The 115,343-nt window shown below is 60.4% G+C and carries 87 protein-coding genes (2 of these 87 only partly in view); 18 read left to right on the top strand and 69 right to left on the bottom strand.

The genetic code is table 11. The features are described 5' to 3' along the window. The 8 genes from flgG to cysD all read right to left on the bottom strand — a co-directional run. Window positions 1-455 carry the 5' portion of a flagellar basal-body rod protein FlgG gene (gene flgG, locus O9X62_RS06470; RefSeq protein WP_269531980.1) on the bottom strand. 328 nt of this gene lie to the left of the window's left edge, so only the first 455 of its 783 coding nucleotides appear in the window; its start codon is at window positions 453-455; the stop codon falls past the left edge of the window. A 58-nt stretch (window positions 456-513) separates the two neighbouring features. After that, complete coding sequence (flgF, locus tag O9X62_RS06475) at window positions 514-1,251, bottom strand: flagellar basal-body rod protein FlgF (RefSeq protein WP_269531981.1); 738 nt, start codon at window positions 1,249-1,251, stop codon at window positions 514-516. Window positions 1,252-1,423: 172 nt separating this feature from the next. After that, a complete protein-coding gene (locus tag O9X62_RS06480) occupies window positions 1,424-3,514 on the bottom strand; it encodes a flagellar hook-basal body complex protein (RefSeq protein WP_269531982.1) in 2,091 nt (696 codons plus the stop codon). A gap of 68 nt (window positions 3,515-3,582) precedes the next feature. Further along, on the bottom strand, window positions 3,583-4,251 hold the full coding sequence (locus O9X62_RS06485) for a flagellar hook assembly protein FlgD (protein ID WP_269531983.1): 669 nt from the start codon (window positions 4,249-4,251) through the stop codon (window positions 3,583-3,585). A 15-nt stretch (window positions 4,252-4,266) separates the two neighbouring features. After that, on the bottom strand, window positions 4,267-4,680 hold the full coding sequence (flgC, locus tag O9X62_RS06490) for a flagellar basal body rod protein FlgC (RefSeq protein ID WP_269531984.1): 414 nt from the start codon (window positions 4,678-4,680) through the stop codon (window positions 4,267-4,269). Window positions 4,681-4,719: 39 nt separating this feature from the next. Next, window positions 4,720-5,133, bottom strand: coding sequence for a flagellar basal body rod protein FlgB (flgB, locus tag O9X62_RS06495; protein WP_269531985.1), 414 nt, complete (start codon window positions 5,131-5,133; stop codon window positions 4,720-4,722). 242 nt (window positions 5,134-5,375) lie between these two features. Continuing rightward, on the bottom strand, window positions 5,376-6,815 hold the full coding sequence (cysN, locus tag O9X62_RS06500) for a sulfate adenylyltransferase subunit CysN (RefSeq protein ID WP_269531986.1): 1,440 nt from the start codon (window positions 6,813-6,815) through the stop codon (window positions 5,376-5,378). Beyond that, window positions 6,815-7,741 carry a sulfate adenylyltransferase subunit CysD gene (cysD, locus tag O9X62_RS06505; RefSeq protein WP_269531987.1) on the bottom strand — a complete coding sequence of 309 codons (927 nt, stop codon included), beginning with the start codon at window positions 7,739-7,741 and terminating at the stop codon, window positions 6,815-6,817. Before cysD ends, cysN begins: the two co-directional genes overlap by 1 nt. A gap of 183 nt (window positions 7,742-7,924) precedes the next feature. On the opposite strand from cysD, the gene O9X62_RS06510 reads away from it, so the two are divergent. Further along, window positions 7,925-8,770, top strand: coding sequence for a 23S rRNA (adenine(2030)-N(6))-methyltransferase RlmJ (locus tag O9X62_RS06510; RefSeq protein WP_269531988.1), 846 nt, complete (start codon window positions 7,925-7,927; stop codon window positions 8,768-8,770). Between the two features lie 91 nt (window positions 8,771-8,861). Here O9X62_RS06510 and O9X62_RS06515 read toward each other — a convergent pair whose 3' ends face one another. From O9X62_RS06515 to smc, 30 genes are all read right to left on the bottom strand, one after another. Further along, window positions 8,862-10,550 (bottom strand): flagellin, encoded by a 1,689-nt coding sequence (locus O9X62_RS06515; RefSeq protein WP_308446437.1) that lies wholly within the window; start codon window positions 10,548-10,550, stop codon window positions 8,862-8,864. Window positions 10,551-11,098: 548 nt separating this feature from the next. Then, window positions 11,099-11,461: an EscU/YscU/HrcU family type III secretion system export apparatus switch protein gene (locus O9X62_RS06520; protein WP_269531989.1), complete on the bottom strand. Its 363-nt coding sequence runs from the start codon at window positions 11,459-11,461 to the stop codon at window positions 11,099-11,101. Between the two features lie 2 nt (window positions 11,462-11,463). Further along, on the bottom strand, window positions 11,464-12,660 hold the full coding sequence (locus O9X62_RS06525; protein ID WP_269531990.1) for a flagellar hook-length control protein FliK: 1,197 nt from the start codon (window positions 12,658-12,660) through the stop codon (window positions 11,464-11,466). A gap of 10 nt (window positions 12,661-12,670) precedes the next feature. Beyond that, entirely contained in the window at window positions 12,671-13,036 is a 366-nt protein-coding gene (locus O9X62_RS06530) for a DUF2802 domain-containing protein (protein WP_269531991.1), read from the bottom strand. Window positions 13,037-13,075: 39 nt separating this feature from the next. Continuing rightward, on the bottom strand, window positions 13,076-13,414 hold the full coding sequence (locus O9X62_RS06535) for a hypothetical protein (protein ID WP_269531992.1): 339 nt from the start codon (window positions 13,412-13,414) through the stop codon (window positions 13,076-13,078). After that, a complete protein-coding gene (gene fliS / locus O9X62_RS06540) occupies window positions 13,407-13,871 on the bottom strand; it encodes a flagellar export chaperone FliS (RefSeq protein WP_269531993.1) in 465 nt (154 codons plus the stop codon). Before fliS ends, O9X62_RS06535 begins: the two co-directional genes overlap by 8 nt. Window positions 13,872-13,892: 21 nt before the next feature. After that, window positions 13,893-15,980 carry a flagellar filament capping protein FliD gene (gene fliD / locus O9X62_RS06545; RefSeq protein ID WP_269531994.1) on the bottom strand — a complete coding sequence of 696 codons (2,088 nt, stop codon included), beginning with the start codon at window positions 15,978-15,980 and terminating at the stop codon, window positions 13,893-13,895. A 51-nt stretch (window positions 15,981-16,031) separates the two neighbouring features. Beyond that, window positions 16,032-16,415 (bottom strand): flagellar protein FlaG, encoded by a 384-nt coding sequence (locus tag O9X62_RS06550; RefSeq protein ID WP_269531995.1) that lies wholly within the window; start codon window positions 16,413-16,415, stop codon window positions 16,032-16,034. 82 nt (window positions 16,416-16,497) lie between these two features. Continuing rightward, window positions 16,498-18,189 (bottom strand): flagellin, encoded by a 1,692-nt coding sequence (locus tag O9X62_RS06555; protein ID WP_269531996.1) that lies wholly within the window; start codon window positions 18,187-18,189, stop codon window positions 16,498-16,500. Window positions 18,190-18,335: 146 nt separating this feature from the next. Continuing rightward, window positions 18,336-23,093: a glycosyltransferase gene (locus O9X62_RS06560; RefSeq protein ID WP_269531997.1), complete on the bottom strand. Its 4,758-nt coding sequence runs from the start codon at window positions 23,091-23,093 to the stop codon at window positions 18,336-18,338. Then, window positions 23,090-24,340, bottom strand: coding sequence for a class I SAM-dependent methyltransferase (locus O9X62_RS06565; RefSeq protein ID WP_269531998.1), 1,251 nt, complete (start codon window positions 24,338-24,340; stop codon window positions 23,090-23,092). The genes O9X62_RS06560 and O9X62_RS06565 overlap by 4 nt, the downstream gene beginning before the upstream one ends. Before the next feature lie 36 nt (window positions 24,341-24,376). Next, window positions 24,377-24,922: a GNAT family N-acetyltransferase gene (locus O9X62_RS06570; RefSeq protein WP_269531999.1), complete on the bottom strand. Its 546-nt coding sequence runs from the start codon at window positions 24,920-24,922 to the stop codon at window positions 24,377-24,379. Then, window positions 24,919-26,205 (bottom strand): DegT/DnrJ/EryC1/StrS aminotransferase family protein, encoded by a 1,287-nt coding sequence (locus O9X62_RS06575; protein ID WP_269532000.1) that lies wholly within the window; start codon window positions 26,203-26,205, stop codon window positions 24,919-24,921. Before O9X62_RS06575 ends, O9X62_RS06570 begins: the two co-directional genes overlap by 4 nt. Window positions 26,206-26,225: 20 nt before the next feature. After that, window positions 26,226-27,272: a hypothetical protein gene (locus O9X62_RS06580; protein WP_269532001.1), complete on the bottom strand. Its 1,047-nt coding sequence runs from the start codon at window positions 27,270-27,272 to the stop codon at window positions 26,226-26,228. Continuing rightward, window positions 27,269-28,264 (bottom strand): Gfo/Idh/MocA family protein, encoded by a 996-nt coding sequence (locus O9X62_RS06585; RefSeq protein ID WP_269532002.1) that lies wholly within the window; start codon window positions 28,262-28,264, stop codon window positions 27,269-27,271. Before O9X62_RS06585 ends, O9X62_RS06580 begins: the two co-directional genes overlap by 4 nt. Further along, the gene (pseI, locus tag O9X62_RS06590; protein WP_269532003.1) at window positions 28,261-29,313 is read right to left on the bottom strand and encodes a pseudaminic acid synthase; all 1,053 of its coding nucleotides are present in this window, start codon (window positions 29,311-29,313) and stop codon (window positions 28,261-28,263) included. The genes O9X62_RS06585 and pseI overlap by 4 nt, the downstream gene beginning before the upstream one ends. A gap of 11 nt (window positions 29,314-29,324) precedes the next feature. Beyond that, the gene (pseG, locus tag O9X62_RS06595; protein WP_269532004.1) at window positions 29,325-30,821 is read right to left on the bottom strand and encodes a UDP-2,4-diacetamido-2,4,6-trideoxy-beta-L-altropyranose hydrolase; all 1,497 of its coding nucleotides are present in this window, start codon (window positions 30,819-30,821) and stop codon (window positions 29,325-29,327) included. Beyond that, a complete protein-coding gene (pseF, locus tag O9X62_RS06600; protein ID WP_269532005.1) occupies window positions 30,818-31,540 on the bottom strand; it encodes a pseudaminic acid cytidylyltransferase in 723 nt (240 codons plus the stop codon). The genes pseG and pseF overlap by 4 nt, the downstream gene beginning before the upstream one ends. 35 nt (window positions 31,541-31,575) lie before the next feature. Beyond that, on the bottom strand, window positions 31,576-31,965 hold the full coding sequence (locus tag O9X62_RS06605) for a DUF488 family protein (protein WP_269532006.1): 390 nt from the start codon (window positions 31,963-31,965) through the stop codon (window positions 31,576-31,578). A gap of 98 nt (window positions 31,966-32,063) precedes the next feature. After that, on the bottom strand, window positions 32,064-32,813 hold the full coding sequence (locus tag O9X62_RS06610; RefSeq protein WP_269532007.1) for a hypothetical protein: 750 nt from the start codon (window positions 32,811-32,813) through the stop codon (window positions 32,064-32,066). Window positions 32,814-32,844: 31 nt separating this feature from the next. After that, window positions 32,845-33,999, bottom strand: a complete 1,155-nt coding sequence (gene pseC / locus O9X62_RS06615; protein WP_269532008.1) for a UDP-4-amino-4,6-dideoxy-N-acetyl-beta-L-altrosamine transaminase — start codon at window positions 33,997-33,999, stop codon at window positions 32,845-32,847. A 58-nt stretch (window positions 34,000-34,057) separates the two neighbouring features. Beyond that, complete coding sequence (gene pseB, locus O9X62_RS06620; RefSeq protein WP_269532009.1) at window positions 34,058-35,068, bottom strand: UDP-N-acetylglucosamine 4,6-dehydratase (inverting); 1,011 nt, start codon at window positions 35,066-35,068, stop codon at window positions 34,058-34,060. A gap of 57 nt (window positions 35,069-35,125) precedes the next feature. After that, window positions 35,126-35,662, bottom strand: a complete 537-nt coding sequence (locus O9X62_RS06625; RefSeq protein WP_269532010.1) for a peptide deformylase — start codon at window positions 35,660-35,662, stop codon at window positions 35,126-35,128. Further along, window positions 35,662-36,408 carry an S-methyl-5'-thioinosine phosphorylase gene (locus O9X62_RS06630; protein WP_269532011.1) on the bottom strand — a complete coding sequence of 249 codons (747 nt, stop codon included), beginning with the start codon at window positions 36,406-36,408 and terminating at the stop codon, window positions 35,662-35,664. The genes O9X62_RS06625 and O9X62_RS06630 overlap by 1 nt, the downstream gene beginning before the upstream one ends. 119 nt (window positions 36,409-36,527) lie before the next feature. Then, window positions 36,528-36,977, bottom strand: coding sequence for a GNAT family N-acetyltransferase (locus tag O9X62_RS06635; RefSeq protein ID WP_269532012.1), 450 nt, complete (start codon window positions 36,975-36,977; stop codon window positions 36,528-36,530). Further along, the gene (gene galU / locus O9X62_RS06640; RefSeq protein WP_269532013.1) at window positions 36,974-37,858 is read right to left on the bottom strand and encodes a UTP--glucose-1-phosphate uridylyltransferase GalU; all 885 of its coding nucleotides are present in this window, start codon (window positions 37,856-37,858) and stop codon (window positions 36,974-36,976) included. Before galU ends, O9X62_RS06635 begins: the two co-directional genes overlap by 4 nt. A gap of 11 nt (window positions 37,859-37,869) precedes the next feature. After that, a complete protein-coding gene (ligA, locus tag O9X62_RS06645) occupies window positions 37,870-39,969 on the bottom strand; it encodes an NAD-dependent DNA ligase LigA (RefSeq protein WP_269532014.1) in 2,100 nt (699 codons plus the stop codon). 6 nt (window positions 39,970-39,975) lie between these two features. Next, entirely contained in the window at window positions 39,976-41,040 is a 1,065-nt protein-coding gene (locus tag O9X62_RS06650; protein WP_269532015.1) for a cell division protein ZipA C-terminal FtsZ-binding domain-containing protein, read from the bottom strand. Between the two features lie 102 nt (window positions 41,041-41,142). Continuing rightward, window positions 41,143-42,240 (bottom strand): HD domain-containing phosphohydrolase, encoded by a 1,098-nt coding sequence (locus O9X62_RS06655; protein ID WP_269532016.1) that lies wholly within the window; start codon window positions 42,238-42,240, stop codon window positions 41,143-41,145. Between the two features lie 77 nt (window positions 42,241-42,317). Then, complete coding sequence (gene smc, locus O9X62_RS06660) at window positions 42,318-45,830, bottom strand: chromosome segregation protein SMC (RefSeq protein WP_269532017.1); 3,513 nt, start codon at window positions 45,828-45,830, stop codon at window positions 42,318-42,320. A 238-nt stretch (window positions 45,831-46,068) separates the two neighbouring features. Here smc and O9X62_RS06665 point away from each other — a divergent pair, with 238 nt between their 5' ends. Continuing rightward, a complete protein-coding gene (locus O9X62_RS06665) occupies window positions 46,069-48,186 on the top strand; it encodes a FimV family protein (RefSeq protein WP_269532018.1) in 2,118 nt (705 codons plus the stop codon). A gap of 13 nt (window positions 48,187-48,199) precedes the next feature. Here O9X62_RS06665 and O9X62_RS06670 read toward each other — a convergent pair whose 3' ends face one another. Then, complete coding sequence (locus O9X62_RS06670) at window positions 48,200-50,014, bottom strand: ABC transporter ATP-binding protein/permease (protein WP_269532019.1); 1,815 nt, start codon at window positions 50,012-50,014, stop codon at window positions 48,200-48,202. Window positions 50,015-50,208: 194 nt separating this feature from the next. Here O9X62_RS06670 and O9X62_RS06675 point away from each other — a divergent pair, with 194 nt between their 5' ends. Genes O9X62_RS06675 through O9X62_RS06685 form a run of 3 tightly spaced genes read left to right on the top strand, consistent with a single transcriptional unit; the run spans window position 50,209 to window position 53,953 of the window. Next, the gene (locus O9X62_RS06675; RefSeq protein ID WP_269532020.1) at window positions 50,209-50,952 is read left to right on the top strand and encodes a hypothetical protein; all 744 of its coding nucleotides are present in this window, start codon (window positions 50,209-50,211) and stop codon (window positions 50,950-50,952) included. Further along, window positions 50,949-52,961 (top strand): MFS transporter, encoded by a 2,013-nt coding sequence (locus O9X62_RS06680; RefSeq protein WP_269532021.1) that lies wholly within the window; start codon window positions 50,949-50,951, stop codon window positions 52,959-52,961. Before O9X62_RS06675 ends, O9X62_RS06680 begins: the two co-directional genes overlap by 4 nt. Beyond that, a complete protein-coding gene (locus tag O9X62_RS06685) occupies window positions 52,958-53,953 on the top strand; it encodes an ABC transporter substrate-binding protein (RefSeq protein ID WP_269532022.1) in 996 nt (331 codons plus the stop codon). The genes O9X62_RS06680 and O9X62_RS06685 overlap by 4 nt, the downstream gene beginning before the upstream one ends. A gap of 89 nt (window positions 53,954-54,042) precedes the next feature. On the opposite strand, the gene O9X62_RS06690 is transcribed toward O9X62_RS06685, so the two are convergent. Together O9X62_RS06690 and O9X62_RS06695 are read right to left on the bottom strand one after the other, a co-directional pair. Further along, a complete protein-coding gene (locus tag O9X62_RS06690; RefSeq protein ID WP_269532023.1) occupies window positions 54,043-54,495 on the bottom strand; it encodes a Crp/Fnr family transcriptional regulator in 453 nt (150 codons plus the stop codon). A 1-nt stretch (window position 54,496) separates the two neighbouring features. Beyond that, window positions 54,497-54,949, bottom strand: a complete 453-nt coding sequence (locus O9X62_RS06695; protein ID WP_269532024.1) for a cyclic nucleotide-binding domain-containing protein — start codon at window positions 54,947-54,949, stop codon at window positions 54,497-54,499. Window positions 54,950-55,121: 172 nt separating this feature from the next. On the opposite strand from O9X62_RS06695, the gene O9X62_RS06700 reads away from it, so the two are divergent. The 3 genes from O9X62_RS06700 (at window position 55,122) to O9X62_RS06710 (ending at window position 64,535) form a co-directional block, all read left to right on the top strand. After that, window positions 55,122-56,948, top strand: coding sequence for an adenylate/guanylate cyclase domain-containing protein (locus tag O9X62_RS06700; RefSeq protein WP_269532025.1), 1,827 nt, complete (start codon window positions 55,122-55,124; stop codon window positions 56,946-56,948). 84 nt (window positions 56,949-57,032) lie between these two features. After that, window positions 57,033-58,745, top strand: a complete 1,713-nt coding sequence (locus tag O9X62_RS06705; RefSeq protein ID WP_269532026.1) for a ShlB/FhaC/HecB family hemolysin secretion/activation protein — start codon at window positions 57,033-57,035, stop codon at window positions 58,743-58,745. Window positions 58,746-58,748: 3 nt separating this feature from the next. Then, the gene (locus O9X62_RS06710; RefSeq protein ID WP_269532027.1) at window positions 58,749-64,535 is read left to right on the top strand and encodes a filamentous hemagglutinin N-terminal domain-containing protein; all 5,787 of its coding nucleotides are present in this window, start codon (window positions 58,749-58,751) and stop codon (window positions 64,533-64,535) included. A gap of 241 nt (window positions 64,536-64,776) precedes the next feature. Here the strand turns inward: O9X62_RS06710 and O9X62_RS06715 are convergent, their stop codons facing one another. The 14 genes from O9X62_RS06715 to O9X62_RS06780 all read right to left on the bottom strand — a co-directional run bounded on the left by O9X62_RS06715 (window position 64,777) and on the right by O9X62_RS06780 (window position 76,765). Continuing rightward, window positions 64,777-65,319, bottom strand: a complete 543-nt coding sequence (locus tag O9X62_RS06715) for a DUF805 domain-containing protein (RefSeq protein ID WP_269532028.1) — start codon at window positions 65,317-65,319, stop codon at window positions 64,777-64,779. Continuing rightward, the gene (locus tag O9X62_RS06720; protein WP_269532029.1) at window positions 65,319-66,053 is read right to left on the bottom strand and encodes a TadE/TadG family type IV pilus assembly protein; all 735 of its coding nucleotides are present in this window, start codon (window positions 66,051-66,053) and stop codon (window positions 65,319-65,321) included. Before O9X62_RS06720 ends, O9X62_RS06715 begins: the two co-directional genes overlap by 1 nt. Continuing rightward, window positions 66,050-66,427 (bottom strand): tetratricopeptide repeat protein, encoded by a 378-nt coding sequence (locus tag O9X62_RS06725; protein WP_269532030.1) that lies wholly within the window; start codon window positions 66,425-66,427, stop codon window positions 66,050-66,052. Before O9X62_RS06725 ends, O9X62_RS06720 begins: the two co-directional genes overlap by 4 nt. 110 nt (window positions 66,428-66,537) lie before the next feature. Further along, window positions 66,538-66,867 (bottom strand): DUF192 domain-containing protein, encoded by a 330-nt coding sequence (locus O9X62_RS06730; protein WP_269532031.1) that lies wholly within the window; start codon window positions 66,865-66,867, stop codon window positions 66,538-66,540. A 14-nt stretch (window positions 66,868-66,881) separates the two neighbouring features. Further along, window positions 66,882-67,763 (bottom strand): type II secretion system F family protein, encoded by an 882-nt coding sequence (locus tag O9X62_RS06735; RefSeq protein ID WP_269532032.1) that lies wholly within the window; start codon window positions 67,761-67,763, stop codon window positions 66,882-66,884. Beyond that, window positions 67,760-68,608 carry a type II secretion system F family protein gene (locus tag O9X62_RS06740; protein ID WP_269532033.1) on the bottom strand — a complete coding sequence of 283 codons (849 nt, stop codon included), beginning with the start codon at window positions 68,606-68,608 and terminating at the stop codon, window positions 67,760-67,762. The genes O9X62_RS06735 and O9X62_RS06740 overlap by 4 nt, the downstream gene beginning before the upstream one ends. Continuing rightward, the gene (locus tag O9X62_RS06745) at window positions 68,605-70,335 is read right to left on the bottom strand and encodes an ATPase, T2SS/T4P/T4SS family (protein ID WP_269532034.1); all 1,731 of its coding nucleotides are present in this window, start codon (window positions 70,333-70,335) and stop codon (window positions 68,605-68,607) included. Before O9X62_RS06745 ends, O9X62_RS06740 begins: the two co-directional genes overlap by 4 nt. 8 nt (window positions 70,336-70,343) lie before the next feature. Then, on the bottom strand, window positions 70,344-71,642 hold the full coding sequence (locus tag O9X62_RS06750; protein WP_269532035.1) for a type II and III secretion system protein family protein: 1,299 nt from the start codon (window positions 71,640-71,642) through the stop codon (window positions 70,344-70,346). 18 nt (window positions 71,643-71,660) lie between these two features. Next, the gene (gene cpaB, locus O9X62_RS06755) at window positions 71,661-72,773 is read right to left on the bottom strand and encodes a Flp pilus assembly protein CpaB (protein ID WP_269532036.1); all 1,113 of its coding nucleotides are present in this window, start codon (window positions 72,771-72,773) and stop codon (window positions 71,661-71,663) included. A gap of 76 nt (window positions 72,774-72,849) precedes the next feature. Continuing rightward, a complete protein-coding gene (locus O9X62_RS06760) occupies window positions 72,850-73,095 on the bottom strand; it encodes a hypothetical protein (RefSeq protein ID WP_269532037.1) in 246 nt (81 codons plus the stop codon). Between the two features lie 80 nt (window positions 73,096-73,175). Further along, window positions 73,176-73,844 (bottom strand): hypothetical protein, encoded by a 669-nt coding sequence (locus O9X62_RS06765; RefSeq protein WP_269532038.1) that lies wholly within the window; start codon window positions 73,842-73,844, stop codon window positions 73,176-73,178. Continuing rightward, window positions 73,841-74,755 carry a hypothetical protein gene (locus O9X62_RS06770; protein ID WP_269532039.1) on the bottom strand — a complete coding sequence of 305 codons (915 nt, stop codon included), beginning with the start codon at window positions 74,753-74,755 and terminating at the stop codon, window positions 73,841-73,843. The genes O9X62_RS06765 and O9X62_RS06770 overlap by 4 nt, the downstream gene beginning before the upstream one ends. Further along, window positions 74,752-76,458 (bottom strand): pilus assembly protein TadG-related protein, encoded by a 1,707-nt coding sequence (locus tag O9X62_RS06775; RefSeq protein ID WP_269532040.1) that lies wholly within the window; start codon window positions 76,456-76,458, stop codon window positions 74,752-74,754. Before O9X62_RS06775 ends, O9X62_RS06770 begins: the two co-directional genes overlap by 4 nt. A gap of 25 nt (window positions 76,459-76,483) precedes the next feature. Next, window positions 76,484-76,765 carry a Flp family type IVb pilin gene (locus O9X62_RS06780; RefSeq protein WP_269532041.1) on the bottom strand — a complete coding sequence of 94 codons (282 nt, stop codon included), beginning with the start codon at window positions 76,763-76,765 and terminating at the stop codon, window positions 76,484-76,486. 215 nt (window positions 76,766-76,980) lie between these two features. Between O9X62_RS06780 and O9X62_RS06785 the strand changes: the two genes are divergently transcribed. Continuing rightward, window positions 76,981-77,868, top strand: coding sequence for a tetratricopeptide repeat protein (locus O9X62_RS06785; protein ID WP_269532042.1), 888 nt, complete (start codon window positions 76,981-76,983; stop codon window positions 77,866-77,868). Between the two features lie 45 nt (window positions 77,869-77,913). On the opposite strand, the gene O9X62_RS06790 is transcribed toward O9X62_RS06785, so the two are convergent. The 4 genes from O9X62_RS06790 to O9X62_RS06805 form a co-directional block, all read right to left on the bottom strand. After that, window positions 77,914-79,710 carry a tetratricopeptide repeat protein gene (locus O9X62_RS06790; protein WP_269532043.1) on the bottom strand — a complete coding sequence of 599 codons (1,797 nt, stop codon included), beginning with the start codon at window positions 79,708-79,710 and terminating at the stop codon, window positions 77,914-77,916. 148 nt (window positions 79,711-79,858) lie between these two features. Further along, window positions 79,859-80,869, bottom strand: coding sequence for a type I glyceraldehyde-3-phosphate dehydrogenase (gene gap, locus O9X62_RS06795; RefSeq protein WP_269532044.1), 1,011 nt, complete (start codon window positions 80,867-80,869; stop codon window positions 79,859-79,861). Between the two features lie 228 nt (window positions 80,870-81,097). After that, window positions 81,098-81,973, bottom strand: a complete 876-nt coding sequence (locus O9X62_RS06800; RefSeq protein ID WP_269532045.1) for an aldo/keto reductase family oxidoreductase — start codon at window positions 81,971-81,973, stop codon at window positions 81,098-81,100. Between the two features lie 72 nt (window positions 81,974-82,045). After that, the gene (locus tag O9X62_RS06805; protein WP_269532046.1) at window positions 82,046-83,749 is read right to left on the bottom strand and encodes an alpha-glucosidase; all 1,704 of its coding nucleotides are present in this window, start codon (window positions 83,747-83,749) and stop codon (window positions 82,046-82,048) included. Window positions 83,750-84,089: 340 nt separating this feature from the next. On the opposite strand from O9X62_RS06805, the gene pulA reads away from it, so the two are divergent. Next, window positions 84,090-86,837 carry a pullulanase-type alpha-1,6-glucosidase gene (gene pulA / locus O9X62_RS06810; protein WP_269532047.1) on the top strand — a complete coding sequence of 916 codons (2,748 nt, stop codon included), beginning with the start codon at window positions 84,090-84,092 and terminating at the stop codon, window positions 86,835-86,837. 117 nt (window positions 86,838-86,954) lie between these two features. Here pulA and O9X62_RS06815 read toward each other — a convergent pair whose 3' ends face one another. Beyond that, the gene (locus tag O9X62_RS06815; RefSeq protein WP_269532048.1) at window positions 86,955-88,307 is read right to left on the bottom strand and encodes an MATE family efflux transporter; all 1,353 of its coding nucleotides are present in this window, start codon (window positions 88,305-88,307) and stop codon (window positions 86,955-86,957) included. Then, a complete protein-coding gene (locus O9X62_RS06820; protein ID WP_269532049.1) occupies window positions 88,304-90,949 on the bottom strand; it encodes an alpha-amylase family glycosyl hydrolase in 2,646 nt (881 codons plus the stop codon). Before O9X62_RS06820 ends, O9X62_RS06815 begins: the two co-directional genes overlap by 4 nt. Before the next feature lie 454 nt (window positions 90,950-91,403). On the opposite strand from O9X62_RS06820, the gene O9X62_RS06825 reads away from it, so the two are divergent. Continuing rightward, window positions 91,404-94,199 (top strand): TonB-dependent receptor, encoded by a 2,796-nt coding sequence (locus O9X62_RS06825; RefSeq protein ID WP_269532050.1) that lies wholly within the window; start codon window positions 91,404-91,406, stop codon window positions 94,197-94,199. Between the two features lie 229 nt (window positions 94,200-94,428). On the opposite strand, the gene O9X62_RS06830 is transcribed toward O9X62_RS06825, so the two are convergent. From O9X62_RS06830 to edd, 8 genes are all read right to left on the bottom strand, one after another. Next, complete coding sequence (locus O9X62_RS06830) at window positions 94,429-97,137, bottom strand: glycoside hydrolase family 13 protein (RefSeq protein ID WP_269532051.1); 2,709 nt, start codon at window positions 97,135-97,137, stop codon at window positions 94,429-94,431. Window positions 97,138-97,176: 39 nt separating this feature from the next. After that, entirely contained in the window at window positions 97,177-98,265 is a 1,089-nt protein-coding gene (locus tag O9X62_RS06835) for a hypothetical protein (protein WP_269532052.1), read from the bottom strand. A gap of 102 nt (window positions 98,266-98,367) precedes the next feature. After that, window positions 98,368-99,258 carry a maltose ABC transporter permease MalG gene (gene malG / locus O9X62_RS06840; RefSeq protein ID WP_269532053.1) on the bottom strand — a complete coding sequence of 297 codons (891 nt, stop codon included), beginning with the start codon at window positions 99,256-99,258 and terminating at the stop codon, window positions 98,368-98,370. Between the two features lie 10 nt (window positions 99,259-99,268). Then, window positions 99,269-100,819, bottom strand: a complete 1,551-nt coding sequence (gene malF / locus O9X62_RS06845; RefSeq protein ID WP_269532054.1) for a maltose ABC transporter permease MalF — start codon at window positions 100,817-100,819, stop codon at window positions 99,269-99,271. 57 nt (window positions 100,820-100,876) lie between these two features. Beyond that, window positions 100,877-102,079 (bottom strand): maltose/maltodextrin ABC transporter substrate-binding protein MalE, encoded by a 1,203-nt coding sequence (gene malE / locus O9X62_RS06850; RefSeq protein ID WP_269532055.1) that lies wholly within the window; start codon window positions 102,077-102,079, stop codon window positions 100,877-100,879. After that, window positions 102,076-103,188, bottom strand: coding sequence for an ABC transporter ATP-binding protein (locus O9X62_RS06855; protein WP_269532056.1), 1,113 nt, complete (start codon window positions 103,186-103,188; stop codon window positions 102,076-102,078). The genes malE and O9X62_RS06855 overlap by 4 nt, the downstream gene beginning before the upstream one ends. Window positions 103,189-103,391: 203 nt before the next feature. After that, window positions 103,392-104,015, bottom strand: a complete 624-nt coding sequence (locus O9X62_RS06860) for a bifunctional 4-hydroxy-2-oxoglutarate aldolase/2-dehydro-3-deoxy-phosphogluconate aldolase (protein WP_269532057.1) — start codon at window positions 104,013-104,015, stop codon at window positions 103,392-103,394. A gap of 2 nt (window positions 104,016-104,017) precedes the next feature. Beyond that, window positions 104,018-105,853: a phosphogluconate dehydratase gene (gene edd, locus O9X62_RS06865; RefSeq protein ID WP_269532058.1), complete on the bottom strand. Its 1,836-nt coding sequence runs from the start codon at window positions 105,851-105,853 to the stop codon at window positions 104,018-104,020. Window positions 105,854-106,398: 545 nt separating this feature from the next. Here edd and zwf point away from each other — a divergent pair. The 7 genes from zwf to aceE form a co-directional block, all read left to right on the top strand. Beyond that, window positions 106,399-107,856 (top strand): glucose-6-phosphate dehydrogenase, encoded by a 1,458-nt coding sequence (zwf, locus tag O9X62_RS06870; protein ID WP_269532059.1) that lies wholly within the window; start codon window positions 106,399-106,401, stop codon window positions 107,854-107,856. 89 nt (window positions 107,857-107,945) lie between these two features. Next, window positions 107,946-108,638: a 6-phosphogluconolactonase gene (pgl, locus tag O9X62_RS06875; protein WP_269532060.1), complete on the top strand. Its 693-nt coding sequence runs from the start codon at window positions 107,946-107,948 to the stop codon at window positions 108,636-108,638. Continuing rightward, window positions 108,635-109,615, top strand: coding sequence for a glucokinase (locus O9X62_RS06880; protein ID WP_308446439.1), 981 nt, complete (start codon window positions 108,635-108,637; stop codon window positions 109,613-109,615). The genes pgl and O9X62_RS06880 overlap by 4 nt, the downstream gene beginning before the upstream one ends. A 35-nt stretch (window positions 109,616-109,650) precedes the next feature. Further along, complete coding sequence (gene hexR / locus O9X62_RS06885) at window positions 109,651-110,499, top strand: transcriptional regulator HexR (protein ID WP_269532062.1); 849 nt, start codon at window positions 109,651-109,653, stop codon at window positions 110,497-110,499. A gap of 42 nt (window positions 110,500-110,541) precedes the next feature. Then, on the top strand, window positions 110,542-112,185 hold the full coding sequence (gene pgi, locus O9X62_RS06890; protein WP_269532063.1) for a glucose-6-phosphate isomerase: 1,644 nt from the start codon (window positions 110,542-110,544) through the stop codon (window positions 112,183-112,185). Window positions 112,186-112,282: 97 nt separating this feature from the next. Then, entirely contained in the window at window positions 112,283-113,077 is a 795-nt protein-coding gene (locus tag O9X62_RS06895; protein ID WP_269532064.1) for an SHOCT domain-containing protein, read from the top strand. 205 nt (window positions 113,078-113,282) lie between these two features. Continuing rightward, a protein-coding gene (gene aceE / locus O9X62_RS06900) for a pyruvate dehydrogenase (acetyl-transferring), homodimeric type (protein WP_269532065.1) crosses the window boundary here: on the top strand, window positions 113,283-115,343 show its 5' portion. It continues 600 nt past the right edge of the window; the window shows 2,061 of its 2,661 coding nt (coding positions 1-2,061); its start codon is at window positions 113,283-113,285; its stop codon lies beyond the right edge, outside the window.

A 115,343-nucleotide genomic window follows, 5' to 3' on the forward strand; every position in this document is an offset into this window, starting at 1 on the left:
CTGACGCCGAATTGCAGCGTACCCTCGGGCACAGTGATGTTGCCGGCGAGCGGATAGCCCTCGGCGGTCACGATCACACCCTGGTTATTGAGCTGGAACGCGCCATCACGGGTGTAGCCAATCGTGCCGTCAGGCATTTCGATCTGGAAGAAGCCGCGACCGTTGATAGCGAGGTCATACGGGTTATCCGTCAACTGCAGATTACCCTGCGTGTGGATGCGCTCGGTGGCCACGGGCTTGACGCCGGTGCCGAGCTGCAGGCCCGTAGGCAACTGCGTCTGCTGGCTGGTTGCGCCACCCGGCTGGCGCAGGGTTTGATACAGCAGATCCTCGAACACGGCGCGGCTGCGTTTGAAGCCGTTGGTGTTGACGTTGGCGAGGTTGTTGGACACGACGTCGATGTTCATCTGCATCGCGTCCATGCCGGTTTTGGCGATCCATAGCGAGCGCATCATGGCGGCAATCCTTTCCTGGTGATTCCTGTCGTTTTGTCTTTATGCGTGCGCGGTGCGATCAGTTCATGCTCATGATCTGCGCCGCAGCACGGGCGTTCTGATCGGCTGATTGCAACATCCGTACCTGCAAGTCGTAATTGCGCTGGTAATCGATCATCTTCACCAGTTGTTCGACGGCATTCACATTGCTGGCTTCCAGCATGCCGCTGCTGATCTGCACGCTGGCATCAACCTGAGCCGGCGTACCGTCGCGCAGACGGAAAAGACCGTCATTGCCGCGTTCGAGATCGCGATCATTCGGTTTGACCAGCTTGAGACGGCCAATCTCATTGACCTGCGCGGGGTCGTTGACCGGGGCGGCGCTGATCGTGCCGTCTTTACCGAAGGTCAGGACCGAGTTTTCAGGCACGATGATCGGGCCGGCATCGCCCTGCACCGGGAAACCCTCGCGTGTCTTGAGCATGCCGGTCGCGTCGATCTGCAGGCTGCCATTGCGCGTGTAGGCTTCGCCATTGCCGGTTTGCACGGCAAACAGGCCTTCTGTGGTGACGGCAATATCGAGATCGCGACCGGTAGTCTGCAAAGGGCCGGGCGAGAAATCCGAGCCCGTCGTCTGCTCGACCGTGAAAGTGCGCGTCTGGTAACCCGTACCGCCCACGGCCTGTACAGCGCGCGACGCCGACAGCTCCTGCTTGAAGCCTGGCGTGCTCGCGTTGGCAAGATTGTTGGCGACGGTGGCCTGCTGCATGGTTGCATGCTTGGCACCCGTCATCGCCACATAAATTAGCCTGTCCATAATGCTGCTCTCCTGTCGGGCAAGCCGGATTGGATTGCCCGAAGGGACTAAAGCACTGATCGTGCCAGCAGCCAAACCACGCGGAAAACCGGCCTGTACGGAAATACAGGTCGGCAAAGGCGGCAAACAGGGGATGCCGGGCGGCAAGATCAGCCGCCCGGTTTGTCAGGAATTAACGGAGATTCACCAGAGTCTGCAGCATCTGATCCTGCGTCCGGATCGTTTGCGCGTTGGCCTGGTAGGAGCGCTGGGCAGTGATCATGTCTACCAGCTCCTTGGTCAGGTCAATGTTTGAATCCTCCACCGCACCCGACTGCAACACGCCGAAGTCACTGGTACCCGGTGTACCGAGACGCGCCTGATTCGAGGCAAAGCTCTCGGCCCAGCGGTTATCGCCTAGCGGCTGCAAGCCCTGCGGGTTTGCGAAGTTGAACAGGGTGATCTGACCGATAGTGCGGTTCTGGCCGTTGGAATAGCGACCGAGAATCAAACCATCCTTGCCGATGCTCAGGCCGGTGATGCTGCCATCGGCATAGCCATCCTGAGTCAGTTCGTTCACGCCGAACTGGCTGCCGAACTGGGTGGTGCCGGTAAAGAAAGTATTGAAGGCCAGGGGTGTCTGCGCACCGCTCGGCGACGGAATCGGCGAGGTATAGAAGAACTGGTCCAGCCCGCCTGGCTGCATCTTGCCGGCAGCATCAAAGGTCACATAGCCGGGCTGCGTGACCGGCTCGCCGCCGTCGAAACTGGTCTGCACTTCCCAGGTGTTGACGGCCACCTTGCTGAAATACATGGTCATGGTGTGGGGCACGCCCTGAGAGTCATACACCGTGGCCGAAGTCGAATGCGTGTAGCTTGAGGGGTCGGATGGTGTGACCGATGGCGTACTCCGTGCTTCGGTCGTGCCCGCCGTAAAGGCGGATGCCGTTTCAGTCAGGCCACTGAGGTTGATCTCGATATCCATGAACTCGCCGGCCGAGTATTCATACTGCGCCGTAAGCGGTGAGCCACTGAGCAACTGCCCCTGTTCATTGAAAATCAGCGAGCCGGCCGTGATCGGAATGGTGGGTACGGCAAGGTTGACCGGGCCGCCTGGGTTCGCGCCCAGCGGGGTCGTCGATGGCACACTGGTGTAACCCACGGCCCACTGATGATCGCCGATCTTTTCCACGGTAATGGTCAGATCCACCGGGTAGCCATCCGGGTCCAGCACGCGTTGTGTGTAGGTACGCTGAGAAGCAGGAACTGGGGCAGCCGTGGTGTTGGCTGGCGTGGTGGAGTCCAGATTCGAATCCGACACCGCCACCGAAGTGTTGAGCAAAGAGGTGTCGTTGGTTGTCAGGTTCGGCGCCACGGTTGCGGCACCGAGCGTGGCACCGGCAAAGTTGAGCGTGAAATTCAGCGGCGTGGTGCCGTAGGCGGCTGGCGGCGAGCCCAGTTTGTATGACACGTTATGGCTGGAGCCGCTGGACAGGATGCCGCCAGTGAACTGAAGAATCGTGCCGGTCGGGGTAAAGGTGCCACCGGTGCCCAGGTCATCCAGCCGGGTTGCGACAGACCAGGTTTCCGGGCTGACACCCACGACTTCGTCGGCGGTTTTGGTCAGTTGCACATCCACAGTGTGGAAGCGTCCCGCCGAATCGACAACACGGGTCTGGTAGGTCAGTGTGCTGGCCACAGCTGCTGCCGTATCGAGCACCAGGCCAGTCAGCGACACCGTACCTGTGCCACGGTTGACAATCGGGCTGCGGGCGTCGAAGTTCATCCCCATCCGCAATCCGGCATTGACCTGTGTGGAGCCCCCCGTTGCTTGCGCGCCAATGTTGGAGGTCTTGATCTGGATCGGCTGCGGTGTCGCGCCGGTCACCAGCTGATTATCGTTATTGGCAATGTAACCCGCCAGCTTCTGGCCGTTATTGACGATGTAACCTTCGCGATCGAGCTGGAACTGGCCATTACGGGCATAGCTGTAGGAGCCGGCTGGGTCGATCATGCGGAAGAAGCCGTTACCCTGGATGGCAATATCCAGAGGATTGTTGGTACTGGTAATCGCGCCTTGGGCAAACTGTTGCGCCACGTTCGAGGTGCGGCCACCAATCCCCACCTGGACGTTCGTGCTGGCCAGCGTATTGGCATAGATATCGGCAAATTCGGCACGCGAGCCCTTGTAGCCCACCGTGTTGGCATTGGCGACGTTGTTACCGACTACGTCGAGGAACTTGGAGGCCGAATTAAGACCGCTGAGACCTTGCTGGAAACCCATGATGATTCTCCTACCGATTGCTACGTCGGGGTTGGTATCGGTGCGCTACGCTGGAAACGCACCGGCCCTTACATGATGCTGCTGATCTGGCTGTATGGAAGCGTACGTCCGTCGGCAAGCTGTACGTTCACATTGCCACCATCCAGCGACACACTGCTGACACCCATGTAAGTCATGGTCCGCAGCATGGTTTCGGCACCGGACGACGACTGCGCCGTGGCCGAGAGGTAATATTTGCCGGCCGGTAAAGGATTGCCGCTGGCATCCTTGCCATCCCACTCGATGGGTTGCTTGCCTGCGGTAAGCTGACCCATGTCGATTTCGTCGAGCTTCTGGTTGCCGGCGCCATAGATGGTCAGTTTGACCCGTGCGCCACCTTCGGGAACCAGCACCTGCGCATTCATGGGCTTCTCGCCGTCGAAGCTCATGGTGTCGCCTTCGACCAGCACCTGCTTGCCGATGAGTGATGCCGCCTGAAAACCCTGGCTGGCATTGAATGTGGTCATCATGCTGGTGATGCTGGAATTCAGGTTCTCGATCCCGCTCACCATGCTCATCTGCGCCATCTGTGCCGTGCTTTCGGCACTGTCCATGGGATTCATGGGGTCCTGGCTTTGCAGCTGGGTGATCAGGAGCTTGAGAAAGCGATCCTGCATCTCCTGCGTCTTGCTTTTGCTGTCGCGCGCTTGATTCAGGTTGCTGAATACATCGGCGCTGCTATTGACGGCGGTTGTCATGGCGCCAACCCCCTATCAAGCCTGACCCAGTTGCAGCGTGCGCTGCAGCAGGGCTTTGGCCGTGTTCATCATGTCGGCGTTGGTCTGGAACGAGCGCGACGCCGAAATCATGTTGGTCATCTCTTCCACTACATTCACGTTGGGCATGGCGATATAGCCCGTTGCGTCGGCCAGCGGATTCTTCGGGTCGTATACCAGCCGCGCTGGCGACTGATCTTCCGACACCGCATTGACCTTCACCCCCACCGCTTGTGGCTGATTGCCATACAAGGGTGTGGCGGCAAAGACCACCTGCTTGGCGCGATACGGTTGACCGGTCGAACTGGTCGCACTCTCCGCGTTGGCCAGATTGCTGGCCGTGGCGTTGAGCCGGATCGACTGCGCGGTCATTGCCGAACCGGCAATGTCGAATACGCGAAAGAGTGACATATCGTGCTCCCTTTACCCCGGATACCTTCTGCTTACCTGTTATTGCGACTGCAGCGCCGAGCGCATGCCTTCAATGCGTTTCTGCATGAAGGTCAGACTGGCCTGATAGCGGACGGCGTTGTCGGTAAAGTTCGCCATCTCGATATTCATGTCCACCGTGTTGCCATCGATGGAGGGCTGCACATCATTCCGATACAGCAGATCGGCTTCGAGCACGCTGCGGCTGTTGCCCGCAAGGTGCCGGCCATCTGTCCGCGCCATGCCCATGCCCTGATTGGCACCGCGCTGTGATGCCACAGCGTTGCCCAGCGCCTGCGCAAAGTCGAAATCGCGGGCCTTGTAGCCCGGGGTATCGGCGTTGGCGATATTGCTGGCAATGACTTCCTGACGCGTGGCGCGCAATTTCAGCGCCGCTTCATTGAAGGCAAAGTGCTTGTTGATGCTCGAAAGCATGGTGGCCTCGCGGATGATTTATTGTGTTGTATCGGTCCTGTCGGGGTAGTTAAAAGCACAGGCTGTGCCAGCAGCAATGATGCTGATAGATCAACGACTTGCCTGCTGGATCCCACGACCATTCATGGCAGGCGGCAAGCCTTGCCGCCTTGCTGGTTGCCGCAACCATGCTGGCGGCAAGTGGGCATGAAAAAAGCCGGGCATGGCGCCCGGCTTTGGTCGATGCAACAACAACGGTGGGATCAGCGCTTGAGCAAAGTGCCGATATCGCGCGCTTCCCAGTGCGGGAAGTATTTGCGCACCAGCGTGTTCAGCTCCACTTCAAACGCACGCAGACGCGCCAGCTCGTCCGATTCACCCGCCCCCTGCTCTGCTACTGCCGCGGCTTCGATCATGCCGGCACCAGCCGTGGCATTGCTGAGCCGATCGATCACGATCAAGCTGCCTGAGGCGCGGCTTTCACGGTAGGCATCGAATACGGCCGGAGCATTGAGCTGGATGCGGCACAGACCGATTTCGTTGAGCGCCAGCTCGTCAGCGCTGCTGGGTGCCAGGGTGTTGACGTCGATACGCTGCAGCAGCTGTACCACCCGGCCGCTCACCTGCTTGCCGGCCAGCTTGAACAGATACTCCTTGCCCAGTTGCAGCGGCTGCTCGTTCATCCACACGATATGGGCATCGAATGCGGTCGCCACATTGGGACGGGTTTCGTTGGCCTTGACGAGCATGTCGCCGCGCGACACATCGATCTCGTCTTCGAGTGTGAGTGTGATGGCCTGGCCCGCAAAGGCCGCTGGCTGCTCGCCCTCGTAGGTGACAATGGCCTTGACCTTGCTCTGCTTCCCGGAAGGCAGCGCCACTACGGTGTCGCCTGGCGCAACGTGGCCAGCGGCAATCGTGCCGCAGAAACCGCGGAAATCCAGATTCGGCCGGTTCACGTATTGCACCGGGAGCCGGAAAGCATCCAGATGCACGTCGTGATCGATTTCTACCGATTCAAGCAGCTGCATCAGCGTGCCGCCGGTGTACCAAGGCGCGCGTTCGGATGCGTTGACTACATTGTCGCCACGCAGTGCAGAAATCGGCACGAAGCGGATATCGGGTATGCCCAGCCCTTCGGTAAACGCGAGGTAATCCGCACGGATACGGTCAAACACAGCCTGATCAAAATCGACCAGGTCCATCTTGTTGACCGCCACAATCACATGCTTGATGCCCAACAGGCTCACGATGAAGCTGTGGCGGCGAGTCTGGGTCTGCACGCCATAGCGCGCGTCGATGAGGATGATGGCGAGATTGCTGGTCGATGCACCCGTCGCCATATTGCGCGTGTACTGCTCATGGCCCGGGCAGTCGGCAATGATGAACTTGCGCTTGTCGGTGCTGAAGTATCGGTAGGCCACGTCGATGGTGATGCCCTGCTCGCGCTCGGCTTGCAGACCATCGACCAGCAGCGCGAGATCGAACTCGTCATCGGTCGTGTTGTACTTCTGGCTGTCCTTCTTGATGGCGGCCAGCTGGTCCTCGAAAATCAGCTTTGAATCGTGCAGCAGGCGACCGATCAGCGTGGACTTGCCGTCATCGACATTACCGCAGGTGATGAAGCGCAGCAGATCCTTGTTCTCGTGCTGCTTGAGGTAAGCCAGGATGTCGCTGGCGATCAGGTCGGATTGGTGAGACATCAGAAGTACCCTTCCATCTTTTTCTTTTCCATCGAGCCGCTCGAATCGTGATCGATCACCCTGCCCTGCCGTTCGCTGGTTGTCGTCAGCAGCATTTCCTGAATGATCTCGGGCAGCGTGGCCGCAGTGGACTCCACGGCCCCCGTCAGCGGGTAGCAGCCCAACGTGCGGAAGCGCACGGACTTGGTCTGGATGCTGGCTTTCTGCTCGGGCGTCAGGTACTGGAGGATGCGATCGTCATCAATCATGACCAGCGTACCGTTCAGGTTCACGACGGGTCGTTCGGCCGAGAAATACAATGGCACGATCTCGATATTTTCGAGAAAGATGTATTGCCAGATATCCAGCTCGGTCCAGTTCGACAAAGGGAAGACGCGGATGCTTTCGCCCTTGTCGATACGCGAGTTGTAGATATTCCAGAGTTCCGGGCGCTGGTTCTTCGGGTCCCAGCGGTGGTTCTTGTCGCGGAAGGAATAGACACGCTCCTTGGCGCGGCTTTTTTCCTCATCACGTCGCGCACCCCCAAATGCGGCATCAAAGCCGTATTTGTTGAGCGCCTGCTTCAGGCTCTCGGTCTTCATCACATCGGTGTGCTTGGCCGAACCGGCGGTAAACGGGTTGATGCCGGCTTTCACCCCTTCTTCGTTCACATGCGTGATCAGTCTCCAGCCTTCTGCCGCCTGCTGATCACGTAGCTTGTACATCTCCTGGAACTTCCAGGTCGTATCCACATGCATCAGCGGAAACGGCGGCTTGCCAGGGGCAAAGGCCTTCTTGGCCAGATGCAGCATCACGGCCGAATCCTTGCCGATTGAATACAGCATCACCGGGTTGTCAAACTCGGCGGCTACCTCGCGGATGATATGGATGGACTCAGCCTCAAGCTGTTTGAGATGAGTCAGGCGTGCAGGGGAAATCGTTGTCATGTCGTATCGGCAGGCTGGAACGCTATCGGTGCCATCGCACCATGGAGGAAGACGTTTTACCAGAAGGCAGGCAGGCGCAGAAAAACCGAATTGCTATATCCATAGCTGGTCGCCGATCAGCTTGGGACCGGCCGGATGGAGCGGCAGCGGTACAATGCAGTCAACTTTCCAGAGAAACGCACCATGCTGAGTTACCGCCACGCCTTTCACGCCGGCAACCATGCCGATGTGCTCAAGCACTATCTGCTTGTCCGTCTGCTTGATTACCTGAACCAGAAGGACAAGCCCTACTGGTATGTGGACACCCACGCCGGTGCTGGCGCTTATCAGCTCGATAGCCACTATGCGAGCAAGAATGCCGAGTTTGCCGGCGGGATTGCTCGGCTCTGGCAGCGCCACGATCTGCCGGCAGGCTTGGCACAGTATGTCGATGTGGTACGCGGGCTCAATCAGGACGGCAAGCTGCTGCATTATCCGGGCTCGCCGCTAGTGGCCGCCCCGCTACTCAGGCAAGGCGATCGGTTGCGCTTGTTCGAGCTGCATCCAACGGATTTTCCGATACTTGAAAACAATATGGCGACACTGCGGCGTCAGGCCAAGCTGTTCAAGTCGGACGGCTTTGCTGGCCTCAAGGCCGTGCTACCGCCCGAACCACGCCGGGGTCTGGTGCTGATTGACCCACCGTATGAAGAGAAGCAGGATTACCAGCGCGTGGTGCAAGCCATGGAAGAAGCCCTGCGCCGCTTCCCGACCGGGACCTATGCGATCTGGTATCCGATGCTGCAACGCTATGAATCGCGCCAGCTGCCTGAGAATCTCAAGCACTTGCCGGTCAAGAGCTGGTTGCACGCGAGCCTGACGGTACACACGCCGAATGAGGACGGATTCGGCATGCATGGCAGCGGCATGTTCATCCTTAATCCGCCTTGGCGCCTGCATGAAGAGCTGAGTACCACCCTGCCCTATCTGCGCACCCACTTGGCGCTGGACCCCGGTGCGAGCTATCAACTCGAACAACTTGCCGGTTGAATTTACGCGCGATCAAGCCGCTGAATACAAAGCAAAAAAGCCAGCGGAACGATCCGCTGGCGTAAAAGACTGCTGCATAGTATCCGAGGGCTTAACCACCACGCAGCAGCGACAGGACCTGATTGGGCAGCGAGTTGGCCTGTGCCAGCATCGCGGTACCCGCTTGTTGAAGAATTTGCGCACGGGTCAGGTTAGCGGTTTCAGCCGCAAAGTCTGCATCCCGGATGCGTGAACGCGAGGCGCTGAGGTTCTCGGACGTTACCTGCAGGTTGGCAATCGTCGCCATGAACCGGTTCTGCAGCGCACCGAAGGCTGCGCGCTGGCCGCTGACCACCGCAAGTGCGCTATCCACGATACGCAGGGCTTGGGTAGCACCCTCAACCGTGCTGATATCCAGCGAGTTCACAGCCGCCAGGTTGGAGCTGACGCTACTACCCGAGTTGACCGACATCCCCGACGTGGCACCGGCAATCGTACCTGACGAGAAGAACACACCCGACTGCACCGCTGTACCGCTCAAGGCCGTGATCGAGTAGCTCTTGTCAGAGTCCAGCACGACCTGACCGCCGATGCGTAGCAGGAAGCCCGATGTCTGGTTACCACCCGCTGCACCGCCGGAGCCCACCGCGCTCATGTTGTAAGCGGCACCCGCCGGCACACCACCCGCGCCACCCGTGACCATGGAGATCACACCGGTGGATTGGGTATCGACGGCGGTAGCGACCGCCTGCATGACGATATCGTTGCCATCGTCATTCGTCAGGATGATGGCGTTGCCGATTTCGTTCAGGCGCGCCGTGATGCCGGTCTGCGAGGCTCGATCATTGAATGCCTGCACGGCTTGGGACAAGCCTGCCGAGGTACGTGCATCGCCCACTTTGAAGGTGACATTGACGATCTGGGTGTTGTTACCCGTCACGTTAATCGAGTAGGAGAGGCCATTACCGCTGACGCCATCGACCGCGCCAGAGCTGGCACCCAAACCGCCAGCCGAGCTGACGTTGAATTGCAGCATGGCTTGGGTACGGGCTGTGGCACGGACACCGGTATTGGTGGCGTTGATGGCTGCCGCAATGTCCCGTGCCGAAGAGCCTGAAGTCAGATTGGTAATCAGCGCACCGCCGTTACCACCGTTGATGCTCAGCGCACCCGATCCGTTGCTGTTGAACGAATTCAGAACGGCGCCAGAGGTACCGCCACTGATGACCGTGCCGGATACGGTGCCGGTCTGCGCAAACGTGGCCTGACCCAGCAGACTCTTCACCTGATAGCTGCCGTAGTTGTTGGTACGGAGATTCGAGGTTGTCGCCGTGATCGTCTGGTTGGCATTGGCGCCGACCTGATAGATGGCTGCACCGTAGCTACCATCGAACAATTTCAAGCCGTTGAAATCCGTGGACACCGCAAAACGGTCCAGTTCGGCCGTGAGCTGCGTCACTTCGGAATTCAAGGCGGCGCGATCTTGCGGTGAGTTGGTCGCATTCGCTGACTGAACCGCGAGTTCGCGGATGCGCTGGAGAATGTCGCCCATTTGGGATAGTGCGCCCTCACCGACTTGAGCCAGTGACACACCATCGTTAGCGTTACGACGCGCCTGATCCGAGCCACGGATCTGCGAAGTCATACGCTCCGAGATCGCCAGGCCGGCAGCATCGTCGCGTGCCGAGTTGATACGCAAGCCCGAGGACAATCGCTGGAGCGAAGTCTCAAGACTGCCTTTCGAGGTATCCAGATTCCGTTGCGCGTTGAGCGACGGAATATTGGTGTTGATGACTTGCATGATTACTCTCCTTCGCCGTGTGCCCTGGGTAGCAGGACGCCGTCTCTGTCGAACACCGATCGGAAATGCGGTTTCTTTTCTTACATTTCCCTACGGTTGCCACCCATGCCCCCGGGCAACAAACCGACTGCCTAGAGCGCGTCGGTTTCGATCACCATCGAACCTGCGCGCGGGAAACAAGGTCAACCAACCTCCCTGTTTCCGCTTCTCATTCCGTCCGGGCCCCGCTTGCCCCGTTACTGGGGTTGGCGGTAAAGCGCCTGTATTCGCTTCATCTGCCTGACCTGTACTGCTGTGGGTCACGCAATAATCCGGACGAACTCTTTAGAGCAATCAGCGTGCCAGAGTTGTTTTATCTATACAAATCAATTGGTTAACAATATTTGAATGGTAGGAATGGCTAGGGAGCCGGCAAGTCATTGCCGAGCGGACCGGCAAAGTGGCGGGCCTGGGCGGCAACCGATCAGGCGGGCACAGGCAATCCTTGCCGGTACCGGCAAGGTACCGGCAAGGCGGAAGGTTGCTTGGATCAGGGGAAAATGAGAGGACTAGCGGGAGGGGCTTGCGTCGGATACGGGGCGCTGCGCGGGCGCCGTATTCGTTGCTGGCAGTAACAAGCCGAGATCAGGGGGAGCGATAGCTTCGTCTACACCACGTTCGATAAAGTGTATGAAGGCGAGCAATTCGGCCACGGCCCGGTAGAGTTCGGGGGGAATATGGCGGTCCAGATCCACTTGCATCAGCAAGGTCACCAGCTCGGGGGACTCATGGACATAAACCCCCGCATCACGGGCACGCTCAATGATGGTCTCCGCCATCAGCCCGCGGCCTTTGGCGACAACGCGCGGAGCTGCAGCGCCTTCCCGATAGGCCAGCGCAACCGCTTCCTGAATGGGCCGACGTTTAGCCATGGCTAGCTTTGCTTGTCAGTCACGATGACTTGATGGGCATTAAGCGCCAGCCCTGCGGCCTCCATCTGCATTTGCAAACGAGACTGCTCGGTACGGATGCGAGACGCCGTCTCGGCGCTCCGCACCACAAACCCCACTTCCACTTGGGTTTGATCATGCAAGGTAATAATGGCTTCCACCTGGCCCAGATGCGGCAACTCCAGTTCCAGCCGCGTACGCCATACCCGGTTGGGCGCGGCGGTGTCGGTCTGGTCGCGGCGGCGGTCATCCTCTTCTACTTCCCATTTGAGTGGCTGACCCGGCCATGCCTCACCCTGCCAGACAATCTGTCGCTGATCGAGCAACTGTAGTTGTTGCTGAACCTGCTGGCGTGCCGCTGGCGGCAGTAAATCCAGTTCACTGGTCTTGCCTTGGGCAAGAAGTTCCCGGCCGGTCACTTGTGATGCCTCATCGCCATCACGAACAGACTCGGGCAGTGAGAGCATGGCGCCGCGCTTTTCGGTCGCTGCAGATTCGCGCGCGCCCTGGTCGGCCAAAGACGCAGATTTCGCGCGTGCCTCGGCCTCGCTGGCCGGCGGCCCAAAGCCCCGCGCTGGCGGCTCGGAGAGAATCTGCTCAAGCGTGCGTCCCCCGGTTACCCATTCGGCAAGGTGGGACTCATAGAACAATCCTCCCTGAGTCAGCGCCTGTTTGAGTTGATCGGCGAGTTTTGCCGGTTCTGCCGGCATATTGCCGCTTGCCATCAGCGGTACGGTACGACTCAGTAAAGTAGCGCTCGCGGGCTGATCACCCTGCTCGGCCAATTCGGCAACCATGGCGCCGACAAATCTCGCGGTGGCGCTGAGATCGACCTCTGTCGAACTGTCTCTGCCCGGGGGGAGCGGCTGAGGCAATACCGGATTGACGGGGGGCTGGCGCGGCAACAGGAACGTCAGTCGTGGCGAATTTGCCAGCACCTGCATTTCCAGCTCATCACCGGGCTCTGTATTGCGAGGCAGGTTCAGATCCAGCATCTGATCCTTGACCAGAACAGTGAATCTTCCGGTCGGTAACTGGCTGGTCACTGTTGCGCGGACTTGCTCACCTACCGTGAACAGCTGCTGGATTTCCTGAATGGCATCGACCACCTGAATCAGCGGTAGATCCGGTGTCTTGACGTAGGCTTGCAGCGATGCCGCCAGCGCATTGGCGGGGATCATGACGGATGCCTCAAGACCGTTGAGACGCCCGGTAGAGAGCGACGATCAGCTCGGCTTCCCCCCGGGAAATACCGCAGCCTGCCGCTACTTCGGCAGAGTCCAGCCCTTCTTTGGCCAGGCGCATGGCTTGGGAGTAGGCACTTTCGGCCTCATCAGGTACAACGGCATCTGCTTGCCATGCATCACGCAGGCTCGCTGTCTCGCGTTGCAATGCCGCGATGCGGTCTTCAAGATGGTCGAGCCGCGCGTCGGTAGCAGCTGAGCCGGGTGGACTCTCCACTACTCGGTGACGTTGCCAGAGCAGGTAAATCACGCCGACACCGACCAGCAGCACGGATGTGCTCAGTAAGGTGAGCCAGAGTTGTATCGTTGTCATCTTGGCCTCACTTTCCGGATAAGGAAGGCGCTGCCTGTTTCAGCCCGCGCCGTATGTCTTGCCCAAGCGTCGCCCGTTAACCTGTGTCAGGCGTATTTCTTCCAGGATGGCGCCCACTTCTGCTTGCCAGCCGCTCAACCGAGCAATCAACTCCTGATTCGCGTCATCTGTTTCACGCAGTAATCGGGACAAGGATTCCAGATTGGCATTATCAATCGCTTGCGCCGAACTGTCCTGAGCTTGCTGCTGCGCCAGTCGGTGGGCTGGCAGGATATCCAGAACATCATCCCACTTTTCCGCGCGGGCCAGCTCAAGCATGCGCAAAGTCAGATCATGCAAAACGCTGTGCGTACTGAGTACCTGATCGAATTCAGACACGTCCATAACTCAGTGGTGTTCTCGCTGATTGCGGCGCTTCAACCTCGGGTTTGATCTCGCTCTGCTGAGGCTTGTCGATGGATTCCCAAGCCTCTTTCAGCTGCTGCAATAGCACCTGGACTTCCTCGATTGCCGCTTCATCCATCTTCAGGTTGGCCTCAAGCAGGCGGAAGCCGATGTAATCGTAAAGCGCAGAAAGGTTATCGACCAGCTCCCCGCCCTGCTCCCGGTCGAGACTCGAACGCAGGCCTTCCTCGACAATCGCAATCGCACGGGAAATGGCAACACCCTTGGGGCCCACCTCGCCATTACGCATGTGGACGCGGGCTTGCGTCAGCGCCTTGATTGCTCCGGCGTAGAGCATGACGATGAGCTTGTGCGGTGATGCGTTTTCCACATCCAGCTCAAGGCTGCTTTGGCCGTAGGCATTCAACGCTTGTTTGATATTGGCGGCCATTGGCCATCTGTCCTGTTCTGATTACCGAGAAGAGGTAGAAGGCAGATTTGCCAACTGCTGACTCAAATAATTACTGGTGTTGCGCAAGGACGAAATGGTGACATCAAGCGCGGTGAACTGGGCACGGTAGCGCTTTTCCAGATCTGTCATGCGCGTGCTCAGTTTATCGAGCTGCTTGGTCAGATCCTCCAGCGTGCGATTCAGCGCATTCTGGCGGCTGGACAAGGCGCCGTTTGTCGTCTGCATCGACGAGATCGCATCGTTGATCTGTACGGCAAAGCCACGGCTGAACGACAGTGTGCCACGATTGCCTGCACTACCGCCTGTGACCTGAATCTTGAGGCCTGCGGCATCGCCCGCTCCGGTCAGGAACTGTCCATCACCCGTAGCCGTGCTGTTGCCGATGCTGCCTGCGATATTGAGCCCTGTCGTTGCCGGATCGGATGTCGACAAGCCAAGTGCGGTGGTCAGGTCGCTACTGATGGAATTGAGGGCAATCGTTGAACTACTGCCGTAACGATTCGAAGTCAGACTGAATGTGCCGGTCCCGGAATCAAATGCCACGGTCACACCCACACCCGATGCCTTGAGGATGGAGTCGCCATTGATCTTGGACTGAAGCTCCAGCGCCAGTTCACCTGCCGTTGCGTAATTGGCGGCATTCAGGGTCACAGTGCCCGATGTCACACCGTTGACGGTAACCGACAGGGTATTCGTGGTGGAGGTCAGATCAATATTGGTCGGCGATGCCGCTGCAGCACCGGCAATCAGCTGCCCTTGCGTCGCCATCTGCGTGATATTGATCGCATAGTTTCCAGCCTTGGTCCCGGTGGCGGTACTGAAGTAGGAAACTTGGCTATCGCTGGCGACCCCATAGCTGCCAAACAACGCCGCAACGGATGCGGCGTCCTTGCCGATCGCTGCACTGAATTTCGTGCTGTCGTACAGCATGGTACCGGCTTTATCGAAGCTGATACCTACATCGGACAGACGCTTGAACGTGCCTGAAGCGGTGGTGCCGTTGATCAAGTTACGTAGCTGGGCCTCGATAGTCCGGATTACGGTCTCGCCCTGAAGCGGACCAGCAGACCGCGTCGAGGCATCGTAGTAGGTGGTGTCCTTGATGACCTTGCGGAGTTCGTTGTAGGCCTTGACGAACGAATCCAGGCCTTTGCTCGCCGTACTGGCATCCCGTGCCACGGAGATGGTGACAGGTGACGTAGTGGTTTTGAGCAGATTGAACGTAACGCCGGAAATCACGCTGGAGGCGTTATTCGACTCTGAGCTGACACCGATGCCGTCCACCGTAAAAGTAGCATTCTTCGCCGATTGCACTTCCGACAGGTTTTGCCCGTAAGGAGGGAGTGCATTGGTGGCCTTGGGGCGCGTGACATCATAGGCAAGCTGGGACAAGCCCGTCAGATCGGTACTGCCGCCGCTGTCATCGCTTACGGTGATCCGCAAGGAATTGGAAACACCGGTATCGGTAGATGAGAGCACTAGCCGGAAACCGCCACCGTCGTTGACGACTGACGCGGTAATCGGTGCACCCGTCGCATTGATGGCATCACGGATGCCAGTCAAGGTGTTGTGCTGGCTGTCGATCGTGATGGACAGCGAATCCTTGGACGAATTGGTGGTGAACTTGATATCGGTTTCGTCGTAATAGCCGTTGCTGTCCGGCGTTGCGGTCGATCCGTCGAGCTTTGTGATCTTGCCGAAATCGATGATGAGCTTGCCGGTGCCGATCACGGCATCAGCAGAACTGAATACCCCGGTCTTGAGGCGCTGGTTCTGGGCCAGCTGGCTTACCGACAGCGTATGGCTGCCAAGCAAAGCAGCAGAGGATGCGTTGGCGGTGATGCTGCTTGCATCTGATGAGCTGGCGGCCGGCTTGATGTACTGGCTGCTGCTCTCGAGTGTGCGGGTGGCCGACTGGAAGGCAGACAGGGCGCCGCTGATCGAACCCAAGGCGGAAACCTTGTTCGTGATCGTGGTGCCTTGGGCCTTGATCTTGTTCGCAACCGGGTCTCGCTCGGCTGAGATCAGTTTGGAGAGCAGGCCCTCAATATCTAGCCCCGAACCCAGTCCTGTCGATGTAATTGCCATGTTGCTACCCTCCCGCCCCGGCTAGCCGCTGCCGACCTTTGCATCAGGAACTCAGGCTTTGTCGCTGAACAACAAACCCTTGAGCTTGTCGATGGCCTGGGCGATTTCAATAACTTCCTTGGATGGAATCTGCCGGATGACTTCCTTGGAATTCACATCCACGATACGAACAATATTACGCCGGCTGTCGTCATCAATGCTGAACTGGATATTGCGGTTGAAAACGGCAATGGTCTCATTCAGCTTCTTGACCGACTCCTGCACACTTTGTGGATTCTCTGTCGCCTGATCCGAGGCCGCGACAGCAGCAACTTCTGCGGCGGCTTGGGCTCGGGCGGCGGCTTGAACTTCTGCCGAGGGTACAGCCTTGGCTTGCCCATCCTTCTGGGCCACAGCGGGCTGCATCAACGACACATTGGTAGCCTGTACTTGCATGATGGCTCTCCTAGGCAAACGCCCCGGCACGCCGTTTGGCACTGCCGGGGCCTACTCACACTGCAGTGGTCAATCTAGTTGATTAGCCACGCAGCAAGGTCAGTACCTGATTCGGCAGTGCGTTTGCTTGAGCCAGCATCGCAGTACCAGCCTGTTGCAAGATCTGTGCCTTGGTCAGATTTGCCGTCTCTGCAGCGAAGTCGGCATCCTGAATCCGCGAACGCGAGGCCGAGATGTTTTCCGACGCCGTTTGCAGGTTGGCAATCGTTGCCAGGAAGCGGTTCTGCAGAGCACCGAACTTGGCACGCTGGCCGTTCACTACCGTCAGGGCGCTGTCTACGATGCGCAGGGCCTGATTTGCACCTTCGACCGTCGATACATCCAGAGCGTTCACTGCAATCAGGTTCGAGCTCAGGCTGTTACCCGAGATCAGTGCACGACCGGAGGTTGCGTTCGGCGTGGTACCCGACGAAGCGAACACGCCCGACTGGAAGGTCGTACCGCTCAGTGCCGTGATCGAGTAGCTCTTGTCGGAATCCAGCGTGATCTGGCCACCGATACGGAGCAGGTAACCCGAAGTCTGGGTTGCGCCGCCCGCTGCACCGCCGGAACCGATACCGCTCATGTGGTAGGCGCCCGAGATCGGGGTGCCACCGAAGCCGCCGGTTGCTACCGTGACATAACCGGATACTTGCGTATCGTTGGTCGTTGCCACCGACTGCATCACGATGTCGCTACCGTCGTCGTTGCTCAGGATGATGGCATCGCCCGTATCGTTCAGGCGCGCGGTAATACCGGTCTGCGACGAACGATCATTGAACGCCTGGACTGCTTCGGAAAGGCCCGATGCAGAGCGGTTGTTGCCGACCTTGAAGGTCACGTTCACGACTTGCGTGTTCGAACCGGTCACATTCAGGGAGTAGGACAGACCCACGCCGCTGACGCCGTCGGTCGAACCCGAGGTCTGGCTGAGCGTGCCGCCGCCGCTGACGTTGAACTGGATCAGTGCCTGGGTACGAGCCGTGGCACGCACACCGGTGTTGGTGGCGTTGATCGCAGCAGCGATGTCACGAGCCGACGAACCCGAGCTCAGGTTGGTGATCACGGCGCCGCCGTTACCACCGTTCACGCCAATGGCGCCGGAACCGTTTGCGTTGCGCGAATCCAGTGTCGAACCCGAGGTGCCACCGGAAATGGTGGTGCCGGAAACGGTACCGGTTGTTGCGTAGGTGGCGTAAGCAACCTGGCTACGCATTTGGTAGGTGCCGTAGTTCGACGTGCGGAAGTTGGCGGTCGATGCGGTTACCGTCTCGTTGGCATTGGCGCCAATCTGATAAGCCGCAGTACCGAACGAACCGTCAAACAACTTCTGGCCGTTGAAGTCGGTCGAGATCGCGAAACGATCCAGTTCCGAGGAAAGCTGGGCGACTTCTGCATTCAGCGAAGCGCGGTCAGCCGAAGAGTTGGTGCCGTTGGCGGACTGTACGGCCAGTTCGCGGATCCGCTGGAGCAGATCGCCCATCTGGCTGAGTGCACCTTCACCAACCTGTGCGAGCGACACGCCGTCGTTCGCATTGCGGCGGGCTTGATCCAAGCCGCGAATCTGTGCCGTCATCCGCGAGGAAATCGCGAGGCCGGCGGCATCGTCACGAGCCGAATTGATACGCAAGCCGGTGGACAGGCGTTGCAGCGAAGTTTCAAGGGAACCCGTTGTTTTGCTCAAGTTACGCTGGGCGTTGAGCGACGGGATGTTCGTATTAATCACAGAAGCCATGATCTCGTCTCCTAGTCAGGGGCTGAGGGTTGTTCACCCAGGCGGTCAACGCCTTGCTCCCTTTATCGACGAGTACTGATGGAACTTTAGGGGAAACCGGCAAAAATATTCGCAGAAGCGGAAATTCTTGCCGGCTCCCCGCCTGGCTAGAACTCGAACCAGGCAGACATCCACTCCGGCAGATGATCCTGCAGCAGCCAGTGATCAATCACATACTGACGCAAGGCATCACCACGGCGGGCTGTCTCGTCCAGATCATTGATGTGCTCCCGGATGGCTTTGATCCAGTCTTCCTTGCGGTTCTGCACCAAGGTGATCGGGTAGTCGCCCTGATACGGCGTGAAGTCTGTCGCGATCATCGGGAAGCCAAGTATGCCGTACTCCAGCACGCGCAGATTGCTCTTGCACTCGTTGAATGCATTGAGTTCCAGCGGCGCGATGCCCAAGTCCAGATTCAAGGAAGCCAGGCTGGTGTGGTAATCCTTGAAGGGCACACCCTGACGGACATCAGCAATGAACGGCAGGATGGGTTCTGGCGCCATGCCAAAGAATACCCACTCCACTTCGTCTGCCAGCTCCCGGACAACTTCATAAATGACTTCCAGATCACCACCATGACTCACACCGCCCGCCCAGCCGACACGCGGCTTCTTGCCGGTACGCCGCTGCGGCTGGAGTTTGCCCCATAGATCGAAATCGATGCTGTTGGGGACGACACGAATGTCATGGTGCATATCACGGAATGCTTCCTTGAGCGGCTCCGTGGTGACGATGAAGCGATCACAGTACTCCAGCGCCCTGCGCATTTTCTCGCCCATGCCACGCGGCAGATCGGCCCGGTGCAGGCTTTTCTTGGGTACCGCAGTCATCAGATCGTCTGCCTCGAACACCAGACGGATGTCCTTTTGGGCTTTGTATTCGCGCAGGAACGGCAGCTGGTGGTCCATCATCTGCCGCTGCAGCACGATGGTATCCGGCTCCATCCGGCCGATTTCAGTCATCAGGTAGTGGTCAAAAGATTTCCAGCCCTCGACCAGACCGGCATTCACTGCTGCCGTGTGCGGCTGGATGATCCGGTAGTGACCACAACCCCAGTCGTCGCCAGGAATCGACAGCAGGCGCGGCAGCGGCTTCCAGGGCAGCGCACGTTTGGTCAGTTGCGGACGTGACTCAATCTGGAATACCCCGCCCTGCAGAATGAGATTGCTGTTATAGGCAGGATCGAAGGAAAGCTGTTTGAGCCAGCGCTGGTACAGGAGCGTCTGGTTCGCACTTTCGCGCTCATTGTGCTCGGTAGCCGGTAGCAGCGATTCGTCCAGCAAACTCGTGCCACGCTTGTGGATCAGGTTGGCATAGGGCGTCCAGATGATGCGGTAGCCTGCGCCCTGTGTACGCAGACAGAGATCATGATCAGCCTGGTAGAGATCAAAAGCCTCATCCATGCCGCCCACTTGCTGGAATACAGAGCGTCGGATCAACAGGCAGCTGCCCGATACAGCAGAGTAGTTCTGCACGGTCTGCAGGCGGCCGTAATACCCTGCCTCGTCGAAACGAAGACCCACGAACGGGCTTTCTGCCACGCCCAGCAAGCCAAGGATGCGACCAGCATCATCGACGGTACCATCGGGGCGCAACAGGCGGGCGCCAACAATGCCGACTTCCGTCCGCTGAGCCTCTGCCATCATCTCTGTCAACCAGTCGGCATTGACGGGTGTGGCATCGTTATCCAGGAACAGCAGGTATTCACCGGTAGCCTCTGCGGCAGCCTGATTACGGAGCTTGGCCAGATTCAGATCACCCGTGACGCGATAGACGCGCAGACGATCGTCACCCATCTCATCCAGTGCCGTGAGATAGGAGAGCACTTGCTGGTCTTCACTGCCCGTATCCAGAATCAATAGTTCGTAGTCTGGCCAGCTTGTCTGGTTGAGCAGCCCTTCCAGGGTGCGCTGGAGGTCGGGCAGATGCTCGCGGGTGAGCATGATGATGGACACACGCGGCTGACGATCATGCTGGTAATGGACACGATAGGTGCCGGGCAGTACGCCGTGTGTGACCTCGGCCTGAATGTTGCGGCGGCGGAGTGAGTCCGTGAGCGCAATCTGCCCTGCTGCAATGCTTTCGTTCGTGGGCAGGGTGTCCAGGCTGCGCTTGTCCGAGCGGTGATACAGCACATCGGCGATATGGCCGATCACCTTGTCGCCGAAGTGTTCCTGGATGCGCAGCAGGAAATCAAAATTGCTGGCCCCCAGCGCATCTGGCGAGAAGCCCTTCAAGGTCGCAAACGCATCGCGGCGAATCAGGAAGAAATCACCAATGTAGGGCAGCGCCTGGAAGTAATCCGGACTGAAGTCAGGCTTGAAGTACGGGGAACCATAGTTGCCACCTTCTTCACGCCGATCTTCATCGGTGTAGATCACACGCCAATCCGGATTGCTGTATGCGGCTTCCATCAGATAGAGCAATGCATGCGATACCAGCTCATCACCCGATTGCAAGACGGTAACCCAGTCAGCGTCGCTTGCAGACAAGATGTCGTTGATGGCGGCATTGGGATGGCCTTCATAGCGACGCCATTGCATGCGCTCGTTATCGGCAAACCCTTCCGGTACATCGTGAGGGGCCAGCACCGTAAAGCGCACACGGTAGTAGAGCTGATTGGCAAGTGACTGGATTGTCGCTGCAACCTGAGCCACGGCCTCATCACTTGCCACCACAACCGCATGCACCAGTGGTTGACTGCCCCACTCGCTGATGCGGCGCTCGTAGTGAGAGACCTCGACCGGCGTCAGCAAGTGCGTACGGAGGAACTGCTGATAGCTATCCCCCGGCTGAATGGCGGGCTGCGCCATCGGGTTGTAATCCGTCAGGGCCTCTGCCCCCAGCTCTGCAACGGTGTAGAACTGGATTGAGCACAGCTCGCTCAGTTCTTCCAGCGTAACCCCCTTCATCACCATCTTGCCGCAGTCGATATCGCACGGCACCTTGGTAGAGAACAGGTCAAACAAGGACTTCAGGCGCGGATCAATGCCATTGACGGAGCGAACGATGTGGTATCCGGTCTCATGGAAGAATCGCTTGATTTCCTTGAAGGTGAAGAAGCGGATATGCGTGATATCCAGCAGGCCCCAAGCGTCATATCGCCAGTAACCACGGGCCAAGTCTTCCATCAGGCCGATATTCCGGGTGTTCGGAATACTGGTCACGATCTGTCCCTTGGGCGACAGCAAGGGCTTGAGCTTCATCAGTACATCCCAAGGGTTGTACATGTGCTCCAGCACGTCTGCGATGATCACGGCGTCGAGCGTGCCCGGCTCGATCCCTTCCGCCACCAGGTCGAAGTCCTCGAACTTGCCGCACAGCACCTTATCCAGGCGGGTGGCCGCCTTGGCGGCTGCTGATTTGTTGATCTCGATACCCCAGGCTTGAGCTTCCGGGTACTTTTCTTTGAATGCCTGTGCGGTGCCGCCTGCCGAGCAACCGATGTCCAGCAGGAAACGCGGCTGATTGGTAAACATGTTGACCAGATCGGGTCGCCGGCCATCGTGGTAACCCGTCGCATCGATATGCTCGACGTCCAGCAGCTCTTGCCAGATGTAGCGGGACTGCGCCTGGCTCTTCATGAGCTGTCGCATGACTTCGGCCACGCGCCAGTGTGCCTGCCCATCCACCCCCGTGTTGTAACGTGGTGCGGCTTCTTGCACTTTGGCACCCAGATGCTGACGTGTAGCCGGGTCATTGATCAGGTGGGCCAGAATGGGCGCAAGCTCATCCGGCACCACTTCAACCACGCCACTTTCTGCATCAAAACTGGGCCCCAGGCGCATGCCAAACCAGTTCATCAGGTTAATGACGGGCGTACCCGCAATCATGGCCTCGACCTGGATATTGGAGTCCGTACCAATCAACGTATCCGCCGCGACCACCCAATGCTCCGCAGCACCGTCGCTGTAGCAATAAGCTGACTTGGGCAACCCCAGCGAGCCAGCCAGGCGATCCAGCGTTGCCTCTGCCTGATCGTGCGTACCCATGCGGTCTTTGATGATGAACTCGGCCTCGATACCGGCCTCACGCAAATCGCGCACGGCAGCCAGAAACTGCAGCAGGCTGGCCTCGAATGCCTGAGGATCGCCCACGGCCGTGAGATTGGCCGCCCAGGTGGTCGCAAATACGATCCAGGGCTTTGCCGTATCAAGCGCATGGCGCTTTGCCAGCAGGCTTCGATAGGCAGCACGCTGGGTTACATGATGGGGATAGGCGTCCCAAGCCGGATTGCCGGTCACAAAGCAGCGGGCCGGGTCGACACCCAGATCCAGGTAGCTTTCCAGGCCACGTTGGCCATACACCGCAAGCGAATCGGCAAACAAGGCGCCGTGTACGGTGTAGGGCTTGCACAGTGCGACGCCGTGCATGAGCTGCAAACTCGGGATTTCGCTGCGCTTGGCCCAGATGACAGCAGTCTTGGAAACGGCGGTGAGATCCTCGCTTACGACCAGCAGCCGGATATCGAACTGTTCGTGTGCCAGCTGCAGGCCTTCGATGACATGCACCATCGAGGGCAACTCGGCATCTGCACGCGCCTTGAGTAGCGGCTGGAAACGTGCCTCCTCCAGTTCTAGCTGAATGCAGCCGTCCTCCCAGCCCGTTGTACCGAAGTAATGAGCGAGTTTGCTCAGGCTGGTGTTCACGCCTGCATGGATACGTTGCTCGGCGGCACCGTCAAGCAGGCTCTCCAGCTCGATCAGCTGACTACCCGATGCAGCCAGACGCTCTGCAAGCTCGGCGTCGTATTGGGCTCTGGGCGTGAGCACCACCATGCCGGGTTCTTGCGAGCAGAAGGCTTCAATAACGTGGTGATAGCGAGGCCAAAGCAGAGAGAGGATGGCACCTTGCTTCGTGGTCATTGCTGCTCTCCCTGCTGAAAGACATTGAGGTAGTTCACAAGTACGTCCCGAACGAGGTTGTATTCAAGCCCCGGCCCGAATGGCACGCCGGCATGTTCGAACTTGGCGCCAAAGCCGCCGTTGCGACGCCATTCTCCGGCAACGCGCAAGGCGTATTGGTCGATATCTTCCTGCAAGCGCCAGTCAGCAAAGAGCTGGGCAAACTCTTCGGGCAGATAGTCGGCCACATCCAGCTCCGGGAAGCGGCGCAGTACAACTTGCAGAAGCTCGTAGAACATATAGGTATTACGCGGGTGAGCCAGATGCTGGCGCAGCGCCTGTTTGGCCGCTGCGTCGGGAACCGGCAAAGCCTCGCGGATCTGGCCATTTCGCCACACCGTGTTGAGACGTTGCTGTTCCGCCAACCAGCGCTGATTGCTTTCCGGGTCTGCCACCTTGTCGAGCACGGCCATGAAACGACCCGTCGATGTGCATGGCAGTTTCCAGACCAGTTCCGTTTCCAGCCAGAGGGCAAAATCAAACAGCTTCTTGTCTGTGGTCATCCAGCCCAGCAGACGATTCCACCAATGCTTCGTCTCCAGGTCGCCCAACCAATGGTTACGCGTACTGACCACAAAACCACCCACGGGCACGATGGCTTGAATGCGATAGCCATGCTCATTGGCCCACTCGACCAGATCATCTGTCCTCATGTGGGACATGTAACTGCCCACGGCAGCCTCATTCGCCTGAAGGATCTGATTGGTTTTCTCGCCGGGCCCGTGCACGGCCTCAAGGTGATCAAGAGAGTGGATATCGAACAGGATGCGGCCACCTGGCTTCAGCACGCGGTCCCACTCCAGCAAGATGCTCTGCCAGTGAGGAAAGTGGACCACCACATTCAGCGAAAGCAGGAAGTCGAATGAGTTTGCCGGCACGGGCAGATTGGCCACATCACCCGGCAGCAGCGTCATCGGTGTTTCACCCGCAAGGCGGCGGGTTTCATCCAGCATGGCTTGCGAGCTATCGATACCAGTGACGTCCATCCCGCGTTGCGCCAGCGGTATCGATCCACGTCCTGTACCGCAACCGACATCAAGCACCTTGGGGCCCGTGGCGTAGCGGCCAATGAAGCGCATTTCCAGCTGATGCTTGAGCTGATTGGTGCCGGTGTTCTCGAACATGCGCTTGGAATACCAGGCCACCATATTGGTGTCCTTCCATGCGTCGGTTTTCCAGTCGATCAAGGCTTGTTGGTTCTCGCTCATGTCGCCATCCTGTCATTCATCTCGTTGGTGTTTTACTTACTGTGCCCACTCGCGAGCGAGTACGGCAAATTCGATCACATCGACAAAGCGGCCATCTTTCCACGCCGCTTCCACACGTCGACCTTCCTCTCGCATATGCAGCTTGCGGGCTAGGGCGATCATGCCTGCGTTATCCGCAAACGTGCCGCAATGTATGCGATGCAGGCCCAAGGCACTAAAGCCGTGGGCCACGATCAGTTGTGCGGCTTCGGACGCCACGCCCGTGCCCCAGACCGATTTATCCCCCAGCAAAACGGCAAATTCCGCCGAACGCTGGCGGGGGTGGATCTGGTTCAGCGCGATATTGCCCACATGTCGGCCGTCGGCCACCAGTTCAATAGCCAGTGTCAGCGCATCGGTACGCTGATTGGCAGCACGAATGAAATCGCGCGCGGCATCGCGGCCATAGGGGAATACATGGTGGCTGTTACCGGCGCAGACTTCGGCGTCGTTGAGCCAGCTTACATAGGGCCCGTCTGCGTCGGCTTCAGTCAGCGCGCGCAGGCGAACCCGTTTGCCAGCCAGGAAAGCAGGTTGGCTCATGCGGGCTCCCGCAGCGCATCCAGATTGCCCAGCACTTTTTCCCAAGCGCGGGCAATGCTGTCCACGTCGGCCTCGCTGAGGCTGGCGTGGATGTAATCGGCATAGATCAGCGATTCAAAGTGCATGTGCTCGCAGGTCGGGCAAATGCCTCGGTCGTAGTTCAGGCTGCCCGCATAGGCCGGCAGGTTGAACGGGAAGCCATCGCGCCCCATGGCAATGCGCTGCTGGTACATGGGCTGCAGGTATAGCGGCTTCACATAGCCTTCGGCCGCCGGAATCCCCTCGGCGCGCAGTGCCTGGACCAGCTTGGCGCGTGGTACGCCGGTAACTTTGGCGTCGTACTTGATCGCATACACATACCAGCCGTGTTCGGCATCGGCACGTACCTTCGGCGGCGTAATGCCAGGCAGACCGGCAAGACGTGCGCTCAGGCGGGCGGCATGGCTTTGCCGGGTGGCAAGCAAGGCCGGCAATTTTTTCAGTTGCTCGCTGGCAATGGCCGCTTCGATCTCCGTCATGCGGTAGTTGAAGCCGACCAGGTTGACCAAGTCTGTCTCACCCTTGGCCTCGGCCACGGCTTCGGCATGGTTACGGATCAGCCGCAGCTTTTCGGCAAGGCGCGCGTCATTGCTCACGGCGATGCCGCCTTCGCCGCTGTGGATGGTCTTGTGGTAGTTGAGGCTGAACACGCCAATATCGGCCAGTGTGCCGCTGTGGCGGCCCTTGTAGCGTGCGCCGGGGCCCTGGGCGTTGTCTTCAATGACCTTGATGCCGTGCTGGCGCGCCAAGGCCATGATGGGTTCAAAGTCTGCCGGCTGGCCGAAGATATCGACCACGATCACAGCGCGCGTACGCGGCGTGATGCAGCGGGCAATGGTCTCGGCAGTCAGGCAGAAGGTGTCGGGGTCGATGTCGGCAAACACGGGCACCGCGCCGTAAACCAGCGCTGCGGCGGCGGATGCCGACATTGTGTACGGCGAGACGATGACCTCGTCTCCGGGGCCGATATCCAATGCGCCGACTGCCGCGTATAGGCATGACGTAGCCGAGTTCATCGATACGGCATGGGCCACGCCAAAGTGGGCTTCCCACTCGCGCTCCAGTTTCTGCACGCGTGGGCCACCATAGAAGTCGGGCGTCCACGCGCCGAGAAATTGCGACAGCACGCCGCTGTCCATGACGGCATTCACCGCAGCCCGTTCTTCGGGGCCGAGCGTGTTGTAGGACGGCAGCGGCGCGGTGCGGACCGGCGTGCCACCTAGCAGGGCAAGGTCATGCATCATGCTGATTCCTGTCAGTATTTTTATGTCGTGATCAGGCGTTCCATTGCCTCGATAACCCGCTGGGCAGCCTGACCATCCGGCTTGCTCGGCACCGGCAAGGTGCTGCTCAAAGCGGTATCCAGCATGGCCGCGAGCTCGGCAGGGTTGTCGCAGCGCCAGCTCCAGCCGGCCCGATTGCTCGGCAAGGGGTCACTTGCTGCACTCAGACCAGGCTGGAAACTCAGCACCCGACAACCCAGGTAACACGCTTCAAGCAACATCATGGAATGGATACCGACCACGATATCGGCAGTCATAAGCAATTCGTGAGCCAGCCCGTCGGGTGCCAGTGCCGTGCCAGGCCAGACTGACCCAATGTGCGCAAAGTCCGAGCGCGGTTCACGCGGGTGGGGCTTGACCCGGAGTGCAATGGGTTTGCCCCTTTGGGCAAGGGCCTGCTCCAGGAGTTGCAAGGCTTTCTGCTCATCAATCACCACGGCCTCGCCCAAGCGCTGCGCCATCATGCGCAAGGGTTGCGACACAAAGACGGCGAGCGGCTGTTCCGGCTGCACACCGCATGTGTCTCGCAGGGCACGGCGGCGGGCTGTGCCAGGCGGGACGATACCTGCCAGGCTATCCAGTGCGGGTTGGCCGGTAATGATCAAGGCAGACTCGGGAAAGCCGGCGGCCATCATTTCTGCGCGTGCCAAAGCATCGGGAATGGCGATACGGTCTGGCCGAACCGTCTCCCCCTGCTTCTCAAAGCGCGGTGCATAGTTGCTCCAGAAATCCAGCACCGACAAAGTCGGCAAGCCACGGGCGCGTGCTGCCAGCAGCCAGTCCAGTTCCATCATTTGCGCATTGACCGAGGTGCCGCATATCACGCCGCTCACACCATCAAGCCGGATGGACTCTGCCGGACTTACCGGCCAGCCGCGACCTGTCCAGCTCTGCAAGGATTCCGCATACGCATAGAGCCGACACGGCCATTGCAGCGCGTCCAGCAATTCCACCACCGGCACCAGGGCCGCGCCCCCGCCGGGGTCGCCGGCCACTATCGCCAGTAGCGGCTTGCTGCGAGGATTCACGTAAGCATCTCCGGCTGACCGGTTGTCAGCGAGCGGCAAGCCGCATCGGCCGCCAGCAGGGCGGCCAGGCCGTCGTCGCCGCTGCATTGGGGCGATTGGCCTGTGAGCACGGCATCGCGGAGGTTTTCGACTGCCCGCAGCAGCAAATCGCGCATACCCAGCTCATCCACATGATGCAGCAGTGGCAGGCGATAGCCAGCGTAGTAAGGGCTCTCGCCAACGGTGTGCCAGACCACGCGATGGCCGCTTTCGAGCAACTGCACCCTGCCCTGTGCCGCCACGATATCCATTTCGAACAAGCTGTAATCGAGGTGATTGCTGGCGTGCAGATGCGCTACCAACCCGGACGCCAAAACGATCCGCAAATCCGGGCTGGGATCCTGTTCAAACGGGGCGGCACGACTGGGCCAGGCTTGCACGCTGGCAATCGGCCCGAAGAAGTGGCGTAACAGGTCCAGCCAATGTGTGCCGTTGTGACGGATACCCTTGCCATAGAAACCGGTCACGGTATGGATATCGCCTAACTCCCCGGCGGAGATGGCCTCACGCACTTTGGCATGCGCAGGGCAAAACCGGCGCGAGTAGTTCACCGCTAGTGCCACCTTGTTGGCCGCGGCGGCGGTCAACACCGCCCTACCCTCGTCCAGCGTCAGTGCCAGCGGCTTTTCCAGCAGAATGCCGCGCACGCCCGGCGTAGCGATGGCCTTGAGGGCGAGGTCGGCATGGAAACGATCGGGTGCGGCAATACTGATCAAATCCAGCCCGCCAGCGGCCAGCATGGCCTCGGCACTGATGAAACAACGCTCAGGAGCAATGCCATAGCGCTGCGCGGCATTGGCCAGCTTGGCGGGATCGGCGTCGGCAATCGCATGCAGGCCCACCCCCTCGGCAGCGCGATAAGCCGCCGCATGGGTATAGATACCGATACGCGCGGCATCGCTGTCAAACTCGCAGCCGATGCGGCCGCAGCCGATCAGCCCGGCGCGCATCATCCGAGCAAGTCCCAGTTCAGCGGCGTGCCGCGTTTGATGGCCTTGCCGGCGCGCTTGCCAAGGATGGTGTCGAGGAACTTGGGTGCCAGGCCCAGGCCGGGGCGAATCGCGCGTACATTGTCTGCCGTGAAGGTTTCACCGGGTGCCACATCCTTCACTACATACAGCGAGCGGCGGAACACCAGCGATTTGGTCTCAGCCTTGGTGGCGCCGTATTGCACATGGCCCATGGCCTGCCAGGCGCGCTCGGTTTCAATCACCAGCGAAGCCAGCTCCTCGGGCTCCAGCGAAAACGTCGAATCCACACCACCATCGGCGCGGCGCAGCGTGAAGTGCTTCTCTACCACCGTTGCACCCAGCGCCACCGCAGCCACGGCAGCCCCCACGCCCATCGTGTGGTCGCTCAGGCCCACTTGGGTGCCGAACAGCTCGCGCAGATGCGGGATCGTACGCAGATGGGTGTTCTCGGGCGTGGACGGGTAGGTGCTGGTGCACTTGAGCAGGACCAGGTCATTACAGCCGGCTTCACGTGCCGCGCGTACGCTTTCATCCAACTCGGCCACGCTGGCCATGCCGGTGGAGATGATCATCGGCTTGCCGGTGGCGGCCACCTTGCGGATCAGCGGCACATCGGTGTTCTCGAAGCTGGCGATCTTGTACGCCGGCACATTGAGCGATTCGAGAAAATCCACCGCGGTTTCGTCAAACGGCGTGGAGAAAGCAAGCATGCCGTGCTCGGCGGCGCGGTCAAAGATCGGCTTGTGCCATTCCCAGGGCGTGTAGGCCTCCTGGTAGAGCTTGTACAGCGAGGTGCCGGCCCAGAGGCTGTTCGGGTCACCAATATGGAACTCGCCCTCGTCCAGATCCAGCGTCATGGTGTCAGGCGTGTAGGTTTGCAGCTTGAGTGCGTGGGCACCGGCTTTGGCGGCGGCATCCACAATCGCCAGCGCGCGTTCGAGCGACTGGTTGTGGTTGCCACTCATTTCGGCAATCACAAAGGGCGCGGCATCGGGGCCGACGCGGCGATGGCCGATATTGAAGCTGTTCATGGTCTTATCCCTCATTGCGGCAGCACCCGTTCAAAGTGGCCGTTGTGCTCACGATACCCCGCCTGGACAAAGAGTTTCAGCGATGCTGTGTTGTCCGGCAAGACCGTTGCATCAATCGCACGCAGCGCCGGCCACAGGCGGGCAATGGCGGCATCACCCGCTTGCAGCAGTGCACCGCCCCAACCCACGCCTTCGCGGCCGGCAAACAGGTAGATGGAGACTTCGGCGCGATCCGGCAAGTCGGCATTGCGGTCGTAGCGCAGCACGCCTACTGGGCCGTTGGCGCTTTCGGCGATCCAGAGCTGGCGGTCGGGGTTGGCCAGCGTGCGGGTCAGCCAGTCGATATGGGCATCCCAGCTGATCGGTTCGGAGTTGATGGACCAGCGGCGCACGTTCTCGGCATTGCGGCCATCGAACAGGCGCTGTGCATCATCCAGCGTGGCGGGGCGTAGCGTCAGGCAGGCGTGCAGCATGGCGGCGGCGACGCGTTGGGTGCCTTTGGCATCGACGAGTGCGCGCGATTTGTCGGCATAGCTTTGGCGGCGCGGGGCATCGGCCAGCAGATCGCTAATGGCTTTGCCAAGCTGGCTGGCCGTCACATGACGGTCGCGGCCCAAGTACTGGTGGATACCCGCCGCGTGCAGCGCCTGAGCATTCGGCTCCTGGTTATCAGCCACAGCTATGCACAGCGTGGGCACACCCAGCGCGGCGCGCTCCCAACTCGTCGTACCGCCCGCGCCGATAAACACGTCGGCCTGCTGCATCAGCGCCGCAAAGTCGGCCACGTGGCGATGCAGCGTCCAGTTAGCCTGGCCTTGTGCCTTAGCTTGCAGCGCATCCCATGCCGGGTTGGCGCTGCCGGCCACGATGTCGGCATGGATGGGCAAACCTGCCAGCGCTTCCATTGCCTTGAAGGTTTCACCGCCAGCATCCACGCCACCAAAGTTGACTACCACCCGGTCGGCTTTGGCGCGAATCGTGGGTGCAGGCACGCGGAACTCGGGGCGCAGCAAGGCGTAGCGTGGGCCGAGCAGTGTCTGGCAGCTTGCCGGAATCAAGGGTGCATAGGCATCCGCCGTGGCAGTCAGGTTCTGGTCGATCAGCAAATCTGCGTCGTGCGGGCGGTTGGCCAGGTCGTCGATCACGGCGATGCGCTGGGCAAAGGCGCGGGCACTACGTTGCCATTGCGCATCGAGGCCGTAGTGGTCAACCAGCAGCCAGTCGAACGGCGGCTGACCCGCCAACTGCGTTTGCAGCGCGGCCAGGTCGGCCTGCCAATCAATCAGGGATTCAATGTTGCCGGCGCGGTCGCCCGGATAACTGGCTGGCAAAACCAGCACGGCAAAGCCCGCATCGGCAATCCGTGCCAGTGCATTGCCGGGTAGTTCGCGGCTCGCAAAGCTGACGACTGCGCCCTGGTCGCGCAGTGCGTTTGCCAGCGTGAGGCAGCGCACCACATGGCCGGAGCCGATGGCCAGCGAGGCGTCGGCGCGAATCAGCACCCTCACGCGCTCTTGTCCCCGCCAATTTCACCGCCTGCTAGCAGTGCGCCGTACAGATACTCGGCGCGACGCCAGTCTTCGGGCGTGTCAATGTCTTGCACCAGATAACGCGGCAACACCACCGGCAAGCTGGCCGGCGAAAAGATCACGTCGCCACGCAGCCAGGCCTCTGCCCTACCCCAATAGAACTGGCCGGCATCATGGAACGCCTCTTCCAAGTCTTGCGAGCGAGTGTTGCGGTACTGCGGATACAGCGCATCCACGCAACCCGCCTCGTTCAGGCGGATGGCGCGTTGTACCGGGAACGGGAAGCTGGTAACCGAGAAGGCATAGGACTTGTCGGCATGCTTGGACAGTGTCTCAAAGCCTTCGCGCAGATAGCGCGGCTGCACAAACGGCGCGGTGGCGTAGATGCAGCAGGCCATGCTCACCGGCTCACCATCGTCTTGCAGCGTTTTGATCGCGTGCTGGATCACCGCAATGGTGGTCGTGTGGTCATCGGCCAGCTCGGCAGGCCGCACAAACGGCACTTCGGCGCCCAGCTCGCGTGCCAGCGTAATGATCTCGTCGTCGTCCGTGGTCACCACTACGCGGTCGAACAGGCCACTGGCTTTCGCTGCGGCAATCGAATACGCCAGCATGGGCTTGCCGTGGAACGGCTTCACATTCTTGCGCGGAATCCGTTTGCTGCCGCCGCGGGCGGGGATGATGGCAACCGTACTCATAATCTACCTCTTGTGTCTTAAGCCGAAGCGACGCATCAGCCCTGTATCAATGCACCTTTAGTCAGCAACAACTCCCGCAATACCGACCGATGGCAACGCGCTTCGTCCTCGCAATAACACCCTACCGAGAAATTGGTCTGGTGCGACAAAGCCGCCAGCAAGGCCAGATCATGCGCCGCAGCCGGTTCAGCCATCTCGGCCTTGTATCTCTTCACGAACGCCGCCCAGTCTGCGGGGCTTTCGGCGGCTTGGCCCAGCTTCATGGTCTCGGCACTTGGGGCGAGATTAGGAAACCAGACGTCGTACCAGTTTTGCGAGGCGAATTCGGTTTTGGGTACGCCGCGTGGTGGGCGGCGGACGGTGCCGAGGCGCAGGCCTTCTTTGGGCAATCTGGCAGAACCTAAGCGAAGGATGTGGATGGGCACGGGAAAACGCTTCTGTAGGTTCGGCTGAATGCAATGGGGCCAACGTTTACTAAAGTTACTTGATTGTTGGGCTTCCTATTTTCAGCCCAACCTACTGGCTAGGGAGCCATTCCCAATGATTTCAAAACATAAGCACCAATCACTGCTATAAGCACCCCCGAAATAATCTTGGCAAGCCCTCCAGAAAGCCACTTAAAAGGGGAATCCCTTTTCACCTCAGCCTGTTCGATCACATTTCCCTCACCAACTTGAACAGAACCATTCACAGAACCTGTAACGCTTACTTGAAAATTGTTCACAACAGACCCAGCACCATCACCTTGGCTATTCCTCTCATTTTCATCCTCTGCTCCCAAAAGTGACATATATGGATTCCTCTCCGTATCACTAAGATGCTTTAAATATTGCGTAAGAGCGCCAGTAATATTATCCCTAAGCACAACAAGATGATTAGCTTTAAGCTGATCTGCAACCACGCTTGAATTCCCATCCGGCACACCCAGAGACTGCGCCTTCTCCGCTATCTGCCTACTAATAGCCTCCATACACTCAGCGGATGTATACATACCCAAGTGCATTAGCATTTCACTGGCCGACAACTCTCTTGGGGACAGTCCACGGCTCGACTCAAAGAACAACTTCTTCCCCAGTACGCCAGCCAGATATCCCCATTTCATTTCCCGAGAAAAATGTTCAGAGTTACCAATAGACTCATTAAATTCCAACTCCTTAACCGATTGCTCAAAATACCCATCTGGAATGAGGCGCACCAAGTCATGTTCGACCTGCGCCTTAAGCTGCTTTAGCACCCACCAATCCAAATCATGCTCTTTAACCTCATGATGCATAAGTGAAATGTCTCAATGATTTATTAATTTATCAAAACAGCTGTTTCACAGCATCGATTACAACAACCTGATTGACTTTCTCCAACCCCGCAAACATCGGCAAACTCAACGCCTCGCGGTAATACGCCTCCGCATTCGGAAAATCCCCATCCTTGAACCCCAGCGCCCGGTAATACGGCTGCGTATGCACCGGGATGTAATGCAGGTTCACGCCAATTCCAGCAGCACGTAAGCCTTCAAACACTGCCTTATGCGTCTTGCCAATCTGATCGAGCTTGAGCCGCACCACATACAAATGCCAGGCTGATTCCGCATCCACTTGGCGCGTAGGCAATTGCAGCGGCAAATCCGCCAGCAGCTCGTCGTAACGCGCAGCCAGTTCACGCCGGCGGGCGACGAACTGATCGAGCTTTTGCAGTTGCGAGAGGCCCAGCACGGCCTGGATGTCGGTCAGGCGGTAGTTGTAGCCGAGTTCAGTCTGTTGGTAGTACCAGGGGCCGTGGCTGGGTTCGGTCATCAGCGCCGCGTCGCGGGTGATGCCGTGGCTGCGCAGGCGTTTGAGGCGTTCGGCCAGCGCTGGCCGGTTGGTCAGGATCATGCCGCCTTCGCCGGTGGTGACGATCTTGACCGGGTGAAAGCTGAAAATCGTCATGTCGGCGTAGTCGCCACAGCCGACCGGTTTGCCTTTGTAGCTGGCGCCCACGGCGTGGCTGGCGTCTTCGATCACCACAAAGCCGTAGCGTTGCGATAGCGCCTTGATCCGTGCCATATCGCAGCTCTGGCCGCTGAAGGCGACTGGGACGACGACCTTGGGCAAGCGCCCTGCCTTATCGGCCGCGATGAGCTTGGCTTCGAGTGCGTCGGCGCACAGGTTCCAGGTGTTCGGGTCGATATCGACAAAGTCGACATTGGCGCCGCAATAGCGCGCGCAGTTGGCGCTGGCGACAAAGGTATTGGGCGAGGTCCACAGCCAGTCGCCGGGGCCCAGATCAATGGCCATGCAGGCGATATGCAGTGCGGCGGTGGCGTTGCAGACGGCGACGGCGTGTGATGCGCCGTGGCGGGCGGCGACGGCTTCTTCGAAGCGATCAATGCTCGGGCCTTGGGTCAGCCAGTCGGATTGGAGGACTTCGACAACTGCGTCGATATCGGCCTGATCGATGCTCTGGCGACCGTAGGGGATCATGCTGGCTTCCTGCTCAGTGAGTAGGCCGGGCCGCGCGCCGGCCTACGTGTCGGGGGGTCTAGGGCGTGGCTTTGTCCAGCGCTGTCAGCTCGTCAATCGTGAGGTAATGCGGGTTGGTGTCGGACACGTATTCAAAGCCTTCCGCCACCTTCTTGCCCACTGCGCCCAGCGCGTTGGTCTGGAAATCGCTCTGGACGATGAAGTTGATGGCCGGGGCGATCACGTAGTGGTCGTCAAATTCAAACGTGTGCTGCGCGTCGTCGCGCGAGATCATCATCTCGTGCAGCTTTTCGCCGGGGCGGATGCCGACGATGCGGTGCGGCAAGGTTGGGGCGATGGCCTTGGCCATATCGGTAATTCTTGCCGACGGGATCTTGGGCACGAAGATTTCGCCGCCCTGCATGCGCTGGAAGTTGTTGAGCACAAAAGCCACGCCATCGTTGAGCGTGATCCAGAAACGGGTCATGCGTGCGTCGGTAATCGGCAGTGAATCGGCACCTTCCTTGATGAGCTTGCGGAAGAACGGCAGTACCGAACCGCGCGAGCCGACCACATTGCCATAGCGCACCACGGCAAACCGCGTCTTGTGGCCGCCGGTGATGTTGTTGGCAGCAACAAACAACTTGTCGCTCAGCAGCTTGGTGGCGCCGTAGAGGTTGATGGGGCTGGACGCTTTGTCGGTGGACAGCGCGATCACCTTGCTGACGCCGCATTCAATGGCCGCGTTGATCACGTTCTCGGCCCCGCCTACGTTGGTGCGGATGCACTCGGTGGGGTTGTATTCGGCAGCCGGCACCTGCTTGAGCGCGGCGGCGTGGACCACGTAATCAATGCCGCGCATGGCTTGCTTGAGGCGGTCGCCGTCGCGCACATCGCCCAGGAAGTAACGCATTTGCGGGGCGTTGAGTTCCTGCTGCATCTCGAACTGCTTGAGCTCGTCGCGCGAGAACACCACCACACGGCGTGGTTGGTGTTCCTTGAGCAAGGTAGCGATGAACTTGCGGCCAAAGGAACCCGTGCCGCCGGTGACCAGAATGGCCTTGTCCTTGAAGAAATCCTTGTCGCTCATGGCCGCTCGATCTTTATGTGGTGTTGAGGAAACTAGCCTAGCAATTAGTTTGCCAGTCTATTCATCCGGCAGATTGCCCAGGCCCAGCGCATCAATGAAACCAAAGGTGCGCATATCCTTGATACGCATGGGGTACAGCATGCCGAACAGGTGATCGCACTCATGTTGCGCCACGCGGGCATGAAAGCCGCTCACGGCGCGATCAATCGGCTGGCCGTGTTCGTCAAAGCCTTCGTAACGCAGTTGTGTGTAGCGTGGCACCACGCCGCGCATACCGGGCACGCTGAGGCAGCCTTCCCAGTCATCCGCCATCTCATCGCTCATGGGCGTGAGCACGGGATTGCACAGGATCGTGAACGGCACGGCCTCGGCATCGGGGTAACGCGCGCTCTTGAAGCCGCCGAAGATGGTGATCTGCTTGGATACGCCAATCTGCGGGGCGGCAATGCCGGCGCCGTTCATGGCGACCATTGTGTCTTTGAGGTCGGCAATCAGATCCATCAAGGCAGCCGAGCCGAATTCCTCGGGTTCGATGGGGTCGGCAACCCGCAGAAGCAGCGGGTCGCCCATTTTGACGATGGGACGGATAGCCATTAGTCAGCGTCTACCTTGACCACTTCTTCAAGGATGCGGTGTACGCGCTCGATGGCCTCGTCGAAGATCGACTCGGCGGCATCCATATCGATTTCATAGCGGCTTTCGCGGCGACCGGCCGCCCAGTTACTGACCACGGCAATCGCGGCGTAGCTGAGACCGGCTTCCTTGGCCAGGGCGGCTTCGGGCATGCCGGTCATGCCGACGATATCGCCACCGTCGCCGGCAATGCGGTTGATCTCGGCACCGGTTTCCAGACGCGGGCCTTGGGTGGCGGCGTAGGTGCCACCATCGATCAGCGCCTGCTTGCTGGCGCCGGCTGCCTTGAGAATGCGTTCACGCAGCTCATGGCAGTAGGGTTCTGTGAAATCGATATGCGTAACGGGCTTGTCGCCGCCTTCAAAGAAGGTGTGCTTGCGTCCGTAGGTGTAATCGATGATCTGGTGCGGCAACACCAGTGTGCCGGGTGGCATGTTGTCGCGGATGCCACCCACGGCGCAGACCGAAATCACGCGCTTGACCTTCTGTTCGGCCAGCGCCGTGATATTGGCGCGGTAGTTGATTTCGTGCGGCGGAATGGTGTGGCCGTAGCCGTGGCGGGCGATGAAAACGACCTGTTGGCCGTTGATTTCGCCAAAGGTCAGCGCGCCGCTGGGTTCGCCGTATTGCGTGCGAATCACCTGACGATGGGTGATTTGCAGATTGCGCAGCCGTGTCAGGCCGGTACCGCCAATAATGGCAAGCATGGAATTCTCCCTTGTTGTTGTGGACTGCCTTGGAAGCGCCCTTGAGCCTGCGAAGATGGTGCAGCAGGTTTACATAGACCAATTAGGCGCCAAAAACGCGGGGGCGACAAGCGCCTGCGTCAGACATCCAGGCTGAGTGTGTAGGTACGAAACACGGTGTCCCACTGCCAGCCATGCGCCTCGTAGACCGATTGCGCTGCATGGTTGTCATGGGCGGTGGAAAGTTGCAGATAGGCTGCACCGCTTTGCTTGCCCACCTGGCGGGCTTGTTCGAGCAGAGCGCCGGCCACGCCCTGCCCTCGGGCCGCAGGCGTGACATAAAGATCGTACAGGGTCCAGATGGGCGCCAGCGCAACCGAGCAGAAGCCAGGGTACATCTGCATGAAGCCGAGCACCTCACCGCCAGATTCCGCCAAGAATACTCGCGATTGACCACTGCTCAGGCGCATGTGCAGCCAGGTGCGGCATGCTGTGAGGTCGCTGGGTTGATCGTAAAACTGGCGATACGCATCAAACAACTTGGCGGCGGCATCGATCTGGTCGTGCGCATGCAGTTCACGCAGCTTCATCGCTGGATCACCGTGGCGCAAAACTGCTGCAGGTAAGTGGTGAACGCCGGGCCAATTTCCGGGTGTTTGGCACCGTAGGCCAGCGTGGCTTCCAGATAACCCAGCTTGGAACCGCAGTCGTAGCGCGTGCCTTCAAAGGGCAAAGCAATTACCCGCTCTTCATCGAGCAAGGCGGCAATCGCATCGGTGAGCTGGATTTCCCCGCCTTTACCCGGCTGGGCCGTGGTGAGGTGGCGGAAAATACGTGGCGAGAGGACGTAACGGCCCACCACGGCAAGGGTTGAGGGGGCTTCGTCGGGCTTGGGTTTCTCGACAATACCGGTGAGCTTGAGGCGGCCACTGCTGTCGGCCTCGGTGACCACAATGCCGTAGGAGCTGGTTTCCTCGCGCGGGACTTCTTCCACGCCGATCACGGAGCTGTGCGTGTCGTCGTACAGCTCCACCATCTGACGCATGACCGGCTTTTTGGCATCGATCAGGTCGTCGGCCAGAATCACGGCAAAGGGCTCGTCGCCCACCAGCGGCTTGGCGCAGAGCACGGCATGACCCAGACCCAGGGCTTCGGGCTGGCGTACATAAGCACAGCTCACACCCTTGGGCAGCACATTGCGCACTATCTCGAGTAAATCGCGTTTGCCCTTGGCTTCGAGTTCGGTTTCCAGCTCATAGGCTTTGTCGAAGTGGTCTTCGATGGCGCGTTTGTTGCGCCCGGTGACGAAGATCATCTCGGTAATGCCTGCGGCCACGGCCTCTTCCACGGCGTACTGGATCAGCGGCTTGTCCACGATATTGAGCATTTCTTTCGGGCTGGCCTTGGTGGCCGGCAGAAAGCGTGTACCCATACCGGCAACGGGAAAGACCGCTTTGGTGACTTTTTGCATGGCATGAACCCTTATGAGGTTTGCCCGATCAACGCCAGCAAACCGGCTTCATCCAGTATGGGGATGCCGAGTTCCTGCGCTTTATCGAGCTTGGAGCCAGCGGCTTCGCCGGCTACCAGATAATCGGTTTTCTTGGAGACCGAGCCCGCGGCCTTGCCGCCTGCGGCTTCGATCAACGCTTTGGCATCGTCGCGGCTCAGTGTCGGCAGCGTGCCGGTAATAACCAGTGTTTTACCCAGCAAGGGGCCGGTGGCCAGCAGCTCGCTCGGTTCGGATTCGGGCCAGCTTACGCCGGCTGCGCGTAGTTGTTCGATGACTTCCACATTCAGCGGCTCAAGCAGGAAGTCGCGGATCGATTGCGCAACAATCGGACCGATATCCGGCACGGCCTGCAAAGCGGCAATCGCAGCAGCCTCATCGGGCTGTGTGGCGGCTTCGATCAAGCCATCCAGCTTGCCGAAATGCCGTGCCAGATCCTTGGCGGTGGCCTCGCCTACGTTGCGGATACCGAGTGCGTAAATGAAGCGTGCCAGCGTTGTGTTACGGCTTGTCTCGATGGCTGCCAACAAGTTGCTGGCCGACTTCTCGGCCATGCGTTCCAGCGCGGCCAGTTTGACGATGCCGAGTTTGTAGATATCGGCCGGCGTACGCAGCAGACCGGCATCCACCATCTGATCGACCAGCTTGTCGCCCAGCCCTTCGATATCCATGGCGCGGCGGCCAGCAAAGTGCAGCAAGGCCTGCTTGCGCTGGGCCGAGCAGACCAGGCCGCCCGTACAGCGATAGGCTGCCTCGCCCTCTTCACGCGCTACATGCGAGCCGCACACAGGGCAGGCAGTGGGCATCTCGAACGGTTTGTACTGCGGCACCGTGCGGGTTTCAACCAGATCAACGGCTTCTTCCACCATGGGCCGGCGCTCGGCCACGATGCCGACAATCTCGGGTATCACATCGCCCGCGCGGCGCACGATGACGGTATCGCCCTGCCGCACATCGAGTTCGCGGATGCGGTCCAGATTGTGCAGCGTGGCGTTGGTGACGGTGACGCCGCCCACAAACACGGGCGCAAGCCGCGCAACCGGGGTGATCGCACCGGTGCGGCCGACCTGCACATCGATGTCCTCGACGGTGGTCAGCATTTCCTGCGGCGGGTATTTATGCGCCACGGCCCAGCGCGGTTCTCGGCTCACAAAGCCCATGCGTTCTTGCAGATCGCGGGCGTTGACCTTGTAGACCACACCGTCGATATCGAACGGCAAGGCATCGCGCTTGGCAGCGATAGCTTGGTGGAAGGCAATCAGACCCGCCGCGCCCTGCGCGACGACGCGGTCGGCGCACACCGGAAAACCCATGGCAGCCAGTGCATCGAGCATGCCGCTGTGGGTGGCCGGTACAGTCCAGCCGTCGACTTCGCCCAAGCCATAGGCAAAGAAGCTCAGCGGGCGCTGCGCGGCAATCTTCGGATCCAGCTGACGCACAGCACCGGCGGCCGTGTTGCGCGGGTTGATGAAGGTTTTCTCGCCTTTCTCCTGCTGGCGGGCGTTGAGCGCGTCGAAATCATCGCGACGCATGTAGACCTCGCCGCGCACTTCCAGCACCGGTGCGGTAACGCCCGCCAGGCGCAGCGGAATCTGGCCGATGGTGCGGATGTTCTGGGTGACGTCTTCACCGGTTTCGCCATCGCCGCGCGTGGCGGCGCGCACCAGCACGCCGGCCTCAAAGCGCAGGCTGATGGCGAGACCATCGAACTTGAGTTCGGCGGCGTATTCAACCGGCGCATCGGCCTCGGTGAGGGCCAGTTCCTTGCGGACACGCGTATCGAAAGTCTCCGCACCACCGGGGCCGGAATCGGTCTCGGTGCGGATCGACAGCATGGGAATCACGTGCCGCACGGGCGCAAACGCATCGAGCGGCTTGCCGCCCACGCGCTGGGTGGGCGAATCGGCCGTGCGCAGCGCCGGGTTGGCGGCTTCGAGGGCGCTTAGTTCATTGAACAGGCGGTCGTACTCGCCGTCGGGCACCAGGGGCGCGTCGAGTACGTAATAGGCATGGGCATAGCGGTTGAGCTGATCGCGCAAGTCGGCTGCGCGCTGGATATCGGCGTCGCTCATGGCCGATCAGGAGAACAGGCGCAGCGCGGCCACACCGCCTGCGGGGATGCCACGGTCGTCCATGCGGCCATACAGGGCCACCAGCTGCTTGCGGATGGCGGCCAGATCGGCCGGCTTGAGCGAGCGGTTGTCGTCATCGACCAGATCACCACCGAGCGTCAGCGCCATTTGCTGTGCCAGATCGGCCATGCGATCAAACGCCTGTTCGCCACCGGCTACGCGTGGTACATCGAGCAGCAGCGTCACCGACGGGGTTTCATCGAGCGCGTCCATCGGGCGGTGGTGGCGATCACACAAAATGAACAGCGGCTGGCCGGATTCGGACCGGGCATGGAAGGCACCATCGGCTTCGAGCACCAAGCCGGCGGTTTCAATCATGGGCGTCAACCGGCTCACCGGGAACGGCGCACGGCTGGAAACCACGCTGAGGCCGATCTGCATGTCGACATCGGCGCAGAATGTATCGAGTTCATGGGCGACATCGAGCTTGTCTTCGCGACGCGGGAACGAGGCCACACCGCCCACGGCTTCGGCAAAGGCACTGATCTGCTCGCAGAACAAAATGAGCTGCGCCTCGCTGACCGCACCCTGGCGATCCACCAGCTGCACGCCAACGCGCAACTCGTGGTAGCGCTGACCGGGGCGAATGACTTCCCACTCATCGTTATCGGCGAGACCTAGCGCGCGTACGCGCTTGCCGACTTCGATCGTCGGCACTTGCGAGAAATCGATTGGTTCGGCGGGATGCACTTCAGCAATGTAATCGAGGGCGGGGTCCAGTACCGCTACCGCCAGTGCGAGCGAATCGCTCAGATCCACCGATTCGGCGGGCGCCGTTACCGCCGCGCCCAGCACCGGCGCAGAAGGCATCAGCGAAGGCTCAAGGCGCATGCCCTGCTCGCCTTGTCGCACCATGTTCTTGGGGGTTTCCAGCAACACATCGGGATGGTTGCGCGCGAAGGCTTCTGTGGCGCGCTTCTTGAAACGCCATTCTTGCCAAGCGTTATAGCCCCAGACACCGCCGACCAGCGCGACGCCCAGACCCAGGGTAATCCAGTGAAATTCGGTCATGCAACAGCTCTCCGGGCGCGAGTGGCCCGCTTAGGTTTGCGCGGGAGCTTAGCGGATAGACCGGGATGCGCCAAGGACTGGGGGAAAGTGTTGCAAGGTGGCCTAGCCGTTTGCTGCCCTGCCCTCGGCCGCCCAGCTCTGCGCCATGGCGGTAAAGGCGTTGACGAGCATGGCATCAAAACGGGTATCCAGACCACCATGTATATCGAATACCGCACGCAAGGCACCGCGACGATCGTCGCCACCGTACTTGTGCACACTGGAGTAGAAATGATCCGCGCAAGCCAGCATCTGTGCACCGGGATGCAAGGGTTGTGTGCGCGAGGGGAAGCCTCGGCCATCTGCCCAGTGATGGTGCTGCCGGATGATCAGCGCGGCTTCATCGAGCCCCTTGCCGAGCGCTTGCAGGCATTGTGCCGATCGTTCCGGGTGACCTGTCCAGAGTTCCCAGCCTGCTTCCTTGGCATTGGCCGGTGGCTTGTCCAGCATGGCATCAGGCAGCGCCAGCATGCCGACGTCGTGCCACAGCACGGCTAGCGTAAGTGCCTGCACGTTCTGGGGCTGGGGATAGTGCTGGTTGAGCGCCAGGACCAGTTCCAGCTGGCGTTCCGCGCGATCATGCCATGCAGGGATACGCTGCACGAGGCACTGCGACAGCAGCAATCCCTGACGGTGTGCAACGCTGTATACGGCAGCGGGAATCGGCGGCGTGGCCACCACGACCGGACCACTGGGAATCAGATCGCCAGGATCATGCGCAGCGATCAGCACATGGCGCGCGGCCTGATCGGCGGCGGGCTGGCCAATGGCCATGCCGAGTTCTTCCACCGCTCGCAGCAAGCCACCAATCGGGGTTTCATCAAAACGGCGAGTGGTGTTGAGCACCCGCGCCATTTCCCGCACGCGGTCCATGCTCTGCAACACCGCCTCACACACAAAGGGGGAACAGGCGTAGCGATGTTCGCGCAGTGCCTGCAGCACGTTCTCGACCAGATTGACCAGCTCGGCAATCGGCGTGGCCTTGCAGTAGACGAAGTCACCCTTGATCGTATGGACATGGCGAAATGCGCTGGAGACCAGATCCACCGAGTCGGGATAACGGACCAGTTCCTGCATGTCGGTTTCCAGCGCCGGCAGGTGGTCCGATATTTCGGTCATGACATCCGGCAGCAATTCGAAATCGACTTCAGCGACGTTCATGCCTGCTCCTAGGGTGTTGGGCAACGCAACGGCGGTTAAACCGGTACAGCGGCTTTGCTGCTCGCCACTGGGCGGCGTCAGGCGGCTTCGCGCATTTGCAGTGCGGCTTCGATATCAACCGCGACCACGCGGCTGACACCTTGTTCCTGCATGGTAATCCCGATTAGCTGATCTGCCATTTCCATGGTGATCTTGTTGTGACTGATATAGAGGAACTGGGTCTTCTCGGCCATGCGTTTGACCATTTCGCAGAAACGACCCGTATTGGCGTCGTCCAGTGGCGCATCCACTTCATCCAGCAAACAGAACGGTGCCGGATTGAGCTGGAACAGTGCGAACACCAGACTTAGCGCAGTGAGCGCCTTTTCGCCACCGGAAAGCAGATGGATGGTGGCGTTTTTCTTGCCCGGCGGTTGCGCCATGATCTGAATACCGGCATCGAGTATCTCCTCGCCGGTGAGGATCAGCTCGGCGTGGCCACCGCCGAACAACAGCGGGAACAACGACTGCAGGTTACCGTTCACCGTATCGAAGGTGCTTTGCAGCATCGCACGGGTTTCACGGTCGATACGGCGGATGGCGCTTTCCAGTGTTTCCATCGCCTCGGTGAGATCGGCCGCCTGCGCGTCAAGGTAATCCTTGCGCTCACGGGCCGCATTCAGCTCATCCAGCGCGGCGAGGTTCACATTACCCAAGGCGGTAATGCCCTGCGCCAAACGAGCGATCTCGCTGGTAAGCGTGCTGACTTTGAGACCGTCGCCAATCAGCGGCAACAATGCCGCCACATCGGCCTGCGCCTCATCGAGTTCCTGGGTAAAGCGCTCTTCAGCGAGCCGCGCTTCCTGTTCCTTGAGGCGCAACTCCCCCAGCCTGTCGCGGAGCGGATCGAAGCCTTGCTCAACCTGCTGCTTCTCCAGCTCTTTTTCCTTGAGCGCGTTGGTCGCGGCGTTAGCCGCGTCGCGTGCCAGTGCCAGCGCCCGCTCCTTCTCCGCCCGATGGTTCACGGCATCCTGGAAGCCGACATCGAACTCGCCTTCATCGATGCCTTCCAGATCAAAACTGGCCTCTTCGAGTCGCAACCGCGCCTCGTCGATCTGTTGTTTGAGATCGTTGCTGCGCCGGGTGAATTCGGCCAGCCGAGCCTCTGCAGCCTGCACGGCAAAGCCGGCTTCCTGGGCCTGCCGTTCGGCTTGCCGCAAACGGCTACGCTGCACATCCAGCGCAGATTCGGTATCCACCTTGGCGTGACGAGCAGTCTCGACCCGCACTTCCAGGCCAGGCAAGGCGGCCGCGGCTTCATCGGACTCCAGCGTCAGCTGTTCCAGCTCCAGCGCCACTTCGCTGGCTTCGGCAGTCAGCTCATCGAGTTCGGCATCCAATGCTTGCCGGCGTGACTGCGCCTGATCGAAAGCCTGAGTCAGCCGCGCCAGTTCCACCTGCTTCTCGCCCCGCTGCTGACGCAAGGCATCCAGCTTGGTACGGGCGTGGCGCAACTCGGCATGTAGCTCGCCTTGCCGCTGTTCTGCCGCATGCAGGGCCGTGGTGGCGGTTTCCAGTGCCACCGTACAGTCGCCCAGACGCAGGTCGATCTCTTCAAGCTCACGCTCCCGCTGGAGCACGCCGGCCAAGGCATTGTCTGGCGCATAGTAGTGAATGGCATGGCGGCTGACGGCATGGCCGGAGCGGGCAATCATCAATTCGCCGGGTTGGAGTGAGGCCTGCTGGGCGAGCAGGTCGGCGTCGTTGTTGACGCACAGTATGTTGGCGAGCCAATCCGTGATCGCAGCCTGTACTTGCGGGTTATCGGAGGTCACCAGCCCGGATGCGGCGCTTACACCGGGCCCACGGGCGGAGGCACCAGGACGGGGCGCCGGCGCCAAGGCACCGTCGATCAGGCTGATCCGCCCCGGCGCCGCATCCAGTTTGCCGAGCTCACCCGCCAGCACTGCATTCATGCGCTCGCGCAGGATGGCTTCCATGGCGGTTTCCCAGCCGCTTTCAATGCGGATCTGGCGGAACAGCCGCGGCGCATTCTGCAAGCCATGCTTGGCCAGCCAAGCGTCCACGGCTTTGTCTGAACCTGCCTGTGCCTGCAGCTTGCTCAATGCGTCCTGGCGGGCAGAGAGTTCGGCCCGTTCGGCACGCAATTGCTCGACTTCATGACGGCGCGCTGTGCGCTCGGCCTCGGCCGCGTGCAGATTGGCATCCAGCGTTTCCAGGCGGGTTTGCGCGTCTTCCAGCGTCATCCCCAGCTCTTCAAGCGCCATCCGCTTGTCATCCAGCGCGCTGGTGTCTGCCTTGGGCAGGCTGTTGCGCTCGCTTTCCAACCTTTCCCGGCGCTGCTGAAGCTGGCTCAGGCTTCGCTCCAGGTGCTGGCGCTGCTGTTCAGCGAGCTGCCGGGTCTGACGGGCATGCGAGAAGGCCAACTGGGCCTCACTGAGTGCTGACTCGGCGGCCCGGAAAGCCTCATCCAGCAATGGCAGCGCAGCTTGCTCCTCCATCAACGCGGCTTGGGCGTCTTCAAGCGCCAGACCGGCCTCCTCCCTGCGCAGCGCCCAGTCGCCCTGTTCGGCACCCAATGCCTCGCTGCTGCGCCCTAGCTCATCCAGCCGCTGGCGCGCCTGGGCTTGTTGCTGGGTCAGGCGCTGCCGCGTCTCGCGCAGGTGGAGCAACTTCTGCTCCATGCGTGCCACGGTGGCGGTGGCGTCGGCAAGGTGGGTTTGGGCCAGGTTGGCGGCGTCGGTGGCGTCGTAATGGGTTTCACGCAGGTGTTCGATCTGCGCTTCAATGTCGCGCAGACGTCCCGTCTGCGATTCCAGCGAGGTCTGCGCGGCAGCCAGCTCGGCGCGGCATTTGGCGGCGTCGCGCTCAGCATCGAGTTTGCGTTGCAGTGCCAGCAGATTCTGGCGCTCGGTGAGACGGGCGCGCATCTCGTTGTACTGCGCGGCCACGGCAGCTTGGGCATCCAGTTTTTCAAGCTGGCCAACCAGTTCCTGACGGATATCGTCCACGCGAGCGAGATTCTCACGCGTATCGGCGATCCGGCTCTCGGTTTCCTTGCGGCGCTCTTTGTATTTGGAGACCCCGGCGGCCTCTTCGAGAAACGCCCGCAACTCCTCGGGGCGGGCTTCAATGATGCGGCTGATCATACCCTGCTCGATCACCGCGTACCCGCGCGTACCCACACCAGTACCAAGGAACAGATCGGCAATATCCTTGCGGCGACATTGCAGATTGTTGATGTAGTAAGACGATTCCCCCTGCCGGGTCAGCATACGCTTGATGCTGATCTCGCCGTATTGCGACCAGGCACCGGCAGCACGGCCTTCGCTATTGTCGAATACCAGCTCCACTGCGGCGCGGCTTACCGGCTTGCGCGTGTTGGAGCCGTTGAAAATCACATCCTGCATCGATTCGCCGCGCAACTGCTTGGCCGATGACTCACCCAGCACCCAGCGTACCGCGTCAATCACATTGGACTTGCCGCAGCCATTGGGGCCGCAGACAGCCACCAGCTGGCCCGGCACGGGAATCGCGGTGGGATCACAGAAGCTCTTGAAGCCGGCAAGTTTGACGTGGGTAAGGCGCACGGGATAACCAGGAAGACAGGTCGGCGGATTGTAATCAATTCAGCGCATATCACGCGCATGCCGTGGCAAACGATAAGGTCTGCACGGCAACACGTCGCATTCCCTTGCGGCCAAACCGGCAAAAATGGCGATAACCACAAAATATATGGTGGATAAAACCGGTTTTGCCTTGATTCCTGAAGCGAATCAGTCGATAGCTTTCTTATAAGCGACGCTGTCGCACCTGGAGTCAGAAGCAATGGCGCGGAAGACGCGAACCTTGCAAACGGTGTGGTTCAACCCGGTTTATCTGGCCGTGTTACTCACGGTGGCACCGCACGCCGCCACGCTGGGTGAACTGCAGCTTCGCTCACGTCTGGGTCAGGCGCTGGATGCGCGGGTCATAATCCAGGCACAGTCAGAAGCAATGCCGCGTCCGGACTGCATCAGCACCACACTTTACGATGGCGGCGAGGATGGGGTGCCGCGGCGTACGGCAATCGAGCTGAACCCCGACAAGACGGGTAGCGCTACGCTGATGATCTACAGCGAAGGCGCGCTGCTGGAGCCGATCTCCCGACTGACCGTGCGTTTGCGCTGCCACGGTGCCGAAGTCCGGCGCGACTACACCTTCCTGCTGGACCCACCCGACAGCGGCCAGCTCACCCAGGCTCTGGTGCCATCAGTAGGGACGGCGATCAGCCTCCCACAATCGGCGATTCCGGCACCTCCCCTTGAAGCCAAGGGCCCCGCTTCAGTGCCGGCCAACAGCCTGCTGGGCATGGCACGCCAACACTACCCCGGTCAGCCCGACGCCCGCCGGCACTTCATCCGCAGCGCCCGCGCACTGAATCCCAATTTACCAGCGGATAGCGCGGCGCCGCTACCGGATGGTTACCCATTCAAGGCGCCCCCGCCCCTGATCGCCCGTGCCGATCCGCTGGGTGAGGCCAAAGGCAATTGGGCCGTCCAGCCGGGTGATTCGCTGTATAGCATTGTCCGCAACCTCTACCCGGATCAACCCGCCCGCAAAAAGGCATTGGTGGCTGCCCTGCGCCGTTTGAACCCCGGCCTGCCGCGAGATGGCGAAAAAGCCCTGCCTGCAGGCATGCTGCTGTTGTTGCCGGCTACGCTGGATATAACCAGTAGCGCATCTCCTCCCGTGACGCCACCAACCCGAACCGAGCCAGCGACCGTCGCACCGACCGCTGACAAACTCGAAATATCACGCACCGCAGTAACGCAGGCGGCGCCGAGTACGGACTCGACCGAAGCGGCACTCAATGAGCGCGAACAGGCGCTGCTTGATCAGGCGAGCGAGCAACAAGCCAAACTGCTGGAAGCGCAGAACCGCATCGAAAAACTCGAAAAGCGGCTGAGCTGGCTAAGCAGTGCGATAGACGAGCGCGACGCTGCACAAAAGCAGGTCGTGCGGCAGGCCAAACCGGCCTGGCAGGAACTCGGCATTGCGGTGCTGGGCGCCTCGTTGTTCACCGCGGCGATCATGGCTTGGCTGGGCCGGCGCGGCCGACGCCGCGGCAGCACCGAGGCAGACCGTCTGGCTGCGGCGTTTACCGTTCCGCACCGCGACCCGTTCGGGGATGAATACGCGACCTCAAGTCTGCAGGTTGATACGGTAAGCCGTGCACCCCAACCCACCGAGGACAATGGCTTGGAGGGCGAACCGGCACCTTCGCCAACACGGCCGCACACGTCGGCGAGTTCACCGCAGGCCGATAATATGGATGTGTTTGAACTTAACAGCGCCGCCAGCGAAGCGGCGGTACTTGCTGCCTATGGTCAGGTAGACCGGGCCATTGCCTTGCTGGAGTCTGAAATCGAGCGCATGCCCACCAGTGTGATCAACTGGATGCAGCTGCTGGAGATTCTGTACAACCACCGCGAAACGGATCGCTTCCTGCTGGTCGCTACCGATTTCCACCAGCGCTTTGCCAGCGAATCCATGTGGGACAAAGTGCGACGCATGGGGTTGGAGTTGGCGCCAAAGGCACCGGTCTTTGCCACTCCCCCCGCGAACATGCCGTTTGATGGCTTGGGTGAATCGCCCGCTGAAGCAGCTGCACCGGCACCGCGCGCTCCCTCACCGCAACCACTGGTGTTCGAACTGGATCGTTCACCCACGGCCATTGGGGAGCCGGAGAATATCGATGCCATCAGGCTACCGCACGACGTCGACTTTGAAATCGGCACGGTGGAAGTCCCGCCACTGAGCGAGCTGGAGTACGCCAGACAACTGATCCGGCGCGGCGAGAGGGAGGCCGGTGCGGCGATACTGGAGCGTATCCTCATGGAAGGCAGCCAGGACGAAAAGCTCGCCGCTGCAGACCTGCTGGTACGCCTGACTTCACCAACCTGAGTTAGCGGATGCGCTATACCGGCGCGGTATCGGCATCCTGCTTCTCTGCCTCGCTCTGCTGCAGTGCCCACATGCGTGCATAACTGCCTTGCGCCGCCAGTAGCTCGCGATGACTTCCGCGCTCCACCACCCTGCCCGCCTCCAGTACCAGAATCTCGTCGGCATCCACAATGGTGGAGAGCCGATGCGCGATCACCAGCGTGGTACGGTTCGCGGATATGGCGGCGAGTTCAGCCTGAATGGCCCGCTCGGTGCGGGAGTCCAGTGCCGAGGTAGCCTCGTCGAAGATCAGGATGGGCGGGTTCTTGAGGATGGTGCGGGCAATGGCAACACGCTGTTTCTCGCCGCCGGAGAGCTTGAGTCCGCGCTCACCCACTGTGGTCTCCCAGCCATCGGGCAGGCGCTCGATAAAGTCGAGAATATGCGCCGAGCGTGCGGCTTCGATGATCTCTTCACGGCTCGCCCCTGGGCGACCATAGGCAATGTTGTAGTAGATGCTGTCGTTGAACAGCACCGTGTCCTGAGGAACGATACCGATATGGGCACGCAGGCTGGCCTGGGCCAGCTGGCGCACATCATGGCCATTGATACGGATGGCACCGCTGCTCACATCATAAAAACGGAACAGCAGCCTTGAGAGCGTGCTTTTGCCCGCGCCCGAACTGCCCACTACAGCGACGGTCTTGCCGGCAGGTATGGTGAAATCCACGCCCTGCAGGATTTGCCGCTTGGCGTCGTAACCAAAATCCACGGCGGCAAATTCAACCGTGGCGGCGCTGGTCTGCAGGGTCTGGGCGTCGGGCGCATCCTGCACTTCGGCGTGCTCGTGGAGCAGGCCGAACATTTTTTCCATGTCGGTAAGTGCCTGCTTGATCTCGCGGTAGGCCATACCCAGAAAGTTCAGCGGGGTATAGAGCTGGATCAGGAAGGCGTTCACGGCCACCAGATCGCCCAGGGTCATGGTGCCCTTGACCACACCATCAGCCGCCAGCCAGACCAGACCGGTCACGCCAATGGCAATGATGCCGCTCTGGCCGCTGTTGAGCAGGCCGATCGATACCTCGTTCTTGACCGCAGCATCCTCCCAGCGCAACAGCGCCTCGTTGTAGCGGCGTGCTTCATAGGGTTCATTACCGAAGTATTTGACCGTCTCGTAATTGAGCAGTGAATCCACCGCACGCACATTGGCGCGCGAATCCAGATCATTCATGGCTCGCCGGGTCTTGGTTCGCCAGTCGGTGACCAGAATCGTGAACGCCGTGTAAGCACCGATGGTGCCCAGCGTCACCACGGCAAAGCGCCAGTCATAAAGCGTGACCAGAATCACCGTCACCAAGGTGATTTCAAGAATGGTGGGCAGGATGTTGAACAGCATGAAACTCAGCAGCGAACCAATGCCGCGGGTACCGCGCTCGATATCCCGGGTCATGCCCCCGGTTTGCCGGTTCAGATGAAAACGCAGGCTCAGGCGATGCAGGTGCTCGAAGGTCTCCAGCGCCACCTGCCGGATCGCCCCTTGGGCTACCTTGGCAAACACGGCGTCGCGCAGTTCACCGAATGCTGTGGATGCCAGTCGTAACAGGCCGTAGCCCACGATCATCGCCACGGGTACCGCCAACAACGCATTGCCCTGCGCTGTAAGGTGATCCACGATGCCCTTGAGCAGCAAGGGTACGGACACGTTGGCAAACTTTGCTGCAGCAAGGCAGGCTAAGGCCGCAAGGACGCGCCATTTGTAGCGGTACAGGTACGGGGCGAGTGTTTTCAGCGTCTGCCAGTCACCCCGCGGAGCGGACTTGGCGGATAGTTCGGGGAGCATGGAGGTCATCAGGCGGGTTCTGGCTGGGCGGGTATCCCGCTATGATGATGACAGACTCACAGAAAACAAGCCCTACGCTTATGGAATGGTTGCTACTCGAAGCCGGCATTGCCGGCCTGCTGCTCGTCTTCATCGTCTGGTGGACCTTGCCCAAGAAGGATCGCAAGCGTGACCGGGACGATCAACCCTAGGTATTCATCTTCATGGCTCACCCATTGCGCCAGCGTGCGCCCCTGTGGTTTCGCATCGGCGGCCTGCTTGCGCTAGTGATTGCCTTTGTGGTGGCCTTGCTCACCTTCCTGAACTACGCGAACTTCCGCAAAACCGTGCAGGAACTGCATCAGGCGCGCTATCTGGCGCTTGGCAAGGATTTGCGGCAGAGCGTGGAGGCGGGCTTGTCGCTGGGGCTGTTGCCCGACCAGAACGCCCGATTACCCGCGCTGTTTGCCGAAACACGCAAAAGCTGGCCAGCCGTGAGCTATGTCGGGGTGATCGACCCGGCAGGCAAAACGCTGGCCGTGGCCGGTCAGGCGAGAGAGGGAGAACTCACCGCTTGGGCCGACCGTATCGATAACCACGCCGCGGATGCGAGTTGGTACTGGCAGGCGGGTAGCCAGTCTGCGGTGGGCTTGAGTCTCACCGACAACTATGGTGGCAAGGCGGGTGCGATCGTGATTGCTTACGATGATCGCGATATCACCGCTCTCGGTAACACCATGCTCTGGACACTGCTCTGGCGCGCGCTGGGCGTCATGCTCGCCGCTGCCGCGCTTGCCTGGCTGGGTGCCTGGTGGCTGACCCGGCAGCTCGCAGCCGAATTGGACGATGCCGAGGCCGTTCTGGCGGGCGCCAGCCTCCCGCCCGACACCCGCCAGCTGGTCGCGGAAACTCAGCATTTTGTGGCTGCCATTGATAATGCACAGGCACAGATAGGCGGTGCGCGATGACGACCCATCTGCTGCAAAGGCGTCTGGCCATATTGGCAACGGCGTTGCTGATTGCGGCAGCGCTGGCCGTTACCTTGTTATCGGTGCGGCCGTTTGCCGGGGCCATCGAGCCGGAAATGGCCAAGACCGTATCGGTGGTTGGCGATAGCGTGCTGCGCCTTATCGAACGTGCAGATACCCTGGGCATGCCCTTGGATAAACTGACGGGCGTTGAGGCGCTGCTGGATGAGGTTCGCCGCGACAACCCGGATTTGCGTTATCTGGCCGTGGTTGGCCAAGATGGCCAGGTGCTGTATGCCAGCGGCGGGATTCAGGACGACGCGCTCAAGGCCCACTGGCGTCACCAGATGGACGGCAGTGCCACCGTTGGCCAATGGCTGGATACGGCCTTGCCGATCAGCAGCCGTCAGGGCGTCATCGGCAGCTTGCATGTGGGTCAGGCGGCGGCAACCGTGGAAGCCCAGCTTCACGAGCTGATGTTTGATCTGGTCACCGTGCTGCTGGTGGCGGGGCTCACGGCACTGGAGCTGCTGCGTTTTGTGATGGCCGCCATGGTTGGCGCTCCCATCGCCGCGTTGAACCTGAGTTGGCAGGCCGCGCGCAAAGGTGACTTCTCCCATTATCTGCCCACGGATTACTTCGGCGGCATTGGCCGACTCAACCATGCCAGCAATGCCCTGATCGCCAAGCTTAATACCAGCGCCAGCCGCTTGCGCGCCTCGGCACAAGCGCAGTTTGCCGAGGCAAGCCGAGGTCTGCAGCTGCATGAAGACGGCGAGCGGCCCACCCTGTTCTCCGGGGCCGTTGATTTTGTACGCTGGCCCTTCTTCCTGCTGATTTTTTCCGACTCGCTGTCGCTGAGTTTCTTTCCGATGTTTGTGGAGGGCTTCTACTCGCCCGCCTACGGCCTCTCCAAACAGCTCGCGCTGGGTCTGCCGATCTCGCTGTTCATGTTTGCCTGGGCCATGGCCATGCCTTGGGCAGGCCTATGGTGTGACAGGCTGGGTTATCGACGTGCTTTTGCCATCGGGGCCGGGATCACCACGGTGGGCCTGCTGCTGACGGCGGCCTCTCAGACACTGATAGATCTGGTTCTGTGGCGATCATTGACCGCCGTGGGTTACGGCCTGGTATTCGTGACCGCGCAGACGTATATCTCCAACCACACGCCGGCCGAGAAGCGGACCAAGGGCATGGCGATGTTTCTCGCCACATTCTTCGCCGGTTCGCTATCTGGCGCTGCCATCGGCGGGATCCTTGCCGAGCGTGTCGGATTCCGGCCGACGTTCATGTTGTCGGCGCTGCTGAGTCTGGCAGCAGCCATCTTCGTCATGCGTTTTCTGGCGCGCAAACGCCTCAGTGGCACGGTGCGCAAGTCCCTGCGCTGGCGTGATATCCGCCTCTTGCTCAAGCACAAACCCTTTGTGGTGATCACCGTCCTGGCAGCGATTCCTTCGAAGATCGCGCTGACCGGATTCCTGTACTACACCGCGCCGCTATACCTCAAGGCCTTGGGTAACAGTCAGTCTGCCGTGGGCCGGGTGATGATGGCCTATGGCCTGGCCATCATTGCCTTCTCGCCGCTAGTCGCACAAATGGCCGACAGACTCGGCAAGCATCGCTGGTTTGTCAGTCTGGGGGGCTTTGCAGCATCGGGTGCGATGTTTGTGATTTACCTGGACGCCGGCACCATGGGTGTCTCGGTCGCCATCCTGTTGCTGGGTTTGGCCCATGCGATCGGCGTATCGCCGCAGCTCGCATTAGTGACCGACTATTGCCAGGATGCCGTGGCCGAGGTGGGGCAAGCCACGGCCACAGGTATCTTCCGGCTGATTGAACGACTGGGCAATGTACTGGGGCCCTTGATTGCGGCGGTATTGATCGGGGCCTTTGGTTTCAAGGGGGCCTTCTATGGCATGGGCGTGCTGATCCTGATCGCCGCCACCTTGTTCACGCTGGTGATCTGGCGTATCGGCAGCCAGCCAGACATCGCCAAGGAGGCAACATGAACCGCCGCAATTGCCTGCATGCCGGTGTGGCGCTGGGTCTCGCGCCATGGCTGAATGCGGCAACCACGCCGACACGGCGCGTGATGCTGCTGCTTTACCGCGGCGTCACGCCCGCGGAGCGTGGCTTCATGGACTACTTGAAACGGCAGATGCCGGTCGAATTCATCGTGCGAGATGCCGCCGGAGACAAGGCAAAACTCGCCGACCTGGTCGCTGAAGCGCGTACCCTGCGCCCCGATCTGATTTACGCATTCGGCACTACCGTCACGATTGCCACGGTTGGTACCTATACGGAGCGCGATCCGGCAAGGCATATCAGCGATATTCCCGTCGTGTTCAATATCGTGGCGGACCCCGTCGGTGCGGGTCTGGCGCCGGATACGAAATCCAGCCTGCGCAACCTCACCGGAGTGAGCCATCTGGCACCCCCAACCGTGCAATGGCAGGCCATGCGTCGCTACGGTAGGGTGAGCCGGCTCGGGCTGATCTACAGCCCCAATGAAAAGAATGCCGTGCTTGCCGCAGCGCGTCTGGCCCAGGCGGCCAAGGCGGACGGGGTATCGGTCCATGCCGAGGCCATCGAGACCGATACCGCGGGCAAACCGGACGAAGCCGGACTGAGCGCTACGCTGGCGCGTGTGCTCAAGCAAGCTCCCGACTGGTTGTACCTGCCCTCCGACTCCTTCCTGATCGCTCACGCCGCCGAAGTCGTCAGCCGGGCGACCGAAGCCGGTGTGGCCACCTTTGCCGCCACCGAGGAGCCCGTGCGCCAGGGCGGTGCCCTGGCCGGGCTCGTCAGCCCCTACTATGCCGCAGGCCAGTTCGCCGGTCTCAAGGCCGCGCAGATCCTCCAAGGCACAAAAACAGCGGCCGATCTGCCGCTGGATACCCTTGCCCGTTTTACCTATTTGATGAACATGACAACCGCGCGGCAGCTCGGGCGCTTCCCCCCTATCGGCATGCTGCGCTATGCCGAGGTCGTGGGTGCATGAGCCCGATCATGCTTGAAGAGCACACTTGAAAGAAAACGCCCCGGAATACGGGGCGTTTTCTTGGGTAGTGCGGGCGTGAGGGCGTAAGGTCAGCGCATGTGCTTGCGCAGAAATTCGTTCTGCTCAGAGAGATCACGCGCCAGCTGCACCGCAATCATGAACTGTAATTGGTGACAGATCGGCGGGGCGGAATCGAACAGTGTCTTGAAGGCATCCTGCGTCAGCGCAGCGATCTTGACCTTGCCATGGGCTACGCAGGTGGCCGCGGCGGGCATGTCATCCACCAGTGAAAGTAATCCGAAGATTTCACCCTCACGCAGGTCGCGTACATCGTATTCGGTCTGATTAGGCTGATCGCGGCGAATAACTCCGACCGAGCCTTCCAGAATAATGAACATGGCACCGCCTATCCCGCCCTGATGAATGAAGACAAAGCCATCGGGACAGTCCTCGATCTGCAAGGCGCTGATCAAGGCATTGGTGTGCGAATCGGTATATGACTCAAAAGCGGGCAGGTTGCGCAGGAATGTCTTGATATCCATCTCACGCTCCCGACATGCGACCAATGGCCGCGGCAGATACCCGCAAGCGCGAAGCCAGCAGTTCGATCAGGTTGGAGAGCAAGGCATTGGCGATGTGGTCGTTATCGCGAATCAGGTTATCGAAATCCTGGTAATGCAATTTCAGCGCCTTGCAGGGTGTCAAGGTCGTCACTGTGGCGCTCCCGAGCATGCTGCCTGACAACACGGATACCTCACCCAACCACTGCCCCGGCGACGCCGTGCCCAGCGAAATGCTGCGGGTGTCTTCCTCAAGCGTGACGGCCAGCTTGCCCTCGATGATCAGATAGAGCGACTCGACCGGCATGCGATCGCGGAACAACTTGCGATCTGCTGCTAATTCAACCGGCTTGCACGCGGCCAGCAGGGAATCCACATGCTGTGGTCCCAACTGCGCGGCCAGCGCCGGAAAGGCGCGTTGGAAAGCTTCTCGCATGGACTGCCCCGAACGTAAGGGATGAGTTAAAGCCGCCTGCGACGGCCGATGGGTGACAAAGATTGGTGAAGATATAGCCCTCAGGACGCCGCAATACCAGCAAGGTGGTACTTTTTGGGCTAAACCATCAGGTGGATCGCGACACTTGTCACGACTGTCACCCAGAAGAATGATGAAAACCCTGACCCGTTTCCTGCACCCGACGACATGGCCGATCGCGTTCAAGCTCGCTGTACTGCTGTTATTGAGCAGCACACTGCCGATGCTGGCGTCCACTTCCTATACCCTGCGTGGCAGCCTGGAGAGCATGGAAACCGCCGAGCTGAAGAATCTTCAGCAACTGGCCGCCAGTCTGGCCGCGCGGTTGGATCAATACATACTCGATAGCCAGCACTTTCTGGTTTACATGGCCAGCAATGCGGCGGTCACCCGTCTGGTGGCCGACCCTTCACCAGCCAACCGCACCGCGGTAGAGGTGGAGCTCGGCAAGATTGTCGCCGCCAACAACAATATCGAGCTGATGCATGTGCTGGATGCTGATGGCGTCGTCATCGCGGCGAGCCGCGCGCAGTTCTTCGGCCTAGATTTCCGGTTTAGGGATTATTACACCCAGGTCATCAAAGGCGGCCTCTACATCTCGGACATCGAGGTCGGTGTCGTCACCCGCATGCCCGGCGTGTTCTTCTCGGCACCCATTTACCGGCCAGATGGTGCAATCGGCGGCGTAGCCGTGATGAAAATCCGCGGCGAGACCGTGACCGGCATACTCGATGCCGTTCGTTCCAGCAGCAATCGCTACGCGTTTCTCGTCAATCGGGATGGTGTGCTGGTTCACCACCCGGACGCCAAGTTGCTGTACCGCAGCCTTGACAAGCTCCCCGAGGAAGTCGAGCACCGTATCCTGCGTGAACGCCAATTCATGCTGGAGCGCATCGAAAGTCTGAACCTGCGTGATCTGAACGCTGCGCTTACCCAGGCTCGTCAGCCAGGCAACATCGTTTACCGGTCACCGATTACCGATCAACTCGAAATTGCCGGCTACGCCCCGGCCCGCCACCGCTGGATTGTGGGGGTGAATGAGCCCAAGGAAGTGTTCACCGCGCCATTGCGGGATCTCTCACGCCATGTGGGTTACGGTGTGCTCGGCATGGTGGCACTCAGCGTGTTGGCGGCTGCCGTCCTCTCGCGCCTGCTGCTGCGTCCTGTTCGCAGTCTGGCCGGGGCAGCCATGGCCATGCGTGCCGGGGATTACCCGAACGCGACTGCCACCGCCTACTGGCAAGACGAGATGGGTGCCTTGGCCAACACCTTCAACGATATGGTCAAGAGCGTGCAGGAGCGTGAGCGAGAGCGCGATATCTTTGGTCGTGTGGTCTCGCCGGAAGTCCGGGAAAAACTGCTATCGGGCGAAGTGAAACTGGGTGGGGAGAGCCTCAAGGTAACCGTGTTGTTCTCGGATATTCGGGATTTCTCGACGCTCTCAGAACAAATGACACCGGAGCAGGTGGTGGCCTTCCTCAACGAATACCTCTCGGAGATGGCAGAGGCAGTCAAACCTTGGGGTGGCTACATCAACAACTTCATTGGCGATGCCATTGTGGTGATCTTTGGCGCCCCGATTGCTGCGCCAGGCAGAGAATGGGCGGCTGTCGCCGCAGCCTTCGACATGCGTGACCGACTGAGCAAACTGAATGATCGCCGTGAGCAGCGCGGCGAAATCCGGCTAGAAAGCGGTATCGGCATCAGCACGGGTGAGGTGATCGCCGGGCAGGTTGGATCGATGGACCGGTTCCTCTATACGGTGATCGGCGACGCGGTCAATGTCGCCGCGCGACTGGAGGCACTCACCAAGAACGTAGAGCGCGACATCCTGATCAATCCGAATACCTTTGAGGGCATACGGAGCCGGCCCGAAGTGCGTGTCGAAGGCATGGGCAAACACCAGCTCAAAGGGCGGCGTGAAGAAATGGATGTTTACGCAGTGTCGCGCGCGAGTTGAAAACGACCATGAGCGACTTTATGCCAGAGCAGGCTGCCAGCTTGCTCACTTATCATGCAGCCAACCCAGAACAAGCCTGATCCCATGCCCCAACGCCGCCCCGCCTCGCTTCGCCCAGAGTTCTGCAGCCTTGTATTCTTTGCCAGCATGACCGTGCTGGCAGCGGACATTGCCAGCCTGCCCACCCCGGGTAGCGTGGAGCAATCGTTGCGGCGACCCGAGCCGGCACCGCGGCAACCGGCAGAAGTGCTGTTCCGTCGCGATGATGGCGGCACGGATCACGACCCCAACGCGCGGCGTTTCCGTGTCAATGGCTTTGATTTCCACGGCAACAAGGTATTCACCGATTTCCGCCTCAAGCGCGCGGTAGAGCGCTTTCTAGACCGAGAACTCAATCTCCATGATCTCGGTCGCGCGGCTGATGCCGTCAGCGATTTCTACCAGCGTCAAGGCTACCCACTCGCGCGTGCGCTGGTGCCGGCGCAGCGCGTCAACGACGGCCTCGTCCGTATCGATATTGTCGAAGGTACGCTGGGTGAAGTTCGCGTTGCCGGTAACAGCCGTTATGGCACTGCACTGATCAAGGAGTTCGGTGGCAGCCTCGCAATCGGCGCGCCCATCGGACAGGCCGCGCTCGAATCCAAGCTCCTGCTGCTCAACGATCAGCCAGGCCTGCGTGCCAGAGCCACCTTGCTGCCAGGCGAGCAGTACGGCAGCAGCGATCTGCTGGTACAGGTCGAGGAAAAAACGTTTGCGCTTGATGTGGCGCTCACCAATGCCGCGCGCGAGGATATAGGCCAGAACCGCCTGGATCTGAACTTCAGCCTCAACAATCCGCTCGGCGTTGGCGATCAGCTACTGGTGCGCAGCATCGTGTCCGAGCACCAGCTGCTGCGTTACGGCAAGCTGACCTACAGCTTGCCAATGAGCATGCGTGGCGACCGCCTCAGCCTGAGCCATTCGCGCGTCCGATACGATGTGGGCGGCAGACTTGCGCCGCTGGAGCTGGCCGGCGAAGTCAAAGCCAGCGAACTGGCCTACACCTGGCCCTACCTGCGCTCGCGCGAGCGGGATCGCAGTTTCAGCCTTGGCTACAACTATCGCGAACTGCGCCAGGACGCGCTTGGCGTCACCCTGTCGCGCAAATACCTCGCGCTGGCCAATGCAACCTGGCGCGAGCGCTGGTTCGATTCGGACGGCACGGCCTGGAACTGGCGTCTGACTGCGTCGAGCAACGGTCGTCGCTACATTCCAGCCCGGCCCGCGGTGGTTTCTACGCCTACCAATCCGGCCGAAGCACCCGTCGTCATCACGCCGGAAATCCCGGCTCGCCAGAATGCAGAGCGCCTGCGACTCGATGCCGGCTTTGATGCCACCGCGGCGCTCGACAAGAACTGGGACGTGATGCTCAAAGGCCAATGGGTACACAGCCGGCAAACCCTGCCAGATAGCGACAAGTTCGATATCGGTGGCCCCGACAGCGTACGCGCCTACCGACCATCTGAAATGCGTGGCGACAGTGGCGAAGCGCTCACCCTCGAAGCCCGCCGCCGCCTCAATGTGCTGGGCCGTGCAGCTCAGGCCAGCGTATTCGTGGACTATGGCCGGGTCGTCTACAAGCAAGCGGGCTTTCGCAATGGCCGAGGGGAAATTGCCGGCGCAGGTGTCGGACTGACGGTGTACCCCACCCGCAACAGCGCGATTAAAGTGGAATACGCCCACGCAGCCATGAACAACTACAAGGCGGACGACGGCAAGAAAGGTCGTCTCTGGTTCAATATGAGTGCGAGTTTCTGAGCCATGAAGGCATGCTCCCTGCCCTGCCGCCCTACCCTGATCGCACTGGCGATTGCCAGCGCTCTGTCCACCCATGCCCAGCTCCCGACCAACCCGACCGTTGTGGCAGGATCGGCAAGCGTCAGTGAAGACGGCTCCACGGTGCATCAGGTCAGCGACAAGGCCATCATCAACTGGGGCAGCTTCAGCGTTGGCGCCAATGATCTGTTGCGCTTTCTGCAGCCCAACAGCCAGGCCGTCATCCTCAACCGCGTCATCGGCACCGAACCCAGCCAGATACTGGGGCAGATGCAGGCTAACGGCCGCGTGTTCGTGGTCAATGGCAATGGCGTGTTCTTCGGAGCTGGCGCCCGCGTCGACGTAGGCGGACTGGTCGCCACCACGCTCGATATCCGCAACGAGGACTTTCTGGCCGGCCGTTATCGTTTTGATGGCCAGGGCAACACGGCGGCCGTCATCAACCAGGGCAGCCTGCGTGCTGCCGACCGTGGCTTTGTCGTACTGGCGGGTGATCGCGTCAGCAATAGCGGTCTGATTCAGGCCCGGCTGGGCTCGGTGCTGCTGGCATCGGGCCAGGCATTGCAACTCGATCTCGGCGGCGACGGCCTGATCAGCTACGCACTGAGCGAGGCCGCCATCGGCGCGATGGCTGGGGCCGCCAATGATGGCCGCCTGATTGCCGACGGTGGCCGTATCGTCATGGCCGCCAACACGGCGCGCGCATTGGCATCCTCGGCGGTCAACCAGCAAGGTCTGGTCCAGGCGCAGGGCATCGCCGATCGCGGTGGCAGCGTGGAGCTGGTGGCTGTCGGTGGCGATATCACGGTCAAGGGCACCCTCGATGTCAGCGGTGCCCAAGCCGGTTCGGTGCGTATCGAGTCGGACGCCACCACGCTGCTCGGTGGTCAGATTCTGGCCGGCAGCAGCTTGGCCGAGGGCGGTGACATTGCTGCGACAGGAAAACGACTGGCCGTTACCAGCACCGCCCTGATTGACGCCAGCGGCCAGCAAGGCGGCGGCACCGTACTGCTTGGTGGCGATTGGCAAGGTCAGGGTGATCTGCGCAATGCGCAGCGTACCGCGGTGCTCGACGGCGCCCGTATCAAGGCCGACGCGCTCGACAGCGGCAATGGCGGCAAGGTGGTTGTCTGGGCAGATGCGGACACCCGCTTCGCTGGCACCATTTCGGCCCGTGGCGGCAGCCAGGCCGGCAATGGCGGCAAAGTGGAGGTCTCGGGCAAGGACAGGCTGGCCTTCAGTGGCGGAGTGGATACCCTTGCACCCCAGGGTGAAACCGGCATGTTGCTGCTCGATCCGGGCAGCCTCAGCATCACTAGTGGTGCTGCGGTTGCGGGTGACCAAGCCGGCAATGTCGCGGACAACCAACTGTTTGCCTCCGACCCCGATACCACACCGAACACGCTGGCGGAGCAGACGCTGGAAGGCCTGGCCAGCAATGCCAATGTGGTGGTCGAGGCCAGCGGCCTGATCCGCGTCGAGAATCTAGGCGACAACACACTGGCCATGAAGCAGACCGGCGCCGGCAGTTTCACCCTTCGCTCGACCCAGAGCGGCGGCATCACCTTTGACGACTTGAACGACCAGATCACGACCGCGGGTGGCACGATCAACATCGAAGCCAAGGGTTCGGGGTCATTGACTCTGGGCGGGCTCAATTCATCCGGCGGCAACATCAACCTGCTCGCAGCCGGTGGCGCGACGCTGGGCGGCAACATCAACGCGGGCGGCGGTACGGTGACGCTGGACATGGGCAATGGCCTCTCGCAAACGAGTGGCAAAACGCTGACAGCCAGCAGTCTGCTGTTCAAGGGTAGCGGCACCTACTCGATGCAGAACGCCGCTAATGCCGTGACCACCATCGCAGCCAGCCTCAACGGTGGCTCGATCAACTTCAACAATAACGGCAACCTCACGGTCGGCAGCGTGGGCGGCGTCAACGGCATAACGACCAATGGCGGCTTCACCTATCTGTATACCAATAGCGGCATCACGTTGAACCAGGCTGTCAACGTAGGCAACAACCATTTCTATGCCCGTGGCAGCAACGGCGGGGTGAATCAGGCTGCCGGTGCGCCGGTTACCGCCAACGGTTTTGTGGTTGAAGGTAAAGGCACGTTCAACCTGACAGCCGCCGATAACAATTTCAGCATTTTTGCCGCCGCCCTCGACGGTGCACTGAACCTGGTCGAGAAGAATGGCTTCGCTGTCGGCAATATGTGGGGCAGCTGGAAAGGCATCGGCACCAATGGCTACAGTGCCACCATCACGGTTGGTGCGCCCACGGCAACGCCTGACAACAAGAAAACCATCGGTGACGCGGCCAACCCCGCGGCACTGCGTATTGACGAGAATATCAATGTCGGTGCTGCACGGCTGACGATCAATCTGGATTCCGGTGGTGTGCTGCAGCGCAATGAGGCCAATGTCGAGGCCGGTGCAATCACTGCAGGTGAGTTGCTGGTCAAGGACACGGCCAATGCAGGCAAGGTCAATACGGTAAGCCTGTCGAATGGCTTCAATCGTGTTGATACACTGGCAGCGTCACTCAATGGCTCCTACTTCTTTACCGGCGCTGGTCGCGCTGGCTCCACGCTGTCGGTAGGCAGCATTGCCGGTGTCAATGGCATCAAGACCACCTCCAACACCATCATCGAACCCGCCGACAACACCGTCACGCCCGCCAAACCGGCGTCGTACAACCCGAACAATGTGTCGCTCTCGATCGGTGGCAATCTCAATATCAACCAGGACATCACCCTTACCGGCACACGGGTAGTCAACGGTGCAAACCAGACCGTGTACGCCGGCAGCGCCACTATCGGTATCGGCGGCGATTTCCTTGGGCAGACCACCGGTAGCGCCATGATCCGCGCCAATGCACTGGGCGCAGTCGCTGACAAGGGCAAGGGCACCATCAAGTTCAATACCTATGTCGAAACCCTGGTGGCGGGTGGCGGCAAGGACATGGTCATCAACAACAGCAGCTACACCGGCTTGCTGGCGGCAGCCGCCATTGGCGCGGTCAACGACGCCATCAATGAAACCATCCCGGCGCCACCCAGCTCATCGGGCGGCACATCCGGTGGGAGTGGTGGTGCGCCGTCGTCTGGTGGTGGCGGCGGTGGCAGCAGCGGCGGCACGGCGGCCACCACTGTCAGCGTCGATGCATTCAACAACCCGGTCGGCAACTTCTACCTCACTACCGGCGATGATCTCAGGGTGGTCAAACTCAACAGCGAAGGCGACAACCTGCTGCTGCGCTCCAACAACCTGACCATCCTGCTCGATGCGGCCACCAAGAACGGTGCCCGTATCCTGCTCCAACCCTACAACCTCAACCGCAAGATCAATGTACGGGCTGACAATGCCGCCAGCCCCTATCAGTCGGGCGTAACGACAGACACCACGTACACCTGGGAAGACCTGCTCAAGTTCACCAACCCGACGGCAACCTTTCACTTCGGCTCACTGCCGAACGTCATTTCCAACCAAGCGCTGGCAGCCGAAACCATGGGTGTATACAGCGCTGATATCCGCATAGGCGAAGGCGGCGCCAAAGATCTGGGCTATCGCAGCATTTCAGCGCAAACGGGCAGCCAGATCCAGGTCGATGCGGTTGGCCCACTGTACAACCTGCGCTTGCTAGCACCCAACCTCGTGGTCAGCCATTTCAGCACCTTCGGGGACATGATTCATTTCATCTCCGACACCCTGACCCTGAATGGCGGGAGCGGCCAATACACTCACGCCGACAACGTCAACGTGTTGCTGCGCAATGTTGGCGACCAGACCATCTGGGTGGGAACACGCCCAGCCAGCGCCGCCTATGGCAACGAAACCGAATACTCCGAAGCCTTGCTCAAGAAGTTCAACAGCAAGGCCACGATCATCATCAGTGGCACGCCCGACTACCCCTTTGGCAGTTCCCCCGCCAAGTACAGCCCGGTTTATACCGATATCCATGTTGCCCATGGCGCCGCTTTTGATCTGGGTACTCGTACCCTCAAGCTGGGCACACCCGAAGACATCGTGGTGCATAACACCCCGCCCAACATCAATACCAAGAGTTCCAGCGGCACACTGGGTGCCACCTGGCGGGGTTGCAACGACGGAGTCGCCGGCTGTGGTGCCACGAATCCTCCCTTGGAAACCGATCCCGGCGATACGGATTCCACACCCGGCGGCGGCGGTGGCGGTGGTGGGAACACAACGCCGACAGGCCCGACTGCCGGGCCCGGCACAGGTACGGGCACGACCACGTCGAATGCAGACAACACGGACAAAACGACAAATACCAACACCGGCACAGGTGGAACAGGCACGAGTGGTGGTAATGACCCCACCGACAATGACACGACAAACAACACCAATACCGGGAATAACGGCACAGGGGACAACAACAATAGCTCGACCAACAACAACTCGAACAACAGCAACAACAACAGTTCGAGCAGTAATGGCGGCAACGGGAACAACAATGGCGGCAATAACAACAATAACAGCAACACCGGCAATGGCAGCGGCGGTACAGGCAACGGCAATGGCGGCGTAAACGACAGCGATAACGACGACACGGCAGGTGCCGGTGCGGGTTCGGGCGGATCCGGCAACGGATCGGACATGGACCTCGATGGCGACGGTAGCAATGGCGCAAGTGGCAGCGGGTCCGGTAACGACAACGACGGCGCGGGCAGCAGCGGCAGCCAGGGCGGCAATAACGGCAACGGAGATGGTGACGGCAGCGGTGGTTCAGGCACGGGCTCCGGTGATGACGGCAGCGGCGATGGTGAAGGCGCTGGCAGTGGTGGTTCCGGTTCGGGCAGCGGCGATGACGATGGCGGGGCCAATGGTTCCGGAGCCGGAGGATCTGGCGGCGGATCGGGTGACGATGGTGATGGGGCCGACGGCGCTGGTACAGGCGGCAGCGACGCGGGTGACGGCGCCGATGACGGAAGCGGCGCCGATGGTGCCAATGGTGGCGGCTCCGACGGCGGTGGCGACGACGATGGCGCCGGTGCGGGCTCCGGTGGGTCGGGCAGTAATGGCGACGGCGACAACGGCGATGGCAACGGTGGTTCGGGCGCCGGTAGCGGCGACGGCGGTGATGGTGACGGTGCCGGTTCTGGTGGCAGTGACGGTAACGGCGATGGCGACGGATCAGGTGCCAACGGTGGTAACAGCAACGGCAACGACGATGGTGATGGCAGCGGTTCGAGTGGATCGGGCGGCAAGGATGCAGAGGGTGATGGTGCCGATGGTGCCGGTTCTGACGGCAAGAATCAGGACGAAGGTGGCGATGGCGCTCAAGGCAGTGGTTCGGGCAAGGATGGCGACGACGATGGCGCAGGCGCTGGATCGGGTGGCTCTGACAGCGACGATGACGGTAACGGTGGCGCAGGCAGTGGCGGCTCAGGCAAAGACGGCGGCGAGGATGACGGTGGCGCCGGTTCGGGCGGCAGTGCCCAAAAGGGTGGCGATGGTAGCGCCAATGGCGGCAAGGATGGCAGCGGCGAGAACGGTGGTGGCAATGGTGACGGCAACGACGAATCGGCCGACTCTACCTCGCTGGCCGGCGGCGACAGTGGCATCCCGTGTACTGAAATGCCTCTGAACAAGAAGGCCATTGATGACAAAAAGGCCGGAGAAATTGACCTGAGCGGCGGTAAGGGCCTGGTCAAGCTCAAGGGCGAAGGGGTCAATGTCAGGCAGGACTGCCAGCGCAAGACCGGCAAGGAGAGCGGTGCAGCCATCAAGACAGCCGGGCGCTGATCCAAGCGGGCACGTCGCCAGACCGGCTGCCGGTCTGGCGCGTCTTGAACGGCTTTACGATGTAAACGACAGCCACCCGTCTCGCGCACCGGCATGCTGATCAAGGCCGGTACTCGGCGGCTCTGACGGTGGTAGCAGGGATAATGCGGCCAGGTAGAGGCGGTGTAGCCGATAACAACCGGACAGACAATCAAGCCCAGTGCAGTAGGAGAGGCTCGATACCCTCCCCCGCTCTTACGGGCTATTCGCGATAGATCGGCAGATCAGTCGGTGGCGGGCCGGGTTGCTCAGGCATGATCGGCCCGTACCAAAGCGTCGTCGCGTAGATCAACACCAGTATTGCCACCACCATCAGTACCAGCATCCGCAATAGCAAGCTGGCAGATGTCGGCTGAGGACCGTAGGCGTTCGCTTCCCGTTTGCCCGGCCATAACCAGAACAACAGGTTCACGTAAGGGACAAACACCACCAAGGCAACCCACCCGGACAAGCCCATATCGTGCACACGTTCAATGGACCAGAAAAGGATGGCACCCATCAGGGGCACGAACAGAACGGCCGAGAACAGTTGCAAGGTACGTTCCGCTACCACGGGCGAGACACCCGACAGGGTGAGTAACAATCCGGTTAGGGACAGCAGCGCCGAATAGACCACCACAAGACCCAATACGATACTGATGTATCGCACCCTGCCGATACGGCCGCTAGGCCAGGGAATTCGCCGCTTTGCCGGTTTGATGGCCTCTGCCGGCACCGGCGCGGATACGTTCAGTTCGTCCTGCATCAGCGCCAGACGCCCGAGCTTCCGGTGGCTACGCCGGGGTCCTGGAATGGAGACTGCATACGGATGATCGCCTCGGACTCAATCGGCAAATAGTACTCGGTGGCAGACGGTCTATCCGTGCAAGGCCGAGTGGTGGAGCCCTGCCCATAGCTGGCCAGCATGCCGGGTGCCGTGGTCGCAACGGGCATTGAAGCGCCAGGCGGATCGACGGCCAGGTTGTAGATCAGCTTATTGATGATGGGCACGAATAAACGGTAACAGATCCGCACATGGATCTTCAGCAGGTTGGCATCCTGAACGCTGACTCCACCCTTTGCGCCGGTGTCGCGATACATCAGATTGTCATTGGGAATTTCCGAGCCACTCTCCGAGTCTGCCTTGTGCGCACCGAAGCCGGCCTGAGTTGGATTCAGGATGGTGATCTTCGCCAGCTTGGGATCATCCAGCAGCTCGTGCGCCTGAACTCTGGCACGTTTGAGCATCGCCATATTCTGCGTACCCAGACTATGCGCATACAGCGGCGACAAGCCTGCTTCAAGACCGTCCTTGATGGCACTCATGCTGCCATTACGTAGCGCGCCCTCGCGCACTCCCACGGCTGCCGCGTAGTTCAACGTGAGTTTGGCCTGGTAAACAAAGCCCATCTGTATAGCCCCCAACGCTAGCAACAGCAGGATGGGCAAGGCATAGAGGAACTCAGCCATGGCCTGACCATGCTGGCGAAAGGGGCTCATGGTTTGGCAGCGTCCTTGGCCGCTGGTGCTTTTGCAGACTGGGCTTGTTGCAGCAAATCGATCATCGCTGCGGTCTTGGCGCGCAGGGTGTCGTCCTCTCCCGCGGTGGCATGCGCTTGTGTCAAAGCTGCCTGAGCCTGACGCAGGCGTACCACAGCCAGATTGTGCCAGGCGCGGCTATCGGCCGGGTTGAGCATCAGGCTGCGCTGATAGGCTTCGGTAGCCTGCTCCGGTCGGTCGGAGCGTGCATACAGGTTTGCCAGCCGGAACCAGGTTTCTGCGTCATTGGGCGCGGTACGCAACAAGGCCTGCAGCAGCTTCTCCGAACGCACATCGTCGCCGTCCTGATAAGCCGCTTCTGCATCGCGATGCAAAGCGTAAGCATCGCCAGCAGGCTGCCCCGGCACCGCACACCCGCTAAGGCCAGGCAGGACTACCGCGCATGCCAGCAATGCCAATCCAAGTGCAAATGGAGGGATCCTTCTCATTTTATCTGCCAGGTCAGTACATCGTCGGGGCGTATACCTAGACGGTCAATCTCGCCCGCGGTCATCTCCAGCGTCGCATGTGCAGTCCAGCAACCAGCGATGCGCGCTGGTTTCACGGCGCGTACCGTTTTGCGCACCCTGCCCTTGCGATCCAGAAAGGCCAGATCCAGCGCGTACGGCATGCCAAAAGTGTGCACAAGCCGGCACGGCTGGATAAGCATGGCTTCACCCGGTTTCAGTACGGGCCGACCCAGCAGGCCCTGCATCCGTTCAGCTGCATGCTCCGCCGCCCAGACGGTTGTCACCAGCACTTGATCGCCCCGCATCGCTTGCAGGGTCCTCAAAGCATGCCTTCCTGCATGAACTTCATCACGATGGGAAATGCCAGCACAATGAACGTCACGGGGAAAATGAACATAATCAATGGCAGGATCAGCTTCACCGGTGCCTCCATTGCCAGCTTCTCGGCCCGCTGGAAGCGCTCGATACGCCTCTGCTCTGCCTGCATGCGCAGAACCTGCCCCAAACGGGCACCCATTTTCTCAGCCTGAATCACGGCGCCGACAAAGGCGGTGATTTCCTGCATATCCAGCCGGGTCTCCATGCGCCGCAAGGCATCGGCACGCGGCACGCCGGCGCGCAGGTCACGCACAACCATGTAGAACTCATGCCGCAAGGCACCGGGCGGGCCTTTTTCCATCGATTGCTTGATCGCGCCCGTCAGATTCAAGCCTGCCTCAACACCCAGCGTAATGAAATCCAGATAAACGGGCAGGGATTTGAGCACTTCCTTGCGGCGACGCTTGCGCACATCTGATAGCCAGATCAGCGGGTAGAAATATCCCAGTACACCGATGATCGCCGCCCATTCGTAGGCTGAGCCATGCAAGGCCACAATGCAGAACAGGGTCAAACCACCGGCAATCAGCGCCGAAAGGATACGCAAGGCGTAATACTGCTCCGCACTCATCAGGTAACCGACGCCAGTCTCGCGCAGGGATTTGTGCGCCTTTTCGAGCAAATCAGGCGGGAAACGGCAAGTCAGGTGGTATTCGAAGAAGTTCACCAAGGGCCAGAGCATGCGCAGCATGGGCGGCAACTCGTCCATGTAGGCACGATCTTCATCCGGCACCTCGCCCTTGAGCTTGGACAGGCTGTAGAAGAACAACAATACGCTCACCCCGATCAGTGAGCCGATAATCAAGCCGATGAGCGTTGTCATACGTCGATATTGGTTATCTTGCGAATGAACCAGTAGCCGATCAGCTCCATGACGATGATGACCGTCAGGGTGCCGTAGCCGATCCAGGAGTTGAACAGCGGTTCCATGGCCTTGGGTTCAATAGCCTTGAGGGCAAACATCATCAGGATGGGCAAACCGGTCATGATCACGCCCTGGGCTTTGCCCTGCGCAGTCAGACTGCGAATCTTGCCTTCCATGATGGCCTTCTGGCGCAAGGTGCTCGCCAGTGATTCGAGAATTTCAGCGAGATTGCCGCCGACTTCCTTGGAGATGCGCATGGCCGAAATCACCAGCTGGAAATCCTGCTGGGGATTACGCTGCTCAAGATTTTGCAGGGCGGTATCGAAATCCACGCCGAGCCGCTGCTCCCGCAACATGAGCTCGAATTCCTGGCTGACCGGCGGCTTGGATTCCTTGACCATGGACTCGAGCGCAACATTAAGACTGGCACCAGCCCGCATCGCACCCGATACCATCAGCAAGGCATCCGGCAACTGCTGTTCCAACCGCTTCAAGCGGCGGCGGGCAAGAAAACCGACAGACCACTTGGGCACAAACACCGTGGCAATCAGCGCACCCACAGCCAGCACCGGGTTGCCAAACAGTATCCAGACCAATGGTGGCAGGATGCAGGTGAGCGCCACGTTGTAGCGGAACATCTGCTGCGGATCGAGAAAGATGAACATGTCCGCCAGCGTATTGCTGGTGGCGTGCTCGATCGTGGCGCGCTGCCTGGACAGATAGCCCTGTACCAGTCTGAAGATCAGCCAGACCGAGATCATCGTCAAAACGAAAATCAGCGCCAGCAGGCTGCTGATGGTCATCGCCAGCCTCCCTCTGCCTGGAAGATGCTGAGGTCCACATCCAGTCCGCGAGCCACCAGATCCTGATAGAAATCAGGCACTGCACCGGTCGCGATATGGCGGCCGCGAACCTTGCCGTCCGGACCGAAACCCTCTTGCTTGAAGAGGAAGATGTCCTGTAGCTGGATCATGTCGCCTTCCATGCCCGTGATTTCCGTCACATGCGTAACCTTGCGCGAGCCACAGGAGAAGCGGTTCTGCTGAACGATGAAACGCACGGCGGACGATATCTGCTCGCGGATTGCACGGATCGGCAAATCAAGACCCGCCATCATCACCATTACCTCCACCCGCGCCAGACAATCGCGCGGAGTGTTGGCGTGGGCCGTCGTCAGCGAGCCATCGTGGCCGGTATTCATGGCTGTCAGCATGTCCAGCGCTTCGCCGCCGCGGCACTCGCCGACCACGATGCGGTCAGGACGCATACGGAGACAGTTCTTGACCAGATCACGGATAGGTACGGCGCCCTTCCCTTCGGTATTCGGCGGACGGGACTCCAGCCCGACGAGGTTGGGCTGCGACAGCTTGAGTTCTGCGGCATCCTCTACCGTGACAATCCGCTCATCATCCGGAATGTAGTTGCTGAGTACATTGAGCAAGGTGGTCTTGCCCGAACCGGTACCACCCGAGATGATGATGTTGGATTTCTGCTCGACGATGGTCTTGAGGAAGGCCAACATGGTTGGCGTCATCGAGCCGAACTTGATCAGGTCTTCGCCATGCAGCTTGTTCTTGGCAAACTTCCGGATCGTGATGTTGGCACCCTTGAGTGCCAGCGGCGGGATCACGGCGTTGACGCGGGAACCATCCTTGAGGCGGGCATCCACCATCGGCGACGATTCATCGATGCGCCTTCCCAGCGGCGTAACGATACGCTCGATGGCGCTGACCACGGCCTGATCCGAGGTGAAGGTGATATCGGATTTCGTCAGCCTGCCCTTGCGCTCGATGAAAATCTCGTCAAAACGGTTAACCATGATTTCGGTCACGGCATCATCCGCCAGCAAGTCTTCCAGCGGGCCGAGACCCACCACTTCATCCTGCACTTGCTTGACCAGCATGGCCTTGTCGAAGTCGGCCGGGATACTGCGATCATTGCTGACGATGCCTTCGAGCAAGGCCTTGGTATTACGGCGCAGCTCTTCCTCGCTCTGGCTGGACAGATCAATGCGGCGCAGGTCCATCTGCTTGATGAGTTCGCCATGTATGCGCTTGAGCTGCTCTACCCAGGCCTGCTGCCGGCTGGCTTCCATGGGCGCGGCAACAGGTGCCTCAACACTGGCAGGCGCGGGGCTCGGTGCGACTGACGGAGCGGGTGGCTGAACCAACGCAGGTGGCGGCGTCACCTGCGATGCCGTTACCGCTACAGCTGGCGGCGCAGGCGATGCGGCCTCGCCCAGATCGAGTACCCGCAGCTCGTAGCCACAGATTTCGATGTAATCATCCGGCTTGAGCGGGCCATACATCGAGGCCACGGCATCTCCGTTGACCTTGGTGTTGCCTTTGCCATCCAGGCTTTCGACATATACACCGTCGCTACGGCGATGCACCACCGCATGGCGACGCGACACCGACCAGCCTTGCAGGATGATCAGGTTGTCGTCGTTCTTGCCGATCGAACAGCTGTCTATCGTGCATTCGTAGACTGTTTCAGCGCCACGCGGCGTGACTACTTTGACCTTCAGCATGGTGCGTCCTAGTCGAGAATATCGGTTTTGCCGAGGTTGCGTTCCAGCCGTTCGCGCAGGTTATCGCTGCGTTCCAGCCGTTCGCGGTTGAGGGTGGAGTTGGGGTCCACCACGGTCGGCGTGACCAGAATGACCAGATCGGTACGGCTGTTGCGGAAGTTGTCCGACTTGAACAAGTGCCCGAGGATGGGCAAGGAACCCAGCCCAGGTACACGGGTGATGTCTTTGGACATCTCGTTGTTGATCAGTCCCGAGAACGCAATGGTCTGGCCGCTCTTGACGTTGATGTCGGTGCTGGCCTTGCGGGTCAGCAGGCCCGGTGCGCCATCCACCGATACCGAGCTGTCGATCGAGCTGATCTCGGTCTCGACCGAAGCCGAGATATTGCCGGTGTCGTCCGCAATCGGCTTGATGTTGAGCTTGATACCGTAGTCCTTGTACTCGATGGACGTCGAACCCAAGGCGCCCGCAACCCGGATGGGGAACTGCCCGCCGGCAAGGAACTTGGCTTCGCCGCCCGAACGGGTAGACAGTTCCGGCTCAGCCAGCACATAAGCATCACCATTGTTCTTGGCGATGTTGATGGTGGTGCTGACCAGAGTAGAAATCCCCAGATAGGTACGCAGGCCGCGGTTGCCTGTTTGCACCGGCAAGGTCCCCGTAATCGGTGCCTGGATACCCGTGCGGTTCTCGGAGCCGAAGTTGCCGAGCAAGCCCAGAGCTGGACCGTTGATGCTGCCCGGCCATTGCACCCCCAGATTCTCAAGCAGGGAACGCTTCATCTCGATGACCTGGACCTTCATGTAGATCATCTTCTTCATCGACACATCTTCAGCGCTGACCAGGCTGACGATCTGCGGGTAAAGCTTGGCGACCATGGTGATCCGGTCGATGTCGACCTTGCTGGCCACGCCCGACAACACCACATTGCCCCCCACACGCGTCATGCGCACACCGGGCATGCCACGCAGCATGGCGTTCACGGCATCAATGGCGCTCTGCGTATCGTGCTGGCTCACGCGGACGATGTACTGGCGGCGAGGTCCTTTGGCCGACCACAGCATCATGGAAGTGTCGCCCGGCTTTTCGGCCAGTAGCAGGAGCTCGCCAGACTCCAGCGCGCGGGTAGAAATGATGCCGCCATTGCCGATGGCCACGCGGTCGAGTCGACCAGCAGGCACCGTGCGTAATTCGCCGACAAACATGTTGATCTCGCTGATCTTGTTATCCGGGGCATCGGCGGCATAGACGGCGCTCGCGACACCAGTCATCAAGATCAGGGCATGCGGGTTGAAATGCTTGAACATGGACAATTCCCGTACCTGTTATTTTGTGGGCGCAACGGGGGCAGCCGGAGTGGCAGCCGTGGGCATGACATTGACGGGCAGACTACTGGACGGCCCGATCGGATTGGGCGCACCCGCCGGCGCACCCAGCGAGATGTTGCCGTAGCCGGCGCCCATGGGAATATTCATGGTCGGCGTCATGCCATCCGAACCGCCTTTGCCGCCGATGATGTACTCGATGTAGCTGTTCGGATCATCACCGGCCGGAATCTCGATTCTGGAGGCCGCCACCTTGGCCGCTGCCGAGGCCTTGGCAACCGACTGACTGCGTACGGCAATGCTGCGCATCAGGTCGCCGGCACTGGCCGAGTCATACTCCACCGTCGGGTCCGAACCCTTGATGGCATCTTTCTCGTTACGCAGCACGGCACGCAGTTTGCCCAACTCCTGAGCGGTGACGATGCTGATGGCTTGGCCAGGAGTCACTTCCAGCGTGTAGGTGCCATAGGATGACTTGCGCTGAGGCTGGCCATCTGGGCCGGCTTCGTCGCGGGTGATCTTCTGCCCGGTGGCGAGTACTTTCACGCTCAGCATGAAGGGCACAACGATGCGGGATGTCTTGCCGCCAGCACTGGGGTCGTTGCCCGCACCGCCTGTGGTTTGCTCCATGATCAGCATCAGGTCGATCAGGTTGCCAGGCTGCACCATGTTCGAGATCGAATTCAGTTCATCGGTCTCGATGGTCATGGCGCGCGTGCCCGGCTTGAGCGAGCCAGCAAAGTCGGCATAGATTTCCCGCAGATCGCCAGCCCGCAACGGACGCCCCTGCTTCACCGGGCGGATCAGCGCCTTGCCCTTGTACATGTCGAACTGATCAACAAGGATGGCGTCGTCGTAGACCAGATCACCCGGCACCTCACGCGCAGCAACCACGCCAAGGTCCACGGGCGTCCCTGCCGTCAGATCCGAAGTCGGCACCACCACAGAGAGCAGCGGCCCCTTGCCTCGCATTTTCTGTTCTATCTGGCTCTGCAGATTGCGTTCCTGCAGATTCAGGTACTGCACGGTAAGGAACATGGCAAGCAGCCCCAGCACGATGGCTGAGACGAGCATGACCCAGGTTCGGTTGACCTTGGCGAGATTGAGCTTCATGACGGGCTGGCGACCTGTAAAGGCGAATCAATATTGGCAGCGTGGCGCTACCGCTTCTTATGTTGCAAATCGGGAACTACTGCTCCCAACTGACCGACACATTGGAAATCGGCCAGGTGGGATTGGTCAGGTCCGGGCAGTTGTCAGCGGTAACCGTACCGCTGACCGGGCCGACAGAACCGCCATAGGTATTGACGCAGTCGGGCACCTGAGCAATCGATATGGCGTAGCTGTAATCAGAGAAGTAGGCGCGGATGTTGGCAGCCAGCGTATCCATGCGGCTTGTCAGCACAAGGCCGCCCATGACGGCGATGATGACCATCAGATATTCGACGGTGGATTGCCCGCGCTGTGCCGCGCTTGTTCGTCTGGTACACATACCGCGTCTGTCTCCCCGGCGCCCTAGGGCGTGTCCATGTAATTGAATAGCACATAGGACTCGGCATTGCTGCGGCTTATGGTCAGCATGGCGAGATTTCGTCCGCGGGTCATGTCAAAGACAATACCGGTGCCGTGTTTGGTCGGGACTTTCCGTTCCTGGCTGATCTTCCACCCCTGCACCGGTAAGGCTTCACGGTAGTAGTTGGCATTGCTGTCGAGTGACATGGTGTTTTTCAGAAACACCGTGCGTCCGTTCTTGATGCCGTCGCGATGCTGGATGTCATTGAGCACATGGCTACCCGTAGGCATGGGAAAGCGCTCGGCCTTGCGCACGGTGGTATCCGGTGCCTGGCTTACGGTCAGCAAGCCGGTGGAGCCCTCCGGTGAGACTTTGGTCTGGAATGTATAGAAGCAGCGACCTCGCGCTGTGGCAATCGCCTCCCAACCGGCAACGGGGTATTCCGTCACCAGTCCCCTACCCGCAGACCAAACACGCCGGTAATGCGCCAACATGGCTTGGGGGCCCTGCTTGCTGTCGATCTGCAACACAGCCATGGGTACGCTGTTGACGACCATATCCTTGGCAATCCAGCTAGCACGCACGTTGGCGGGTGCTTCAAAGTCAGGACAATCCGCTGCAAACAGCGGTGCGGCAAACAATGCCGGAATCAAGAGAAAGCCGTGCTTCATTCGAGACGATCCGCCGGCACTTCATCCGGTGCAATCTTGCCGATCTGCAACTTGCGCGGATGTAGTTCGGGCGCCCAGATGGACATGACTGTCTGAATGACATTCAGGATGGAGAGGCTACCTAGACTCCCCATATCGATTTCTGCCGCCAGCAGCGACAGCGGTGTAAGCCCTTTGACCTGCTGTGTCACCCCGATCCGCCCGGTTGTGTTCGGGCCTTCTGCAGACCAGCCATTACCAAGGACGACCGATGTTTCGGTCATCGGCTTACGCGCCAATGCGGCGCTCATCAGATAGCTGTTCGGGTCATAGGATTTCGCGCCGAGCGTGACGGTGGCGGTGTATTTGCCACCCATCTCCAAGGTAAACGGGCCGACCGACGATGCCACCGCAACCACCGGCATGATCACGCTGTTGACCGTACCCGGCGCGCACTCGCCGCCGAAAATGGCACCGCCAATATCCCCACTGGGATCGCATTCCTGCCCGACCGCCCCCTGCACATCACCATAGGCCAGCATGCTGGTGCCGATCCGATCCTGCCAGAGACCGTTGGCCGCACCCTTGAAGTTACTGCTGCTCGAATCCGCCGACTCCACTTTGGCCGTATCGGAAGGCTTGGACAGCACGCGTGCGGCGATTTCGGACTTCACCGCCCCTTCGGTTTTTTCATTGGCCTTCCACGCGTTGGGACCAACAATCCAGCCCAACTCGCTTGCCGCGTCGCCGCCAAAAAAGACAGTGCGCTCCCAGGCAGCATAACGCGCTGCCTGAACCGCGTGACTGCGGATATCCAGATACTTGGCAATCACTGGCAAAGCCAGAAACAAGGGCACGAGCACCAGGCTGCATGCGATCAGTGTCTCGATCATGGCTTGGCCGCGCTGGCGGATATGCACGAACGATGTCATAGCAGGTGGAACATCATGGAAGCATACTTCTCAAGGAAACTGTTCGGCGTGAGCCGGGCCTGCCAGTAAGGGCTGTAAAGGCTGGCAAACTCCTTCTTACCGTCCTCTCGCTCCCAGAGTTTGCTGGGCCGCGAAAAATAGACCTCGGCGCGTGACAAGGCTTTCATCGCATCCGTATCGCCGGGTTTACCGGGGGCCATTTCAAAGCGGCCCTTACTGATCTTGCTGGAATTGGGGACGGTGGAAGACGCGCGCTGCACCTCGATCAGCAGCGTGGGGCCTCCATTTGCCTTTGTACTCGTGTTCTTGACGTCGAAATACTTCTTCAACCCGTGGCTCGTATCCGAGGTACAGCCCGAGTCGGTAAAGCTGCAGCCCATCGTATTGCCCGCACCTTGTGCACGCTGCCTGAATCCCGACAGTGCCGTATTGAAACCCTGATAGACCCCGCCATAGGCCTCATCGGCGGGGGTCTGGAAATTATTGTTCGTGCCCAGGGCAGGCGCACCGGCGATCTGCTTGCCGGCCTGTGCCGCCCCCCAGCCCATTGGCATGGTGGGGATGATGATGGGGATTGGGATCGGAATACCCAGAATCGAAATCCAGAAAATGGCGCCGCCGGTAAAGCCGGTGGCATCGAGTGCCGTCCAGGTCTTCTTCGAATAGCCCGAGGCACCGCCGCCAGCGGTTACCGACTTGAGTTCGGTGCCCCCGCGGTGCCAGAGCCACATCATGAACGCGCCGTTCTGATACGGAATGAAGCGGGTCGGGTCAATCACGAACGGATTGGGTGTGATGTAAAACACTTCCGGCGCGCCCTCGTACCAAGCGTTGCGGGTACTGCGATCGCGGGAGAAGGGGTCGAGGGAGTTCATCACCACACCCGCCAGACGATCCGCTTCGGCGCCGTCGGCCCCCTTGGCCGTGGCCGATGCCGGCTTGACGTTCGGATCCTTGCGCTCGGTGTAGCGCAGCCAGTTGTAGAGCGACGTGGCGGCGGTCAGCCAGCCACCAGCGGTCAGGGTGGCTTCAGGATCGTTCATTTTGAGGACATTGTTGCTGTCGCCAAAATTCAGTACGTCAGTAACCTCATCAGGTAGCCCTGACAAATCGACCCCAAGCAACGTGAGCAAACCACCCGGCGACATGCCAATGGTCTGAGCGACGGTGAGTGCAGTGCCGTAGTGGTAGAACATCTGCGCCACATTCAGCGCCTGATTGAGCGTATTCAGTCCCTTCACCAACACGGGGCCGATGGTGTTCAGGCCGCTGTCGAACGTTTTGGCGATGTTCTTGTTGATGTTCCAGGGGGTGTTCCACATCCAGCTAGCCAACGGCCCACCCAGGGCAGTCAGCATGCGGGGGACCCAGGTGAACTCGCTGGTGTAGGTCTTGTTGAAATTGGCGGCCCAGGAGCGCAAGCCGACCACCTGTGCAACCGCCACTTCGTTGGCGATCATGGCGCGATTGGTATAAGCGCTGAAATTGTAATCACGCGCCTGCGCCTGCGCTGCACTGTAGACCGCCGCATCCGCCGCGTTCTGCAATCGAATCTTGGCGAGCGTAGCCTGACCCACGTTGAACGTGGCCAGCATGACCAGAATCACCACGGCGACGGTTACCAAAGAAAAGACCAGCGCTTGGCCGCGCTGGTCTTTGCCTGCTGCTTCCGATAAACGGGCGGAGCGCCGGAGGGTAAACATGTGGGCTCCGCTCGCGTGTCGGCGATCAGTTGCCGTAGCTGCCCATGCCCTTGGACTGGGTGGCCGTGGTGCGTGCGCTGCTCGCGGCGCTCTGTGCGCTGGAGATGGCGCCGGTAGCGCTCGTACCCGACACTTCCGATGCCAGACCCGACACCTGCGCACGGATGGTCTGGCCAAACAGGCTGTATACGCCAATGGCAGCCACAGCGATCAGGGCAACGATGATGATGTATTCGGTCATGCCCTGGCCACGTTGACGCTTGGGCAGGTTACGCAGTGCGACGCGGATGTTGTCCACACGTTTCATGCTGATGGCTCCTCGATATTCAAATGCAGGTTTGCGGTGGTGGTGGAAAGGCGAAAAGCGCATTCCGGCTTGCACCAGGCAGCCTGCTTCCACCTCGTCCATGAAATTAGACCCAGTACTGATCAAAGTCAAACCCATCAAACGGCTTGACAGACGCGGGGTTCAGCCTAGCCTGTATAGGCTGACTTTCATCGAATCTGAACAGGATCATTGCCATGCGCACCCTCCCCTTGCTGTTGCTACTCGCCAGCCTGTCCGCAACGGCGGATTTCAAAGCAGGGAGAGAGGCCTATCAGGCCGGTGACCTGGTCAAAGCGGCCAATGAGTTTACCGACGCTGCCAACAAGGGTGACGTACGCGCCCAGACCGAACTCGGCAATCTTTACGAGCGTGGCGAAGGCGTGGCGCCCGACTTTGCCAAGGCTGGTTTCTGGTATCGCAAGGCCGCAGACAAGGCCTATATGCCCGCCCAAACCGCGCTGGGCTATCTGTATGAACGCGGCCTTGGTGTTGCGCGGGATTACGCTCAGGCCATGCAGTGGTATCGCAAAGCGGCTGACAAGGGGCACGCACTTGCTCAGAACAATGTTGGCGTGTTGCTGGAAAACGGCTGGGGCGTGAAGCAGGATTTTGCCAAGGCGGTGGAGTGGTATCGCAAGGCGGTGGATCAGGGCCTGCCGCTGGCGCAGACGAATCTGGGCTTCATGTACGCGGAAGGTCGCGGCGTGCCCAAGGATAATGCTCAGGCCGTGCTGCTATACCGCAAGGCCGCGGATGCCGGCTTCCCGCAAGCACAGAACAACCTTGGCTACATGTATGCCAGCGGTCGCGGGCTGAAGCAGGACTTTGCGGAGGCCAAGCTGTGGTACGAACGCGCCGCCAAGGAAGGCAACGGACAGGCCATGCTGAATCTCGCGTTAATGCACCAGAACGCCCGCGGTGTGCCGCAGGACAGCGCGCGTGCGATAGATTGGCTCACCCGTGCCGGCAATGTCGGTTACCGCCCCGCCATCCAGCGTCTGGTCAAGATCTACACCGAGGGCCTGTGGGGTGAAAAACCCGATACGGCAGCGGCGGCAGACTGGGCCAAGAAGCTCAACTGAACCCACACAGCCCCACACCGACCGGCAGCCCGCGCTGCCGGTTTTTCATGATGGGCTTGTCGCCTGCCCACAGCGCGCAAACCACATCTGCCGGTACGCAGCCTCCAAAGCCTGGGTGAACGCGGGTGCATCCATCAATGCGGATACGGCCATGCGGTCACGCAGCTGGCTCCTTAACTCGGCAAGACCAGCGGGATTGCCGGCGTGCCGGACAGCAAGCTCGACAAAAGCATCCTCCGACTCGGCAATCCAGTCAGCCATTCCAATCTGACTGAGCAGGCTTGCGCCACCTCGCCCCATCACTGTGGGGCACGCCAGCGTCAGCACCGGCACGCCCATCCAGAGCGAATGGCAGCTTGTCGTGCCACCGGTATACGGGAACGAATCCAGGTTGATGTCGATTTCGCCATGCAGTGCAAAGTAGGCCTCAAGCGCAACGCGATCACGGATTTCAATCCGATCAGGTGCCACGCCCAGAGCGGCGAAGCGAGCACGGGTTTCATCTGCTAGACGCTCGAAACCCCGCGCCACGATCAGCAGACGGGCATCCGGCACCGCCTTCAGTACTCTGGCCCAGAGTTCGATGACCTTGCCGCCCACTTTGGCAGGGTTATGTAGCGCACCAAATGTCACATGGCCTTTGCTGGCAGAAGGGGCTGCGCTGACGGCACCAGCCTCGGGGGGCGCGCGATAACACCATTGCGAGGCAGGCAGATACGCCAGCTTTTCGCAATGCAAGGCTTGAGCAAATGCAGGCGGGCTGGCAACTGCATCGGTCAGCCGGTAATCCATGGTCTTCAGACCCGTGGTGTTCAGATACCCCAGCCAACTTACCTGTACCGGCGCCAGGCGCGTTGCAAGCAGTGGCAGGCTGTTGTTACCCGTGTGCCCGGCCAGATCGACAAGGATATCGATCTGATCGGCGAGCACATGGTCGGCAATCAGCGGGGATTCCGGGTCATCAAAATCACGCCAAAAGTCGACCAGTGCGCGCAGCCGCTGCGCCACCTCACCGCCCAGTTGTTGCTGGGTGGCATACACATAGATATCAAAGCGTTCATGGTTGTGGGCTGCGAGGATAGGCTCGATGAAAAACGCCACCGGGTGCAGGCGCATGTCGGGCGAGATATAGCCGATACGCAGTTTGCGCTCCGGATCAAAGCTTTGCCGCCAGCGCCGGCTCACCTCGGCCGGCAAGCGAGCTGCCTGCTCGCAATGCAGTTGGTAGAGCGCCTGCGGACTCAGCGTGTCGTCGTAGCACAGGGTGAACAGCAGATTGGAGATATACGAAGGCTGGGTAGAGAGTTCGGCGGCACGCCGGAAGTGCGGCAGGCTTTCGGCTTGGCGTCCCATCTCGCTGAGTACCAAGCCCAGGCCATTGTGCGTGGACGCCACCTCTTCCATGGCCAGCGCCGCCCGGTAATGCTCAAGCGCCGCATGCAGCTGGCCATCGCCCGCATACGCATTAGCCAGGTAGTAATGAAACTGGGGTGAGTCGGGGTGCTTGGCTAACAAGCCGGAAAACTGGGTGATGGCCAGCGGCCACATGCTGGCGGCCACGGCCGCATGGCCGATACGCTCTTCTGCTTCGGCGATCTGCGGGTCCAGCGCGAGGGCTTTTTCGTACAGGGAGATGGCCGAAACCGGCTTGTGGCGGCAATGCAGGCAAGTTCCCAATGCTAGCCAGATGCGGGCATCAAAAGGCGCAATACGTGCGGCATAGCGCAGATAGGCTTCTGCCATGCGGTAATGATCCGCCTGCAGCAAGCGTCGGCCCGCTGCCAGTATGGGACGATGCACACCCAGCCGCTCCAGCCAGCCACGGTCAACCTTGCCTGTCATGCCCTACCCCGTGCGATTTTCCGGCCAGCAGCTTAGCAAGCCCGGCATGAGAGCGGATACCCCGCCCAACAAGGAAAACGCCAGCTCGGCAAACCGGGCTGGCGTGTTCTTTTCAGGCGGCACCACAGATGACACCGCGCAGGCACACTTACTTGGCGCTCATCAACGCCTTGCAGGTATCGAGCATGCGGTTGGAGAAGCCCCACTCGTTGTCGTACCAGGACATCACCTTGACCATGCGGCCGCCGATGACCTTGGTCTGTGTTGCATCAAAATTGCTCGATGCGGGGTTGTGATTGAAGTCCACCGACACCAGCGGCTTGGTGTTGTAGGTGAGGATGCCGGCCGATTGAGCCGCCGCGCCCTTGAGGATCTCGTTGACCTCGGCAATCGTCGTATCGCGTTTGGCGGTGAACACCAGATCGACCAGCGAGACGTTGATCGTCGGCACCCGCACGGCCAGGCCATCGAGCTTACCGGCCAGTTCCGGAATCACGAGGCCGATGGCCGCGGCAGCGCCGGTCTTGGTCGGGATCATCGATTGCGTTGCCGAACGCGCGCGGCGCAGGTCTTCGTGGTACAGATCGGTCAGCACCTGATCATTGGTGTAGCTGTGCACCGTGGTCATCAGGCCTTCCTGAATGCCCATGGCGGCATGCAGCGGGGCCACCAGCGGGGCCAGACAGTTGGTGGTGCAGCTGGCATTGGAAATGACCGTGTGCTCGGCCTTGAGCGCGCCATGGTTCACACCGTAAACAATGGTGGCATCCACATCGGCACCGCCCGGTGCAGAGATGATGACCTTCTTGGCGCCGGCGGCCAGGTGGGCGCTGGCCTTGGCTTTGCTGGTGAACAGACCGGTGCACTCGAACACCACGTCCACATTCAGGTCTTTCCAAGGTAGCTGAGCCGGATCGCGCACGCTCAGGTAGCGGATGCGGTCGCCATTGACGACCAGATGCTCGCCATCAATGCCCACCTCGCCGCGGAAGCGGCCGTGCACGGTGTCGTACTCGGTGAGATGTGCGTTGACTTCGATATCGCCCAGATTGTTGATGGCGACGATTTCGAACTCGCTACGACGATTGGCTTCGTACAAGGCACGAAGGACATTGCGTCCGATACGGCCATAGCCGTTGATGGCGATGCGGATGGTCATGCTGGTCTCCTAGCTTGGGGCGATGTGTCACCGCGCTGATGCGGTAATCCTGCTACAGGCCGTCAGGTCACCTGGACACAGCTTGCTCAATACCGGCAACGACATACCCGGCATGTTCGGCACACTGTGTTTCAGACGCCCACGGTCTCCATAAAGTAGTTTTACTACACCTGTAGTAGCAGCATGGCAAGTACAAGTCCAGTGCAGACCAGTCAAGCGCCTGAAAAATCAGGGCATCGTGCGGCCCAGCGCAGCCTCCAGCAGCTCGAACCATTGCTGTCTGTCGAGACTGACTTGCTGTGCGGCGACCAGCTCACGAATGCGGTCCAGCTTGCCGGTTCCCAGCACCGGATGAATGTGCGCCGGGTGACGTAGCAGCCAGGCAATGGCTAACTGTTCAGCGGTCACGCCCAGCTCGCTACCCAGACGCACCAGCACCTTGCCCAGCGGCGTATCGGGCGCCGTATCGCTCAAACGGCCACCGCCGAGGGGTGACCAAGCTTGCGGCATGATGCGCAGCTGCTGGCATTGATCAAGCGTGCCATCGAACAGCGTATCGGCATGCAGTAACGAGACTTCGACCTGATTGGCCGCCAGCGGCTCATGCCAACGGCTTTGCAGCAGCGCCAGCTGATGCGGGAGGAAATTGGATACCCCAAAGCGTTTGACCTTGCCGGCACGCTGCAACTGGCCGAAAGCATCGGCCATCTCATCCGCATCCATTAAAGGATCGGGACGGTGGATCAGCAACATGTCGAGCTGCTCCACGCCCATCTCGCGCAGCGAGTTCTCGGCCGAAGCCACGATATGCGCGCCGCTGGTGTTGTAGTGCTTGACCCGATGCTGTGGGCGGGCCGGCGTCACTAGCGCGATGCCGCACTTGCTGATCAACTTGATGCGCTGCTTGAGCGATGGCCGCACAGCCAGTGCTTCGCCAAACAGGCGCTCGCATTGATAGCCGGTGTAGATATCGGCCAGATCAAAGGTATCGATACCCAAATCCAGGCAGGCTTCAATGTAATCGGCCAGCTCGGCGGGGGTTTTCTGCCAGTCGCCAATGCGCCAGATACCGAGGATGAGGCGGGAGAAATTCAGGTCGTTCATGGTGGGTACCATCCGGAAACAAAAACAAAACGCCCGGACATGCCGGGCGTTGCGGGCAGGTTTGCCCTCAGCTTACTTGGTCTTTCCCTTGGCCGCAGGCTTGCTGGCCTTGGCAACAGGCTTGCTCTGCGGCAGCGCGGCAAACAGGCCGCCGTGGGCTGCCAGCTTCACTGTATCGCCATCGAGCTTGCCGCCAGCAAGACCGTGCCCCTCCACCGCCACTAGCGCACCCAGCGACTTGGGCAGCTTGAAACTGACCGCCTTGCCGCCCAGGTTGAATGCGCACAACCAAGTTTCCTTGCCCATGGTACGGGTAAAGGCCAGCACCGACTCGCCGGCGTCGATGAAGGCAATCTCGCCCGCCTTCAGAACATCCTGCTGGCGACGCCAGCTCAGGAAGGTGCGATAAAAACTCAGCACCGAATCGGGCTTGCCATCCTGCACATCCACCGCGCGGGCCAGATGCTCCTTGGCCACCGGCAGCCAGGGCTTGGCTTTGGAGAAGCCACCGTTGGCATCCTTGCTGGTCCAAGGCATGGGCGTGCGGCAACCATCGCGACCTTTGTCTTCGGGCCAAAAGGTGATGCCGACCGGGTCTTGCAGCAGTTCGAAAGGGATATCGGCCTCGGTCAGCGCCAACTCTTCACCCTGATAGATACACAGGCTGCCGCGCAAACTGGCCGACATGGCCAGCAGCACACGGGCGTAATCGTCGCTGGCCTTGTTCTTGCCCCAGCGTGTCATCACCCGCGGGCGATCATGGTTGCCGATACTCCAGCAGCTCCAGCCTGCCGCGCCCTGCCGCTTGCCCACGCGCTTGAGTTGGGCTTCCATTTCTTCGACCTGCTTGCGGATGTACGCCGGCGAGCCGTCGTCGGTCAGCAGGTTGAAGCTGTAGGCCATGTTGAACTTGTCGCCGCCCGAGGTGTACTCGGCCATGGTCTTGAGCGCGTCATCGCAACCCACCTCACCTAGCGAGGCTGCGCCGTACTTGTTGAGCAGCTTGCGGATCTGCTGCAGAAAGGCGAGGTTCTCCGGGCGAGACTTGTCGTATTTGTGGCGCTGCAAGCCATAAGGGTTGTCCGCGCTGACCGAAACGCTATCGCGTGCGGCGGCGGGCGGGTTGTTGCGTAGCTGTGCGTCGTGGAAATGGAAATTGCAGGCATCGAAGCGGAAACCATCCACGCCACGATCCAGCCAGAACTTGATCGTGCCCAGAATCGCCTTTTGCACGGCGGGGCTGTGGTAGTTCAGATCAGGCTGCGAGGCGAGGAAGTTGTGCAGGTAGTACTGGCGACGGCGTGTATCCCACTGCCAGGCCGAACCACCGAACACCGACAGCCAGTTGTTGGGCGGCGATCCGTCAGCTTTGGGATCGGCCCAGACAAACCAGTCGGACTTGGGGTTCTTGCGGCTTGCACGGCTTTCCTTGAACCATTCGTGCTGGTCCGAGCAATGCGACAGCACCTGATCGATAACGATCTTGATGCCGAGCTTGTGGGCCTCAGCCACCACTTGATCAAACGCCTTCAGGTCACCGAATAGCGGGTCTACATCGCAGTAGTCCGACACGTCGTAGCCAAAGTCCTTCATCGGGGACGCAAAGAACGGCGAGATCCAGATCGCATCGACCCCCAGGCTGGCGATGTAGGGCAGCTTCCCCACAATGCCGGCCAGATCACCGACGCCGTCGTTATTGCTGTCCATATAGCTGCGCGGGTAAATCTGGTAGATCACCGCGCCACGCCACCACTCACTCTCTTTTTGATTTTTCAATTCTTGTCTCCACGACAACGCAATTTGAAATTGCGATTTTATTTGTGCTGCTATCGCTGGGGTGCCCGCGGATAAACATCCGGGGCAGCGCAAAAGTCTAGCCAACACAGGCCGCCGCGGCTAGAGGCTTGTGACGAATGGCAAATCCGTCTGACAGAATTCTGTACGAGGAGATAATATCCATCATTACAATATCGACAATATGCTTTGTTGAATCGATGTATTAATTTGCCAGTCTTATTTATTCAAAAGCGCTTTGGAAGACCATTCAAAACGCTTTGGATAAAATAAAAGCGCTTTGAATATAAAAACCGTTAAAACGGTACGGAGAAAGACAGCCATGCCCCCAAGCCTCGTCAAACCCGTTTTCACCCTGCTCCCAGCCCTGCTCGCCTGTCCGATTTTTGCCCACGCCGCCGGCGTTACGCGCGCCGATTGCGATCAGGCGGAGCACCAGACCATGCTCGCTGCGCACCCTCATTCCACGACGGAAGCGCGTGCCTATTGGCTCACCGATCAGCAGATGCAATGGCCCGGCATGGGTGAGGCGCATCAGTTCGTGCTGGCCCATGCGCCTGCCGGCGGTATCAAGGCGATCAAGGGCGAATCGGCGTCTGGTTACGCGGCGCTGATACCGCTGCAGCTTGATCAAACGGCATTGCACCAGGCGACCGCGGAACGCTTCAAGTTCGTGGGTGGCGGCGTACGCCTTGCCTTGCCCAAACTGAATCGCGCCGCGCTGATCGCACTGCACCGCGGCGAGCTGGTATTGCTGGCGCTGGATGCGCAGAAACGGGTCATCCAGGCCACTGCCATCCAGCATCCTGGTGCGCTGGATGCCCTGTTTGGTGAAGCCGCACAGACACACGAGCTCGGCGCCGCACCTGCACCAGATGTCACTCGCTTCAAACTATGGGCACCTACTGCGCAACAGGTGGCCGTTTGCCGCTATGACAGCGGTCATGGCAAAGCGCGCCAGATCATCGCTATGAAGTTCGATACCCGTACCGGTATCTGGCAGGGCCAGGCAAAAGGTGACCTGAGCGGCCAGTACTACCGGTATGTCGTTGATACCTTCGTGCCCGGCGTCGGGCTGGTTCGCAACCGCGTCACCGATCCGTACTCGGTGAGTCTCACCACAGACTCAAAACGCAGCTACATTGCCCGGCTGGACGATGCACGGCTCAAACCGGCGGGCTGGGATGAGACCCCGAGGCCAAACACCGTCAAACGCGCCACCGATATGTCGGTGTATGAACTGCATGTGCGCGACTTTTCCATTGGCGATGTCAGCGTCAGTAGCGCCAACCGTGGCAAGTACCTGGCCTTTACCGAGACCGGCTCGAACGGCATGCGCCACCTGCAAGCCTTGCAACGGGCAGGGATGACCGATGTGCATCTGCTGCCGGTGTTTGATCTGGCCAGCGTGCCCGAGAAAGACTGCGCCACCCCCACCGTTCCCAAAGCCTCCGCAGACAGCGAGGCCCAGCAAGCGGCCGTGATGGCAGTGGCGGCTAAGGATTGCTTCAACTGGGGCTACGATCCGTTCCACTTCAACGCACCCGAGGGCAGTTTTGCCAGCGACGCGGCCGATGGCGCCAAACGCATCCTTGAATTCCGGCAGATGGTGCAGGCGCTGCATCGCGCGGGTCTGCGTGTAGGCATGGACGTGGTGTACAACCACATGTCGGCCGCAGGCCAGCACCCGCAATCGGTGCTGGACCGAATCGTACCCGGCTACTACCACCGCCTGAACGAACGTGGCGCGGTCGAGCGCTCCACCTGTTGCGACAACACGGCCACCGAACACACCATGATGGCCAAGCTGATGATCGACTCGGCTGAGTTGTGGGCACGCGAATACAAGATCGACTCGTTCCGCTTTGACCTGATGGGCCACCAGCCGCGTGCAGCCATGGAGCGCCTGCAGGCCCGCGTGGACAAGGCGGCCGGCCAGCCCGTGCAGCTGCTGGGGGAAGGCTGGAACTTTGGCGAAGTCGCCAATGGTGCACGCTTTGTACAGGCTTCGCAGCTATCGCTTAACGGTACCGGCATCGGCACCTTCAGCGATCGCTCGCGCGATGCCGTGCGTGGCGGTGGACCGGCCGATGGCGGGCAGGAACTGATTGCACGCCAGGGCTATATCAACGGGCTGGTTTATGCCCCCAATGCGCTGGCCGGCAAGCAGCCCCTAGAAGTGCTGATGAAGGCGGCCGACATGGTGCGCGTCGGCCTCGCCGGCACTCTGCGCGATTACGTGATGCAGACTTTCGATGGCAGCGCGCGCAAGCTTGAACAGATCGACTACGCGGGCCAACCAGCGGGCTATGCCTCGCAGCCTGCCGAGGCCGTCAACTATGTGGAAAACCACGACAACCAGACGCTGTTCGATGCCAATGTCTACAAACTGCCGCTCGACACATCGCGAGAGGATCGCGCCCGCGTGCAGCTGCTGGGCGCAGCCACCACAGCGCTGAGCCAGGGTGTAGCCTACTTCCACGCCGGGCTGGAAATCCTGCGTTCCAAGTCGATGGATCGTAACAGCTACGACTCGGGTGACTGGTTCAACCGGCTGGACTGGACATACACCGACAACGGCTTTGCCGCCGGCCTGCCGCCCAAGCAGGACAACGCCAGTCAATATGCGCTGATCGCCCCGCTGCTGGCCAACCCGGCCATCAAGCCCACACCGGGGGACATTGCGTTCACGCGCGATGCGTTCAACGATTTGCTGCGTATCCGCGCGAGCACCCCGCTGTTCCGTCTGCCCACCACAGCCGATATCCAGCAGCGCCTACGCTTCTACAACACCGGCCCGACGCAAGACCCGACGGTGATTGTGGGCCGGCTCGACGGGACCGGCATGCCCGATGCCGGCTTCAAGGCAGTGCTGTACTTCATCAACGTCGCCCCCGAGGCAAAAACGCTGACGCTGGCTGACGAGCAAAACCAGCCTTGGGTATTGCATCCGGTACAACGCGCCGCCAGCGCTGCCGATCTGCGCCCGCAACAAGCTGCACGCTATACCGCAGCCAGTGGCCAGTTCAGCATTCCGGCACGCAGTACGGCGGTGTACGTCATCCATTGATGGGCAGCTTTAGGCCAAAACAAAAGGGACGCCGCGGCGTCCCTTTTGTTTTACTTGCGGATCACCCCGTAAGGTGCAAAAAGCAGAGCGCATTGCGCCCCAGCATTGGCGGCTGCCTCAGTGCCCATCCCCTGCCCTCACCCGCCGATGCGAATCGCGCGCGTGGGCCAGCCAGGCACGGCTTTGCCAGCGCCACCACATGATCAAGCCACGCAGCCACTCATCCGCCGCATACGCAATCCAGAGGCCTACCAGGCCCAGACCGGCGTGAATGCCTAGTACCCAAGCACCACCGGCCAGTACGATCACCATGGATGCAATACCCGCCATCACTGGGAAACGTGCATCGCCTGTGGCACGCAAGGCATTGATCACGATCAGGTTGAAGGTTCGGCCCGGCTCCAGCAGTACGGTCCACCAAAGCAGCTGGGTGCCTAGGCTGATCACTGCGGCATCCTGGGTAAACAGGCCAAGCAGTTGCTCACCCGCCAGCGCCATCAGGCTGGTGGCTAGCAAGGCAACCAGCAAACCGCTCGCCAGTGCGCGGCGTACCAGCTTGTCAGCCGCTTTGAGGTGACCCGCGCCGATCTGATGGCCGACCACAATCTCGACAGCCAGCCCGGTTGCCACGCCGCATAGCACCACAAACATCCCGAGCTGCAACACATAAGCCTGTGTGGCCAGCGCGCTTGCACCCAGCAGGCCGGCCACCGAGACGCTCACAGTGAATGCAAGGCGATAACCGATCTGTTCAGCCGCGCCAGGCAAACCGATACGCAGCACCGCTTGAAGCTCCTTCCAGCGCAACTGGAACCAGTCGGAGGAGTGGATGGCAATCGCCAGCCGTTGTTGCCAGAACCGCCAGTGCAGCGCGAGGCCGACACTGCGACTGATGATCAAGGCCAGCGCAAAACCCGGCAAGCCCAATGCGCGCATCAGCACCCAGCACAAAGCAAGATGCACGATCTGCATCACCACGACGGTAATCAGTGCCTCGCGTACACGCAGATGTGCTCGCAGCACGCTGGACATGCTGGCATTCCAGGCATCCAGCAGCATGGCGGGCGCCAGCCACATCAGGAATGGCACAGCCAGCGGCACCACCTCGGCCGGCGCATTCATCACGCCCATCAGTGGCGTGGCAAACAGCACCGCCAGCACGGCGGTGAAGCCGCCCATCCAGGTGCTCGCACCCAGCGAAGCACGGGCAATGGCATCAGCGCCAGCACGCTGCCCACCGCCCAGATACTGGGTGATCACCACACCAATCCCTGCGCCAATAACACGGAACAGGATGAATAGCATGGCGGCGACATGGTTGGTCAGCGCAAAGGCAGCACCGGCCGTGTCACCGAGCTGGGCGGCCAGCCAGGTGCCGATCACCCCGACACCGACGCCGAGGAACAGCTCAAGCAACAAAGGGCCGACAATCGGCGTCAGCCGCATCGGTTGCAACTTGGTGGGTTTCATTGAATGGCGTAGGCCGGCAGCGTTATGAAAGCGCTATCATCCATGATCAGCGCGGCATTTGCACGCGCTCCACCAAACGCCGTATTCTCGCCATCAGGCGTGATGCGCCGGTAGCCTCCGTCATAATCCCAGGTCGTCACATAGAGCTGCACGCCTGCCAGCGAGCGCAAACCGCCCAGCGATGCGGCGGGTAAGGTCAGCGTCACCGTATTGCTGACCGGATCACCTGCCACACCGGCAGCCGGGGTGATAGGTGTGCCTTCCTTGTCGGCACTGGCGCCCTCGGCACTGAACAAGGCGTTGGACCAGCCATGGGTGCGCAAGCGGTAATGCCAGGCGCGTCCATCGGGCAGCTTGGCGTTCTGCAAAGGCAGCACTTGCGCCCCGCCCTTCTGGCCCGGCACGCTGACGTATACCGTGAACGCCACATGGTCAAAACCGTTCTGCGGATTCCAGCTGCGCGTCACTTTGTTCATGCCCAGCACGATGCGCATGGCCCCGCCCGATCCATAGACCTGCACGCGGCGCAGATCGAGCTGCCGATTGGTGCCCCAGCTAGGGTCGCCGGGGTAACGGTACTCGCCGGTCGGACCGGTATCGTCTCCGGCGGGGTCAACTACATCGGCGAGCAATTGCCAGCGGCGCGTGACCTTGAACCGCTGCGTGGCCGATACCCGCATGCGCCCACCCTCGTCGGCATAGGCCGTGACACGGTGCTCGACATCGGGATTCGTCATCGCATCGGTCGCGACCGTGGCTTCCCAGCTACCGTCTGCAGCAGGCCGGACAATCTGTGCAGCCGACAGGTTGCCGTCCACCACAAGGCGCAGTGCGCTCACACCCGCAGCCTGCCCACGCACCTTGAAATCCTCGCTTACGGTGGTCTGGGTAAGTGGCGCCATCGACACGGCCGGGCCAGCAAATGCACCGCGGGGCAGCGCCCTGCCCGCCACCCACACCATGCCGGCACGCGGTGGCAGCGGCAGGCTGATGCGGCCATCCGCCGCCACTTGCAGGTCGGCGGGCTGCCCGTGCAAACCATAACGACCATGCAGCACGGTGCCGGGCTTCAGGCCGGTTTCGAGATTATCGAGCAGCACCGCATGATCAGCGGTATTGAACACGATCAGCGCTTGCTGCCCGCGATAGCTCATGCGGTAGGTCAGTACGCCGGGGCCGGCAGCATCGGCCATCAGGGGCGTGGGCGTACCATGGGTGAACACCTTGCTAGCCTTGCGCAGCGTGGCCTGATCGGCAAGCAGTTGGTACAGGGGCGCCCCGGTATTGAAATGATCCTTGCCGCCCGATCCTGAACCTGCGGCAAACATGGCGGCACGCTGCTCGGTAAAGCCTTGTTCGGTGCCGTAATAGATCGTCGGTATGCCCGGCAGCGTCATCGTCATCAGCAGCGATTGCCGCAGCGCGGCCTCGCTGCCGCCGGCGAGGAAGCGGTCCACATCGTGGTTATCCACGAACGTGGGCATCAGGTGCGGCGTGGCATGCAAAGCCATCATCCGATCGATGCGCCAGGCCAGTTCGGCGGGCGGGCGCCCACGCGCAAATACATCGCCCATGGCGCCATATAGCGGGAAGTTGAGCATGCCGGGCAGCACCGTCTCCCCCCGCGCATTGCGCTGGTAGCGATCGAGCTTGCGCATCTGGATGTCTTCAAAGGGCTTGTCGATACCAAAGCCCTCGCCAAACACATGGAATGCCTTACGCCCGGTGGCACGTGCGGCGGCCACCATGCCGGGCGCTTTCGGGTCGGTAGACACCATGAAGTCGCGCAAGGATTCGGTCGGTACGTAGTAGACCGTGTCAACCCGGAAGGCATCCACACCCACCTCGCGTATCCAGTAGCCGTAGCTGTCACGCAGCGTGCGGCGGACCCGCGGGTTCTCGGTATTGATGTCATCGAGCCCGCTCATCTGGTAATTCAGCTCCTGATGCGGGTCAGTGTAGTCCGCCACATTCGGCGTCCAGTGATACGCACCCATTTTGCGATCTGCCGGCTTGCGCGGGTCGTTCTGGCTGAACGGCCATTGCGTGGGCCGGGCCGTAGGCCTGGACGCGGGATTGTCGATGTAGAAACGGCCCGGATCGGACTTGTCCCAGCCACCCTGATAGGCAAAGTAATTGCCCGTGTGATTGAGCACGATGTCCTGGATCAGATACATGCCACGACGGTGCAAGGCATCGGATAAGCGGCGGTAATCGGCCAGGGTGCCTACATGCACATCCATTTCTTTGAAATGCTGTGCCCAGTAACCGTGGTAACCGCTGTAACGCGTGAGCGGATCCCACCACTGGTTGGCAACGGGCGGGGTAATCCACACTGCCGTCGCACCCAGACCCTGAATGTAATCAAGCCGCCGCTGCACGCCGGCCAGATCGCCACCGTTGTAATGCGCATTGCTCTGTGGCTGGTATTCGCCCGCCCCCTGATCGTTATTGGCGGGGTTACCGTCATCAAAACGATCCGTCATCAGGAAATAGATGATCTGCTCACGCCAATCGGGCGATGGTACGTGCAGACGCAGGTCGGCAGGCTGCGCAGCCGAGGCCGGGGCGGCAATCAGGCAGGCAGAAAAAATAATGGCCAGACCGGATCGGCCTGGCGCAAATTTGGGAGTCTCACTCACTCTCTGGCGCTTCTTTGTTTATTCGTTGTGCGTGCCGGCAGTTTGGCTCGGCCTGGGTACTTTTGTATTTAAATTACTGGATCACCACATCAAGAAACAGCGCGGACTTCAGCGGGGTCTGCTGGCTGTTGCCGGCAATCCAGTGAGGTGAATCCTAGACGTCGACTATTGGCTTTGGCAAACCCCCTTAAAACCAAAGCGCTTTTGTTGTTAGTTCACTACTAATCGGCTTTAGATTCTTTACTCAATTTCCGTCGCGGCAAGGCGATCACATATATTCCTTAACAGCGCACCTTTGGAAACACGGGGAAATGCTGATCCCCGGACCCAGGCAGTACCGAAGGCAAACCGATCTGTAGGAAATTGTAGTTTCGCTACGGAAAGGCAGGCGCCGGCACCGCTCCGCAAGACGGTGCCTACGTGCTGTCAATCTTGAACCCTCAGGAGTGAATCAATGAAAAATCGTTCCGCCGACAAAAATACGGGACAGTTGGAGACAGGCTTCCCCTTCCAGCGAACCGGTACGCTCGTAGCACAATCCGTCGCCTTGGCCATGCTGGGTACTGGCATGGCTTACGCCGCCGAGGTTGAGAAAGCCGAAGCCATTACGGTTACAGGCATCCGCGGCTCCATCGAGAAGTCGATTCTCGCCAAGAAGAAGTCCAACTCGATTGTTGAAGCCGTTTCGGCGGAAGATATCGGCAAGCTGCCAGACAACAGCATCGCCGAGTCCATTGCGCGCCTGCCTGGCCTCTCCGCCCAGCGCGTTGCTGGCCGTGCACAGGTCATCAGCGTTCGCGGCCTGTCGCCTGACTTTGCCACGACCTTGCTGAACGGCCGTGAAATGGTGAGCACGGGTGACAACCGCAGCGTCGAGTTTGATCAGTACCCCTCCGAACTGCTGAGCGCTGTGAACATCTTCAAGACTCCTGATGCCGGCCTCGTGGGCCAGGGTCTGTCGGGCACCATCGACATGCAGACGGTCCGCCCACTCAGTTACAACAACCGCGTCATTACCGGTAATGCCCGCTGGCAAGATAGCTCGCTGGGTGATGCCGGTAACGCGAAAGGCACGGGCAACCGCCTGAGCGCGAGCTACATTGACCAGTTTGCAAACCGTACCATCGGCCTGGCAATCGGCTTTGCTCATCAAGAAACCCCGATCCAGGAAAATCAGGTCGGTATGTACGAGCCATGGCAGTCGATTGGCGATGGCTGGCGTCCTGGTGTTGCTGCTGGCACGGCCTACTCGGATGGTATCAAGGCACTGCGTCGTACCGGCGTGACCAAGCGCGATGGGGTAATGGCCACACTTGAAGTTCGTGCCTCCGATAGCTGGACCAGCGTCGTCGACCTGTTCCACTCCAAGGCCGAGCAAGAAGACACGGCCAATCAGATCGAAATCCATATTGGCGGCTACAACGGCGGCTACAACCCTGGCCTGAACCTGACCAATGTTTCCGTCAACTCCAACGGCTCCTTTGCCGGCGGTGTGGCCAGTGGCGTGTACCCGCTTGTCCGCGGCATGTACAACAAGCGTGACGACAAGATCAATGCATTCGGCTGGAGCAACACCTTCAAGCTGGGTAGCAGCAAACTGGTTGCCGATGTGAGCCACTCCAAAGCGAAGCGTGATGAGCTGAGCCTGGAAAACAATACGCAGCTGGCTCCTGCGCCGCAGCTTGATACTCTGACGCTGAAGATCAGGAGCGACGATTTCTCGACCATGACACCGGGTCGGGACTACTCGGACCCGAACAAGCTGTTCTTGCGCGGTACGATTTATGGTTCTGGCTACGGCAAGGTTCCGAAGGTTGAGGATGAGCTAACCACTTACAAGTTGGTCGCCACCGTACCTGCGCCCGAGCTGCTTGGCAGCTGGGTTCAGGATATCGACCTCGGCCTGAACTACGCAGACCGTCACAAGATGAAGCGTCAGCCCGAAGGCAATATCAACGTCGGCGCCCAAGGCGACACGACGATTGCCTCGGACCTGCAATATGGTCTCGTCGATCTGGGCTTTGCCGGCGCAGGCAAGATTCCGTCGTGGAATGTGCCCGGCGCAGTTGCCCGTTACATGACGTTCAACCCCAGCTCAACGGCATTCGACTATCTGGTCGCCAAGTCCTGGGACGTCGAAGAGCAAATCACGACCGGTTTTGTGAAAGCCAACATCGACACCGATCTGGGCGGCGTAGCCTTGCGCGGCAACTTTGGTTTGCAAGTGCAGAACACCGATCAGTCTTCGGAAGCGGTACGACTGACCAACGGCTCGAACCCCAAGCCAGTCATTGATGGCACTTCCTACACAGATGTGCTGCCGAGCATGAACCTGGCCTTTGACTTTGGTAACAATCAAATGCTGCGTGTGGGCCTGGCCAAGCAAGTGGCCCGTCCTCGTGTCGACCAAATGCGCTCTGCGCTTGAATTTGGTGTGGGTGACAACCCTGATGCACGTGATGCCCAAGGCAACCTGACGGTACGAACCCCGGGTGCCAGCGGCGGTAACGCACGCTTGGAGCCATGGCGCGCCAAGGCGTTTGACATGTCCTACGAGAAGTACTTCGGCACCAAGGCTTATGTGGCTGCTGCTTACTTCTACAAGAAGCTGGACAGCTACATCTACACCCAGACCCTGTCGGGCTACGACTTCTCGAACTATGTTGGCGATGCAAAGGTGATTCCTGGCACGACCGTGTCGAGCACCGGCAAGTACACCGCGCCGACCAATGGCAAGGGCGGTTCGATGTCCGGTATTGAGCTGTCTGCTTCGCTTCCGCTGGGTATGTTGACGGATGCACTGACGGGCTTTGGCGTTGTGGCCAGCGCCTCGTTCAACCGTAGCGATATCAAGATCGACTTGAGCCAAGAAGGCGACAACCGCGGCAGCTTGGGTAAGACCAGCATTGACCTTCCGGGCCTCTCGAAGCGCGTCTACAACCTGACGGCCTACTACGAGAACGGTGGTTTCGAAGCACGTGTCAGCCAGCGCAAGCGTAGTGATTTCATCGGTGAGATTGGTGACTTTGCTGCCAACCGCAAGCTGCGTTACGTTGTCGGCGAAAGCATTGTGGATGCTCAGGTCGGCTACAACTTCAAGGAAGGCAGCCTGAAGGGATTGGGTCTGTTGCTGCAAGTGAATAACTTGGGTGACGCGGCTTACCAAACCTATACCGCCACGCCTGACCGTCCGCTTGAATACATCAAGTGGGGTCGCACCGTACTGCTTGGTGCCAGCTACAAGTACTAAGATGCCCTATGGCCTTAGGGCCATTAAAGCAGAAGCCCTGCCGATGCAAATCGGCAGGGCTTTTTCATCATCACCGAGCCAGCCTTGGAAGTGCGTCCTGACGGAAAGTCACACGATGGAGTAGCGTCCTTTTGCCACTGTCGGTGAAGATTCAATCAAGACAAGCTCAATGTAGAGAAACTACGCAAGCCCACCAATACCTCTATCGGGCAGCGAGTATGCCTGCTTATCACTCACCAATCAGTACGCGACCTGCATAGGGTTGCAACGACAGTGCAAGCCTGCCTTGCTGCACAGAAAACACGGTCCCATGCTCGGCATCACGAAATATCAAGTTCACCCAGTCTTCAGGCAACTGAACAGTGAAGTTCTGTTCAACTGACGCGTTATTGCTGATTACAAGCGCTCGCTGTGCACCAAGGGCTCTTGGCAAGACGATTACATGATCGTTGGTTAGCATCGCCGGTCCAAGTTCACCGTGACGCAGTATGGGCAGGGCTTGCCTAAGACTGGTCAGCCGCCTCACCTCAGCCAGCATGGCCATATCCGGCTTGCCTCCCCGGTCAGTCCACGGATAGGTCGCCCGGTTGAACGGATCTTCGCCGCCAGTTACGCCCACTTCATCGCCGTAGTAAATGGCGGGTGAGCCCGGGTAGGTCATCTGGAAGAAAAGTGCCAACCGGTAACGGGCCTTGGCCAGTGCCAGCTTCTCGATGTTGCCATCGTCGTGATAACCCAGCACATGCAGGCTGCGCGGTACATCATGGCTCGATAGCAGGTTCATCAAGGCATGCAGCGCCGGCTTGGGGTACACCTCGCGCAGGTATTCCAGATTGGCGTACAGCTCGCTGGCCTTGCCGCCTGCTGCGTAGTCGAGCACCGTGTTGCGGAACACGTAGTTCATGGTGGAATCGAACATGTCGCCGAGGAAGTACTTGGATGAGTCGAACCAGGTTTCGGCCACGGTGATCGCATCGGGGCGCTTGGCTTTGACAGCCTTGCGCCATTCACGCCAAAAATCATCGGGCACCCAGGGGGCCACATCCATACGCCAGCCGGCGGCACCGCGATCCAGCCATTGCTGGGTAATGCCATCGGGTACGCCGAAGGCAAAGGCACGATACGCGGGCGATGCTTTGTTGAGCTCAGGTAGATCGCTGACACCGACCCAGCCTTGGTATTGCTTGTCGAGGTCGGTCTGCGTGGCATCGAAGCGGTACCAGCTCGCGTAGGGCGAATCGCTGCGGATCTTGCCACCCTCGAATGCACCGATCCCGGGGTGCTGGGCGAAACGATCAAAGTAAACCGAATCCCTGCCCGTGTGGTTGAACGAGGCATCGGGCAGCACGCGCATGCCGCGCTTGGCGGCCTCGGCAACCAGTTTGTCGAAATCGGCATTGCTGCCGAATGCGGGGTCGATGCGTGTGTAATCGGCCGTGTCGTACTTGTGGTTGCTGGCCGCCTGGAAGATGGGTGTCATGTAGATCGTATTGGCGCCCAGCGATTTGATGTAATCGAGCTTCTCGATGATGCCGGCCAGATCACCGCCAAAGAAGTCGTTGTTGTATACCGCATCCGAACCATCGCCCGTGCCGGGCTTGCTGGGTTTGTCGAGCCAGTTCGCGTGGAACTCGACGGTCTGGTCGTGATAGCGATTGACGCCCGGCTTCGGATCGTTGGCGGTATCGCCGTTACGGAAGCGGTCGGGGAAGATGTAGTAGTAGACCACATCGGCGGCCCAGTCCGGGACCTTGAAGTCGGCGGCGTAGACGGTATGGCGGAAGCGGCGCAGGCTGGCCCGGTTGCTGGGCATGGCGGCAATCAGCCCCACGCCGTTGGTGCCCCCCTCACGCGTCCAGTAAACCGACTGGCGGTTGTTCTGGTAGGCGTAGGTCTTGCCGGCAATCTTCAGTTCGAAGTAGTAGCCGTAGATGCTCACATCCTTGAACCGATAGCTACCCTGCCAGCGCTGCTGCTTGCCGGCGGCGGACTTTTTGAGCGGTATGCGGGCCACTTCGGTGTAATCGAGCACTTCCTGATTGCCTTCAAGACGGCGCTTCTCGATGACCAGGGTTGCGGACTCCACTCCCGCCATGGCGCTCAGACCGAAGTTCACCACCGTATCGGCTTTCACCGCACCGAACGGCGCTTTGTCGCTTGCTGCGCGGCTGTCGTGCCGCACGCTCAGCGCCACCGGGTCATTCACCGCGCTGACCACGGCATCGGCATAGCTCTTGGGGCCGATACTCAGCACAGGCTGCTCGCCATTGAAGGTCAGCTTGATGGTGTGTTCACCGGCAAAGTTGAAGCGCAGATTGCCATTGCCGCCACGCAGCAGGGGCTGTGCCTGAGCGGCTTGCAGCAACTCACCCTGCCCTGCCAGCGCCAGTTTCTGGCCGCCATCGGTCAGCCTGAATTCATGCAGGCCTTGGAGATCCACGTTCAGGTAATAGCCATCGCACCGATACTTGAATGCGTACTTGTCGAGCGTGGCCCAGTTGTTAAGGCTGCCGCGCAAGTACAGCACGGTGTCACCCAAGGGGGCGACAGGGCAGGCATTGATGCGCAGCGTCATTGGCTGTCCCTGCGCGGGCACTGCCACGACAAACCGGTGCCAGCCGGTGAAATGGCCTTTGATCTCCGGCCCTTTAGGCAGCAGCTTAGTCGGTGTACCGCCATAATCCGCATCTGCAGACCAAGCATCATCACCAAGCTTGAAGATCTGGTCACCGTGTAACTCAGTGATCAGTTCATAACGATTGCAGAACCAGTTGAAGCGATAGGCCTCTCTCGCCTGCCAGTTATTGAATCCGCCGCGCAGATAGAGATCGCGATCGCCTAATGGGTTGGCAACACAAGAATCCGTCGCTTGCGCAGACAATCCCGCCATCAACAGCAAGGCAAGGACAATACACCAAGAGAAACGAAGCAATTTCATGCCTTACTCACTCGTCGTTACACCTTGCATAAACACGTATCAAGTCGCGTATGGCAGCATGGCAGGTTTGACTTGAAACTTTACGGCTTGGTCACGATGGGCTCTGTAGGTTAACAGCAGGTCACTCTGCGGCCGTCCTTTGTCATGCCAGAAAAACGCGCCCAGACGATTCAGGTCGGCGTAGTGATGACGCAGTGCATGAAGCAACCAATCGGCACGTTGCAGGGTCATCGGCGTACAGGTCTGGCCGCGCAGGTCGTCATCGAGATCCAGCATGTGCGAGCGCCAGCCCTCGGCCAGATACAGGGCGGCCAGATCGCCGCGCAAGCCCGCCTGCCAGCGATCCACATGGCTTTGCCACCAAGCCAATACCTCCGCCGTGGCGCCGCGTTGCTTGAGGATAGCAATCAGCCGCTCGTAGTGGCCCAGCGCCACTTCCTTCTCACGGCGGAAGGCCGCGAGCGCAGCGTCCTGGCCAAGTGACTGCTCACATTGCAGCAGCCAGGCAAAGAAGCAGCGGGTCTCGAAGCGTTCAGCCAGATGGAATAAAGGCGCGCTGGTGCCATCACCAGAGCTGTTGAAGTGCCGGCAAGGGTCGATCGGGTACATGTAACCGAAGTCGAACAGGCGGATGCGCTGCCCGTCGTCGAGCAGGTTGCCGCTGCTGTAGTCCCATTCAAACAGTCCGGCCAGAATCAGTTCGCCCCCGATCTGGAACAGTTGATCGAGTTGGCGTTCATCCCATGCGGTGATGCGCTCGCCATTTACCCACTCGGACAACAACAGGCCTTTGCGCAATGAGCCGTAAAGGGTCTGCGTAATCGCACCGTAGCGTGCTTCACCATTCTCGGTACGCCGCAAAGCCTCGATCTGTTGACGGCATTGAAGCTCGTTCAGAAAGGAGGTGCGGCCATCATCGTTCTGCACCAGACACTCAGGCCGGGCCTGCTTGAGTGCGTAGTCTTTGCCGTCAATATTGAGCTGGAATACGCGCGCGGTCAGGCCCGAGTCGAGCTGACGACGCACAATGGCTTCGCCCTCCCTCAAGTCGACCAAGCGGCCCAGCGGGATCGGCAGCGCATCCTTGCTGCCGACCTCTACTTCCTCGCCACGCGACTGAATATCCAAGTTTCGCTGCTGGCGGATTAGATCGAGTGTTGCACTCGCAGTCATCGATTCAGTCATCCGGAACAGGTTTCAGTGAAGCGTAGATTGGGGTGAGCCCTACACTTAACCCTTGACGCCACCCGAGGTCAGGCCGGAGACAATCCAGCGCTGCGCCGCCAAGAACACCAGCGTGATCGGCAAGCCGGAGAGCACGGCCGCGGCGGCAAAGTCGCCCCAGCGGTAGTCCTGCTCGTTGAGGTAGTACTTGGAACCCACGGCCAGGGTGAGGCTGCCCTCTTCACGCAGCAGCACCGAGGCAACCGGGTACTCGATGATCGTGCCGATGAAGGCGAGCACGAAGACCACCATCAAGATGGGCACGGCCATCGGCAGCAACACACGGCTGAAGGCCTGCCAATGGGTGGCGCCATCGACCTTGGCGCATTCCTCGATCTCAACCGGAATCGTCTCGAAGTAACCCTTGATGGTCCAGATATGCATGGCCACGCCACCGGCGTAGGCCAGGACCAGACCGCCGTGGGTTTCGATGCCGAGACTCGGCACATATTTACCGATGGCTTCGAAGATGGCGTAGATCGCAACCAGCGCCAGCACGGCCGGGAACATCTGCAGCAGCAGCATGCTGTTGAGGATGGCCCCCTTGAAACGGAACTTGAGCCGCGCAAACGCATAGGCCGCAGTAGTGGAGAAGAACACGATCACCAGCGCTGACATCGTCGCCACCTTGATCGAGTTCCACAACCACAAGAGCACCGGGAATGGCGGAGTGACCAGATTACCGTCTGCGCCCACATAGGGGATGCCCAGCGCCAGTTTCCAGTGTTCAAGACTGATCTCGGTAGGGATCAGCGAGCCGGTGGCAAAGTTGCCGGGGCGCAGAGAGATCGAGATCACTGCGAGCAAGGGAAAGATGGTGATCGCAACCAGTGCGATCAGGAACAGGTGGGCGCCGAGGATACGCCAGCGTTGCTGTTTGCCAGTAACAAGTGCCATGGTCAGCTCCTTATCGCGCAGGCTGGTTGACTTTGCTGATCTTCAGATTGGCCAGCGACATCGCTGCCACCAGAATGAAGATCACCGTCGAAATCGCAGCGGCCAGGCCGAAATCCTGTCCCGAATCGCGGAAGGCGATGCGGTAGGTGTAGGACACCAGAATGTCGGTCATGCCCGCCGGCACCTTGGTATTGAGGAAGTCCGGGCGGCCGTCGGTGAGCAGCGAGATCAGCACGAAGTTGTTGAAGTTGAAGGCAAAGGCCGAGATCAGCAGCGGCGTCAGCGGCTTGATGATCAGCGGGGCGGTGATCTTGATGAAGTTGGTCCAAGGGCCGGCTCCCGCCAGCGCCGAGGCTTCGTACAGATCGGACGGAATCGCCTTCAACAGACCCGTACAGAGCACCATCATGTACGGATAGCCGAGCCACACGTTGACGATCAGCAGCATCAGCTTGGCCAGCGTGGGATCGGCAAACCAGGCCGGCTTGATGCCGAACAGCGCGTTGAGGATCGCGTTGATCTCGCCGAAGTTCTGGTTGAACAAGCCCTTGAACACAAGGATCGAGATGAAGCCCGGCACCGCATAGGGCAAGAACAGCAGGGTGCGGTACAGGGTGCGGTAGCGCAACGCTTCCCAGTTGAGCATCACCGCCAAGGTGCCACCCAGCAGCAGCGAGCACAGCACGGTGAGGAAGGCGAACACCACGGTCCAGATGAAGATCGAGAAGAACGGCCCCCGGAAATTCTCGTCCTGAACCATGCGCTTGTAGTTGTCGAAACCCACACCCACCTTGAAGCCCGGTTGCAGGCGGTCACCATTGGTGTCTTCGAAGTAGCCGGTATCGCGATTGGGCGTATAAACCGCCCCGGTTTCGGTATTGGTCAGCGAACCATCGGCCGCGGACTTCCACACGGGATTCTGCGGACCGAATTCACGTACGCCTGCGTACTCAATGATGACGCCATCGGGGCGAGCCAGCTTGAGAGCCATGAGACCATCGCGGTAAGCGAGACGCTCCTTCAGATTGAGCGGAGCGCCCAGCGTGGTCAGCGGCTGATCCAGCGGCACGAGTTGCAGCTGCTGCAAGCGTGATTTGCGCAGATCGACCGGTGGCGTGGCCAGCAATTTGTCGGCCGGCACCGCGGCGCCATCGAAGGTACGCGGTGTCAGCACGATACGCAGGCCGCCACTGGCGCGGTAAAGGTCGAAGTCCATCAGCTGGGATTCGTCCGGCACCATCTGCTCCAGCAGATAGTCACGCGCGCGGCTCTCGCCCAGCAGGTGCGCCGACGAATAGTTGGTGAAGCCGATCTGCGCGGTGTAGACGAGCGGGAAGGCCACGAATACCAGCATGGCCGCCAGACCCGGCAACAAATACCTGAACGCCAGCGCGGCACGATGCAGATACACGTAGAACGTGATCATCGTCGAGACCAGCAGAATCACGGCCCAGACAGGCTGACCCGCCAGATAGACATTGGCCACAAGATAAAGGCAACCCAGCGCCAGCAAGAGCGCGAGGGGCCACTTGAGCCAGCGGCTCAGTTCATTCGACATCATGGTTTGCTCCTCGGTTTAGCGCGTGTGGTGAGTCAGGGCGTGATTCATGGGCACACCTCACTTCACCAGCATGCGCGCCGCCGCGCCGTCGAGCGCGTCCTTGGGCGACTGCAAGCCATTGGTCACCGCTTCGAGTGCGGCATCCAGTGCCGTCCAGAAGCGACCGGTTTCAGGAATGTTCGGAATCGGCTCACCGGCCCGCGCGTTTTCCATCGTGGCGCGGATATGCGGGTTGCTCGCCAGCTCCTGGTAGAACGCCTTGTTGGCTGGCACGCCCAGCGGTACATCGGCATTGATGAGCTTGAGGCTGTCGGGCTTGAGCATGTGCTGTTCAAGGAATTCGCGCGCAATGTCCTTGACCTTGGACGGCGCGGTGACCATGCAGCCCACCACACCCACCAGTGGCTTGGAGGGCTTGCCGGGCACCACGGCCGGAATTGCCGCCACGCCGTAGTCGATGCCGACCTTGCGCGCGTTATCCCAGGCCCAAGGGCCAGAAATCATCATCGCCAGATCGCCACGGGCAAAATACGCTTCCATCTCGGCGTAGCGAGCACCCTTGGGCATCTGGCCATCGCGGATCATGCTGGCCAGCAGCTCGGTCGCCTGCACCGCACCGGGCGCATTGACGCCTACCTGGCGCGGGTCCAGTTCACCCTTGGCATCGCGACCAAAGATCTGCCCGCCCGCACCGGCCAGCATGGGCCAGGTGAAGAAGCTCTTGTTGTAGTCCCAGAGGATGGCCTTCTTGCCCTGCACCGCCAGCTCGCGATCGAGCTTGATGACCTCGTCGAAGGTCTTGGGCGGTGTCTTGACCAAGGCCTTGTTGTAGATCAGGCCGATGGCTTCGATGGCGATCGGATAGCCCCAGGTCTTGCCCTGATAGGAGAACGCCTTCCAGGCGGAATCTTCAATCGCATCGCGCACAGTCTTGCCGGGGCGCAGCGGGACGATCAGACCGGCTTTGGCCCATTCGCCCACGCGGTCGTGCGCCCAGCAAAAGATGTCGGGGCCCTTGCCTGCGCCAGCCGCTTGCTGGAACTTGTCTGGCGCGTCGACCGGGTGTTCCACCACGACCTTGACGCCCGAGGCTTCGGTAAATTTGTCGCCTGCTTTTTGCAGCCCGTTGTAACCCTTGTCGCCATTGATCCAGACCAGCAGTTTCAGCTTGTCGGCAGCGAGGCCGGTGCTGGAGAGGCTGGTGAGGGCGGCGGCAAGAATCAGGTGGCGACGGAGACGGGCATTGATGGCCCGGCTCACGCCTGCGCTCCCGGACTGACGGCGTGGCGTTTGTAGGCCTTGCCTTCAGCATCGAACAGATAGGTGGCCTCGGCGGGAATGCCCAAGGTCAGCGCATCGCCACCGTGTACACGTACACGGCCATCGAACTCACAGGTCAGCGCATCTTCCACGCCAGGGAAGCCGCAATAAGCGTGTGTGGCTCCACCGAGCAGTTCTACGAAGGTAACGGTGGTCTGGATAGCGTTATCGGTGCCACCGGGAACAAAGTGCTCGGGGCGGATACCCAGGGTGACCTTGTCGCCTGCCTTGGCGGTACTGGCATCGACCAGACAACGCACGGTTTCGCCCGTGGCCAGACGTACCAAGGCATTGGCGCTACCAGCCTCGACAATCTCGGCATTGATGAAGTTCATCTTCGGCGAGCCGATAAAGCCCGCCACGAACAGGTTGACCGGGTGCTCGTAGAGTTCGAGCGGCGAGCCGACCTGCTCGACCTTGCCAGCCGATAGCACGACAATCTTGTCGGCCAGCGTCATGGCTTCGACCTGATCGTGCGTCACATAGATCATCGTGGTCTTGAGGTCTTCGTGCAGCTTGGCAAATTCGTAGCGCATCTTCACGCGCAGGCCGGCATCCAGATTCGAGAGCGGCTCATCGAACAGGAACACCTCCGGCTTGCGTACGATGGCGCGGCCAATGGCGACGCGCTGGCGCTGGCCACCCGAGAGATCCTTGGGCTTGCGGTCCAGCAGGTGCTCGATATGGAGGATCTTGGCTGCTTGGCGAACAGCCCGCTCGATCTCGTCTTTGGGAACCTTGGCGAGCTTGAGACCAAACGCCATGTTGTCGTACAGGTTCATATGCGGATACAGCGCATAAGACTGGAACACCATGGCAATGCCCCGTTCAGCCGGCGGGACATCGTTGACGACACGTTCACCGATCGACAGATTGCCCGAGGTGATGTCCTCAAGGCCCGCGATGGTACGCAGCAAGGTGGATTTGCCACAGCCCGAGGGGCCGACGAACACCACGAACTCGCCATCCTCGATCTGGAGGTTGACGTCGTTCAGGATGCGCACGTCGCCATACGACTTGTGGACGTTTACAAGGCTCACTCCAGCCATTTGCGGTCTCCTGGCCGATCTGCTGTCGGCTCTTGGGGATGGTTTCGGTTAGGGAACGTGCCGGTCGGGTCAGCTACCCGCCAGCATTCGAATCGTTAATCGTGACGCGGTGTTACACAGGGTCCGCACACCGCCAGCAAAACCATCATACCGTGCTGATTCAAGGGTGTGCGTTCCAAAGCGCTTAGAGCAAATTCATGTATTCAAGGGCGCAACGCGGCGGCTTCGGCTGCCAGTTGGGTGATGCCCGCCCAGTCGCCGCCGGCCACCTTATCCTTGGGTACCAGCCAGGAACCACCTACGCAACCTACATTGGGCAGCGCCAGCAGTTTGGGGGCGCTATCGAGCGTGACGCCACCGGTCGGGCAGAACAGCACATTGGGGAACGGACCGCCGAGTGCCTTGAGCATGTTCAGGCCACCCGCCTGCTCGGCCGGGAACAGCTTCATCGCATCGAAACCATGACGCAGCGCGGCGATCACTTCGGAGGGCGTCATCACACCGGGCAGCAGTGGCATGCCGGCCAGCTTGGCCGCTTCGGCCAACTCATCAGTAAGACCCGGTGTCACGGCAAACTTGGCGCCGGCGGCCTTTACCTGGGCAAACTGTTCAGGGCTGGTAACGGTGCCGACGCCAACAATGGCCTCCGGCACGCTGTCGGCAATCGCCTTGATGGCATCCATGGCCACGGCCGTGCGTAGCGTGACTTCGAGTACTCGGATGCCACCAGCAACCAGTGCGCGAGCCAGCGGCACAGCGTCGTCGAGACGCTCGATGACAATCACCGGCATGACCGGTGCCGAACGCATGATGTCGCGGATATTCATGATTAGACCTTGTTCTCGTGGTTGAGCATGAAGCTCATCGCGCCCTCTTCCGCGCCCGTTGCCACGTGGCGGAAGCTGGCAAACAGTTCGCGGCCGCAGCCATTGTTGTTACCCGACATATCTGCCGTAGCCACTTCACGCGCAGCCCAGGTGGCTGCATCGACTCGGGCTTCGAGCACGCCGGTTTCGGCATCCAGGCGAATCACATCACCCGTGCGCACCTTGCCCAGCGGGCCACCGGCCAGCACTTCGGGGGTGATATGAATAGCAGCCGGCACCTTGCCCGATGCGCCGGACATGCGGCCATCGGTCACCAAGGCCACCTTGAAGCCGCGATCCTGCAAGACACCGAGTTGCGGGGTGAGCTTGTGCAGTTCAGGCATACCGTTTGCGCGCGGCCCCTGGAAGCGAACCACGGCGACAAAATCCCGCTCTAGCTCACCACGCTTGAAGGCGGCGATCATTTCATCCTGCGAATCGAACACGATGGCAGGGGCTTCCACCACACGATGTTCGGGTTTCACCGCCGAGACCTTGATCACGCAGCGGCCTAGATTACCGGCCAGCAAACGCAGGCCACCATCAGCCTGGAATGGCGAATCCATCGAAGCGAGTACGCTCTTGTCCTGGCTCTCGGCCGGCGAGTCCTGCCAGACCAGCTTGCCTTCGCGCAGTACCGGTTCCACCGCATAACGGCGCAGGCCCTGGCCCATGATGGTTTTCACGTCTTCATGCAGCAGGCCGGCATCAAGCAGCGTGCGGATCAGCACCCCCATGCCGCCTGCGGCATGGAAGTGGTTCACGTCGGCCGAACCATTGGGGTACACCTTGGCCAGCAAGGGCACGATGGCCGAGAGGTCATCAAAGTCGGTCCAGTCGATCACGATGCCGGCAGCACGGGCAATGGCGATCAAATGGATGGTGTGATTGGTGGAGCCACCAGTTGCCATCAGGCCGACCAGGCCGTTGACGATGGCACGCTCGTCGATGATCTCGGCGACCGGCAAGTATTCCTTGCCCAAAGCCGTAATGGCGGCGGCGCGGCGGCCCGATTCGGCTGTCAACGCGTCGCGCAATGGCGTACCTGGGTTGACGAAGGCCGTACCCGGCAGGTGCAGGCCCATGATCTCCATCAGCATCTGGTTGGAGTTGGCCGTGCCATAGAAAGTACAGGTGCCTGCGCCATGGTAAGACTTCTCTTCGGCTTCGAGCAGGCCCTGGCGATCAATCTTGCCTTCGGCATAGAGCTGGCGGATTCGCGCCTTCTCTTTGTTCTCCAGGCCCGAAACCATAGGGCCGGCCGGTACGAACACAAAGGGCAAATGGCCGAACTGCAGCGCGCCGATCAGCAGGCCCGGCACGATCTTGTCGCACACGCCCAGACAGAGTGCGCCATCGAACATCGCGTGCGAGAGCGCCACCGCGGTGGACATGGCGATCACGTCGCGGCTGAACAGGCTCAGCTCCATGCCGGGTTGGCCTTGGGTCACGCCGTCGCACATGGCGGGCACGCCGCCAGCAAACTGGGCCGATGCGCCGACTTCACGCGCAGCGGCCTTGATGATCTCGGGGTAATGCTCCAGCGGCTGATGCGCTGAGAGCATGTCGTTATAAGCCGACACGATGGCCAGATTGGCCTGACGCTGTTCGCGCAGCAAGATCTTGTCGCCCGCCGGCGCGGCCGCATAAGCGTGCGCCAGATTGGTACACGACAAACCCTTGCGCACGGGCTCCTTGGCTGCCCAGCTGGCCACCTTGGCCATGTAGGCATCGCGGCTGGGCCGGCTCTTTTCCTGGATGCGCCGGGTGACTTCAACCAGGCGGGGATGCAGACTCATCAATCGTCTCCGTCATGCTCACGGGTGCGGTGCCACCACGCGACACCAGCGTCGCGCCCGGGCCTTGCTCACCACGAGGCAAACCCGCAGCAAGTCCACACGTTTCGACCATGGTAGTTTTACTACAAACAAAAGGCAAGCCATGCAGCCGGTTTGCTTAACGCAGCATCGCCACAACGCAACAGCGAGCGCCCGACAACCTAGCAAGCGCTCACCTAGAAAATGCGGTTCGACTACATCTCGACACCCATGCCGCGACGCCAAGCCGATAGCGCACAAGGCGCCACGGGCAACAAAACTACATTGCGACGACTACAGGAAAGTAGTATTGTTTCAGAAAACCGGCGCATAGCTTGATTCAGGCAAACAGCAGCGCAGCAAGGGATCAAGTGATGGCAGGGCAGCACAAGGGGCTTCACGCTTCGCGTAGTCCGACTACGTTGCACCCCGAGTCGCTCCGTGCAGAACCATGATGTCGCACAGGCCAGTTTGCCTGCTTGCCGGTACTAACCAGTCCAATCTAGTTTCAACGCGGGGATAGCAGGATGAGTGCGATTCAACCCTTTGACATGGTGCTGTTCGGCGGCACGGGTGACCTGGTCATGCGCAAGCTTTTGCCTGCGCTCTATCGCCAGCACATGGATGGCCACTTGCCTGAGCAGGGACGCATCCTGTGTCTGGGCCGCAGCCAGCCGGATCAAGCCGCTTACCTCGCGATGGCGGAAAAGGCTGCCAAACAGTATCTGGGCGATGTGTTTACCGCCAAGGACTGGGCTGGTTTCGCTGCACGCCTCAACTATCTGAAGCTGGACGCCGGCGACAAAGCCGCCTACACGGCGCTGGCCGACAAGCTGAACGAATTCCCCGAGCACGTGCGCGTGTTCTATCTGGCTACCGCCCCCAACCTGTTCGCCGGCATCTGCGAGAACCTCGCATCGGTCAGTCTGAACAAGGGCAGCGCGCGTGTGGTGCTGGAAAAGCCGCTGGGTCATGATCTTGCATCCTCGCAAGCCATCAACGCCCAAGTCGGCAAGTTCTTCAAAGAAAGCCAGATCTACCGGATCGACCACTACCTCGGCAAAGAGGCGGTGCAGAACCTGCTGGCCCTGCGTTTTGGCAATACCTTCTTCGAGCCGCTGTGGCGCCGCGAATGGATCAGTGACGTGCAGATCACCGTAACCGAACAGGTCGGTGTGGAAGGCCGTGGGGATTTCTACGACAAGGCCGGCGCCCTGCGCGACATGGTGCAGAACCATCTGGTGCAGCTCTTGTGCTTCATTGCCATGGAGCCGCCCGCCAGCGTAGACCCTGACGCCGTTCGTGACGAAAAGCTCAAGGTGCTGCGGGCCCTGCGCCGCTTCGGGCCGCAGGAAGTCGCTTCCAAGACTGTGCGCGGCCAGTACAAGGCAGGCGCGAGTGCTGGCAAACCAGCGGTGGGTTACCTGGACGAAGCCGGTATTGCCGCCGACAGCAAGACCGAGACCTTTGTCGCCATCAAGGGCGAGATCGATACCTGGCGCTGGGCCGGCGTGCCCTTCTACTTGCGCACCGGCAAGCGCATGCAGGATCGCCTAGCCGAGATCGTGATCAATTTCCGCCAGGTGCCACACTCGATTTTCCAGCTGCCCACGGCCACGACCAGCAACCGCCTGGTGATCCGCCTGCAGCCCGAGGAAAGCGTGGAGATGTACCTGCTCGCCAAACAGCCGGGCGATCAGATGAAGCTCAAGCAGGTGCACCTTGATCTCGACTTCAAAGAGACATTCAAGGTACGCAGCCCCGATGCTTATGAGCGCCTGCTCACCGACGTGATCCGCGGCCGCCTGACCCTGTTCATGCGCCGTGACGAGCTCGACGAAGCCTGGCGCTGGGTGGAACCTATTCTGGACGCCTGGGAACAGAGCGACGAGCCACCCAAGCCTTACACCGCCGGCAGCTGGGGCCCGGCCGCCAGCTCGGCGCTGCTGTCGCGTGACGGCTTCTGCTGGCACGAGGAAGGCTGACCGACGAGGCACAAGGGGCGCAGCATGCACGCGAGCGCCCTGTTGGACTGAATCGCTAGCCCTGTTCCCAATTTCTCACTCAGAGACCCATGTCCGACATTCCGTTTAACGAATACGACTCTCGCGTTGATCTTGATATCTCTTTGGCGCGGGAGATTGCCTCGGCACTTGAGCTGGCGATTGCCGAGCGCGGTGCGGCCAGCTTGGCGGTATCCGGGGGCAAAACGCCAACCGGCATGTTCCAGCAGCTGCGGCAAATGCGGATCGATTGGGACAAGGTCTGGATCACGCTGGTCGATGACCGCTGGCTGCCCCTGGATCATGCCGACAGCAACGAGCGCTTGGTACGGGAGAATCTGCTCAAGTACCAGGTAGAGGCAGCGCATTTCGTCAGCCTGCATTGCGATGCCGCCACGCCCGAAGCCGGCCGTGACGAAATCGACGCGCGTATCGCCGCCATTCCGCAGCCTTTTGACGTGATCGTGCTCGGCATGGGTGAAGACGGCCACACCGCCAGCCTGTTTCCTTGTGCCGCCGAAACACCCGCCGCATTATCACCCGCCGACCCGCGCCGCATCGTGGCGGTGAACCCCACCACCGCACCCTATGGGCGCATCAGCCTCACGCTCCCGGCGATTGCCAGTGCCCGCAATGTGCTGGTGCATCTGGCAGGCGCCTCCAAGAAATCCGTTTTCAATGCGGCCATGGCCGGCAAGCAGCTGCCGATCGCACAGGTATTGGCCGCTGCCTCCGGCACGCGCCGAGTTTACTGGGCTGAATGAATATGAGCGCCCCCTACCCCCGCCTGCTGGCCGATGTTGGCGGCACCAATGTCCGCTTCGCCTTGATCCGTGAAGCTGGCGCTGCCATTACTGACGAGCGCAATCTCGTCTGCGCCGATTACGCGGGCCCGCTGGATGCCGTGCGCGCCTATCTGACCCCGCTGGGCGTGGCGCCCCGTGCGGCCAGTATCGGCATCGCGACCGCCATCACCGGCGATGCGATCCGTATGACCAACAATCACTGGGCATTCTCGCGCGCCGAACTGCAAGCCGCGCTGCAACTGGATGCGTTGGCCGTCATCAATGACTTCACGGCGCTGGCACTGAGCCTGCCACTGCTGCGCGATGATGAACTGGTAAAAATCGGCGGCGGTGAGCGTAATCCCGATCTGCCGATTGCGCTGATTGGCGCCGGCACCGGTTTAGGTGTTTCGGGTCTGATCCCTGCACATCAGCCGGGCGACACACCACGCTGGATTCCGCTGCAGGGCGAAGGCGGCCATGTGTCGTTCTCGCCCTTTGACGAAAAAGAAGATGCCGTGTTGCGTGCGCTGCGCAGCGAGTTTGGCCATGTATCGGCTGAGCGCCTGCTGTCTGGACCCGGCGTGGTCAATCTCTACAACGCACTCGCGCAGGTGAGCGGCGCGAAAGCCGAAGCGCTGAGCGCGGCCGAGATCACCTCGCGTGGTGTTCAGGAAGCCGGCAGCCTGTGCCGCGAAACCGTGGACGTGTTCTGCGCCATGCTGGGCACGGCGGCCGCCAATCTGGCGGTCACGCTGGGTTCTCGCGGTGGCTTGTATATCGGCGGCGGTATCGTGCCCAAGCTGGGTGATTACTTTGCGCAATCGCCATTTCGCACCCGCTTTGAACAGAAGGGCCGCTTTTCCAATTACCTCGCGGCCGTGCCGAGCTATGTCATCGTCGCCAACAACCCGGCCCTGCGTGGCGCCGGTGCCGCGCTCGATGGCCTGCGCTGAATCCCGATAACAAGAAACAGGGAGACGGAGACAAGATGCTGGAAAAGATCAAATCACTGCTATCGGAGCTATCCAAGTCCGAACGCAAGGTGGCCGAGCTGGTGCTGGCCCAACCAAACTTCGTCGCCCACGCGCCGATTGCGCAGATTGCCGATATGGCCGGCGTCTCGCAGCCCACGGTGATCCGCTTCTGCCGTTCGGTGGATTGCACGGGCCTGCAAGATTTCAAACTGCGCCTCACCCGCAGCCTGGTGTCGGGCGTGCCGTATGTGCATAGCGCCGTCGAGATGAGCGACACGGCCCATGACCTGGCCGCCAAGCTGTTCGACAACACCATCTCCAGCCTGATGCGCACGCGCAATGAGCTGAACCCAGATGCCGTCGAAATTGCGGTCGATATTCTGGCCAAGGCCAATCGCATCGAGTTCTACGGCCTGGGCAACAGCGGCATTATCGCGCAGGACGCGCAGCACAAGTTCTTTCGCCTGGGTGCACCGTGCCTGGCGTATTCCGATCCGCATACGCAAGGCATGTCGGCCTCGCTGCTCAAGCCCGGCGATTGCGTGGTGGCCATCTCCAATTCCGGCCGCACCATCGACATGATCCGCTCGGTTGAACTGGCCCGTGAAGCTGGTGCCCATGTGATCGGCATCACCCATTCCAACTCGCCGCTGGCCAAGCGCTGCAATGTGGCGCTGTACGCCGATACGCCCGAAGATCCCGATCTGTACACCCCGATGATCACCCGGATCGTTCATCTGGTGATCGTGGACGTACTGGCCGTGGGCGTGGCGCTCAAGCGTGGCCCGGAGCTGATCGACCAGCTTGAAAAAATCAAACGCACCCTCAAGGAACGCCGGGTGCGCGGCTACGAAGACCGCTAAACCGCGAACCGCCTTGCCAACCCGATAGACATGCAGCCCACGATGACCGCACTGACCGCCCTCCCCGCCTGGCAAGACACCCTCAAGCATGCACAGCGCCTGCAATCGATTGATCTGCGCGCGGCGTTTGTCAGTGATCCGGCGCGGGCACAGCGCTTTCGGCTCAAGGCCTGCGGCATGCTGCTCGATTACAGCAAGAACCGTATCGACGATGCCGCGCTGGCAAGCCTGTTTGATCTGGCACGAGCGACCGGTGTGGAAACGCGCCGTGCTGCCCTGCTAGGTGGTGAGCGCATCAATACGACGGAGAACCGCGCCGTACTGCATACCGCACTGCGCGCACCGCGTGATGCCGATATCCGTGTGGATGGCCAGAACGTGGTGCCCGAGGTCCACGCCGTGCTCGACCGCATGAACGCCTTTGCCGAGCGCGTGCGCAGCGGTGAATGGCTGGGCCACGATGGTCGGGCGATTACCGATATCGTCAACATCGGCATTGGCGGCTCCGATCTCGGCCCGGTCATGGCTTGCCAGGCACTCAAGGACTACGGCACACCGCATATCGACCTGCACTTCGTGTCCACCGTCGATGGCTGGCAACTCGCCGATGTGCTCGAAGGCCTGGACCCGGCAACCACGCTGTTCATCGTGGCGTCCAAGACCTTCACCACCCAGGAGACGCTGACCAATGCCAAGGCCGCACGTGCCTGGCTGGTGGCGGCTGCGGGTGAGGCAGCGGTGGCAAAGCACTTTGTGGCCGTATCCACCAATGGGCCCGCCGTGTCGGCTTTTGGTATCGATACCGCCAATATGTTCGGTTTCTGGGACTGGGTCGGCGGTCGCTACTCGCTGTGGTCGGCCATCGGCTTGCCCATCCTGCTATATATCGGCCCGGACAATTTCCGTGCACTGCAGGCCGGCGCCCGCGCCATGGACGAGCACTTCGCCAACGCGCCGCTGGAGCAGAACCTGCCGGTCATTCTGGCCTTGCTAGGCATCTTCTATATCAACGGCATGGGTGCCAGCACCCAGCTGATCTCGCCCTACAACCAGCCGCTGCATCGCCTGCCTGCTTATTTGCAGCAGCTGGATATGGAATCGAACGGCAAGTCGGTCCGGCTTGATGGCGAGACGGTCAATTACCACACCGGCCCGGTGATCTGGGGCGAGCCCGGCATCAATGGCCAGCATGCTTATTACCAGCTGCTGCACCAAGGTACCGAGCTGGTACCCATCGATTTCATTGCTGCGGTGGCCAACCCCAAGAGCCCGCGCGAACATCACCTGATCATGCTGGCCAACTTCCTGGCGCAGACCGAAGCGCTGATGCGCGGCAAGAACGAAACCGAGGTCCGCGCCGAGTTGAGCGCTGCAGGCCTGAGCGGTGACGCGCTGGAAAAGCTGGTCCCGCACAAGATCTTTGATGGCAACCGCCCCACCAACACACTGCTGCTGGACCAGCTTGATCCAGCCGGGCTCGGCAGCCTGATTGCGCTGTATGAGCACAAGGTGTTCGTACAGGGCGTGGTCTGGGGGATCAACTCTTATGACCAGTGGGGCGTGGAGCTGGGCAAGCAACTGGCGAAAACCATCGAGGCAGACCTGCGGTCGCCCCACTCGCTCACTGCCCATGATGCATCGACCCAGGGGCTGATTGATTACGTACGCAAAGCGTTGAAGGCCTGAGTAGCAAGGATAACCACGATGCGCACCCCGTAGCGATGCGCTATAAAGTCAGCCTTGCGAGCAAGGCGAGACGAGGAACATGACGATTCGGACAAGCATGGCAATCGGATTGACGGTGGTGCTGATGGCGCAGAACAGCCTCGCACGCGATCTCAAACCGGTATGGCTGGAAAGCGATGATTACGCCGAGCTCGAAGTTGTGAGCGCGCGCCACGATCATCCCGCCCAGCTGACAGCAGCCCAGATTCAGGGCCTGCTGGGCCGCGTTTACAAACAGGAGAACGGTGATGAGCCGGTACCGTACTTCAGCGATGACGAGTTGCGGCGACTACCAGCCTCCCTTGCCACCTTGTTTGCCAAGGCCAAACCCAGTGACGACATCCTGTTTGGTTCCTCGTTCCGCCAGCGCGACATGCTCTTCGCTTCGCGCAGCCTGAATGCAGGCCGGCTATTCGTGGAGGAAGGCCAGCTGAACCTGATTATCGGCACCTGTGCAGAACCACTGGATGTGGGTTACCGGCGGTTCCACCGGCACCGCCAACTCAATCATGGCAGCCGGATCAAGCCGGTCAGCAATCTGCCGTGCGAGCTGGTCGAGATGCATGCCGCGACCCGGGTCGACAAGCGTCCCGACTGGATCAGCGTGCCGCTGACGCTCGGCCCGGTCCGGGTGATAACCAATGAAACCAGCGTTGCCCAGCCCAAAATCAACAAGGCCTCCAAGGCGGCCGCACCCGCCAAGGCAGCAGCACAGCCCGCGACCGTCTTGCCGCCGCCCGGCGCCTCGCGCATGGCCGAGCGGCTCCAGGTTCTGAAGCAATTGCACAAGGATGGCCTGATCAACGACGCCGAGTACGAACAAAAGCGTGCCGCCATCCTGAAGGATTTGTAACCGGCCTCAGCGGATAATCCGCCGGTGCCAGCCAGCACAGAGGAATTGCACGACCCGTTTATCGCCCCTGACGGGCAGACAACATCGGCAGCGAGACCGGCCCATGCAGGCCGGATACCCAGCGCCAGCATTACCTGAGTACCCAACCGCGCGCCTCGATGCACGCGGCATCCATTCCAATAATGACACCCACAAGGTATCCAAGATGGCAGAGCACAACCACGATCTCGACCCCACTGAAACCCGCGAGTGGCTCGATGCGCTAGACGGCGTTATCGAGGTCGAAGGCCCCGAACGCGCGCACTACCTCATCGAGAAGATGATTGAAGAGGCAAGCGAGCGTGGTGCCAATATTCCGTACAGCGCCAACACCAAGTACATCAACACGATCCCCGTCGAGGCCGAGCCGGCTTTCCCCGGTGATACCGTGCTGGAGCACACCATTCGTGCTTATACGCGCTGGAACGCCATGGCCATGGTAGTGCGTGCCAACAAGCACACCAATGTGGGCGGTCATATCGCCTCGTTTGCCTCCGCCGCCACGCTCTATGACGTGGGCTTCAACCATTTCTGGCATGCTCCCAGCGACAATCACGGCGGCGACCTGATCTTCGTTCAGGGCCATGTAGCGACAGGCGTGTATGCCCGTGCCTACCTGCTCGGCCGTCTCACCGAAGACCAGATGAACAGCTTCCGTCAGGAAGTGGGCGGCAAGGGCCTGTCGAGCTACCCGCATCCCTGGCTGATGCCCGACTTCTGGCAGTTCCCCACCGTGTCGATGGGCTTGGGCCCCATCATGGCCATCTATCAGGCCCGTTTCATGAAGTACATGCAGGACCGTGGCTTCGGCAATAACGAAGGTCGCAAGGTCTGGGCCTTCTGTGGTGACGGCGAGATGGACGAGCCGGAGTCGCTGGGTGCCATCGGCATGGCCGGCCGCGAGAAGCTCGATAACCTCGTGTTCGTGATCAATTGCAACCTGCAGCGCCTCGATGGCCCGGTACGCGGCAACGGCAAGATCATTCAGGAACTCGAAGGCGAATTCCGCGGTTCGGGTTGGAATGTGATCAAGCTGGTCTGGGGTACCAAGTGGGACGCCCTGTTCGCCCGCGACAAGAAGGGCGTGCTGGCCAAGCGCATGATGGAAATCGTCGACGGCGAATACCAGGTCATGAAGGCGCGTGATGGCGCCTACGTGCGCGAGCACTTCTTCAACACGCCGGAACTTAAGGAACTGGTCAAGGACTGGTCCGACAAGGACATCTGGGAGCTCAACCGCGGCGGCCACGACCCGGCCAAGATCTACGCCGCCTTCAAGGCCGCCTCCGACTTCAAGGGCAAGCCGACACTGATCCTCGCCAAGACCATCAAGGGCTATGGCATGGGTTCGTCGGGCGAAGCCATGAACATCACCCACCAGCAGAAGAAGCTGGATATCGACTCGATCAAGCAGTTCCGTGACCGCTTCGGCATCCCGGTGGCAGACGACCAGCTCGAAAAAGTCCCGTTCGTGAAGTTCGAGGAAGGCTCGCCGGAACTCGAATACATGCGTGCTCGCCGTCAGGCGCTCGGTGGTTACCTGCCACAACGTCGCCAGAAGGCCTATGCACTTGAAATTCCGGCACTGCGCAGCCCCGCTTTCGAGGCGCTGCTCAAAGGCTCGGGTGAAGGCAAGGAATACTCGACCACGATGGCCTTTGTGCGTGTGCTCACCGCCCTGCTCAAGGACAAGGCGATTGGTCGCCATATCGTTCCCATCGTGCCTGATGAATCGCGCACCTTCGGCATGGAAGGCCTGTTCCGCCAGGTCGGCATCTGGAACCAGGAAGGCCAGAAGTACGTGCCGCAGGATGCTGACCAGCTGATGTTCTACAAGGAATCCAAGGACGGCCAGATCCTTCAGGAAGGCATTAACGAAGCCGGTGCCATGTGCGACTGGATTGCCGCCGGCACCAGCTACAGCACCCACGGCGTGCCGATGATTCCGTTCTACATCTACTACTCGATGTTCGGCTTCCAGCGTGTGGGTGATCTGGCCTGGCTGGCGGGCGACATGCGTACCCGCGGCTTCCTGCTTGGCGGCACCGCCGGCCGGACCACGCTGAATGGCGAGGGCCTGCAGCATGAGGATGGTCACTCCCACCTGATCTCGGCCACGATTCCCAACTGCATCAGCTACGACCCGACCTTCGGCTTTGAAGTCGCCGTCATCGTGCAGGACGGCATGCGCCGCATGTATGCCGATCAGGAAGACGTGTACTACTAC

This window comes from Chitinimonas sp. BJYL2, assembly GCF_027257935.1.
Lineage (GTDB): Bacteria > Pseudomonadota > Gammaproteobacteria > Burkholderiales > Chitinimonadaceae > Chitinimonas.

Coding starts and splice junctions, on each gene's coding strand:
- ligA (WP_269532014.1), bottom strand. CDS start 39,969: ATGAGCGACGCCGATATCCAGCGCGCAGCCGACTTGCGCGATCAGCTC.
- O9X62_RS06815 (WP_269532048.1), bottom strand. CDS start 88,307: ATGAAACCCACCAAGTTGCAACCGATGCGGCTGACGCCGATTGTCGGC.
- hexR (WP_269532062.1), top strand. CDS start 109,651: ATGCTGGAAAAGATCAAATCACTGCTATCGGAGCTATCCAAGTCCGAA.
- O9X62_RS06675 (WP_269532020.1), top strand. CDS start 50,209: ATGGCTCACCCATTGCGCCAGCGTGCGCCCCTGTGGTTTCGCATCGGC.
- O9X62_RS06635 (WP_269532012.1), bottom strand. CDS start 36,977: ATGAAGCTGCGTGAACTGCATGCGCACGACCAGATCGATGCCGCCGCC.
- cpaB (WP_269532036.1), bottom strand. CDS start 72,773: ATGAAGCTCAATCTCGCCAAGGTCAACCGAACCTGGGTCATGCTCGTC.
- flgB (WP_269531985.1), bottom strand. CDS start 5,133: ATGCTTTCGAGCATCAACAAGCACTTTGCCTTCAATGAAGCGGCGCTG.
- O9X62_RS06665 (WP_269532018.1), top strand. CDS start 46,069: ATGGCGCGGAAGACGCGAACCTTGCAAACGGTGTGGTTCAACCCGGTT.
- galU (WP_269532013.1), bottom strand. CDS start 37,858: ATGCAAAAAGTCACCAAAGCGGTCTTTCCCGTTGCCGGTATGGGTACA.
- O9X62_RS06630 (WP_269532011.1), bottom strand. CDS start 36,408: ATGCTTGCCATTATTGGCGGTACCGGCCTGACACGGCTGCGCAATCTG.
- O9X62_RS06515 (WP_308446437.1), bottom strand. CDS start 10,550: ATGCAAGTCATCAACACCAATATTCCGTCGCTCAACGCGCAACGGAAT.
- cysN (WP_269531986.1), bottom strand. CDS start 6,815: ATGTCTCACCAATCCGACCTGATCGCCAGCGACATCCTGGCTTACCTC.
- O9X62_RS06550 (WP_269531995.1), bottom strand. CDS start 16,415: ATGCAAGTACAGGCTACCAATGTGTCGTTGATGCAGCCCGCTGTGGCC.
- O9X62_RS06670 (WP_269532019.1), bottom strand. CDS start 50,014: ATGACCTCCATGCTCCCCGAACTATCCGCCAAGTCCGCTCCGCGGGGT.
- O9X62_RS06775 (WP_269532040.1), bottom strand. CDS start 76,458: ATGTTTACCCTCCGGCGCTCCGCCCGTTTATCGGAAGCAGCAGGCAAA.
- fliD (WP_269531994.1), bottom strand. CDS start 15,980: ATGGCAATTACATCGACAGGACTGGGTTCGGGGCTAGATATTGAGGGC.
- O9X62_RS06625 (WP_269532010.1), bottom strand. CDS start 35,662: ATGGCTATCCGTCCCATCGTCAAAATGGGCGACCCGCTGCTTCTGCGG.
- O9X62_RS06585 (WP_269532002.1), bottom strand. CDS start 28,264: ATGATGCGCGCCGGGCTGATCGGCTGCGGCCGCATCGGCTGCGAGTTT.
- cysD (WP_269531987.1), bottom strand. CDS start 7,741: ATGACAACGATTTCCCCTGCACGCCTGACTCATCTCAAACAGCTTGAG.
- O9X62_RS06510 (WP_269531988.1), top strand. CDS start 7,925: ATGCTGAGTTACCGCCACGCCTTTCACGCCGGCAACCATGCCGATGTG.
- O9X62_RS06565 (WP_269531998.1), bottom strand. CDS start 24,340: ATGAGCGAGAACCAACAAGCCTTGATCGACTGGAAAACCGACGCATGG.
- zwf (WP_269532059.1), top strand. CDS start 106,399: ATGAGTGCGATTCAACCCTTTGACATGGTGCTGTTCGGCGGCACGGGT.
- flgF (WP_269531981.1), bottom strand. CDS start 1,251: ATGGACAGGCTAATTTATGTGGCGATGACGGGTGCCAAGCATGCAACC.
- O9X62_RS06745 (WP_269532034.1), bottom strand. CDS start 70,335: ATGCTGAAGGTCAAAGTAGTCACGCCGCGTGGCGCTGAAACAGTCTAC.
- O9X62_RS06720 (WP_269532029.1), bottom strand. CDS start 66,053: ATGAGCCCCTTTCGCCAGCATGGTCAGGCCATGGCTGAGTTCCTCTAT.
- O9X62_RS06575 (WP_269532000.1), bottom strand. CDS start 26,205: ATGATGCATGACCTTGCCCTGCTAGGTGGCACGCCGGTCCGCACCGCG.
- O9X62_RS06570 (WP_269531999.1), bottom strand. CDS start 24,922: ATGAGCCAACCTGCTTTCCTGGCTGGCAAACGGGTTCGCCTGCGCGCG.
- O9X62_RS06790 (WP_269532043.1), bottom strand. CDS start 79,710: ATGACAGGCAAGGTTGACCGTGGCTGGCTGGAGCGGCTGGGTGTGCAT.
- O9X62_RS06525 (WP_269531990.1), bottom strand. CDS start 12,660: ATGATCCCCGCCAATGCGCTGGCGGCATCGCTGCAAGCCTACGTCAAG.
- O9X62_RS06895 (WP_269532064.1), top strand. CDS start 112,283: ATGGCAATCGGATTGACGGTGGTGCTGATGGCGCAGAACAGCCTCGCA.
- O9X62_RS06680 (WP_269532021.1), top strand. CDS start 50,949: ATGACGACCCATCTGCTGCAAAGGCGTCTGGCCATATTGGCAACGGCG.
- gap (WP_269532044.1), bottom strand. CDS start 80,869: ATGACCATCCGCATCGCCATCAACGGCTATGGCCGTATCGGACGCAAT.
- O9X62_RS06880 (WP_308446439.1), top strand. CDS start 108,635: ATGAATATGAGCGCCCCCTACCCCCGCCTGCTGGCCGATGTTGGCGGC.
- pseI (WP_269532003.1), bottom strand. CDS start 29,313: ATGAACAGCTTCAATATCGGCCATCGCCGCGTCGGCCCCGATGCCGCG.
- pgl (WP_269532060.1), top strand. CDS start 107,946: ATGTCCGACATTCCGTTTAACGAATACGACTCTCGCGTTGATCTTGAT.
- pseF (WP_269532005.1), bottom strand. CDS start 31,540: ATGAGTACGGTTGCCATCATCCCCGCCCGCGGCGGCAGCAAACGGATT.
- O9X62_RS06610 (WP_269532007.1), bottom strand. CDS start 32,813: ATGCATCATGAGGTTAAAGAGCATGATTTGGATTGGTGGGTGCTAAAG.
- O9X62_RS06770 (WP_269532039.1), bottom strand. CDS start 74,755: ATGACATCGTTCGTGCATATCCGCCAGCGCGGCCAAGCCATGATCGAG.
- O9X62_RS06855 (WP_269532056.1), bottom strand. CDS start 103,188: ATGGCTGGAGTGAGCCTTGTAAACGTCCACAAGTCGTATGGCGACGTG.
- O9X62_RS06690 (WP_269532023.1), bottom strand. CDS start 54,495: ATGGATATCAAGACATTCCTGCGCAACCTGCCCGCTTTTGAGTCATAT.
- O9X62_RS06735 (WP_269532032.1), bottom strand. CDS start 67,763: ATGACAACGCTCATCGGCTTGATTATCGGCTCACTGATCGGGGTGAGC.
- O9X62_RS06860 (WP_269532057.1), bottom strand. CDS start 104,015: ATGAATATCCGCGACATCATGCGTTCGGCACCGGTCATGCCGGTGATT.
- O9X62_RS06760 (WP_269532037.1), bottom strand. CDS start 73,095: ATGGTCATCATCGCCGTCATGGGCGGCCTTGTGCTGACAAGCCGCATG.
- O9X62_RS06765 (WP_269532038.1), bottom strand. CDS start 73,844: ATGAAGCACGGCTTTCTCTTGATTCCGGCATTGTTTGCCGCACCGCTG.
- O9X62_RS06780 (WP_269532041.1), bottom strand. CDS start 76,765: ATGAAACGTGTGGACAACATCCGCGTCGCACTGCGTAACCTGCCCAAG.
- O9X62_RS06485 (WP_269531983.1), bottom strand. CDS start 4,251: ATGACAACCGCCGTCAATAGCAGCGCCGATGTATTCAGCAACCTGAAT.
- O9X62_RS06520 (WP_269531989.1), bottom strand. CDS start 11,461: ATGGCTAAACGTCGGCCCATTCAGGAAGCGGTTGCGCTGGCCTATCGG.
- O9X62_RS06715 (WP_269532028.1), bottom strand. CDS start 65,319: ATGCAGGACGAACTGAACGTATCCGCGCCGGTGCCGGCAGAGGCCATC.
- pseB (WP_269532009.1), bottom strand. CDS start 35,068: ATGAGCGACAAGGATTTCTTCAAGGACAAGGCCATTCTGGTCACCGGC.
- malG (WP_269532053.1), bottom strand. CDS start 99,258: ATGGCACTTGTTACTGGCAAACAGCAACGCTGGCGTATCCTCGGCGCC.
- O9X62_RS06825 (WP_269532050.1), top strand. CDS start 91,404: ATGAAAAATCGTTCCGCCGACAAAAATACGGGACAGTTGGAGACAGGC.
- O9X62_RS06700 (WP_269532025.1), top strand. CDS start 55,122: ATGAAAACCCTGACCCGTTTCCTGCACCCGACGACATGGCCGATCGCG.
- O9X62_RS06730 (WP_269532031.1), bottom strand. CDS start 66,867: ATGCGGGGCGATCAAGTGCTGGTGACAACCGTCTGGGCGGCGGAGCAT.
- O9X62_RS06785 (WP_269532042.1), top strand. CDS start 76,981: ATGCGCACCCTCCCCTTGCTGTTGCTACTCGCCAGCCTGTCCGCAACG.
- O9X62_RS06740 (WP_269532033.1), bottom strand. CDS start 68,608: ATGACCATCAGCAGCCTGCTGGCGCTGATTTTCGTTTTGACGATGATC.
- O9X62_RS06750 (WP_269532035.1), bottom strand. CDS start 71,642: ATGTTCAAGCATTTCAACCCGCATGCCCTGATCTTGATGACTGGTGTC.
- pgi (WP_269532063.1), top strand. CDS start 110,542: ATGACCGCACTGACCGCCCTCCCCGCCTGGCAAGACACCCTCAAGCAT.
- O9X62_RS06555 (WP_269531996.1), bottom strand. CDS start 18,189: ATGGCTTCTGTGATTAATACGAACATCCCGTCGCTCAACGCCCAGCGT.
- pulA (WP_269532047.1), top strand. CDS start 84,090: ATGCCCCCAAGCCTCGTCAAACCCGTTTTCACCCTGCTCCCAGCCCTG.
- flgC (WP_269531984.1), bottom strand. CDS start 4,680: ATGTCACTCTTTCGCGTATTCGACATTGCCGGTTCGGCAATGACCGCG.
- O9X62_RS06655 (WP_269532016.1), bottom strand. CDS start 42,240: ATGAACGTCGCTGAAGTCGATTTCGAATTGCTGCCGGATGTCATGACC.
- O9X62_RS06530 (WP_269531991.1), bottom strand. CDS start 13,036: ATGACAACGATACAACTCTGGCTCACCTTACTGAGCACATCCGTGCTG.
- O9X62_RS06695 (WP_269532024.1), bottom strand. CDS start 54,949: ATGCGAGAAGCTTTCCAACGCGCCTTTCCGGCGCTGGCCGCGCAGTTG.
- pseC (WP_269532008.1), bottom strand. CDS start 33,999: ATGATCCCCTACGGTCGCCAGAGCATCGATCAGGCCGATATCGACGCA.
- O9X62_RS06685 (WP_269532022.1), top strand. CDS start 52,958: ATGAACCGCCGCAATTGCCTGCATGCCGGTGTGGCGCTGGGTCTCGCG.
- O9X62_RS06560 (WP_269531997.1), bottom strand. CDS start 23,093: ATGACCACGAAGCAAGGTGCCATCCTCTCTCTGCTTTGGCCTCGCTAT.
- O9X62_RS06800 (WP_269532045.1), bottom strand. CDS start 81,973: ATGAACGACCTGAATTTCTCCCGCCTCATCCTCGGTATCTGGCGCATT.
- edd (WP_269532058.1), bottom strand. CDS start 105,853: ATGAGTCTGCATCCCCGCCTGGTTGAAGTCACCCGGCGCATCCAGGAA.
- O9X62_RS06705 (WP_269532026.1), top strand. CDS start 57,033: ATGCCCCAACGCCGCCCCGCCTCGCTTCGCCCAGAGTTCTGCAGCCTT.
- O9X62_RS06830 (WP_269532051.1), bottom strand. CDS start 97,137: ATGAAATTGCTTCGTTTCTCTTGGTGTATTGTCCTTGCCTTGCTGTTG.
- O9X62_RS06480 (WP_269531982.1), bottom strand. CDS start 3,514: ATGGGTTTCCAGCAAGGTCTCAGCGGTCTTAATTCGGCCTCCAAGTTC.
- malF (WP_269532054.1), bottom strand. CDS start 100,819: ATGATGTCGAATGAACTGAGCCGCTGGCTCAAGTGGCCCCTCGCGCTC.
- O9X62_RS06650 (WP_269532015.1), bottom strand. CDS start 41,040: ATGACCGAATTTCACTGGATTACCCTGGGTCTGGGCGTCGCGCTGGTC.
- fliS (WP_269531993.1), bottom strand. CDS start 13,871: ATGGCCGCCAATATCAAACAAGCGTTGAATGCCTACGGCCAAAGCAGC.
- O9X62_RS06710 (WP_269532027.1), top strand. CDS start 58,749: ATGAAGGCATGCTCCCTGCCCTGCCGCCCTACCCTGATCGCACTGGCG.